Source organism: Stenotrophomonas sp. 22385 (genome assembly GCF_052045085.1).
In the GTDB taxonomy this organism is placed as follows: domain Bacteria; phylum Pseudomonadota; class Gammaproteobacteria; order Xanthomonadales; family Xanthomonadaceae; genus Stenotrophomonas.
Window position 1 is genome coordinate 355669 of the sequence record NZ_JBQEOG010000001.1, and the last position, 113419, is coordinate 469087.

Annotated in this window: 98 protein-coding genes, 1 tRNA gene and 2 riboswitches (1 of these 101 cut by a window edge); of the genes, 47 read left to right on the top strand and 52 right to left on the bottom strand. The window is 67.3% G+C overall.

The features are described 5' to 3' along the window. Window positions 1–207: 207 nt before the first annotated feature. From rhlB to ung, 5 genes are all read left to right on the top strand, one after another. Window positions 208–1920, top strand: a complete 1713-nt coding sequence (gene rhlB / locus ACTJI4_RS01485; protein ID WP_440868321.1) for an ATP-dependent RNA helicase RhlB — start codon at window positions 208–210, stop codon at window positions 1918–1920. Between the two features lie 84 nt (window positions 1921–2004). Beyond that, entirely contained in the window at window positions 2005–2691 is a 687-nt protein-coding gene (gene ftsE / locus ACTJI4_RS01490; RefSeq protein ID WP_068854240.1) for a cell division ATP-binding protein FtsE, read from the top strand. Next, window positions 2688–3638: a permease-like cell division protein FtsX gene (gene ftsX, locus ACTJI4_RS01495; RefSeq protein WP_440868322.1), complete on the top strand. Its 951-nt coding sequence runs from the start codon at window positions 2688–2690 to the stop codon at window positions 3636–3638. The genes ftsE and ftsX overlap by 4 nt, the downstream gene beginning before the upstream one ends. Before the next feature lie 12 nt (window positions 3639–3650). Beyond that, a complete protein-coding gene (locus ACTJI4_RS01500) occupies window positions 3651–4493 on the top strand; it encodes a response regulator (RefSeq protein WP_392922832.1) in 843 nt (280 codons plus the stop codon). Continuing rightward, window positions 4490–5215 (top strand): uracil-DNA glycosylase, encoded by a 726-nt coding sequence (gene ung, locus ACTJI4_RS01505; protein WP_440868323.1) that lies wholly within the window; start codon window positions 4490–4492, stop codon window positions 5213–5215. Before ACTJI4_RS01500 ends, ung begins: the two co-directional genes overlap by 4 nt. Window positions 5216–5239: 24 nt before the next feature. Here the strand turns inward: ung and ACTJI4_RS01510 are convergent, their stop codons facing one another. After that, window positions 5240–5716 (bottom strand): helix-turn-helix domain-containing protein, encoded by a 477-nt coding sequence (locus tag ACTJI4_RS01510; RefSeq protein ID WP_440868324.1) that lies wholly within the window; start codon window positions 5714–5716, stop codon window positions 5240–5242. Window positions 5717–6246: 530 nt separating this feature from the next. On the opposite strand from ACTJI4_RS01510, the gene ACTJI4_RS01515 reads away from it, so the two are divergent. The 4 genes from ACTJI4_RS01515 (at window position 6247) to rpoH (ending at window position 22967) form a co-directional block, all read left to right on the top strand. Next, entirely contained in the window at window positions 6247–8103 is a 1857-nt protein-coding gene (locus ACTJI4_RS01515; protein WP_440868325.1) for a hypothetical protein, read from the top strand. Window positions 8104–8207: 104 nt separating this feature from the next. Beyond that, entirely contained in the window at window positions 8208–18071 is a 9864-nt protein-coding gene (locus tag ACTJI4_RS01520; RefSeq protein WP_440868326.1) for an Ig-like domain-containing protein, read from the top strand. Between the two features lie 10 nt (window positions 18072–18081). Beyond that, entirely contained in the window at window positions 18082–21696 is a 3615-nt protein-coding gene (locus ACTJI4_RS01525) for a hypothetical protein (protein ID WP_440868327.1), read from the top strand. Window positions 21697–22091: 395 nt separating this feature from the next. After that, complete coding sequence (rpoH, locus tag ACTJI4_RS01530) at window positions 22092–22967, top strand: RNA polymerase sigma factor RpoH (protein WP_392922850.1); 876 nt, start codon at window positions 22092–22094, stop codon at window positions 22965–22967. 123 nt (window positions 22968–23090) lie between these two features. Here rpoH and purD read toward each other — a convergent pair whose 3' ends face one another. The 5 genes from purD to prmA form a co-directional block, all read right to left on the bottom strand. Next, entirely contained in the window at window positions 23091–24377 is a 1287-nt protein-coding gene (purD, locus tag ACTJI4_RS01535; RefSeq protein WP_392922853.1) for a phosphoribosylamine--glycine ligase, read from the bottom strand. Between the two features lie 63 nt (window positions 24378–24440). After that, window positions 24441–26024 carry a bifunctional phosphoribosylaminoimidazolecarboxamide formyltransferase/IMP cyclohydrolase gene (purH, locus tag ACTJI4_RS01540; protein WP_440868328.1) on the bottom strand — a complete coding sequence of 528 codons (1584 nt, stop codon included), beginning with the start codon at window positions 26022–26024 and terminating at the stop codon, window positions 24441–24443. 115 nt (window positions 26025–26139) lie between these two features. Next, the gene (gene fis, locus ACTJI4_RS01545; protein WP_392922859.1) at window positions 26140–26415 is read right to left on the bottom strand and encodes a DNA-binding transcriptional regulator Fis; all 276 of its coding nucleotides are present in this window, start codon (window positions 26413–26415) and stop codon (window positions 26140–26142) included. A gap of 112 nt (window positions 26416–26527) precedes the next feature. Further along, window positions 26528–27313 carry a DUF3426 domain-containing protein gene (locus ACTJI4_RS01550; RefSeq protein ID WP_440868329.1) on the bottom strand — a complete coding sequence of 262 codons (786 nt, stop codon included), beginning with the start codon at window positions 27311–27313 and terminating at the stop codon, window positions 26528–26530. A 29-nt stretch (window positions 27314–27342) separates the two neighbouring features. Next, window positions 27343–28263 (bottom strand): 50S ribosomal protein L11 methyltransferase, encoded by a 921-nt coding sequence (prmA, locus tag ACTJI4_RS01555; protein WP_392922864.1) that lies wholly within the window; start codon window positions 28261–28263, stop codon window positions 27343–27345. A 170-nt stretch (window positions 28264–28433) separates the two neighbouring features. Here prmA and ACTJI4_RS01560 point away from each other — a divergent pair, with 170 nt between their 5' ends. The 3 genes from ACTJI4_RS01560 (at window position 28434) to ACTJI4_RS01570 (ending at window position 32120) form a co-directional block, all read left to right on the top strand. Continuing rightward, the gene (locus ACTJI4_RS01560) at window positions 28434–29393 is read left to right on the top strand and encodes a hypothetical protein (protein WP_392922866.1); all 960 of its coding nucleotides are present in this window, start codon (window positions 28434–28436) and stop codon (window positions 29391–29393) included. Continuing rightward, window positions 29390–29761: a hypothetical protein gene (locus ACTJI4_RS01565; RefSeq protein WP_392922869.1), complete on the top strand. Its 372-nt coding sequence runs from the start codon at window positions 29390–29392 to the stop codon at window positions 29759–29761. The genes ACTJI4_RS01560 and ACTJI4_RS01565 overlap by 4 nt, the downstream gene beginning before the upstream one ends. A 193-nt stretch (window positions 29762–29954) precedes the next feature. Next, on the top strand, window positions 29955–32120 hold the full coding sequence (locus ACTJI4_RS01570; RefSeq protein WP_440868330.1) for a hypothetical protein: 2166 nt from the start codon (window positions 29955–29957) through the stop codon (window positions 32118–32120). 140 nt (window positions 32121–32260) lie between these two features. Here ACTJI4_RS01570 and accC read toward each other — a convergent pair whose 3' ends face one another. From accC to aroQ, 3 genes are all read right to left on the bottom strand, one after another. Next, window positions 32261–33628: an acetyl-CoA carboxylase biotin carboxylase subunit gene (gene accC, locus ACTJI4_RS01575; RefSeq protein ID WP_440868331.1), complete on the bottom strand. Its 1368-nt coding sequence runs from the start codon at window positions 33626–33628 to the stop codon at window positions 32261–32263. Window positions 33629–33638: 10 nt separating this feature from the next. After that, entirely contained in the window at window positions 33639–34127 is a 489-nt protein-coding gene (accB, locus tag ACTJI4_RS01580; RefSeq protein ID WP_392922877.1) for an acetyl-CoA carboxylase biotin carboxyl carrier protein, read from the bottom strand. 63 nt (window positions 34128–34190) lie between these two features. Next, window positions 34191–34634 carry a type II 3-dehydroquinate dehydratase gene (gene aroQ, locus ACTJI4_RS01585; protein ID WP_392922879.1) on the bottom strand — a complete coding sequence of 148 codons (444 nt, stop codon included), beginning with the start codon at window positions 34632–34634 and terminating at the stop codon, window positions 34191–34193. Window positions 34635–34920: 286 nt separating this feature from the next. On the opposite strand from aroQ, the gene ACTJI4_RS01590 reads away from it, so the two are divergent. Further along, window positions 34921–35523: an NAD(P)H-dependent oxidoreductase gene (locus ACTJI4_RS01590; RefSeq protein WP_440868332.1), complete on the top strand. Its 603-nt coding sequence runs from the start codon at window positions 34921–34923 to the stop codon at window positions 35521–35523. A 10-nt stretch (window positions 35524–35533) separates the two neighbouring features. Further along, window positions 35534–36127, top strand: coding sequence for a TetR/AcrR family transcriptional regulator (locus ACTJI4_RS01595; protein WP_440868333.1), 594 nt, complete (start codon window positions 35534–35536; stop codon window positions 36125–36127). Window positions 36128–36187: 60 nt separating this feature from the next. On the opposite strand, the gene ACTJI4_RS01600 is transcribed toward ACTJI4_RS01595, so the two are convergent. Both ACTJI4_RS01600 and ACTJI4_RS01605 read right to left on the bottom strand, forming a co-directional pair. Beyond that, entirely contained in the window at window positions 36188–36736 is a 549-nt protein-coding gene (locus ACTJI4_RS01600; protein ID WP_440868334.1) for a hypothetical protein, read from the bottom strand. A gap of 155 nt (window positions 36737–36891) precedes the next feature. Continuing rightward, the gene (locus ACTJI4_RS01605) at window positions 36892–37545 is read right to left on the bottom strand and encodes a hydrolase (protein ID WP_392918847.1); all 654 of its coding nucleotides are present in this window, start codon (window positions 37543–37545) and stop codon (window positions 36892–36894) included. Between the two features lie 158 nt (window positions 37546–37703). On the opposite strand from ACTJI4_RS01605, the gene ACTJI4_RS01610 reads away from it, so the two are divergent. Then, on the top strand, window positions 37704–38579 hold the full coding sequence (locus tag ACTJI4_RS01610) for a LysR family transcriptional regulator (protein WP_440868335.1): 876 nt from the start codon (window positions 37704–37706) through the stop codon (window positions 38577–38579). Window positions 38580–38586: 7 nt separating this feature from the next. Here ACTJI4_RS01610 and arsB read toward each other — a convergent pair whose 3' ends face one another. Further along, window positions 38587–39663, bottom strand: coding sequence for an ACR3 family arsenite efflux transporter (gene arsB / locus ACTJI4_RS01615; protein ID WP_440868336.1), 1077 nt, complete (start codon window positions 39661–39663; stop codon window positions 38587–38589). 10 nt (window positions 39664–39673) lie between these two features. Further along, window positions 39674–39988, bottom strand: coding sequence for an ArsR/SmtB family transcription factor (locus tag ACTJI4_RS01620; protein WP_392918838.1), 315 nt, complete (start codon window positions 39986–39988; stop codon window positions 39674–39676). Between the two features lie 38 nt (window positions 39989–40026). Between ACTJI4_RS01620 and arsH the strand changes: the two genes are divergently transcribed. Beyond that, window positions 40027–40764 carry an arsenical resistance protein ArsH gene (gene arsH, locus ACTJI4_RS01625; protein ID WP_392918835.1) on the top strand — a complete coding sequence of 246 codons (738 nt, stop codon included), beginning with the start codon at window positions 40027–40029 and terminating at the stop codon, window positions 40762–40764. Continuing rightward, a complete protein-coding gene (arsC, locus tag ACTJI4_RS01630; RefSeq protein WP_440868337.1) occupies window positions 40761–41165 on the top strand; it encodes an arsenate reductase (glutaredoxin) in 405 nt (134 codons plus the stop codon). Before arsH ends, arsC begins: the two co-directional genes overlap by 4 nt. 49 nt (window positions 41166–41214) lie before the next feature. Here arsC and ACTJI4_RS01635 read toward each other — a convergent pair whose 3' ends face one another. The 3 genes from ACTJI4_RS01635 to ACTJI4_RS01645 form a co-directional block, all read right to left on the bottom strand. Beyond that, window positions 41215–41907, bottom strand: a complete 693-nt coding sequence (locus ACTJI4_RS01635; protein ID WP_392918829.1) for a type 1 glutamine amidotransferase domain-containing protein — start codon at window positions 41905–41907, stop codon at window positions 41215–41217. A gap of 99 nt (window positions 41908–42006) precedes the next feature. After that, entirely contained in the window at window positions 42007–42609 is a 603-nt protein-coding gene (locus ACTJI4_RS01640) for a TetR/AcrR family transcriptional regulator (RefSeq protein ID WP_440868338.1), read from the bottom strand. A gap of 53 nt (window positions 42610–42662) precedes the next feature. Continuing rightward, window positions 42663–43046 carry a response regulator gene (locus tag ACTJI4_RS01645; RefSeq protein ID WP_440868339.1) on the bottom strand — a complete coding sequence of 128 codons (384 nt, stop codon included), beginning with the start codon at window positions 43044–43046 and terminating at the stop codon, window positions 42663–42665. A gap of 159 nt (window positions 43047–43205) precedes the next feature. On the opposite strand from ACTJI4_RS01645, the gene ACTJI4_RS01650 reads away from it, so the two are divergent. Beyond that, complete coding sequence (locus tag ACTJI4_RS01650; RefSeq protein ID WP_440868340.1) at window positions 43206–44345, top strand: DUF1254 domain-containing protein; 1140 nt, start codon at window positions 43206–43208, stop codon at window positions 44343–44345. A 9-nt stretch (window positions 44346–44354) separates the two neighbouring features. Here the strand turns inward: ACTJI4_RS01650 and ACTJI4_RS01655 are convergent, their stop codons facing one another. Beyond that, window positions 44355–44621 (bottom strand): hypothetical protein, encoded by a 267-nt coding sequence (locus ACTJI4_RS01655; RefSeq protein ID WP_392918818.1) that lies wholly within the window; start codon window positions 44619–44621, stop codon window positions 44355–44357. Window positions 44622–44737: 116 nt separating this feature from the next. Here ACTJI4_RS01655 and ACTJI4_RS01660 point away from each other — a divergent pair, with 116 nt between their 5' ends. Continuing rightward, window positions 44738–45370 (top strand): M23 family metallopeptidase, encoded by a 633-nt coding sequence (locus ACTJI4_RS01660; protein ID WP_440868341.1) that lies wholly within the window; start codon window positions 44738–44740, stop codon window positions 45368–45370. A gap of 17 nt (window positions 45371–45387) precedes the next feature. Here ACTJI4_RS01660 and ACTJI4_RS01665 read toward each other — a convergent pair whose 3' ends face one another. Together ACTJI4_RS01665 and ACTJI4_RS01670 are read right to left on the bottom strand one after the other, a co-directional pair. Further along, the gene (locus ACTJI4_RS01665) at window positions 45388–46023 is read right to left on the bottom strand and encodes a DNA-3-methyladenine glycosylase (protein WP_440868342.1); all 636 of its coding nucleotides are present in this window, start codon (window positions 46021–46023) and stop codon (window positions 45388–45390) included. A 76-nt stretch (window positions 46024–46099) separates the two neighbouring features. Then, entirely contained in the window at window positions 46100–46987 is an 888-nt protein-coding gene (locus ACTJI4_RS01670) for an RNA polymerase sigma-70 factor (RefSeq protein WP_392918810.1), read from the bottom strand. Window positions 46988–47348: 361 nt separating this feature from the next. Here ACTJI4_RS01670 and ACTJI4_RS01675 point away from each other — a divergent pair, with 361 nt between their 5' ends. The 6 genes from ACTJI4_RS01675 to ACTJI4_RS01700 all read left to right on the top strand — a co-directional run bounded on the left by ACTJI4_RS01675 (window position 47349) and on the right by ACTJI4_RS01700 (window position 55503). Further along, window positions 47349–47612, top strand: coding sequence for a transcriptional regulator (locus ACTJI4_RS01675; protein ID WP_392918807.1), 264 nt, complete (start codon window positions 47349–47351; stop codon window positions 47610–47612). Beyond that, complete coding sequence (locus tag ACTJI4_RS01680; RefSeq protein WP_440868343.1) at window positions 47603–48637, top strand: LysR family transcriptional regulator; 1035 nt, start codon at window positions 47603–47605, stop codon at window positions 48635–48637. The genes ACTJI4_RS01675 and ACTJI4_RS01680 overlap by 10 nt, the downstream gene beginning before the upstream one ends. Before the next feature lie 127 nt (window positions 48638–48764). Next, window positions 48765–49520, top strand: coding sequence for an SDR family oxidoreductase (locus ACTJI4_RS01685; RefSeq protein WP_392918801.1), 756 nt, complete (start codon window positions 48765–48767; stop codon window positions 49518–49520). 32 nt (window positions 49521–49552) lie between these two features. After that, entirely contained in the window at window positions 49553–50059 is a 507-nt protein-coding gene (locus ACTJI4_RS01690) for an Ohr family peroxiredoxin (protein ID WP_440868344.1), read from the top strand. A gap of 210 nt (window positions 50060–50269) precedes the next feature. After that, window positions 50270–52798: a methyl-accepting chemotaxis protein gene (locus ACTJI4_RS01695; protein ID WP_440868345.1), complete on the top strand. Its 2529-nt coding sequence runs from the start codon at window positions 50270–50272 to the stop codon at window positions 52796–52798. A gap of 68 nt (window positions 52799–52866) precedes the next feature. After that, entirely contained in the window at window positions 52867–55503 is a 2637-nt protein-coding gene (locus tag ACTJI4_RS01700) for an excinuclease ABC subunit A (protein ID WP_392918793.1), read from the top strand. A gap of 31 nt (window positions 55504–55534) precedes the next feature. On the opposite strand, the gene ACTJI4_RS01705 is transcribed toward ACTJI4_RS01700, so the two are convergent. The 4 genes from ACTJI4_RS01705 to ACTJI4_RS01720 form a co-directional block, all read right to left on the bottom strand. Continuing rightward, window positions 55535–56146 (bottom strand): TlpA family protein disulfide reductase, encoded by a 612-nt coding sequence (locus ACTJI4_RS01705; protein WP_440868346.1) that lies wholly within the window; start codon window positions 56144–56146, stop codon window positions 55535–55537. Further along, window positions 56143–58512, bottom strand: coding sequence for a protein-disulfide reductase DsbD domain-containing protein (locus tag ACTJI4_RS01710; RefSeq protein ID WP_440868347.1), 2370 nt, complete (start codon window positions 58510–58512; stop codon window positions 56143–56145). Before ACTJI4_RS01710 ends, ACTJI4_RS01705 begins: the two co-directional genes overlap by 4 nt. Next, window positions 58512–58850, bottom strand: coding sequence for a divalent-cation tolerance protein CutA (gene cutA, locus ACTJI4_RS01715; protein ID WP_392918785.1), 339 nt, complete (start codon window positions 58848–58850; stop codon window positions 58512–58514). The genes ACTJI4_RS01710 and cutA overlap by 1 nt, the downstream gene beginning before the upstream one ends. A 94-nt stretch (window positions 58851–58944) precedes the next feature. Next, a complete protein-coding gene (locus tag ACTJI4_RS01720; RefSeq protein WP_392918782.1) occupies window positions 58945–60729 on the bottom strand; it encodes an endonuclease in 1785 nt (594 codons plus the stop codon). A gap of 279 nt (window positions 60730–61008) precedes the next feature. Here ACTJI4_RS01720 and ACTJI4_RS01725 point away from each other — a divergent pair, with 279 nt between their 5' ends. Together ACTJI4_RS01725 and groL are read left to right on the top strand one after the other, a co-directional pair. Continuing rightward, a complete protein-coding gene (locus ACTJI4_RS01725; RefSeq protein WP_282247807.1) occupies window positions 61009–61296 on the top strand; it encodes a co-chaperone GroES in 288 nt (95 codons plus the stop codon). Between the two features lie 83 nt (window positions 61297–61379). Next, window positions 61380–63026, top strand: coding sequence for a chaperonin GroEL (groL, locus tag ACTJI4_RS01730; protein WP_392918777.1), 1647 nt, complete (start codon window positions 61380–61382; stop codon window positions 63024–63026). A 68-nt stretch (window positions 63027–63094) separates the two neighbouring features. Here the strand turns inward: groL and ACTJI4_RS01735 are convergent, their stop codons facing one another. Continuing rightward, a complete protein-coding gene (locus ACTJI4_RS01735) occupies window positions 63095–64258 on the bottom strand; it encodes a serine hydrolase domain-containing protein (protein WP_440868348.1) in 1164 nt (387 codons plus the stop codon). A gap of 336 nt (window positions 64259–64594) precedes the next feature. Between ACTJI4_RS01735 and ACTJI4_RS01740 the strand changes: the two genes are divergently transcribed. Then, a complete protein-coding gene (locus ACTJI4_RS01740; protein WP_392918771.1) occupies window positions 64595–65668 on the top strand; it encodes a 3-deoxy-7-phosphoheptulonate synthase in 1074 nt (357 codons plus the stop codon). A 77-nt stretch (window positions 65669–65745) separates the two neighbouring features. Here ACTJI4_RS01740 and ACTJI4_RS01745 read toward each other — a convergent pair whose 3' ends face one another. Further along, complete coding sequence (locus ACTJI4_RS01745; protein WP_392918767.1) at window positions 65746–66363, bottom strand: trimeric intracellular cation channel family protein; 618 nt, start codon at window positions 66361–66363, stop codon at window positions 65746–65748. Between the two features lie 84 nt (window positions 66364–66447). Next, a riboswitch (glycine riboswitch) is annotated at window positions 66448–66538 on the bottom strand. An 8-nt stretch (window positions 66539–66546) separates the two neighbouring features. Further along, window positions 66547–66641: riboswitch (glycine riboswitch) on the bottom strand. 44 nt (window positions 66642–66685) lie between these two features. Between ACTJI4_RS01745 and ACTJI4_RS01750 the strand changes: the two genes are divergently transcribed. Both ACTJI4_RS01750 and ACTJI4_RS01755 read left to right on the top strand, forming a co-directional pair. Beyond that, a complete protein-coding gene (locus ACTJI4_RS01750; RefSeq protein WP_392918764.1) occupies window positions 66686–66958 on the top strand; it encodes a GIY-YIG nuclease family protein in 273 nt (90 codons plus the stop codon). After that, window positions 66955–67272, top strand: coding sequence for a hypothetical protein (locus ACTJI4_RS01755; protein WP_440868349.1), 318 nt, complete (start codon window positions 66955–66957; stop codon window positions 67270–67272). The genes ACTJI4_RS01750 and ACTJI4_RS01755 overlap by 4 nt, the downstream gene beginning before the upstream one ends. Here ACTJI4_RS01755 and ACTJI4_RS01760 read toward each other — a convergent pair. Beyond that, window positions 67245–68555: an NAD(P)/FAD-dependent oxidoreductase gene (locus ACTJI4_RS01760; RefSeq protein ID WP_440868350.1), complete on the bottom strand. Its 1311-nt coding sequence runs from the start codon at window positions 68553–68555 to the stop codon at window positions 67245–67247. The genes ACTJI4_RS01755 and ACTJI4_RS01760 overlap by 28 nt on opposite strands. A gap of 140 nt (window positions 68556–68695) precedes the next feature. Here ACTJI4_RS01760 and ACTJI4_RS01765 point away from each other — a divergent pair, with 140 nt between their 5' ends. Next, the gene (locus tag ACTJI4_RS01765; protein ID WP_282247697.1) at window positions 68696–69442 is read left to right on the top strand and encodes an NYN domain-containing protein; all 747 of its coding nucleotides are present in this window, start codon (window positions 68696–68698) and stop codon (window positions 69440–69442) included. Window positions 69443–69500: 58 nt separating this feature from the next. Further along, window positions 69501–70121 carry a glutathione S-transferase family protein gene (locus ACTJI4_RS01770; protein ID WP_392918754.1) on the top strand — a complete coding sequence of 207 codons (621 nt, stop codon included), beginning with the start codon at window positions 69501–69503 and terminating at the stop codon, window positions 70119–70121. A gap of 40 nt (window positions 70122–70161) precedes the next feature. On the opposite strand, the gene ACTJI4_RS01775 is transcribed toward ACTJI4_RS01770, so the two are convergent. After that, complete coding sequence (locus ACTJI4_RS01775) at window positions 70162–72393, bottom strand: primosomal protein N' (protein ID WP_440868351.1); 2232 nt, start codon at window positions 72391–72393, stop codon at window positions 70162–70164. A gap of 437 nt (window positions 72394–72830) precedes the next feature. On the opposite strand from ACTJI4_RS01775, the gene ACTJI4_RS01780 reads away from it, so the two are divergent. From ACTJI4_RS01780 to sppA, 4 genes are all read left to right on the top strand, one after another. Beyond that, complete coding sequence (locus ACTJI4_RS01780) at window positions 72831–73832, top strand: hypothetical protein (RefSeq protein ID WP_440868352.1); 1002 nt, start codon at window positions 72831–72833, stop codon at window positions 73830–73832. Continuing rightward, window positions 73825–74379, top strand: a complete 555-nt coding sequence (locus ACTJI4_RS01785; protein WP_392918745.1) for a DUF3106 domain-containing protein — start codon at window positions 73825–73827, stop codon at window positions 74377–74379. Before ACTJI4_RS01780 ends, ACTJI4_RS01785 begins: the two co-directional genes overlap by 8 nt. Window positions 74380–74450: 71 nt before the next feature. Then, on the top strand, window positions 74451–75821 hold the full coding sequence (locus tag ACTJI4_RS01790; protein ID WP_440868353.1) for an MATE family efflux transporter: 1371 nt from the start codon (window positions 74451–74453) through the stop codon (window positions 75819–75821). 85 nt (window positions 75822–75906) lie between these two features. Beyond that, complete coding sequence (gene sppA, locus ACTJI4_RS01795; RefSeq protein ID WP_440868354.1) at window positions 75907–77811, top strand: signal peptide peptidase SppA; 1905 nt, start codon at window positions 75907–75909, stop codon at window positions 77809–77811. 115 nt (window positions 77812–77926) lie between these two features. On the opposite strand, the gene ACTJI4_RS01800 is transcribed toward sppA, so the two are convergent. Then, window positions 77927–78142 (bottom strand): hypothetical protein, encoded by a 216-nt coding sequence (locus ACTJI4_RS01800; RefSeq protein WP_392918735.1) that lies wholly within the window; start codon window positions 78140–78142, stop codon window positions 77927–77929. Between the two features lie 140 nt (window positions 78143–78282). Here ACTJI4_RS01800 and ACTJI4_RS01805 point away from each other — a divergent pair, with 140 nt between their 5' ends. Further along, window positions 78283–79059 carry an SDR family oxidoreductase gene (locus tag ACTJI4_RS01805; protein WP_392918732.1) on the top strand — a complete coding sequence of 259 codons (777 nt, stop codon included), beginning with the start codon at window positions 78283–78285 and terminating at the stop codon, window positions 79057–79059. 24 nt (window positions 79060–79083) lie between these two features. Here the strand turns inward: ACTJI4_RS01805 and ACTJI4_RS01810 are convergent, their stop codons facing one another. The 9 genes from ACTJI4_RS01810 to ACTJI4_RS01850 all read right to left on the bottom strand — a co-directional run bounded on the left by ACTJI4_RS01810 (window position 79084) and on the right by ACTJI4_RS01850 (window position 88682). Beyond that, a complete protein-coding gene (locus ACTJI4_RS01810) occupies window positions 79084–79803 on the bottom strand; it encodes a hypothetical protein (protein WP_440868355.1) in 720 nt (239 codons plus the stop codon). 33 nt (window positions 79804–79836) lie between these two features. Beyond that, window positions 79837–80637 (bottom strand): DUF4124 domain-containing protein, encoded by an 801-nt coding sequence (locus ACTJI4_RS01815; protein ID WP_392918726.1) that lies wholly within the window; start codon window positions 80635–80637, stop codon window positions 79837–79839. 50 nt (window positions 80638–80687) lie between these two features. After that, window positions 80688–81248 carry a Sua5/YciO/YrdC/YwlC family protein gene (locus tag ACTJI4_RS01820; protein WP_440868356.1) on the bottom strand — a complete coding sequence of 187 codons (561 nt, stop codon included), beginning with the start codon at window positions 81246–81248 and terminating at the stop codon, window positions 80688–80690. A 60-nt stretch (window positions 81249–81308) separates the two neighbouring features. After that, entirely contained in the window at window positions 81309–83807 is a 2499-nt protein-coding gene (locus ACTJI4_RS01825; RefSeq protein ID WP_440868357.1) for a DNA topoisomerase I, read from the bottom strand. A gap of 189 nt (window positions 83808–83996) precedes the next feature. Beyond that, window positions 83997–84905, bottom strand: a complete 909-nt coding sequence (locus ACTJI4_RS01830) for an RDD family protein (RefSeq protein ID WP_392918717.1) — start codon at window positions 84903–84905, stop codon at window positions 83997–83999. Window positions 84906–84943: 38 nt separating this feature from the next. After that, window positions 84944–85726 carry a pilin gene (locus ACTJI4_RS01835; protein WP_392918715.1) on the bottom strand — a complete coding sequence of 261 codons (783 nt, stop codon included), beginning with the start codon at window positions 85724–85726 and terminating at the stop codon, window positions 84944–84946. A gap of 39 nt (window positions 85727–85765) precedes the next feature. Continuing rightward, on the bottom strand, window positions 85766–86239 hold the full coding sequence (locus ACTJI4_RS01840) for a DUF494 family protein (protein ID WP_392918712.1): 474 nt from the start codon (window positions 86237–86239) through the stop codon (window positions 85766–85768). A 42-nt stretch (window positions 86240–86281) separates the two neighbouring features. Further along, window positions 86282–87421 (bottom strand): DNA-processing protein DprA, encoded by a 1140-nt coding sequence (gene dprA / locus ACTJI4_RS01845; RefSeq protein WP_440868358.1) that lies wholly within the window; start codon window positions 87419–87421, stop codon window positions 86282–86284. A gap of 127 nt (window positions 87422–87548) precedes the next feature. Then, window positions 87549–88682 (bottom strand): LysM peptidoglycan-binding domain-containing protein, encoded by a 1134-nt coding sequence (locus ACTJI4_RS01850; RefSeq protein ID WP_392918706.1) that lies wholly within the window; start codon window positions 88680–88682, stop codon window positions 87549–87551. 125 nt (window positions 88683–88807) lie between these two features. Between ACTJI4_RS01850 and def the strand changes: the two genes are divergently transcribed. From def to ACTJI4_RS01875, 5 genes are all read left to right on the top strand, one after another. Further along, window positions 88808–89320: a peptide deformylase gene (def, locus tag ACTJI4_RS01855; RefSeq protein WP_392918703.1), complete on the top strand. Its 513-nt coding sequence runs from the start codon at window positions 88808–88810 to the stop codon at window positions 89318–89320. A gap of 99 nt (window positions 89321–89419) precedes the next feature. After that, a complete protein-coding gene (gene fmt / locus ACTJI4_RS01860) occupies window positions 89420–90343 on the top strand; it encodes a methionyl-tRNA formyltransferase (RefSeq protein ID WP_440868359.1) in 924 nt (307 codons plus the stop codon). A 1-nt stretch (window position 90344) separates the two neighbouring features. Beyond that, window positions 90345–91685: a 16S rRNA (cytosine(967)-C(5))-methyltransferase RsmB gene (gene rsmB / locus ACTJI4_RS01865; RefSeq protein ID WP_440868360.1), complete on the top strand. Its 1341-nt coding sequence runs from the start codon at window positions 90345–90347 to the stop codon at window positions 91683–91685. Between the two features lie 24 nt (window positions 91686–91709). Continuing rightward, window positions 91710–93434, top strand: a complete 1725-nt coding sequence (locus tag ACTJI4_RS01870; RefSeq protein ID WP_440868361.1) for an ArnT family glycosyltransferase — start codon at window positions 91710–91712, stop codon at window positions 93432–93434. Window positions 93435–93444: 10 nt separating this feature from the next. Further along, the gene (locus ACTJI4_RS01875; RefSeq protein WP_440868362.1) at window positions 93445–94794 is read left to right on the top strand and encodes an O-antigen ligase family protein; all 1350 of its coding nucleotides are present in this window, start codon (window positions 93445–93447) and stop codon (window positions 94792–94794) included. Between the two features lie 9 nt (window positions 94795–94803). Here ACTJI4_RS01875 and ACTJI4_RS01880 read toward each other — a convergent pair whose 3' ends face one another. Beyond that, entirely contained in the window at window positions 94804–95952 is a 1149-nt protein-coding gene (locus ACTJI4_RS01880) for a glycosyltransferase (RefSeq protein ID WP_440868363.1), read from the bottom strand. 44 nt (window positions 95953–95996) lie between these two features. Next, on the bottom strand, window positions 95997–96815 hold the full coding sequence (locus ACTJI4_RS01885) for a glycosyltransferase family 2 protein (protein ID WP_440868364.1): 819 nt from the start codon (window positions 96813–96815) through the stop codon (window positions 95997–95999). Here ACTJI4_RS01885 and ACTJI4_RS01890 point away from each other — a divergent pair. Beyond that, on the top strand, window positions 96814–97872 hold the full coding sequence (locus tag ACTJI4_RS01890; protein ID WP_440868619.1) for a CDP-glycerol glycerophosphotransferase family protein: 1059 nt from the start codon (window positions 96814–96816) through the stop codon (window positions 97870–97872). The genes ACTJI4_RS01885 and ACTJI4_RS01890 overlap by 2 nt on opposite strands. A 165-nt stretch (window positions 97873–98037) precedes the next feature. Here the strand turns inward: ACTJI4_RS01890 and ACTJI4_RS01895 are convergent, their stop codons facing one another. The 4 genes from ACTJI4_RS01895 to ACTJI4_RS01910 all read right to left on the bottom strand — a co-directional run bounded on the left by ACTJI4_RS01895 (window position 98038) and on the right by ACTJI4_RS01910 (window position 102307). Then, complete coding sequence (locus tag ACTJI4_RS01895; RefSeq protein WP_440868365.1) at window positions 98038–99567, bottom strand: PH domain-containing protein; 1530 nt, start codon at window positions 99565–99567, stop codon at window positions 98038–98040. Further along, window positions 99564–100085 (bottom strand): PH domain-containing protein, encoded by a 522-nt coding sequence (locus tag ACTJI4_RS01900; protein WP_392918680.1) that lies wholly within the window; start codon window positions 100083–100085, stop codon window positions 99564–99566. Before ACTJI4_RS01900 ends, ACTJI4_RS01895 begins: the two co-directional genes overlap by 4 nt. A gap of 87 nt (window positions 100086–100172) precedes the next feature. Continuing rightward, window positions 100173–101309: a GTP cyclohydrolase II RibA gene (gene ribA, locus ACTJI4_RS01905; RefSeq protein WP_392918677.1), complete on the bottom strand. Its 1137-nt coding sequence runs from the start codon at window positions 101307–101309 to the stop codon at window positions 100173–100175. An 80-nt stretch (window positions 101310–101389) separates the two neighbouring features. After that, window positions 101390–102307, bottom strand: coding sequence for a lauroyl acyltransferase (locus tag ACTJI4_RS01910; RefSeq protein WP_392918674.1), 918 nt, complete (start codon window positions 102305–102307; stop codon window positions 101390–101392). A gap of 71 nt (window positions 102308–102378) precedes the next feature. On the opposite strand from ACTJI4_RS01910, the gene dtd reads away from it, so the two are divergent. The 3 genes from dtd to ACTJI4_RS01925 all read left to right on the top strand — a co-directional run bounded on the left by dtd (window position 102379) and on the right by ACTJI4_RS01925 (window position 105230). After that, a complete protein-coding gene (gene dtd / locus ACTJI4_RS01915; RefSeq protein WP_392918671.1) occupies window positions 102379–102819 on the top strand; it encodes a D-aminoacyl-tRNA deacylase in 441 nt (146 codons plus the stop codon). An 89-nt stretch (window positions 102820–102908) separates the two neighbouring features. Then, complete coding sequence (gene rpoD, locus ACTJI4_RS01920; protein WP_392918668.1) at window positions 102909–104759, top strand: RNA polymerase sigma factor RpoD; 1851 nt, start codon at window positions 102909–102911, stop codon at window positions 104757–104759. 395 nt (window positions 104760–105154) lie between these two features. Beyond that, window positions 105155–105230, top strand: a tRNA-Ile gene (locus ACTJI4_RS01925). Window positions 105231–105269: 39 nt separating this feature from the next. On the opposite strand, the gene ACTJI4_RS01930 is transcribed toward ACTJI4_RS01925, so the two are convergent. The 8 genes from ACTJI4_RS01930 to ACTJI4_RS01965 all read right to left on the bottom strand — a co-directional run bounded on the left by ACTJI4_RS01930 (window position 105270) and on the right by ACTJI4_RS01965 (window position 112481). Then, the gene (locus tag ACTJI4_RS01930) at window positions 105270–105965 is read right to left on the bottom strand and encodes a VIT1/CCC1 transporter family protein (RefSeq protein WP_440868620.1); all 696 of its coding nucleotides are present in this window, start codon (window positions 105963–105965) and stop codon (window positions 105270–105272) included. Between the two features lie 96 nt (window positions 105966–106061). Further along, window positions 106062–107441: an ATP-binding protein gene (locus tag ACTJI4_RS01935; RefSeq protein WP_440868621.1), complete on the bottom strand. Its 1380-nt coding sequence runs from the start codon at window positions 107439–107441 to the stop codon at window positions 106062–106064. A 17-nt stretch (window positions 107442–107458) separates the two neighbouring features. Continuing rightward, complete coding sequence (locus ACTJI4_RS01940) at window positions 107459–108133, bottom strand: response regulator (RefSeq protein ID WP_392918666.1); 675 nt, start codon at window positions 108131–108133, stop codon at window positions 107459–107461. A gap of 24 nt (window positions 108134–108157) precedes the next feature. Continuing rightward, on the bottom strand, window positions 108158–108802 hold the full coding sequence (locus ACTJI4_RS01945) for a tetratricopeptide repeat protein (protein ID WP_440868366.1): 645 nt from the start codon (window positions 108800–108802) through the stop codon (window positions 108158–108160). A gap of 4 nt (window positions 108803–108806) precedes the next feature. Then, a complete protein-coding gene (locus tag ACTJI4_RS01950) occupies window positions 108807–109643 on the bottom strand; it encodes an SDR family oxidoreductase (protein ID WP_440868622.1) in 837 nt (278 codons plus the stop codon). Continuing rightward, on the bottom strand, window positions 109643–110317 hold the full coding sequence (locus tag ACTJI4_RS01955; protein ID WP_440868367.1) for a TenA family transcriptional regulator: 675 nt from the start codon (window positions 110315–110317) through the stop codon (window positions 109643–109645). Before ACTJI4_RS01955 ends, ACTJI4_RS01950 begins: the two co-directional genes overlap by 1 nt. Then, a complete protein-coding gene (locus ACTJI4_RS01960) occupies window positions 110314–111810 on the bottom strand; it encodes an AMP-binding protein (protein ID WP_392918655.1) in 1497 nt (498 codons plus the stop codon). The genes ACTJI4_RS01955 and ACTJI4_RS01960 overlap by 4 nt, the downstream gene beginning before the upstream one ends. Further along, on the bottom strand, window positions 111807–112481 hold the full coding sequence (locus tag ACTJI4_RS01965; protein ID WP_392918652.1) for a thermostable hemolysin: 675 nt from the start codon (window positions 112479–112481) through the stop codon (window positions 111807–111809). Before ACTJI4_RS01965 ends, ACTJI4_RS01960 begins: the two co-directional genes overlap by 4 nt. A 235-nt stretch (window positions 112482–112716) precedes the next feature. Between ACTJI4_RS01965 and ACTJI4_RS01970 the strand changes: the two genes are divergently transcribed. Further along, window positions 112717–112989, top strand: a complete 273-nt coding sequence (locus tag ACTJI4_RS01970; RefSeq protein ID WP_392918650.1) for a putative hemolysin — start codon at window positions 112717–112719, stop codon at window positions 112987–112989. Window positions 112990–113123: 134 nt separating this feature from the next. Here the strand turns inward: ACTJI4_RS01970 and ACTJI4_RS01975 are convergent, their stop codons facing one another. Continuing rightward, a protein-coding gene (locus tag ACTJI4_RS01975; protein ID WP_392918647.1) for an alpha/beta fold hydrolase crosses the window boundary here: on the bottom strand, window positions 113124–113419 show its 3' portion. It continues 484 nt past the right edge of the window; only the last 296 of its 780 coding nucleotides appear in the window; the start codon falls outside the window, past its right edge — the gene reads right to left on this strand; its stop codon occupies window positions 113124–113126.

Sequence of the window (113419 nt, forward strand, 5' to 3'; positions counted from 1 at the left end):
CGTTCGGGGGGGTCCGTTGCACGGGGGTGTGCGACGGCCTCCCCCGGTTTGCCGACCGCTTTGCGCTAAACTGGCCCACTGTGCGGCGCCCCGGGACCGGTTCGGTCCGGCCTCCGCCTTCCCAGGCGCAGGGCCCAATGGCGACGGTGCCCCCCAAGATTGCAAGCCTCCCGCATCTCTGCCGGCTGGCCTTACCAAGACGGACTCATGAGCGACAAACCGCTGACCGATTTGACCTTCTCTTCCTTCGAGCTGCATCCGGCCCTGCAGGCTGGCCTTGAAGGCGCTGGTTTCACCCGCTGCACCCCGATCCAGGCGCTGACCCTGCCGGTGGCACTTCCCGGCGGCGACGTCGCCGGCCAGGCCCAGACCGGTACCGGCAAGACGCTGGCGTTCCTGGTCGCGGTGGTGAACCGCCTGCTGACCCGTCCGGCGCTGGCCGACCGCAAGCCGGAAGACCCGCGCGCGCTGATCCTGGCGCCCACCCGCGAGCTGGCCATCCAGATCCACAAGGATGCGGTCAAGTTCGGGTCAGACCTGGGCCTGCGCTTCGCGCTGGTGTACGGCGGCGTTGATTACGACAAGCAGCGCGAAATCCTGCAGCAGGGCGTGGACGTGATCATCGCCACCCCCGGCCGCCTGATCGATTACGTCAAGCAGCACAAGGTGGTGTCGTTGCACGCCTGCGAAATCTGCGTGCTCGATGAAGCCGACCGCATGTTCGACCTGGGCTTCATCAAGGACATCCGCTTCCTGCTGCGCCGCATGCCCGAGCGCACCACGCGGCAGACCCTGCTGTTCAGCGCCACGCTCAGCCACCGCGTGCTGGAGCTGGCCTACGAGCACATGAACGAACCGCAGAAGCTGGTGGTGGAAAGCGAGTCGATCACCGCCGCGCGCGTGCGCCAGCGTATCTACTTCCCGGCCGACGAAGAGAAGATCCCGCTGCTGCTGGGCCTGCTCTCGCGCAGCGAAGGTGCGCGCACCATGGTGTTCGTCAACACCAAGGTGTTCGTGGAGCGCGTGGCGCGCTCGCTGGAGAAGGCCGGCTACCGGGTCGGCGTGCTGTCCGGCGATGTGCCGCAGAAGAAGCGCGAGAGCCTGCTCAACCGCTTCCAGAAGGGTCAGCTGGAAATCCTGGTGGCCACGGACGTGGCCGCGCGCGGACTGCACATCGACGGCATCAAGTACGTCTACAACTACGACCTGCCGTTTGACGCCGAAGATTACGTGCACCGCATCGGCCGCACCGCCCGTCTGGGCGAGGAAGGCGATGCGATCAGCTTCGCCTGCGAACGCTATGCAATGGGCCTGCCGGATATCGAGGCCTACATCGAGCAGAAGATCCCGGTGGAAGCGGTCACCAGCGAAATCCTGACTGCGCTGCCGCGACCCGAACGCGCGCCTGCGCCGGCGGGCGAGGAAGGCGACGAGAACGAAAGCGTTGGCCAGATCTTCCGCGAAGCGCGCGAAGCACGCGCTGCGGAAGAAGAGCGTCGCGGCGGCGGTCGTTCGTCCAGCGGCAGCCGCTCCGGCGGTGGTCGTGGCGAGCGCAGTGGTGAGCGTAGCGGCGAACGCCGTCCGCGTGGCCCGCGCAAGCCGCGCGTGGAAGGCGAACAGCCCGCGGTGGCCGTGGAAGGCACCGCGCCGGTGGAGGCTGCATTGGCCCCGCAGGCAGCGCGTCCGCCGCGCGCCGAACGTGCGCCGGAAGGTGCGGCCGAGGGTGAGCGCGCACCGCGCAAGCGCCGTCGCCGTCGCCACGGTCGTCCGGTGGAGGGTGCTGAAGGTGCAGCGCAGCCGGTCACGCCGGTGCAGGTCGCTGCCAAGCCGATGCGCACCGCCGCGCCGGCCGCCGACCCGGGCGCAGGCTTCCTGACCCGCATCGGCCGCAAGATCCGCCGGATGCTGTCGGGCGGTTGATCTCCGATCAACGGTAGCGCCCGGCCGGTGGCCGGGCGACACGCCATTCCCACGCCGCCATCCTCCTCCTGCATAATCGGAGGAATGAGCGTCCTGCGTTTTGACAATGTCAGCAAACACTATGCGGGCGGCCACCAGGCTCTGGTGGACGTCAGCTTCGATGTCGCACCCGGCGAAATGCTGTTCGTCACCGGGCATTCCGGCGCGGGCAAGAGCACCCTGCTGAAGTTGATCCACCTCGACGAACGGCCCAGCCGTGGCGCGGTGGTGTTCGACGAGCGCAACCTGCTCAAGGTGCGCGGTGGCGATATCCCGCATCATCGCCGCGCGGTCGGTGCGGTCTATCAGGACCATCGCCTGCTGATGGACCGCAGCATTGCCGAAAACGTGGCCCTGCCGCTGATCCTGCGTGGGACCCGGCGGGGTGACATCGGCAAGCGCGTGCGTTCGGTTCTCGAACGCATGGGTCTGGGCCATCGCGAAAAGGCGCTGCCGTCGCAGCTGTCGGCCGGCGAGCAGCAGCGCGTGGGCATCGCGCGCGCGATCGTCGGCGAGCCCAAGCTGCTGGTGGCCGACGAACCCACCGGCAACCTCGATCCGACCCTGGCCGCTGAAATCATGGCACTGTTCGCCGAACTGCCCGAGCGGGGCACCAGCGTGCTGGTGGTCAGCCATGACCTGGCGCTGCTGCGCGCCATGCGCAAGCGCGTGCTGATTCTCGACCACGGCAAGCTGATCGACGACATCTCGCCGCAGGACCTGGCCGAATGAGTACCGCCACCAACAAGGAAGCCGCTGCACCGTCGCGCCTGGGCGTGTGGCTGCACCACCACGGCCACAGCGTGGTGTTCAGCCTGGGCCGCGCCTGGCGCAAGCCGTGGGCCACCCTGCTCACCGTGATGGTGATGGCGCTCGCCCTGGCCCTGCCACTGGGCCTTTCGATCGCGCTGGACAACCTCAAACATTTCGCCGGCAGCGTGCAGCAGTCGCGCGACATCAACCTGTTCCTGAAGACCGATGTCGACGCCGCCGCCGCCAGACAGGTCGCCGATACGCTGCGCGGTCGCGCGGATGTGGCCGGGGTGACCCTGCGCTCGCCCGATGAGGGCCTGGCCGAACTGCGCGACAGCGCCGGGCTGGGTGAAGCGATCGATGCGCTGCACGACAACCCGTTGCCGTCGCTGCTGATCATCACCCCGACCAACGGCACCGACGACGCCCGCCTGGCGCAGTCGCTGGAGGGCCTGCCGCAGGCCGACCTGGTCCAGCACGATGCGTTGTGGCGCAAGCGCCTGGATGCCTGGCTCGGCTTCGGCACGCGCCTGGTACAGGTGCTGTCGGTACTGCTGGGCCTGGGCGCGGCGCTGGTGGTCGGCAACACGGTGCGGCTGGACATCCAGGCGCGCCGTGATGAAATCGGCGTGCTGCAGCTGCTGGGCGCCAGCGACGGTTTCATCCGCCGCCCGTTCCTGTACCTGGGTGCGTGGTACGGGCTGGGCGCCAGCGCGCTGGCCCTGGCGCTGGTGGGTGGGGCCGGGCTTGCCCTGCGCCCACCGCTGGCCGCGCTGTCGCAAAGCTATGCCAGCCCGTTCGTGCTGCATGGGCTGGACCTGTTGCATTCTTCGCTCGTGCTGGTCGGCACTGTTGTGCTGGGCTGGCTGGGCGCGTGGCTGGTGACCGGACATTTCCTGCGCCAGACCCGTCCGACCGAAACCTGAGGCCTGCCCCGCATGCGTCCGCAAGTACTGAAGCACCTGGTCGACGACGCGCCGCGCGTCATGGTGGTCGATGGCTCCAAGCTGGTCCGAAAGCTCATCGCCGACGTGCTGCAGCGCGAGTTGCCGGCAGTCGAGGTGGTGGGCTGCGCCTGTATCGAAGACGCCCGCATGGCGCTGGAAGCCGGCCCGGTCAACCTGGTCACCACCTCGCTGACGCTCAGCGATGGCGACGGCCTGGACCTGGCACGACTGGTGCGCGACACCGCCGGGCAGGCCTACGTGCCGGTGATCGTGGTGTCCGGCGATGCCCAGCAGCACCTTGAGCAGCGGCGTTTCACCGATTACGTCACTGACTATTTCGACAAGGCGCTGGGCCATGAAGCCCTCGCCACCTTCATCCGGGGCTATGTGCAGCCGGAAACCATTCCCGGCGCCACAATCCTCTATGTGGAAGACAGCCGCGTGGTCGCCGAAGCGACCAAACGCATGCTTGAGCGGCAAAGCTTGAACGTGCTGCACGTGATGACCGCAGAAGAGGCGTTCGCGCTGCTGACGGCCGAATCGCTGGGGCGCAGCAGCCACCGCATCGACCTTGTGCTTACCGACGTCACCCTGAAGGGCGAGCTGAGCGGTCTGGATGTGGTCGAGCGCGTGCGCGTGGACTTCGGCTACGGCAAGCGGCGGCTGCCCGTGCTGGTGATGACCGGTGACGGCAACCCGCTCAACCAGTCCGGCCTGCTGCAGGCGGGTGCCAACGACCTGGTGCAGAAGCCGATCGAAGAGCGGCTGCTGGTCACCAAGGTGTTGTTCCAGCTGCGCCTGTCACGGCTCAACGACAAACCGCTGGTGCGATGAACGACGTACCACCCTCGACCATCCAGCTTGAACCGAGCTGGAAGGCGCGTATTGGCGATTACCTGCTGCGCCCGGAGATGCGCGAGCTGGCGGCCTTCCTGCGCCAGCGCAAGGCGGCAGGCGCGCACGTGTTTCCGCCGAGTCCGCAGATCTTTGCCGCGTTCGATGCGACTCCGTTCGATCAGGTCAAGGTGGTCATCCTCGGCCAGGATCCGTACCACGGCGCGGGCCAGGCCCATGGCCTGAGTTTTTCGGTGATGCCTGGCGTGCCAGTGCCGCCATCGCTGTTGAACATGTACAAGGAACTGGAGGCCGACCTCGGCCTGCCACGCCCCGACCATGGCTGCCTGCTGCCGTGGGCGCACCGCGGCGTGCTGCTGCTCAACGCGGTGCTGACCGTGGAAGAGGGGCAGCCCGGTTCGCACCAGAAGCGTGGCTGGGAAGGATTCACCGACCACGTGGTGGAAACGCTCAACCGCGAGCGCGAAGGCCTGGTATTCCTGCTGTGGGGCAGCTATGCCCAGCAGAAAGGCAAGGTGATCGATACCAGCCGCCATCGCGTGTTCAAGGCACCGCATCCGTCGCCGTTGTCGGCGCATCGCGGTTTCCTGGGGTGCCGACACTTCTCGTCGGCCAACCAGTATCTGGAGCGGCGCGGCCTGGGTCGCATCGACTGGTCGTTGCCTGCGCGCTCCGCGCTCCAGGTGATGCGTGACGACTAACAGTCGTCACCTACCCGTCGTTGCCTAAACCCCCAGCATCTCGATGATGGACTGCGCCACCTGCCGCTTGCGCGCCGGCAGGCGCCGGAACAACGACAGCAGGTTGCCCTCCAGTTCGTTGCGCGCGTAGTCGGCGGTGGGCGCCGCTGCGCTCAACTCGCCGCCATCGGCTTTGCCGCAGCCGCGGCCGGTGGCCAGCCACTCGAACCGCACCTGCGTCACCACCGCAATCCGCGCCAGGTGCTCCACGCTTGGATGCGTGCCACCCCGCCGTTCCCACTGCGCTACGGCACTTCTTTTCACGCCGGTTTCATTCGCGAGTTGCGACTGCGACAGCCCTGCACTGGTCCGCGCACCACGGATCCGGTCCGACATCGTGAGCATGGCAATCCCCTTCCCATTCCTTGAGTGGTGGCGGGTTATCGATACTAACGAGACAGCAATTCTTTCAACATAATGTACAGAATCGCTATCCGTCATTGCCGCTGAAGGGTTACCCATCCGTAAACCCCGCAGCGATAGTCAAACTTCCCTCAGTAAATCTACTGGCCGATTTGACGATTGTCATCCGTCCACGTAGTTAATCCTCCATGTCGGCCAGTTGCTGCGCCGGACAAATCTGAACATCGGAACAGGCCGTAAGGTCCCGCATGGTAGGTATTTTCCTACGCGTGATGGAGCGCTGCGGCCACGAAACCGGGGGATGGCCGATGGATAATGTCAAAGGCGTGAATGGGGCGTTAGCGCGGTTCAGGATTGTCAGTATCTCCGCATTAATTGTGATCGGCCTCGCATTAAGCAGCCTATTTAGTGTCGCAAATGCACAGGATGCGTGTACGGCGAATGGCGCCTGCGTATCTGCGGGGCCCCGGCTTGCGCAGATAGACAGCACGCAGAGCCCGGTCCTGAATCTGCTGTTCACGACGCTTCTGCCCGGAACGAACATCAACATCACTGCCCTGGACTGGAACAACATCGCCGGCGCGGATGTGAATCTGAATGCGTTACTGACACGCCTCAACGGCGGCGTCGTGGTCAGCGATCCCAGCCAGGTGCTCAACGCCAACATCACCCTGGGTCAGCTGCAGGCGGCGCTGGTGTCGGTGCTGCAGGCCGACGGCAACACGCTGGCGGCCAACGCGCTCAACCTGCTCACGCCGTCGCTGAGCGGCCTCACCGGCAACATCCGCCTGGCCGACCTGATCCAGGTGAGCCTCCCGCCCGGTTCGCTGGCCAACGTCAATCTGGACGTGCTGGATCTGATCACCGGCGGGGTGCAGCTGTACAACTTCCGCAATGTTCTGACCACGCCCACGCCGGTTACCCTCACCACCGCGCAGCTGGCCCCGCTCGGCCTGGGTGGCCTGGCCAACGTGCGCGTCTGGGCGCAGGTAGTGGAGCCGCCGGTGTACAACTGCGGGCCGGTCGGCACCGGCTTCCACAGCGCGGCAATCCGCCTCAAATTCGATTTCGACGTCGTCCAGGGGCTGGACGTCGCGCCGCTGGTGTCGGCGCTCAACGGGCTCAACGTAGGCGGCCTGGTGTCGCTGGCTGGCACCAGCATCACCGCCTCGCTGCTGCACCTTTCGGTGTATGCCGACATCGCCCGTGCCGAGGGGACCATCAATGCGGTCAACCTGGCCAGCAACGCGGTGACCCTGCAGGCGCGACCGGGCCTGGTCAATCTGTACATCGGCACGATCAGCGATGCGGTGTTCTTCAACCGTACCGCCGTGCTCACCCCGGCCAGCGTCACCCCGATCAATGCCACCTCGCTGGCAGTCACGGTGGGCGTCAACCTGCTCAGCGGCCTGAAGGTCGCCGACGTCGATGTACCGCTGACAGTGTCGGTGCGTGCGGTGGCCACCGGGACCCCCTCAACACAGTCGGTGGTGTTCAATGGCCCCTATCCGCAGACGCGTACGCTGACCAGCGGCACGGTCACGGCCACGTCGCTGGTCACTTCGCTGGTCAATTCACTGGAGCTGCAGATCACCAGCGGTACGCCCGTGGTCCGGCTGGTCAACAACCTGATCACGCTGCCCGTGCCGGTGAACAGCATCGTCAATGCGCTGGTGACCGCCCTGCAGCAGCCACTGAGAGGGGTGGTGAACGCGGTTGTCGCGCCCGTGCTGGCCGCAGTGCTGGGCGGGGTGGTCGACAACCTGCTGGGCCTGCTCGGCATCCGCATCGGCCAGGCGGTGTTCACGGTAGAGAGCATTTCGCAGAGTTGCGCGGCTACCGTGCAGCTGGTCAAAACGCTGGCGCCTACGACCGACACCGGGCTGTTCAACCTCAGTGTCGCGCAGGGCGCCACGATACTGGCCAGCGTAGCCAATGTCGGCAACAACGGCGCCACCACGGCGGTCGTCACTACCCCGGGTACGGTCTACACCCTGGCTGAAACCGCGGGTACGGCCACCGTGCTGGCGCGCTATGCCAGCACCTGGGAGTGCAAGGATCAGGCCGGCACCACGCTGACCAGCGGCACCGGGCAGAACTTCACCTTCACATCGCCTGCGTTGTCCGCCCAGCCCCTCAACGTGGTCTGCCGCATCACCAATCGAACGCGCCAGGCAGATCTGTCGATCACCAAGTCCGATGGCAGCGGCACCTATACCCCGGGCGGCACGGCCAGCTACGTCATCACCGTCAGCAATGCCGGGCCGGATCCGGTCACTGCCGCGCAGGTGACCGATACGTTGCCGGCGGGCGCCACGCTGAGTGCGCCGTGGAGCTGCGCTGCCTCGGCAGGCAGCGCCTGCAGTGCCGCCAGTGGCGGTGCGGCCGGCGGCAACAGCGTCAGCCTCGGGGTCGATCTGATCAACGGCGGGCAGGCCACGATCACCGTGCCGGTCAGCTTCAGCGCGGATCCCGCCGCGTACTAGTCGTACCCACCCGGAGTGCCACCGCGGTGGTGGCGCTTCGACAGCAACGACGCAACACGTAGCGCGCGGGCAGGTCCCTGCGCGCTGCTTTCGAGGATCACTGCATGCCGACCGCCAGCGCCCGCCGCTTCCTTTCCCGGCCCACCGCCAGCCGCCTGCCCGCCCGCGCGCTGCCCCTGGCTGGCGTATTGCTGATGGCCCTGGCCACCGCCGGCGTGCATGCGCAGGCCTACCGCAACCCACTGGTGAACACCGCCACGGTTGCCGCACCGGCCGACATTTCCGATCCCACCCCGGGCAACAACAGCAGCAGTGACAGCAATACCCTGGCGGCCACCGCGCAACTCAGCATCGTCAAGACCATCACCTCGCCGGTGCCGGTTGCGGCCGGTGCGCCCGTGCAGTACCGCATCGAGGTACGTAATGGCGGACCGTCGCAGGCCGTGGGCGCACTCCTGACCGATTCGGTGCCGACCCAGCTCACCGGCGTGACCTGGACCTGCGCGCCGGTGTCGGCCGCCACCTCCTGTTCCGCGGCGTCGGGTACCGACAGCGTCAATGTCGGGGTCAACGTCGGCGTGGGCGAGGTGCTGGTGGTGCTGGTCACGGGTACCGCGCCTGTCGTCACCCCGGCCACCATCTCGGCCAACAGCGCCACCATCACACCGCCGCCAGGCACCACCGATCCCACCCCGGGCGACAACACCGCCACCACGCCCACGATCAGCGTGCAGGCGGCGGCAATCGTCGCCAACAACGACAACTACACCGCTACGCCGATTCCGCCCGGTGCCGGTGGCACCACACCGCGCGTGTTCGCCAATGACACGCTGCGCGGGGACGCGTTCGTGGATGCGGCGGTGGTCGCCACGCTGACCACTGCGCCGGCGGGCTATTCCATCAACGCCAATGGCACCATCAGCGTGCCCGCCACCGCGGCGTCGGGCCCGGTGACGCTGACGTACCAGATCTGCGAGGCGGCTTCGCCCAGCAACTGCGCCAGCGCCAATGTGCAGCTTGTGGTGGCCCCCAACGCCGTGGACGACAGCTACGCCGTGCAGGCGGGCGCGCAGCTGGTCGGCAACGTGCGCGACAACGACAACTACGTGGTCGACTCCACGTTCACCCAGACCGCCGCACCGACACAGGGCACCCTGCAGCTTCTGACGGACGGCAACTTCACCTATATGGCCAATGCCGGTGCCACCGGCACCGATACCTTCAGTTACCAGCTGTGCCTGCCCGCGCCCAACGGCGCCGTGTGCGACACCGCCACGGTTACGGTCAACCTCACCGCGAACGTGATCGACGCGGTCAACGATGATTTCAGCGCCGGGGCCATTCCGGCTGCGGCGGGCGGCATCACGCCCAGCGTGCTCACCAACGACACGTTCAATGGCGCTGCGGTTGATCCGGCCACCCTGACCACGACCCTGATCACCGCACCGGCGGGTTACACGATCAACGCGGGTGCGATCAGCGTGCCGGCGAACGCCGTGGCGGGTCCGGTCAGTCTGGCGTACCGCATCTGCGTCACCGCTGCGCCCACGTTGTGCGATACCGCCACGGTGCAGGTGGTGGTGGGCCCGAATGCGCTGGACGATGCCATCACCACGCCCGGCGCCGGGCAGCCGGTATCGGGCAGTGTGGCTGGCAACGACAACACCCCGGCCGGCTCCGCGTTCACCGCAGCGGGTGCGGCCGCGACCCAGGGTACCGTCGTCCTCAACGCGGATGGTTCCTTTACCTACACGCCCAATGCCGGGGCCAGTGGCACCGATACGTTCGGCTACTCGGTGTGCCTGCCGGCCCCCAATGGCGGCGTCTGCGATACCGCAGTCGTCACCGTGACCCTGGGCGCCAATGCGCTGCTGGCCAACGATGACCTGTTCCCGACTCCAGTCCCGGCCCTCACCGGCGGCAGTACCCCCAGCGTACTGGGCAACGACACCCTCAATGGCGTCGTGGTCACCCCGGGCACCGTCACCGCTACCCTGCAGGGTGCGGTGGCCGGTTTCAGCCTGGATCCCACCAGCGGTGTGATCACCGTAGCGGCCGGGGTTCCGGCCGGTGCCACCGCGCTGAGTTACCAGCTCTGCGAGAACGCGGCTCCTGCCAACTGCAGCACCGCCAACGTGCAGGTGCTGGTCAGCCCGGCGGCGCAGCCGGACAGCTTCAATGCGCAGTCCGGCCAGGCGTTCAGCGGCAATGTCGGCACCAACGATGCGCCGCCGCCCAACGCGGTATTCGCCGCGCTGAGCCAACCGACCCTGGGCACGCTGGTCTTCAACAGCGACGGCAGTTTCACTTACACATCGGCCGCCGGCAGCGCCGGCACCGATACGATCACCTACCAGGTGTGCCTGCCCGCGCCAAACAGCGGCGTGTGCGCGACCACCACGGCCGCGTTCGTCATCGCCGCCAACACCGTCGATGCGGTGGACGATACATTCACCACGCCTGCGATCTCGCCGGTCACCGGCGGCAGCACGCCGTCGGTACTGGGCAACGACCTGTACAACGCCGCGCCCGCCTCCGCTGCGCAGGTCACCCTGAGCCTGACCGGCACCACGCCGCCGGGTTACACCATCACCAGCGCCGGGGTGATCAACGTCCCGGCCGGTGCCGCCGCCGGTGCGGTGAGCATCAGCTACGAGCTGTGCGAAGCCGGTACCACCAGCAACTGCGATACCGCAGCAGTCGCGCTGCTGATCGCTCCCGCGGCTGCCGACGACAGCTACACCACGTCGGCCGGCCAGCCGCTGGTGGGCGATGTCAGCATCAATGACAACGCGCCTGCCGGTGCGGCCTATACGGTGCTCACCCCACCGGCAGCCGGTACCTTCTCCCTGCAGCCCGACGGCAGCTTCAGCTACACGCCTGCCGGCGCAGGCGCCCAGACTCTGCAGTACCAGGTCTGCCTGCCGGCACCCGATGCCGGAACCTGCGCCACCGGTACGGTGAGCATCAACGTCATCGCAAACACCCTCGATGCGGTGGACGACAACTTCCGCACGCCGGTGTTCGCCCCCGGCGCCGGCGGCACCACCCCGAGCGTGCTCGGCAACGACACCTTCAACGGCGCCGCGGCGAACCCGTTGCAGGTCACCGTGAACCTGGTCGGCGCACCGGCCGGTTTCAGCATCGATGCGGGCGGCGTGATCACGGTGTCCGGGTTCGCACCCGCCGGCGCCGCCACGCTTGCCTATGAACTGTGCGAACTGGGCTCCACCAGCAACTGTGACACCGCGGCAGTACAGGTGCTGATCGCCCCGGATGCATTCGACGACACCGCCTCGGTCACCGGCACCCAGCCGGGCAGCTTCAACCTGGCCGCCAACGACAACGTGCCGGCCGGTGCGACGTTCACCATCGCGGTTGCGCCGACCAAGGGTACCGCCGTGCTGGCCGCCGATGGCAGCCTGCAGTACACGGCCACGGCGGGCCAGAGCGGGACCGACACGCTCAGCTACCAGGTGTGCCTGCCCGCGCCCGATGGCACCACCTGCGATACCGCGCAGGTGACCATCAGCATCGCCGCCGCCGCGCTGGTAGCGGTGAACGACGATTACAGCGCCAGTCCGATTCCGCCCAGTGGCGGCAGTACGCCCAGCGTGCTGCTCAACGACACCTTCAACGGCGCGCCCATCGTGCCCGGCACCACCCCGGTCATTGCATCGCTCACCACTCTCGTGACGGGCTACAGCATGGCTACCAACGGTGTGATCTCGGTCGCCGCCGGTACGCTGCCGGGCTCCGTGGCGCTGAACTACCAGGTCTGCGAAGCCGCGCTGCCCAGCAACTGCGCTACGGCCACCGCGGTAGTGGTGACGAGTCCCGACGCGGTCGATGACAGTTTGCCAGCCACCGCCGGCGCCACCACCGTACTCAACGTGCTGGCCAATGATGTCGCCCCGCTTGCCCCGGTGGTGAGCGTGACCGTGCAACCGACCAGCGGCACTGTCGCGGTCAATGGCGACGGCAGCATCAGCTACACCCCGACCGGTGCGTTTGTCGGCCCGGACACCTTCACTTACCAGCTGTGCCTGCCGGCACCACACGGCACCGTGTGCGATACCGCCACGGTGGCGCTTACGGTGACCGCCACCACGCTGGTTGCGGTGAATGACGATTTCACCGGCACCCCGATTGCGCCGGCCGCAGGCGGCAGCACCCCCAGCGTGCTGCTCAATGACACCTTCAACGGCGCAGCGATCGTGCCTGGCACCACGCCGGTCACCGCGACGCTGCTCAGCCCTGTGACGGGCTACACCATGGCCGCCACGGGCGTGGTCAGCGTGGCGCCGGGCACCACGCCCGCAGCGGTCACGTTGAGCTACCAGGTGTGCGAGACCGCCTTGCCGACCAACTGCGCCGCCGCCACGGCCGTGGTGGCGGTCGCTCCTGACGCGATCGATGACGCCCTGCCGGCCACGGCCGGCACCACCACCGTGCTCAACGTGCTGGCCAACGATGCGGCACCGCTGAATCCGGTGGTCACCATCGCGTCGGCGCCAGCCAACGGCACCGCCGTGGCCAATGGTGATGGCAGCATCAGCTACACCCCGACCGGCGCGTTCGTCGGCGCGGACAGCTTCACCTACCAGGTGTGCCTGCCCGCGCCGGGCGGCAGTGTCTGCGACACCGCTACCGTCAGCGTCAACGTCAGTGCGACCACGCTTACCGCCGTGGCCGATGACTTCACGTCAACGCCGATCGCGCCGGCCACCGGCGGCAGCACCACCAGCGTGCTGCTCAACGACACCTTCAGCGGTGCGCCGATCATTCCCGGTACCACCGCCGTGACAGCGTCGCTGTCCACGCCGGTCACCGGTTACAGCATGGATGCCAACGGGGTGATCACCGTGGCGCCGGGCACCCCCCCGGCTGCGGTCACCCTGAACTACCAGGTGTGCGAAACCGCAGTGCCCACCAACTGCGCCGGGGCCACGGCCGTGGTCGCCGTGAGCCCGGTCGCGGTGGACGATGTCCTGCCGGCCGCTGCGGGCAGCGCCACGGTGCTCGCCGTCACCGCCAACGACACCTTGCCGGCCAACCCGACCATCACCGTCGCGGTTGCGCCGACCAACGGCACCGCCGTGGTCAACGGCGATGGCACCATCACATACACGCCCGTCGCCGGCTTTACCGGTGCGGACAGCTTCACCTACCAGGTGTGCCTGCCGGCACCGGGCGCAGCGGTCTGCGATACCGCTTCGGTTGCGGTCACTGTCAGCGTCACCGGCCTGACCGCGGTCAACGACGACTTCACGGCAACGCCCATCGCGCCGGCCGCCGGTGGCAGCACCGCCAGCGTGCTGCTCAATGACACCTTCAACGGTGGGGCCATCGTGCCCGGCACTACGCCGGTCACCGCCACGCTGCTTACCACCGCCACCGGTTACACGATGGCGGCCGACGGTGTTGTCACCGTGGCGCCGGGTACCACGCCAGCAGCGATCACGCTGAACTACCAGGTATGCGAGAACGCGGCACCGACCAACTGCGCCAGCGCTGCGGTCCTGGTTGCCGTGCGCCCCGAGGCGGTGGCCGATGCGCTGCCGGCCACCGCCGGGACCACCACCGTGCTGAACGTCCTGGTCAACGATGCCGCACCGCTGAACCCGGTCGTCACCATTCCGACCGCGCCGACCAGCGGTACCGCGGTGGTCAACGGCGACGGCACCATCAGCTACACGCCCACTGCCGGTTTCACCGGTCCCGACAGCTTCACCTACCAGCTGTGCCTGCCCGCGCCGGGCGCCAGTGTCTGCGATACCGCGACGGTGAGCATCACCGTGAGTGCCACCACGCTGACCGCTGCGGCCGACGACTTCACCGCCACACCCATCGCGCCAGCCGCCGGTGGCAGCACCGCCAGCGTGCTGCTCAACGACACCTTCAATGGGGCACCGATCGTGCCCGGGACCACGGCGGTAAACGCCTCGCTGGTAACGCCGGTGACCGGCTACAGCATGGCGCCCAATGGCGTGGTCACGGTTGCCCCGGGCACCACGCCGGCGGCCACCACGCTCAGCTACCAGGTATGCGAAATCGCCGTTCCCACCAACTGCGCCCAATCCACTGCCGTGGTGGCGGTCAGCCCGGTGGTGGTGGATGACACCCTCAACGCCGCTGCCGGCACCACCACGGTGCTCAACGTCACCGTCAACGACACGCTGCCGACCAACCCCACCATCACCGTGTCGGTTGCACCGGCCAATGGCACCGCGACGGTGAACGGCGATGGCACCATCAGCTACACGCCCAACGCCGGTTTTACCGGTTCCGACAGCTTCACCTACCAGGCCTGCCTGCCGGCGCCCGCTGCCGGGGTCTGTGACACCGCCACCGTGACGCTCACGGTTGCCGCCACCTCGGTGACGGTGGTGAACGATGACTTCACCGGCACCCCGATCGCGCCGGCCGCCGGCGGCAGCACCGCCAGCGTGCTGCTCAACGACACCTTCAACAGCACGCCGATCGTGCCCGGCACCACGCCGGTGACGGCGTCGCTGATCAGCCCGGTCGCCGGCTACAGCATGGCGGCCAATGGCGTGGTCAGCGTCGCCGCGGGCACCACCCCGGCGGTGGTAACCCTCAGCTACCAGGCCTGCGAAAACGCGGTGCCCAGCAACTGCGCGCAGGGTACCGCCGTGGTTGCGGTCAGCCCGGTCGCGGCCGACGACACCTTGTCGGCTGCTGCGGGCACAACCACCGTGCTCAACGTCGCCGCCAATGACACGCTGCCGACCAACCCCACCATCACCGTGTCGGTTGCACCGGCCAACGGCACCGCCGTGGTCAATGGCGATGGCACCATCAGCTACACCCCGAGCGGACCCTTCACCGGCGCGGACAGCTTCACCTACCAGGTGTGCCTGCCGGCCCCCGGCGCGGGAGTGTGCGACACCGCCACCGTCAGCCTGACCGTGACGGCCAGTGCGCTGGTCGCAGTGGGCGATGACTTCAGCGCCACCCCGGTCGCGCCCTCCGGAGGCAGCACCACCAGCGTGCTGCTCAACGACACCTTCAACGGCGCACTGATCGTGCCGGGCACGACGCCGGTGACCGCGTCGCTGGTCAGCGCGGTGCCGGGCTACAGCATGGCCGCCAACGGGGTGGTGACGGTGGCACCGGGCACAGTGCCCGCCGCCACCACGCTCACCTACCAGGTCTGCGAGAACGCACAGCCGACCAACTGCGCGCAGGCCACGGCCGTGGTGGCGGTGCGTCCCGACGCGGCCGATGACACCCTGCCTGCCGGCAGCGGTACCACCGTGCTCAACGTGGCGGCCAACGACACCTTGCCGCCGGGTCCGGTGTTCACCGTGTCGGTGCCACCCACCAATGGCACCGCCGTGGTCAACGGCGACAACACCATCAGCTACACGCCCAATGCTGGGTTCACCGGCACCGACAGCTTCACCTATCAGGTGTGCCTGCCCGCGCCCAACCTCAACGTGTGCGATACCGCCACGGTCAGCGTGACGGTCACGGCGGCGCTGCTGGATGCCGTGGACGACACCGCCACCAACGTGCCGGCCACCGGCGCGCTGGGCCTGCTCAACGTGTTCGCCAACGACACCTTCAATGGCGCGGCGCTCGATCCGGCCACGGTGCTGCTGACCCCGAACAACACCACGGCGCTGACCATCCAGCCCAACGGCAGCCTGGACGTGGCAGCAGGCACGCCCGGCGCCACCTACACCACCACCTATCGCCTCTGCCTGGTGGCACAGCCGACGGTGTGCGATATCGGTACGGTGTCGGTCATCCTGGCCACCACGCCCGGCCTGCTGGACGCGGTGGATGACACGGTGGCCAACGTACCGGCTGCCGGTGCCAGTGGCGTGGCCAACGTGCTGGCCAACGACACCTACAACAGCGCCGCGCTCGACCCGGCCACGGTGGTGCTGACCCCGGTCAACACTGCTGCGCTGACCATCCAGGCCAATGGCAGTGTGGATGTGGCAGCCGGTACGCCCGGCACCACCTACACCACCACGTACCAGATCTGCCTGGTGGCACAGCCTGCCGTGTGCGATGTGGGCACCGTATCGGTCACCCTTGAAGCGGCCGGTGCGCTGGTCGCCGCCGACGACACCGTGCCTGGCGTCCCGCCGGGCGGGGCGACCGGCGTGACCAACGTGTTGACCAACGACACCTTGAACGGCGCACCGGTGGATCCGACTGCGGTGGTGCTGACCCCGACCAACACCGCCGCGCTGACCATCCAGCCCGACGGCAGTGTCGACGTCGCCGCCGGTGCCCCCGGCACGACCTACACCACCACCTACCAGATCTGCCTGGTGGCGCAGCCCACGGTGTGTGCGGTGGGTACGCTGTCGGTCACGCTGGCGGCAGCACCGAACAGCGTGCCGGTGGCCAACAACGACCAGGCCAGCACTCCGCAGGACATCCCGGTCGACGTGCCGGTACTGGCCAACGACCTGGCCAACGGCGCTCCGGTCGACCCGGATACGGTGGTGGTAACCATCACCGCTGCGCCGACCATGGGCACCGCGGTGGTGCTGCCAGGTGGCAGCGTGCGCTACACCCCGATGACCCACTACAGCGGCGCCGACAGCTTCACCTACACCGTCTGCAGCCAGGCCTCGCCGTCCACCTGCAGCAGCGCCACGGTCAGCGTGCAGACCGGCCTGAACGACGTGGATGTGGTGGATGAGAACATCACCGTGCTCAGCGGTACCACCACCACCGTACCGTTGCTGGACAACCTGACCACCAGCGGCGCGCGCATCAACCCCGCGTCGATGCGGCTGGGCCGTGCCGCCTCCAGCGGCCGGGCGACCTGCGGCAACGGCGAGTGCGTCTACACCGCCTTCGTGGGCTACAGCGGCCTGGACAACTTCAGCTACAACATCTGCGACACCTCGATGCCCACCCCGGTGTGCGTGGAGGGCTGGGTGAATGTGGTGGTTACCGCCGACGCGGTGGTCCTGCGCCTCACCAAGCAGGCCACCCAGCGCAGCGTGCAGGTAGGCGACGTGGTGCGCTATGTGGTGACCGTGGAGAACATGGGCGACTTCGATGCCCTGGGCGTGACCCTGCTCGACACCCTGCCGAGTGGCTTCACCTTCATTCCGGGTGGATTCGAAGCCCGCGATGCCGACAACGCCGCACGTGCCAGCGGCGTGGCACCGCTGCGGATCGATGGACTGGATATCCCGGCGGGTGGCTCGGCGACGCTGGTGTACTACCTGCGGGTAGGGGCGGGTGTCGGCTTGGGCGTGCACACCAACCGCATCACCGCAGCCGATGTGCTGGGTACCACCATCAGCAACGTGGCCTCGGCCGATGTGGAGGTTGTCGGCGATCCGCTGCTGGACGAAAGCCTGGTGGTCGGCAGCGTGTTCGACGACCGCAACGGCAACGGCGTGCAGGATGCCGGTGAGCGCGGAATACCCGGGGTGCGCGTGGTGTCGGTGGAAGGCCTGGTGATCGAAACCGACGCCTACGGCCGCTACCACCTGGTCGGCATCAACGGAGGCCAGGCGCGCGGGCGCAACTTCATCCTCAAGGTCGACCCCAGCACCTTGCCGGGTGAGGCGCGCTTCACCACCCGCAACCCCTTGGTGCGGCGGATCACCCCGGGGCTGCCGGTGCGCTTCGACTTCGGTGTCGCATTGCCGGAAGGACGCATGGGGGCAGGACCACCGCCATCGGTGCTCGAGGTCGGCGAAGGACTGTTCGTTCCCGGCCAGGCCACGCTCGGCCCGGCGGCTGAAGCGGTGCTGGCGCATGCCGCCCGCACGCTGCAGGCGCAGGGCGGTGGGCAGCTCAACGTGGCCGTGGGGCAGGCCACGCCCGAACTGGCCGCACGGCGTGCCGATGCGTTGCGGCAGGCATTGCTGCCACGCCTTCCGGCCGACGTTGCCGCCCGTGTGCAGGTCCAGGTGCAGCCTACTGCGCCGGCCCGCCCCGCCACCCGTGCGGATCGCTGAGGAGATGCCCATGATCAACAAGACCTCACTCAGCCCCTTGGTGCTCCTGCTGGTGCTGTGGCTGCCGACCAGCCACGCGCAGGCCCCGCAACCCGTGCCGGAGGTGCCCACCACGCTGTGCGGCGTGGATGGCTGCCGCCAGGGCAACGACCTGCTGCTGCAGGTGCACCCGGCGGCGGATGCGCCATCCGATCCGACGGCGCCCGGCGCGTTCGTGCCGGCGCCCAATGGCGCCTCGGCCACCGAGCTGCCCGACGGCGCGGTGGTGTGGGCCACCGAAGACCCGGCACTGTCGGCGCCGGTGCTCAACGTACAGACCGGTTCGATGGCCCCGTTCGAGAACGGGCGCCTGACCAAACCGCTGCGCTTCCATGGCTACAACAACTACGCTTCGTTCATCGAACGACTGGAAGTGGTGATCTATCGCGGCAGCGACACCGACCTCGTCACGCCGTTGGCGCGCATCGAAATGCCGGTCGATTACGTGGGCAATACCGAATGGGATGGCCAGCTGCCGGAAAACCTGAACCTGCGCGTCGGCGACGACCTGCAGTACATAGCCCGCGCGTACGGCCGTGATGGCTCCTTCGATGAAACCAACGCCCAGCGCTTCCAGCTGGTGCTGCCCACCGATTACGAACGTGGCACCCAGCTGGTGCGTGACAACGTGCAGCGCACCCTCGGCCGCGTGCTCGACGGCGACGATGCACAGGCCCAGCAGCTGAGCAATGCGATCTATGGCCAGAACGCGCTGCGCCAGCAGAACATCCCGATCTACGGTTCGCGGGTGCGCATCTACGGGCGTGGCCTGAGCCCCAACGCACGGGTGCTGATCAATGGCCAGAGCTTCCCGGTGGACCTCGAGCAGAAGTTCGCCGCCGAGTTCCTGGAGCCGATCGGCCAGCACCGCTATTTGGTGCAGGTGGAAGCGATGGATGCGCCCACCCTGACCCGCACGCTGGACGTGGAGGTCACCGGCAGCTACCGGTTCCTGGTGGCACTGGCCGACGTAACGTTGTCGAGCAACACCGCCAGCGGCAACCTGGACCCGCTGGCTGCCGACCGCGACCAGGACGACAGCTTCCTCAGCGAAGGCCGGCTGGCGTTCTACCTGAAGAGCAAGCTTCGTGGCAAATACCTGGTCACTGCCCAGGCCGACACCTACGACCGCGAACTGAAGCGGCTGTTCGACGGCTTCCTGGATGCCGATGCGCGCGATGTGTTCCGCCGGCTGGACCCGGACCAGTACTACCCGGTCTACGGTGATGACTCCACCACGTATCGCGACGTCGATACGCAGGGCAGGTTGTACGTGCGCGTGGACTGGGACCAGAACCAGGCGCTGTGGGGCAACTTCGCCACCGGCTTCACCGGTACCGAGTACGGCCAGTACGTGCGTTCGTTGTATGGCGCGGCAGTGAGCTGGCGCTCGCGCGCGACCACGCCGCTGGGCGATCCACGCTCGCTGCTGAAGGCGTTTGGATCCGAAGCGCAGTCCGCGCTGGGCCACAGCGAGTTCCTCGGCACCGGCGGCAGCCTGTACTACCTGCGCCACACCGACCTGCTGCCCGGCTCGGAGCAGGTGGTGCTGGAGGTGCGCGACCGCACCACCGGCCGCACCGAAGTGCGCACCAACCTGCAGCGGGGCGTGGATTACGAGATCAACGAGATCCAGGGCCGACTGTTCCTGACCCGCGCGCTGTCGCAGATCACCCGTGAGAACGTGCGCACGTTGACCCGGGATACCCCGCTGGACGGCTACGACCAGCTGCTGCTGGTGGATTACGAGTACATCCCGGTGGGCTTCAGCACCGACGATGTCAGCGCCGGCCTGCGCGGCAAGCAATGGCTGGGCGACCATGTGGCGATCGGCGGCACCTACGTCGATGAAAACCGCAGTGGCGACGACTACAGCCTGATGGGCGCCGACCTCACCCTGCAGGCCGGGCGTGGCACCTACCTCAAGCTGGAGCAGACCCGTACCGAAGCCACTGCGGCGCCGATCTTCTATTCGGACAACGGCGGCCTGAGCTTCATCCAGCGCAATCCGGTCAGCGGTGACCGCAAGGGCGATGCCCGCGCGGTGGAAGCGCGCGCCAACCTGCGCGAGCTGGGCTGGACCAGGCAGGACTGGAGCATGGGTGCCTGGTGGCGCGACGTGGATGCCGGCTTCTCGGTTTCGCGCATGGACAGCGGGCTGGCGCTGGAAGAATACGGCGCAGAGTTCCTGGGGTACTTCACCGACAACCTGAGCCTGTACGGCCGGCACAGCCGCGCCGAACGCGGTGAGGTGGCGGTGGAGCAGTCTCAGCTCACGATGGACTGGCGGCTGGGCAACGATGGCCAGCTCGGTGCCGAACTGCGCCGGGTACGCGAGGAAAACGCCGGTACCGATGTGGACGGCACGCTGGCGGCGCTGAGCTACCGGCAGCGCTTCGGTGCCAAGTGGGAGCTGTACGGAGTAGGGCAGCTGACCGTGGATGACGACAGCGGCGCCTACGAGAAGAACGACCTGGCCACACTGGGCGCACGCTACCTGTTCGGCAACCGCTCCAGCCTGGGCGCGGAAGTGAGCAGCGGCAGTCGAGGCGATGGCGCGAAGCTGGAGGGCGAATACTGGATGACGCCCGAGCACAGCTTCTACGGCAACTACAGCTACAGCACCGACCGCACCACCACCGACCCGCTGTATGACACCGGGCTGCAGTCGGGCTGGACGCTGGGCCAGCGCTGGCGCCTGAGCAACCAGGTCAACGTGTTCAACGAAAGCCAGTACCTCAAGGACCGCCGCGACGACAGTGCCGGCCTGGTGCACACCTTCGGCATGGACTTCTACCCCGCGCAGGGCTGGACGCTGGGCTTCAGCGTGATGGATGGCGAGCTAGATGCCACCACCGGGCGGGTTGACCGCCGCGCGTACAGCGTCAACGGCGGGCGGACCGATGCGAACACCCAGTGGGCCAGCAAGCTGGAGTACCGCCGCGATGAAGGCGCTGAAGACCGCCGCCAGTGGGTGACCACCAACCGTCTGCTGTACAAGGTCAACGAGGACTGGCGCATCGCGTTGCGCGCCAACTACGCCGACACCGACGACAGGCGCAACCCGCTCGCTGACGCCAAGCTGGTGGAATCCAACCTGGGGTTCGCCTGGCGCCCGCACGACAACACGCGCTGGGCGGCGTTCGGCAAGTACACCTATCTGTACGACGTGGCGTCGCTGGGCCAGGAAGGCGGCAACGTGTATGACCAGAAATCGCAGATCGTCTCGTTCGAAGGCGTCATGCAGGTCAGTGACCGTTGGGAGCTGGCCGGCAAGCTGGCCGGGCGTTGGGGCGACTATCGCACCGGGCGCGGCGAGGGCGAATGGCTGGACAGCCGGGTGAATTTCTCGGCACTGCAGCTGCGCTACCGGCTGTTCTCCCAGTGGGAAGCCCTTGCCGAGTATCGCTGGCTGGATGTGCGCGAGGGCGGCGACAAGAAGGGCTGGCTGGTGGGCGTGGATCGCCAGGTCGGGCAGAACTTCAAGATCGGCGCCGGGTACAACTTCACCGAGTTCAGTGATGACCTGACCGAGCTGCGGTATGAGGCGAAGGGGTTTTTCTTGAGTCTGTCGGGATATTACTAAGCGTCGGTGGGTTCTGGCCTGCCACCCATGGGGTGGCACTACCGGGCGTTGCGGCTTCGGCTGTCGGCTTCGGTGGTTCCGGTGCCGTGCATCGGCTTGGGGGGCTTTTGGGGGCGTTCAGGCGTTGGCGGGTGCCGGCGCTGAATGCCTGGCAACGTTTTCATCCTGAATGGGTGTCTTTTGGTGGGATTGTCCTGCCCAAAACGACGTGCTTGTGACGTTTTTGCCTATATCCCATTGATTTAAAATGGAAACTGACGCGGCGCGGCCCACTCGCAACTGTCACCATTTCGCGGTACGTTAGGGGCCTGATCTGCGCCAGCGTTTCACTCACGGAACGCTGGAACTTTTTGAACTGTCAGCAGTCCAAATACGGGACTGATAAGATGACCCCTATGAGCCAGAACATGTCTACTGCCCTTGTGGCAAACAATCTTCCGATTCCCAGTGCGCTCGGTTCGCTGGACGCCTACATCGGCGCCGTGCACCAGATCCCGGTGCTGACGGTCGATGACGAGCAGGACCTGGCCCGCCGCTTCCGCGACGAGCAGGACCTGGACGCCGCGCGCGAGCTGGTCCATTCCCACCTGCGCTTCGTGGTGCACGTGGCCCGTGGCTACAACGGCTACGGCCTGCAGCTGGGCGACCTGATCCAGGAAGGCAACATCGGCCTGATGAAGGCCGTGAAGCGCTTCGACCCGGACATGGGCGTTCGCCTCGTGTCGTTCGCGGTGCACTGGATCCGTGCCGAAATGCACGAGTTCATCCTGAAGAACTGGCGCATCGTCAAGGTCGCCACGACCAAGGCGCAGCGCAAGCTGTTCTTCAACCTGCGCAAGTCCAAGACCCGCCTGGGCTGGTTGAACGCGGCGGAGGTGACCGCGGTCGCCAAGGACCTCAACGTGTCCGAACGCGAAGTGCTGGAAATGGAATCGCGCCTGTCCGGCCGCGATGTCGGTTTCGATGCGCCCAGCGATGACGACAACGAGCATGCGCCGCCGTCGCCGGCTGCGTTCCTGGTCGCCAACGACGAAGATCCGTCGATGGCCTATGAGCGTGCCGACAGCGAAGACAACCAGCTGCAGCTGCTGCGCGAAGGCCTGGCCGAGCTTGACGCACGCTCGCGCGACATCATCCGTCGCCGCTGGCTGGACGCCGACAGCAAGGTCACGCTGCAGGAGCTGGCCGATGAGTACGGTGTGTCCGCCGAACGCATCCGCCAGGTCGAAGCGAACGCGCTGAAGAAGATGAAGGCGCTGTTCACCGCGTAATGCGGCGTCCAACGCAGTACACAGAAAACCCGGCGTTGCCGGGTTTTTTGTTGCTTCGAGCGTGCCCACCAACGGTGGGCACCTGCCGGGTAGCGCCCGACCGTTGGCCGGGCGCCGCGGCGATCATGCCCGCTCGCGGGCGATCGCGCGCCAGCCGATGTCGTTGCGGTGGAACTCGTTGTCCCACGACACCTTCGCCACGCCGGCATACGCATTGGCCTGCGCGTCGCCCACGCTGTCGCCCAGCGCGGCCACGCACAGCACACGGCCGCCGGCGCTGAGCACCTGGCCCTGCGCGTCCAGCGTGGTGCCGGCATGGAACACCTTGGCCGTGGACGGCACCTGGTCCAGGCCGTGGATGACGTCACCGGTGATCGGCGCCTCCGGGTACGGCGAGGCCGCCATCACCACGCCCAGGGAAGGACGCGGATCCCACTGCGCCTGCACCGTGTCCAGGCGTGCATCGATTGCCGCTTCCACCAGCTCCACCAGGTCCGACTGCAGGCGCAGCATCACCGGCTGGGTTTCCGGGTCGCCGAAGCGCACGTTGAATTCAATTACTTTCGGCGCGCCGCTGGCATCGATCATCAGTCCGGCATAGAGAAAGCCGGTGAACGGGATGCCATCGGCGATCATGCCCTGCACGGTGGGATTCACCACCTCGCGCATCACCCGTGCATGCACTTCATCGGTGACCACAGGCGCGGGCGAATACGCTCCCATGCCGCCGGTGTTCGGGCCGGTATCGCCGTCGCCCACCCGCTTGTGGTCCTGTGAGGTGGCCATCGGCAGCGCCGTGGTGCCATCGACCATCGAGATGAAGCTGGCTTCCTCGCCATCCAGGAACTCCTCGATCACCACGCGCGCGCCGGCATCGCCGAACGCATTGCCCGACAGCATGTCGCGCACCGCGTCTTCGGCCTCCTGCTGCGTCATCGCCACGATCACGCCCTTGCCGGCGGCCAGGCCATCGGCCTTCACCACGATCGGTGCGCCCTTCTCGCGGATGTAGGCCAGCGCCGCGTCCACCTCGGTGTGCACCGCGTAGAACGCGGTGGGGATGTTGTGGCGGGCCAGGAAGTCCTTGGCATACGCCTTGCTGCCCTCCAACTGTGCCGCTGCGGCGGTGGGCCCGAAGATGCGATGGCCAGCAGCGCGGAAGCGATCCACCACGCCAGCCACCAGCGGCACTTCCGGGCCGACCACGGTCAGCCCGACGCCTTCGGCCTGCACCAGCGCCAGCAGCCCGTCGAGGTCGGTGACCTTGACCGGCACGTTGCGGCAGCCGGCCTCGGTGGCGGTGCCCGCATTGCCCGGTGCAACCAGCACCTCGGTGACACGGGACGACTGGGCCAGCTTCCAGGCCAGGGCATGTTCACGGCCGCCGGAGCCGATGACGAGGATCTTCAAGGCAGTTCTCGCAACAAAGGGGAAGAAAAAAGGGGCCCGGCAAGCACCGGACCCCTGTGATGATCAATGACGGAAGTGACGCACGCCGGTAAACACCATCGCCAGGCCGTGTTCGTCGGCCGCGGCAATCACTTCCGCGTCGCGCATGGAGCCACCCGGCTGGATCACCGCCTTGATCCCGGCGGCCGCAGCGGCGTCGATGCCGTCGCGGAACGGGAAGAACGCGTCGGATGCCATCACCGAACCTTCAACCACCAGGTTCGCGTCGGCCGCCTTGATGCCGGCGATGCGGGCCGAGTACACGCGGCTCATCTGGCCGGCGCCGACGCCGATGGTGCGGTTGTCCCTGGCGTAGACGATCGCGTTGGACTTCACGAACTTGGCCACGCTCCAGGCGAACAGCAGGTCGGTGAACTGCTTTTCGGTCGGGGCCAGCCTGCTGACCACGGTCAGTTCGTCACGGCGCATGCCCCGGTTGTCCGCGCTCTTCACCAGCAGGCCCGAGCCAATCCGCTTGGTGTCGTAATGGTTGCGGCCTTCGCCGTGCGGAATGCGCAGCACACGCACGTTCGCCTTCTTCTGCGCGTACTCCAGCGCGGCCGGTTCGTAATCCGGAGCGATCAGCACTTCCACGAACTGGCGGTCCAGGATCACCTTGGCGGTAGCAGCGTCCAGCGGCGTGTTGAACGCGATGATGCCGCCGAAGGCGCTGGTCGGGTCGGTGGCGTAGGCCAGCTCGTAGGCATCGCCGTTACCGGCGCCCACGGCTACGCCGCAGGGGTTGGCGTGCTTGACGATCACGCAGGCCGGCGCGTCGAACTGGCGCACGCATTCCCATGCGGCATCGGCATCGGCCAGGTTGTTGTAACTCAGTTCCTTGCCCTGCAGCTGCTGGAACGTGGCCAGCGTGCCGGCCACCGGCGACAGGTCGCGGTAGAACGCGCCGGCCTGGTGCGGGTTCTCGCCGTAGCGCAGGTCCATGACCTTGACGAAGCTGGAGTTCATCTGCGCCGGGAACTCGGTGCGCAGCGGCACGGCCGCCTCGGTGGCGGTCACCGCCGACAGGTAGTTGCTGATCGCCGCGTCGTACTGCGCTACGCGGTTGAACGCGGCCACCGACAATGCGAAACGCTTGGCGGCAGACAGCTTGCCATCATTGGCATCAAGCTCGGCCAGCAGCTCGGCGTACTGCGACGGATCGGTGGCCACCGCAACCCGGGCGAAGTTCTTCGCAGCAGAACGCAGCATGGCCGGGCCGCCGATATCGATGTTCTCCACTGCATCGGCCAGCGTGCAGTCCGGATTGGCGGTGACGCGCTCGAACGGGTACAGGTTCAGCACCAGCAGGTCGATCGCCGCAATGCCATGTTCGGCCATCACCGCCTCATCCTGGCCGGCCCGGCCCAGCAGGCCACCGTGCACCAGCGGGTGCAGGGTCTTGACCCGGCCATCCATCATTTCCGGGAAGCCGGTGACATCGGCCACATCCCTGACCGCCAGGCCTGCGTCGCGGATGGACTTGGCGGTACCGCCGGTGGACAGCAGCTCGACATTGCGCGCGGCCAGGGCGCGGGCCAGGTCGATCAGACCGGTCTTGTCGGAAACGGAAAGCAGGGCCCGGCGCACGGGCAGCAGATCGGAACTCATGGGGGCAGGAGATCGAAGCGGAGCGGGCCCGTATTGTAGGCCGTAAATGCCCGCCACCGGACCGTGGCCAACGTCCGGCAGGTACCCCCGCCGGCGGGCCCACCTCAGCCAGGCATCACGTAGTGATGCCGTATTCCTTCAACTTCTTGCGCAGGGTGGCGCGGTGGATGCCCAGCATCGACGCCGCGCGGCTCTGGTTGCCTTCGCAGTGGTTGAGCACTTCCACGAACAGCGGGATTTCCATTTCACGCAGGACGATCTCGTACACGTCATCCGCATCGCAGCCGTCCAGGTCGCGCAGGTAACGCCGGACCGACTGGGCCACGTGTTCGCGCAGCGGTGGCTTGGGCGCGCCACGACTAGTGTCAGGACGAGAAAGGACAGCGTTCAAGAAGGATCCCGGTGCGAAGCCAGGGCGGACCACAACCCTGGCGGAAAATTTGGAGGGGGTCAGTCTAGCGCGTGCGTGGCCGGGCCGCCACGCTCGTGGGCAGGACGCCGGGTTACAGGAACTCGAAGGTGAATGCGACGGTGGACGCGGCAGGTTCGCGGACCCGGAATGCTATCTGCGCGCTCTGGCCCGGTTCCAGTACCGCAGCGGCATCAACCGTAGGGTCCAGGTAGTCGCGAGGTGCGAACACGCGGGTACCGATCACGCGGCCATCGGCGTCGGACAGCGACAGCCGCAGCGATGGCCAGGCTTGCGCCCAGCGGGCATCGTTGCGGAAGCTGGCCTGTACCTGCAGCGCGCCGGGCTGACCGGGTACCGGCCGCACATCGCGGCTGATCATGCTGAAGGCGGCCGGCTCCCGCCAGGCCGGCAGGCTGCAGCGCAGCACGCTGCACAGGCCGCTGATCCATGGCCGGCTGCCGGCATCGGCGGCCAGGCGCGCGCGGTCGGCAAGCGCGATCTGCAAGGACAACAGCACCACAAGCCCGGTCACCAGGCCCCATTGCCAGCGCGGCGCAGGCGCTGCCGCCTGCGGCGTGCGCATGAAGCTGGGCGCTGACGTCGCCGACAGCGGGGCCGCGTTCCTGCTGGCGAGCCGCCGGAAGGCTTCATCGTCGTCGGCCACCACGGCTGCGTCATCATTGCCGACCGCCGTGCGATCGTGCGGGATGTCCGCGTCGGCCCGGCCGGTGTCCCGCGCTTCCTCGCCAGCGTGATCGTCCGGCACCGTGTCGTCCGGCGCTGCTACCGGCGGTGGGTCGACCGCAGGCGGGGCATCGGTGGATGCACGCAGAAACGTCGCCAGCGGGCGGCGAGGGGGCGGGGTGGGCTCGGTCATCGCGTCAGGGCCGGGCGGAGGTGGTTCATTCAAGCACGGCGCACGCCGGTGATGCGCATCCAGTCGTCGTCACGCGCAACTTCAAGCTGCTCGAACCACGGTGCGTAACGCACCAGCAGTTCGTCTTCCTGCCCATGCAGGATGCCCGACAGCGCAATCCGGCCCCCCGGCGCCACGCGCGCGGCCAGCAGCTCGGCCAGCGCATCCAGCGCCGAAGCCAGGATGTTGGCCACTACCACCGGGTAGGTGGCCTGCGGTTCGTCGGCTGGCAGGTACACCTGCATGCGCTCCTGCAGCGCGTTGCGCTCGGCGTTGTCGCCCGTGGCGAGTACCGCCTGCGGGTCGTTGTCCACGCCCACTGCCTTGGCCGCGCCAAGCTTGAGCGCGGCCAGTGCCAGGATGCCCGAGCCGCAGCCGAAATCCAGCACGGTCTGCCCGGCCAGCGCGCCTTCGGCGGCCAGGGCGTCCAGCCAGCGCAGGCACAGCGCGGTGGTGGGGTGGGTGCCCGAACCGAACGCCAGGCCCGGGTCCAGCCGTACGATGGCGGCATCGGCGGCCTGTGCGGCCTCGGGCAGCTCATGGTTCCACGGCACGATCCAGGTGCGGTCGCCGAACGCCATCGGCTGGAACTGGTCGAGCCAGGCGCGCTCCCAATCTTCGTCCTCCACCGCGCGGAAACTGGCATTGCTCCATTCAAGGCCCGGGTCGAACGCCTCGAGCGCCGCCAGCAGTGCCAGCGCATTGGTGTCGGCCGGGAACAGGGCGCTGAGCACCAGATCGTTCCACAGCGGGGTTTCGCCCACGCCCGGTTCCAGGATGGCGCGCTCGTTGCTGGTGTCGGCATCGGCGTCGAGCAGGGTCACCGCCAGCGCGCCCACGTCGTCCAGCGCATTTTCATAGCGCGGCTGGGTGGCTTCGGTGCAGCGAAGGGTGAGTTCCAGGAACGGCATGGGCGGTAGGGACCTGCGGAAAACGGTGAATGCTAGACCATTGAGGGGGCTCGCGGTGACGCCCGTCTCATAAGTCGGTGAGAAGCGACGCGACGGGGTGTTCAGACAACAGGTTACGCCATTGCTAAACTCCGCATCCTGCTGTCTGTCTCCTTCGAACTGGTCCCGCCATGGCCCTCGCGCCCACGCTCAAAACCTGGCTGCTGGTGGTGCCGGCCTTGGCTTTGCTGGGGATGGTGGGTTACCGCGCGGGTGGCCGCGCGCTGCAGGCCGACCATGGATCGGCTGCGGTCAGCGAACTGCAGGTAGGTGCAACATCGGCCGCGCCGCTTCAGGCCCAGCAGTTGGCGCGCCGGTTGCTGGCCAGCGAGCGCAGCACGGCGGTGCCGTCGGGATTGCCGCTGGACATCCGCGCCGATATCGAAGGGGACACCGACCTGTTTGCCTACGCGCAGCGCCTCCGCCTGCAGGCCGCCAACGGCAATGCCGAGGCAGGCTGGATGGTCAGCCGCGTGTACGACTACTGCGCCATCTATGCGATGGACCCGGGCGGCTACCAGCTCGACAACAACGTGCTCACCGGGCTGGGCATGAACGCATCCTCACCGATGGTGCAGGCGCGCGAGCGCGTTGCACGCCGCTGCGCGGGTTTTGTCTCCAGCGACGGCCTGGGTCGTTCGTTGATTCTCACCCAACGCGTGCTGGCCGCACGCGCGGGCAACCTGGCGGCTGAAGCGGCGTTGTTCGCCGATGGCCAGCCGCTCCAGGACAGTCCCGAGTACCGCCGTGACCTCGTGGAGCGGGTGATGGACTCGCGTGATCCGGAAGCCTACATGGCCATTTCCACCGCGATGGGCCAACGCGCCAGCGGTGATGGCGCGCTGCAGGGCCTGGTAGCCGGCGATCAGTTCAGCGAACTGGCGTGGCGCCTGGCGGCGTGCGAGCTGGGCATGGCCTGTGGGCCGGACAGCGTGCTGATGAACAATTTCTGCGCGAACGGAGGGATCTGTTCGCAGGACGGTGGGCAGGACTTCGCCACTTTCGTGTATGACGCTGCGGTTTCGCGGCAAGGTGCGGGGAAAATGAAAACGTTGGTTGAGCAGTTGATCAAGCGGAGTAACCGGTCATGAATTACCGTCGATTCCTGCATGGCGCCAAGTTCTGGTTCTGGGTGGCGTTGTTCGTGGCTTACTCGGCCGGTGCCGTGGGCCTGGTCATGATCGACACCTACGATGACCGCTACCGGAAGTTGTCGAAGGTGACGCTGACCTCGGTGAAGACACAGGAAGACGTGCGCCGCGCCGGTGCCAGCCAGGTGGCCGCGGTGTACCGCGCGCAGAGCGGCATGCCGTTCGCCTCGTTGCCGGCGGGCAGCACCTTCCAGGTGGTCTGGCCGGACGGCTCGACCGAAACCATGGTGATCGTCGACCCGACGTCGTCGCTGGGCGTGGCACCGGTCAAGGACACCCAGATCACGGCGGCCGACGCCCGCCGTTGATGCAGGCGCCTGGCACCCCGGCGCCGGGGATGCCGCATCTGGTGATGCTGCCGGGGCTGGGCCCGCGCACAGGTCGCTGCTGACTACCACGATGCGCCACGCCTATCGCAGGCGGGTTTTCATTAGGCATCTTCGCTTGGACAGCGCGGGGCTGTTCCGATTTCATCGGGCACGCCTTTCCAGCGAGTTGCCCATGCCCACTACCGCCGAAGCGCATTGGCACGCCGCCGGTCGCTTCCACGCCCGTACCACCCCTGTCGCCGCTCCGTTGCCGCACCCGGTGGACCCCGTCGCCATCCGCCGTGTTGAAACGCCCATGCAGGCGCTGGCGGCGGTGCTGACGGTGATCAATGCCGCAGGATTGCCCCTGAGCACCGCGCGGCCGCTGCCCGCGCGCCCGCCCGACTGCATTCCGGTGGCTGTCTCGCCGACCCTGCCGGGCGTGCTGCACGGCGTGGCCGGTTTGCTGCGCAGCCCGGTAACCGAGCTGTTCAGTGATACGCGCACTGCCTGGCTGCGCCATGAAGGGGTCCGTTGCGCGCCGCCACTGGGCACCGGCACCCGGGCGCTGCTGCAGGTAGCGGATGCGATTTCCACCGTTGCCGAAGCCGCCGTACTGGGCGGGCGGAGTGTGCTTGGCATGCAGGAAGCGGCGGTCGTACTCGATGCAGGCGCCGACGTGCTCGAACATCGCCCACTCGGTCGAAACGAACTGACCAACGCAGTGATGGCGCTGGGCGGCCTGCATGAATTCGAACCCGGCGCACGCGGAGGACCGGACACTGAGGAGCTCTTGCCCGCCGCCCCGTCATCGCGTGGCTCCGGCGAGAATGAAGCGCCACCGGCGCTGCCGCGGCGGACCGGCATGACGATCCGCCAGACCACCGCCGAGCTGCACCACGGTCGTATCCAGGTGCGGTTTGAGGGGGCTGAACGCGACCTCACCATCAGTGAGGGCCGGATGCAGGTGCTCACCGACCGTGGCGCCGTCGATGTGGTGTTCGATACCGGCGATTGGCAGTGGAAACGCGCACCGGCCGCACGGCCGGCAGCGTCCGGGGCGAGTCGCCCGGGCAGCTCCATCCCGTTGTTCGATCACGTGGCCGGGCATGTGCATCAGCAGGCGGCGATGGAACATGCCCGGCTGCGCCTGGACCTGCTGGGGCCCGACGGCATCCTGTACTACACCGATCCGGCGACGGAGCTGGCGGGCAACGCCGTATGCGTGGATGGGCGCTATTACGCCGCCACGCTGACCGAGGGCCTGGGCCTGCGCATCGGTGCGCTGGAACTGGTCAAGCGCGACGGTGTGTACCAGCTGCGCGAGCAGGCCCCCCGACCCGTCCGCACACTGCGCTGCCGCCGCGCACCGGGCGACGCCTGCGCCGCGCTGCCGCCGGAGTTCTCGCCGGAGCTGTCCCGTCGACTGGAGGCCCATCATGGGCAGGCGCTGGGCGAGCACCAGGCGCGTCTCCGGGGAATTGTGCCCGACGCGGGGCGGCCGGGCTGGTATATGAGCCGCCGGGGCAACCGCCTGCGCCACTACCTGCGGTTCAACGAACGCTACTTCCGCGTGCGCCTGCGTCAGGTGGACGAGCACACCCAGCGCATTTCGGTGTATCTCCCGCGCGGGCGGGGTGCCGGTCGCCTGCCTCACCGGGCCCAACCGGCGCATCGCATTGCCGACATCCGCCAGGCAATCCCCGTACAGGAGCATCGCTTCATGACCCAGGCCGAGTTCAATGTGGAATATCGCGGCATGCCCAGCCTGGAAGCGGCGCAGGTGTACGAAAGCGCCGTGGCGCAGAACGGGCAGCTGCGGTTGAGTCAGCTGCAGCGTGCCGCCATCCACAGCTATCTCACCTGGCGCCGCCGTTCCATGGACGATTACCTGCAGTACGGGAGCCTGCAGCCGGTGTTCCGGGATTCGGAGCAGGTCGTGGCGCGCATCAACCGTGGCTTGGCGCGTATTCCGCCGCATGCTGGCCGGGTGTACAGCGCGCTGGCGCTGGATGCAGCGCAGTTCGCCGGGTTGCAGGAAGGCCAGACGCTTTACACCCGTACCTTCCTGGTAGCCAGCGGTGACCGTGGACGCGCCGTCCATGCCGCCGCAGCAGCCAGCAGCAATAACATCCAGGGGGCCACTACCCTGGTAAGCCTGCTGATGCACCAGCATGCCCACCCCACCGGTCTGATCTCGCTACAGGATGAAGCGCAGGTCATGATCGGCAACAACGTGCTGTTCAAGGTCACCGCCAAGGCAGCTGGCGAGCTGCACCTGGAAGAGCTGGGCGCCGCACGGCAGGCCATGGGCACACTTGGCGCGCAGCCGCTGCTGGCCAACCCGCTGCGCGATTGAACAACGCGTTGCCGGCTGGCGCCGCCCGTTGGTTGGCCGACGTACAGCGGTATCACCCACCCACAACGAGCCACGCAGAGCGCCGGAAAGCAGAAAGGCGGGCAATGCCCGCCTCCCCGTTCAACCCACCACCGAACAGATCAGGTCAACGCGATCGACTTGTTCTTGCGCTCGGCCAAGCGCTTTTCCAGGTAGTGGATGTTCTGCCCACCGGCCTGGAAGCCCTTGTCGCGCATGATCCGCTGCTGCAGTGCCACGTTGGTCTTGATCCCGTCCACCACCATCTCGCTCAGCGCCACCCGCATGCGCGCGATGGCGGTTTCACGATCCGGTCCGTGCACGATCAGCTTGCCGATCATCGAGTCGTAATTCGACGGCACCCGGTAGCCGGAATAGATGTGCGTATCCACGCGCACGCCCGGACCGCCCGGGGGGTGGAACGCGGTGATCTGACCCGGGCTCGGCACGAAGGTTTCGGCATCTTCGGCGTTGATGCGGCACTCGATCGCATGGCCGGTGAGCACCACATCGCTTTGCTTGATGCTGAGCTTTTGGCCGGCGGCGATCTTCAGCTGCTCCACCACCAGGTCGATACCGGTCACCATTTCGGTGACCGGGTGCTCCACCTGGATGCGGGTGTTCATTTCGATGAAATAGAAGCGGCCGTCTTCGTACAGGAACTCGAAGGTGCCCGCACCGCGATACCCGATCCGCACGCACGCCTCGGTGCAGACCCTGCCGATTTCTTCGCGCTGTTCGGCGCTGATGCCCGGTGCCGGCGCTTCCTCCACTACCTTCTGGTGGCGGCGCTGCATGGAGCAGTCACGCTCGCCCAGGTGGATGGCGTTGCCCTGGCCATCGGCCAGCACCTGGATTTCCACGTGGCGCGGATTCTCCAGGAACTTCTCCATGTAGACCTCACCATTGCCGAACGCGGCCTTGGCCTCGCTCTTGGTGGTTTCAATGGAGGTCTTCAGCGACGCCTCGGCATGCACCACGCGCATGCCGCGCCCGCCGCCGCCGCCGGCCGCCTTGATGATGACCGGATAGCCGATCTCACGCGCGATCTTGGTGTTGGCCACGATGTCCTCGCCCAGCGGCCCGCCCGAACCGGGCACGCACGGCACGCCGGCGGCCTTCATCGCGCGGATCGCTTCCACCTTGTCACCCATCATGCGGATGGTGTCGGCCTTGGGGCCGATGAAGATGAAGCCGGACTCCTCCACGCGCTCGGCAAAATCGGCATTTTCCGAAAGGAAGCCGTAACCCGGGTGGATGGCCTGGGCATCGGTGACTTCCGCCGCCGCGATCAGCGCCGGAATATTGAGGTAACTTTGCGGCGACGGCGCCGGACCAATGCAGACCGACTCGTCGGCCATGGCCACGTGCTTGAGGTTGCGGTCGACCGTGGAATGCACGGCCACCGTGCGGATGCCCAGGGTGTGGCACGCGCGCAGGATGCGCAGCGCGATCTCCCCTCGGTTGGCGATAACGACTTTGTCGAGCATGGACGGATCCTTAGCCGATCACGAACAGCGGCTGGTCAAATTCGACCGGAAGGCCGTTTTCGGCCAGGATGGCCACGATGGTGCCGGACGCATCGGCTTCGATCGGGTTGAACATCTTCATCGCTTCGATGATCGCCAGCGTTTCGCCGGCCTTGACCTGCTGGCCGATGCTGACGAAGGCCGGCTTGTCCGGCGCGGACGAGGTGTAGAACGTGCCGACCATCGGCGAGCGCAGCACGTGGCCTTCAGGCAGCGAAGCAGCCGGCTTGGCGGTACCGCCGGTGGAGGCTTCGGTCGGCGACTGCATCGGCATCGCCTGCGCGACCGGCTGGGCCGGTGCCGGGGCCATCATCATCTGCGGCTGGGCCTGCACCATGCCGTAGCCCGACACCGGGGCGCGCGACAGGCGGACGGATTCTTCGCCTTCCTTGATTTCGATTTCGGCCAGGTTCGACTCTTCCAACAGGTCGATCAGTTTCTTGATTTTGCGGAGATCCATAGGGGCCTCTGGTGTTTGATGTCAGTGTGGTGGGAAGCGCGGAGCGCTCGGGTCAATGGGGTGTCAGGTGGCGGCCAGCCGCACCAGCGCCGCGTCCATCGCGTAGCGGTAGCTGTCGGCGCCAAAGCCGCAGATCACGCCGACCGCCTTGTCGCTGAAGTAGCTGTGCTGGCGGAACGGTTCGCGGGCATGCGGGTTGGACAGGTGGATTTCGATGAACGGCACGTCCACCGCCGCCAGCGCATCGCGCAGGGCGACCGAGGTGTGGGTGAACGCGGCCGGGTTGATCAGGATGAAGGTGGTACCGTCGGTACGGGCAGCCTGCACCCGGTCCACCAGCACGTGCTCGGCGTTGGACTGCAGGCTTTCCACCACGTGCCCGGCGCCCTGCGCCTGGGCCAGCAGGGCCTGGTCGATCTGCGCCAGCGTGGTGTGCCCATATACGCCCGGCTCGCGCGTACCGAGCAGGTTGAGGTTGGGGCCATGCAGGACCAGCAGTTTCGCCATGGAAGCCAAGCAACAGGAAAGGGCGGAGTCTGGCGGAACCGGTGGATCGTGTCCAGTTCGGCGAAGTTACGGTTGTTTCAATCGATCGTTTGAATGTGCGGCGTACCGCTTGGGACGCAGGGGATGGCGCATCTCGACGGCCGCTGAACCGCGCGCTGAGGTCGGGTGAAGTCCAAGGCGCGTCACCATGCAGGGGTAATGCAACTCCAGCGTTCCGTCCATGGCACTGGTGATCCGAAAGGCCGATGTTACTTTTAGTAGGTAACGTCTTCCAAGGATCTTTTCCATGCACAGCCTGATCGTAGTAGCCCACCCCGAACCCGCTTCGCTCACCCGCGCGGTGGCCCACCGCATCGGCGATGCCATCCTCGCCGCCAGCAGGGGCAACACCATCGAGATTGCCGATCTGTCGGCGGAGGGCTTCGACCCCCGATTCAACTCGGCCGACAATGCCCTGTTCCGCCAGACGGGGGCGGCACCCGCCGACGTAGCGGCCGAACACGCCCGCATCGATCGCGCCGATGCGCTGGTGCTGGTCTACCCGTTGTACTGGTGGTCGTTCCCGGCGCTGCTCAAGGGCTGGATCGACCGGGTGTTCACCCAGGGCTGGGCCTATGCATACGGTGAAGACGGCAAGGTAGCCAAGAAGCTGCAGCGCCTGCAGGTGCATCTGGTCGGCCTTGGCGGCGCGGATGCCGGCATGATCGAGCGACGCGGCTACGGTTCCGCCATGAAGACCCAGATCGACATGGGCATCTTCGACTACTGCGGCGCGCGCGTGCAGTCGTCCACCCTGATGCTTGAATCAGACAGCGGCGCCGCCGAGGCCCATCTGCGTACGGCCGCCGGCATCGGTCGTACCATTGGAGCTTCTGCTGCTGCTGCCTGACGTCCTGCCGATGCCCGCCCGCCCCGTGCCACCCCGCCGCCGCCTGCCGCGTGAGCAGCGCGCCCGCCAGTTGCTGGATGTGGCGTGGGCGCTGGTGGGCGAAGAAGGCACCGACGCACTTTCGCTGGGGCGCCTGGCCGAAGCGGCAGGCGTCACCAAGCCGGTGGCCTACGACCACTTCGTCACCCGCAACGGCCTGTTGGCCGCGTTGTACCAGGACTACGACCAGCGCCAGACGGCGGTGTTTGAAGAGCGCATCGGCAAGGCGAGGGCGCAGCTGCGGGAGCGTGCGCGCGCGATTGCGGGGGGCTACATCGCCTGCGTGTTGTCGCAGGGCCGTGAGATCCAGGGCATCCTGGCGGCGCTGGCGGGTTCACCGGAGTTGATGGAAGTAAAGCGGCGCTATCAACAGGATTTCGTTGCCAGGTGCGCCGAATGGCTGGGCGGGTTTGCAGCAGGGGGCGACGTGCCAGAGGCTGGTTATTGGGCGATCCTTGGAGCCGCCGAGTCGATGTCCGAGGCGGTCGCTGCCGGATCGGTGGAGCAGGCGGTCGCCGAGGTTGAACTGGAACGTTTGATCGTATCGACCGTCAAGCGGGTCTGATCGAGCGCACGGCCACCAGGGTGGCCGTGTTTCCCGCTCGGGGGCGCCCTTCCTGCTCCTTCAGGCAGCCTTGCCCAGTGCACGCCGCTCGATGCTGGCGGCAAACAGCGGCGTCTCGCGGCCGTTGTGGTCACCCCCATCGCGCTGACGTGCTTCGGCGGCCTCCTCGAACGGTGTGCCGTGCTCGGCGATGAAATCGAGGAATGCCTGGGTGGGGTGGGCCACCACGCTGTTGGTGTACTCGCACGTGTTCTCGTCGATCTTCTTCACGCTCAGCGTCCAGATCACCTGCACGCGGGTGCGGCCGTTGGGCGTGAACGCATCGGAGGTGGAGACCATGCGGCACAGGGTGGGCGTGGCGATCTCGGCCACGTAGTGCTGCACCATCAGGGTCTTGCCGATCATCTCGACGTTGATCGACATGCGCTGGCCATCATCGGTCGTGGTGCTCCCGGCGGAGATATGGTCCGGGGGACAGCAGCGCTGGTACTCGGCTTCGGGCAGGTTGAACAGCCACTCGGCGATGTCCACCCTCCCGATCGGCGCGTTGATGACGGCGCTGTAGGCGGAGGACGAGAGCTGGCGGTCGGTGATGATGATGTCGGACATGGTGGCGTTCCTGTGGGAAGGGGCTGCAACGGGTGCAGCCCTACTATCCACGCAGGCATCGCGGCCCACAGCCATCTCCCGGTATGCGCCGGACTGTCCACCGGTTCGATGACCTCATACGCAGGTATGAGGCCTCTCTAATCCCGCTTCGCTGGTCAAGCGGTGGGGGCAGGCACCGGGGTGTTGAGCAGCTGCTGCTCCCACAGGTAGGCGATGCCGCTGCCGGCGGCGTGCTGCTTGAACACGTCGGTCACTTCGGCCACGTGCTCCAGGCGGGCCCAGTCGCGCTGCCATTCGCCGGCCAGCGCGATCCAGGTCATCACGTTGGCGCCGGCGGCGATCATGCGCTGGATGGCAACCTGGTGCGCTTCAACCGAAACCGCACCGCAGGCATCGGTGATGACGGTGACGTCCCAGCCTTCGCCCAGTGCCTGGATGACCGGCATGGCCACGCAGATCTCGGTCCACAGGCCCGCTATGACCAGCTGCCTGCGGCCGGTGGCCTTGACCCGGTCCACCACCTTGCGGTCTTCCCAGGTGTTGATGAAGGTGCGGTCGATCACCTCCTGGCCGGGGAACACATCGGTGATGTGCGGGAAGATGAGGCCGCCGCGCTCTGCGATGACGCTGGTGAGGATGGTGGGCACGCCAAACGCCTTGGCGGTCTTGGCCAGCGCGGTGGCATTGTTCACCACCGCCTGCGGGTCGTGGCTGTTGAGGTTGGCCAGCTGGTAGGGCTGATGATCGATGAGCACAAGCACGGAATCTTCGGGGCGGAGCAGCGAGTCAAGGCCGTTGCGGAACGTCATGGCATCTTCCTGTATGGGTCGGGGTAGGGCGAACCCAGACCTTGTCATCGCTGGCTATAGGGGGGTAGCCGCGTGAGGCGGCCAGCTGTGTCGCAGAAACCGGAACACTGAATGGGCATTAGCCGTGTCAGGCTGTAGTGCGACTCAGGGAGGGCAGTGTGGATATCGAAGATCTGCGGACGTTCGTGGACGTGGCCGATGCCGGCGGCGTATCCCCGGCGGCGCGCCGGCTGGGCGTGACCAAGTCGATCGTCAGCCGCCGGCTGGCCCGGCTGGAGGCGGAGCTGGGCGTGCAACTGCTCGCCCGCACCACGCGTGGGGCGGCGCTCACTGAAGCCGGCGCCACGTTCCGCGAGCACGCCGCACGCGCGTGTGCGGAGATGGACGCAGCCCGGGAAGCGATCCTGCCCAATGGCGAGCTACGTGGCCGCCTGCGCATTGCCGCGCCGCTGACCTTCGGGCCTACGCATTTCGCGTCGGTGTTCGCGGAAATGGCGCGGCGTCATCCGCAGCTGCATGTGCATGCGGCCTACAGCGACCGCTTCGTGGACATGGTGGCAGAGGGCTTCGACTGCGCCGTGCGCGTGGGTTACCTGCCGGATTCGAATCTGGTCGCGCGCTGCGTGGGCCCGCTGTACGGGCGGCTGGTGGCCAGCCCCGACTATGTCAGTGCGAACGGGTCGCCGCAAAGCCCGAACGAACTTGGCGCGCACGAAGCGCTGATGCAGGGCACTGAGCCGTGGCAGTTCATGGACGGCGATAAGGTGGTCACCGTACATCCGAGGGGACGCTTCAAGGCCGACAACGGCACGGCACTGCTGGCGGCGGCGCTGTCAGGGCTGGGCATCGCGTGGCTGCCCGACGGACTGACCCGGGAGCATCGGGATTCTGGTGCGCTGGTGCAGGTGATGCCGCGCCACCCACCGCCACCGGCCGGGATCTACGTCATCCGGCCGCCGGGCCAGCACCCGTCGTTGAAGGTGCGCGCGCTGACCGACTTGTTGATCGAGTGCTTTGATCACGCGCCGGCGTAGAGCGCTGTCACTCGCTGGAAATGGCCGCGCCCGTGCGGGTGCCAGCCGCAAAGTACCGGCTGCCCCACCGCAGCGCCACCTGCACCAGCAGCACCAGCACCGGTACTTCCACCAGGGGTCCGATCACGGCGGCGAAGGCCACCGGCGAGGCCAGCCCGAACGCGGCGATGGCCACGGCGATGGCCAGCTCGAAGTTGTTGCCAGCAGCGGTGAACGCAATCGCGGTGGTGCGCGGATAGTCCTTGGCGATCAACCGGCCCATGAAGAAGCTGATGGCGAACTGGATGATGAAGTACAGCGTCAGCGGGATGGCGATGCGAACCGCATCCAGCGGCAGACGCAGCACGTCGCCGCCCTTCAGGCTGAACATCGCCACGATGGTCAGCAGCAGCGCTACCAGCGTGATCGGGCTGATTGCGGGCAGGAAGCGCTGCTCATACCACTGTGTGCCCTTGGCCGCCTTCAGCCAGCGCCGCGTGAGATAGCCGGCAAGGAAGGGTATGCCCAGGTAGATCAGCACCGCCTCGGCAATGGTCCACATGCTGACATCGATGACGCTGCCCTGCAGGCCGAATACCGGCGGCAGCCAGGACAGGAAGAACCAGGCGTACACGCTGAACAGCGCGATCTGGAAGAGCGAGTTGAAGGCCACCAGCCCGGCTACGTACTGGCTGTCGCCGCGGGCCAGCTGGTTCCATACCAGCACCATGGCGATGCAGCGCGCCAATCCGATCAGGATCAGGCCGGTCATGTATTCGGGGGAGTCGTGCAGGAACAGCACCGCCAGGCCGAACATCAGGAATGGCCCGACGATCCAGTTCTGCACCAGCGACAGCGCCAGCACGCGCTTGTCGGCAAACACCTCTGGCAGCGCTTCGTACTTCACCTTGGCCAGCGGCGGGTACATCATCAGGATCAGGCCGATGGCGATCGGAACATTGGTGGTACCGACCGACAGACGGTTGAGGGCGGACGGGATGCCGTCAAACGTCGCACCCAGCCCAACGCCGACGGCCATTGCCGCGAATATCCACAACGTGAGATAGCGATCAAGGAAGGAGAGGCGGGGGCGTTGGTTGTCCACGTCAAGGGCCTCAGCAGCAGCCGGGCCGATCAACGGGCTGATCGTCGGCGCAGCAGTTTTCAGTCAGGTAAGCCACCAGCGCGTTCATCGACTGGAAGTCAGCCCGGTAGCAGATGGCCCGGCCACGCTGCTCGGCAGTGACCAGACCAGCCGCAGACAGTGACTTCAAATGGAACGACAGGGTGGCGCCAGGCAGGCCCATGGCCTGTGCGATATCGCCAGCCAGCTTGCCGGTGCTGCCGGCCTGCACCAGCAGACGAAAAATGGAGAGGCGGGTGACGTGGCTCAAGGCCGCCAGGGCAGTGGTTGCGCGCTTATGTTCCATAATTCTAGAATAATGGAAACATTGAGGCAGGACAAGCCGTGGAAGCGTTCCCCAATCTGGTCCCCGATGCGTTGGACATCCCTTCGGTCGCCGCGCTTGAAGCGGGATCCGTGCCGCCGCACCGCCCGCGCATTCTCATCCTGTACGGCTCGCTGCGGCCGCAGTCGTTCAGCCGCAAGCTGGCGCTGGAGGTGCAGCGGCTGCTGGAACACCTGGGCGCGGAAACCCGGCTGTTCGATCCGCACGCACTGCCGATGCTCGACGCCGTGCCGGCCACCCATCCCAAAGTGCAGGAACTGCGCCAGGCGTCACTGTGGTCCGAGGGCCATGTCTGGATCAGCCCGGAACGGCACGGCACGCTGACGGCGGTATTCAAGAACCAGATCGACTGGCTGCCGCTGGAAGAAGGCAGCGTGCGGCCGACGCAGGGACGTACGCTCGCCGTGATGCAGGTCTGCGGCGGCTCGCAGTCGTTCAACGTGGTCAACGCCCTGCGCGTGCTGGGCCGTTGGATGCGCATGGTGACCATCCCCAACCAGTCTTCGGTGCCCAAAGCCTGGCAGGAGTTCGACGAGAACGGGCGGATGAAGCCGTCGGCCTATTACGATCGCGTTGTGGATGTGATGGAAGAGCTGGTCAAATTCACCCTGCTGGTGCGCGGCCGCAGTGACTACCTGGTGGATCGCTACAGTGAGCGCAAAGGCGCAGCCGAAGCGGCCGCGCTGGCGGCCGCGGCTGGTGTCGTTGAACCTGTTTTCAATGAGGAAAGTGCATGAACGCCGTCATTTACCACAATCCCCGGTGCGGCACGTCGCGCAATACACTGGCCTTGATCCGGCACGCCGGGATCGAGCCGGAGGTGATTGAATACCTGCTCACGCCGCCGACCCGCGCACGCCTGGTCGAGCTGATCGCCGCTGCGGGTTTGAGCGTGCGCGGTGCCATCCGGGCAAAGGAAAGCCAATATCTGGAACTGGGCCTGGATGACCCCTCACTCAGCGACGATGCCCTGCTGGATGCAATGCTGGCCCACCCGATCCTGATCCAGCGACCGCTGGTGCAGACCGACCTCGGTACCCGCATGTGCCGGCCGTCCGAGGTGGTGCTGGAGATCCTGCCGCCCATCGCGCAGCCGTTTACCAAGGAAGATGGCGAAATCGTGGGTGCAACAGGCTGACTACTGGACACCGGATGCGGCGAAGCGCTGCTTCGCCGCGGTGCATGCGTTACCGGGCGTTGGCAGGCGCCAGCTGGTTGAGAAGCGTCGTCGCGGTTTCACCGGATGAAGCGGGATTCTGCCCGGTGATCAGCAGGCCATCACGGACCACGTACGAGCCCCAGTCCGGGCCTTTCGAGTAATCGCCGCCCAGCGCCTTCAGCGTGTCTTCGACCAGGAACGGCACCACGTCGGTGAGACCGACCCCGGCTTCTTCGCTGTTGGTGAAGCCGGTTACTTTCCTGCCTTCCACCAGCGGCTTGCCATTGGCGGCCTTGACGTGGCGCAGTACGCCCGGCGCGTGGCAGACCAGGGCGACCGGTTTGTTGGCGGCAATGAATGACTCGATCAACGCGATGGAGTCGCGGTCCTCAGCCAGGTCCCAGAGCGGACCGTGGCCACCGGGGTAAAACACGGTATCGAAATCGGCCTGCGAGACGCTGTCCAGCCGCACGGTGTTGGCCAGCTGCGCGGTGGCAGCGGCATCGGCCTCGAACCGGCGGGTCAGGTCCGTCTGGAAGTCCGGTTCGTTGCTCTTGGGATCCAGTGGCGGCTGCCCACCCTTTGGCGAAGCCAGAGTAATTTTCGCGCCGGCATCCTGGAAGGCGTAATAGGGGGCGGCCAGCTCTTCCAGCCAGAAACCGGTCTTGCGGCCGGTGGCGCCAAGTTCATCGTGGGAGGTCAGGACAATCAGTACATTCATGGGGCACTCCTGGTTGGTTTGTTGCTTACAGTAGACCGGTCGTCTAGAACGCCGGCGTGAAAAAAACCCCATCGGGGCGTGAGGGATCCGCCGCTGCGGTCAGTCAGGGCGGATGAGGTGGTGGCTGGTACGCAATGCGTTGTCGAACGGCTGGCGGTTGCGGACAATCTTCGCCATCAGGCTGGCGCCCAACCACAGCTCGTAGAGACTCTGCGCCATGGCCTGCGGATTGCCGGCGAACGACAGCGAGCCTTCCCGGGCACCGGCTTCGAGTACCGTTGCCAGGCGGCTGATGATGCCGGCGGTACCGCGCTGCAGCGTTGCGCGCATGCTTTGGGAAAGATCGGCCACTTCAGCGCCAAGCTTCACTGCCAGGCACCTGCCCTGGCAGTCCTCGAAGGACTGGTTGTCCATCCATGCCTTGAAATAGGCGTCCAGCTGCTGCGCCCGGGTTCGGCGGGGCTGGCTGAAGGTGCGGTCCATTTCGGACAGGTACCCAGCGAAATAGTCCTCCAGCAACGCGTCCCCGAACGCCTCCTTGGAGCCGAAGTAATGATAGAACGAACCTTTCGGTACGCCTGCAGCGGTCAGTACTTCGTTCAGCCCCACGGCCGAGAAGCCTTTGCCGCCCATGATCCGCTGGCCGGTGGCCAGGATCTTGTCGCGGACATCCAGGGTGTCGGTGGCGGGGGTCGGTGTCATGCAGCGCACTGTACACCCGATTAGACCGGTCGTCTAGTATTCGCAGCGGGTGGTTATGCGGCCTTGCCCGTTTTGATGGCACGCTCGACATGCGCGAGCAGCTCGTCTACCTCGAACGGCTTGGCAACGAACGGGATGGCTTTGTGTGCCGCCGGGATGGCCTGCAGGTAAACCGCGGACGCGAACAGATAGGGCGTGCCCAGCCTTGCAAGGCGATCGGCCACCGGGAACACCGCACCGTCGCGCAGCTCCACATCCAGGATGGCCGCATCGAAAGGTTGGTCGGCCAGGGCGAACAGCGCATCGGTCACCGAGTAGGCCGGGACGACCGTGTAGCCTGCGCCACTGAGGACTTCAATGAACAATCTGGAGAGTTCGATCTCATCCTCGACGACCAGGATGACCTTGCTTGTACGGGGTGATGCTAGGGTGCTCATGGGCTGCGCAGGAAACTTGGGTACCCTGATGGTCACCCCCAACATGTCAACGTTGCGGAAAGTCCTGTAGTCGCCGCCTTCATCAACGCAGTAGAAGTACTGTTTTTTGGTGCCGGCGACCGTTGTTACGCTCCAACACCCGTGGTCGGAGATTCCAACGTGAGCAACGCCACCCTGCCGTACATGCGCCTCGCCCCCTTGGCTGTCCTGGCGGTCACCGTGGCCCTGGCCGCCTGCCGACGAGAACCCGACGTCGTCGCGCCTGCCGCGACCGGGACTCCGGCGACCGCACCTGGACCCGCTACGCCGACACCTGCGCCGGCGCCGGGGGCTCCCGCGCCGGCGCCAGGAAGCATCCCCGTCACCGCCGACAACTTCGTACGCGCAGAATCCGACCGCTACTTCGCTTCACTGGTGAAGGAAGGAGGTCTGGGCAAGCTCTTCCATCACCGCGAACCGGCATCGATCGACAACCAGACCGTGGTGCGGTTGAACCGGGACACGCTGTATTCCAGTGCGGTGTTCGACCTGGATGCCGGACCGGTCACCATCACCCTTCCAGATGCCGGTGATCGCTTCATGTCCATGCAGGTCATCGATGAGGACCAGTACACCACCCAGGTGAACTACACGCCCGGCGCCTACACGCTGAGCCGAGGCAAGGACGGTACCCGCTATGTGGTCGTCGGCTTCCGCACGCTGGTGGATCCCAACAATCCGGACGATGTGGCCAAGGTGCATGCGCTGCAGGACGCAATCAGGATCCAGCAGGCCGCCCCGGGCAGCTTCGAGGTTCCCAGGTGGGACACGGTGAGCCAGGACAAGGTGCGGGATGCGCTGGTGACGTTGGGGTCGACGTTGCCGGATGCCCGCCGCATGTTCGGCACGCGCGAAACGGCCGATCCGGTACGCCGGCTGATTGGTGCTGCGACAGCGTGGGGGGGCAACCCGGACAGCGAAGCGATCTACCTCAACGTGACGCCGACCGGCAATGATGGAAAGACGGTGTACCGCCTGCACGTGGCGGATGTCCCGGTGGATGGGTTCTGGTCGGTGAGCCTTTACAACGCCAAGGGCTACTACGACAAGAACCCGCAGAACGCCTATTCCCTCAACAACCTGACCGCGAAGAAAAATGCAGACGGAACGGTGGACATCCAGTTCGGTGGCTGTGATGGCCAGGTGCCGAACTGCCTGCCCACGACCCCGGGCTGGAACTACATGGTGCGGCTGTACCGCCCGCGCGCCGAGATACTTGACGGACGCTGGTCGTTCCCGGACGCCGTGCCAGTGCCATGATGCGTCCGGTCAGCGCGGTGGCAGGCAGATCACCAGCAGCGCGCAGACCACCAGCAGGCCGACGGCCACCAACCGGTAGCCGTTGAGTGACAGCCGGCCGCCGAACAGGCGCACGTCGGTGGTGGCGAATTCGTGGCGGCAGTAAGGGCAGCGCACCCGCAGGGCGACATCGCGCCTGGCAAACGGGGCATGGAAGGGTTGGATGCCCCCGCCCAGAAGTGCCTTGCGGCCGTCGAACTGCGTGGTGCAGCGGGGGCAGGTAGCGGTTGCGGACATGCGCGGCCTTGGCGGGGGAGCGGCGAAGGCGCGCCGGTTGCCCGCCGAGTATGTCATGGCGGTCAGGGGCATCGGCGTACAGGTGCCGTGTACACGCCATCTGCGATGCTGGGATGATGACGTCACCACCAACACCCGAGTTCGAAACCGCCACCGCGGCACCTGCCCGCCCGCGTTCGCCGGCGATTGCCCTGCGCCGCTGGATCATCTGGTTGGCAGTGCCCGTGCTGCTGGGCATTGCGCTGCTTACGCTGTGGAACAGCGAGTGGCTGAAGGCACCACGCGCCATGTGGGAGCTGGCACGCATGCCGGCGCCCAGCGCCTTGCCGGTGCCGGTGGAAGGCGTGGCGGCCCGGCGCATCGCCGACACGTTCGGCGCACCACGCGGACGGGACCGCACCCATGCCGGGGTGGATATCTTCGCCAAGCGCGGCACGCCGGTGCGGAGCGCAGCGCCAGGCGTGGTGGTCGCGGTGCGCGACAGTGGACTGGGCGGCCGTCAGGTCTGGGTGGTGGGCCCGGCGCGCGAGCGCTACTACTACGCCCACCTTGAGGATTGGCGCGAGGGACTGGCCGAAGGCGAGGTGGTCAGCGAAGGGACGGTGCTGGGCTACGTCGGTGACAGTGGCAATGCAGCCGGTACGCCGCCGCATCTGCATTGGGGGATCTACGGTGCCGATGGCGCGTACGATCCGCTGCCGCTGCTGAAGGCGGACGGCACGACCAACGGCCGTGCGCTGCCCCGGTAGGTAACGACCGCTGGTCGTTACGCCTTCGACCGCCGGCCGGACACGTGCGCATGCCCGCGCACATGCCAGCGCCATGGGAACTCCACGGCGCGGCTGATGCCGATGCGGGGACCCACCACCGGATCCTCCGGTGGCGGCATACCATCGGACACGATCCGGATGCCGCGGTCGTTCCTGACGAGGTCAGCGCCATCCAGCGCCTTGTCGATGCCCATTGCCTGTGACAGGCGTCCTGGCCCACTGGCCAGCTCGCGGTCGCGGCGGATGGCCGGCCGCGCATCGCGGATCAGGGCCACGCCGCGCACCGGTTCCAGCGCCCGCAGCAGAACGCCCCAGCCCTGGCCGGCCTCACCGCATACGGCGTTGCTGCCCCAATGCATGCCGTAGGTGAAGTACACATACAGATGGCCGCATTCGCCGAACATGCTGGCCGTGCGTGCGGTCATGCCCCGGAAGGAATGTGCGGCCGGATCCTGCTCGCCGGCATAGGCTTCCACCTCAACGATGCGGCCGGCGCGGCCATCGTCGCGGACCAGCAGCTTGTTGAGCAGCTCCGGTGCCACCTCGGTGGGGTGGCGACGATAGAAGCTGCGCGGCAGCGTACGCCACCGCGATGGTGGCAGCAGGACGGGGGCGGTGCGGGCTACGGGCATGGCAGGTTCCGGCAGTGACACCTGCACCATGCCCGGGGTCCCGTCGTGATGGCATCAAGCCCCGCGATGGCGCACGTCAGCACAGTGGCGCAGTCTGCTGGGCGACAATGCGTACCAGCTTGCAAGGGTTGCGCTGCACCAGCACCTGCGTGATGCGCTCGCCATCGGTCTCGAACGACATCGCCGCCTCCAGTTGATCGCCGAAGAACCGCAGCAGTCCCATCCGGCCGTTGAAGAACGCCGGCAGCATGCGCAGCGCGGCGCGGTGCCGCAGGGTCGGCGCGAACAGCAGCCGGGCGATGCGCGTGCCACCAAGCAGCGGCCTTGGGAAGCTGTTGACCACGCCGCCACCGTCGCCGATCAGCTGCGCGGAGGAATCCAGCAACGCGATCATCGCTTTCAGGTCGCCCTTGTCCAGCGCAGCGGTGAAGGCCTGCAGCAGTTGCTGGTGGGTACGGTGCGGTACCGCGTGCAGTGGGCGTTCCTCGCGCAGGCGCGCACGCGCACGGTGCACGATCTGCCGGCAGGCCGCTTCGCTCCTGTCGAGGATGCGGGCGATCTCCGGATAATCGCGGTCGAACACATCGTGCAGCAGGAATGCGGCACGTGCCTCCGGCGCCAGCCGCTCCAGTACTGCAAGGAAGGCAACGGACAGATCGCTGGCCGCTTCGTGCAGGAACTCCGGCGTGCTGGCAACGTCGGTAAGAACCGGCTCGGGCAGCCAGATGCCAACATAGTGTTCGCGCGTGCGGCGCGCCATGCGCAGCTCGTCGATGGCGATACGGGTGGTGGTCGCGACCAGCCAGGCTTCGAGGTTCTCGATGGCGTCGCGGTCAGTGCCGTTCCAGCGCAGCCACACCTCCTGTGCGACATCTTCGGCCTCGGCCATGGAGCCCAGCATGCGGTAGGCCACGCCGAGGACGCGTGGGCGCAGCTGGGTAAAGTGGTCGAGTGAGGTATCCATGGCGGCATTCAACACGAGCGCGCGGCGCAGGGACAGTGCCTTGAGCAGGAGGCTGCCCCCCTCGGCCACGCTACGTCGACTCAGTACGGCCGCAGCAATGCCGACGCGCTCGGTGCAGCTGCCATGGCCTCGGGCGCACGGAGGCGGCCTGCGGCGGTGCGCCGCCATCCGGGCGAACGGGGAATCGCCTTGCGGTCATGGTGGTGATCCTGGCAGTGGGAAGGAGGGAGTCGACGCTGCAGGCTAGGTGCCTGGCCATCGTGGCGGTAGCCGGCAACGCGGACGCACGGTGTTGAGCGCTGTGCACCAATCCCGACGATGGGGGCTGTCACAGCGCAGTGCGCTGGCCCGTCTGCCTTGCATGAGCACCTCATTCATTGCCGATGCCGCAGGCCTGCCCCTTCCCGCCGAACAGGTGTGGATCACGTTCCTGTCTGCGCTGGCCGAGCTGCCTGCCGATGCCCGCCTGCTGCTGTTGTTGCATGACGTGGCCGGCGCCCCGCTCGAAGAGCTCATGCCGTTGCTGGGCTTGCCTGCTGCCCAGTGCAGGCAACGGCTGGAAGCGGCTCATGCCTGCCTGCGCGCGCATGCGCGCCACCTTGGAGCGCCGCCCGCATGTCCTTGACTGACCCGGGCACCGTAGATGACGGTGTCGACCCACTCACCACCGGATTCTCGGCCAGCTACGCCGGGGTGATGGCCTTCATTGCCGTTGCCCATGAAGGCAGCTTCTCGCGCGCGGCTGACCGGCTCGGCATTGGCCGCTCTGCGGTCAGCCGCAGCGTGCAGAAGCTGGAAGGCCAGTTGGGCGTGCGGCTGTTCCTGCGCACCACCCGTTCAACCTCGCTCACCCGCGAAGGCGAGTTGTTCCACGACGGCTGCCGACCAGGCGTGGACCGCATCCTGCAGGCGCTGGAGGAAATGCGTGACCTGCGCGATGGGCCGCCACGCGGGCATCTGCGGGTGAGTGCCACACCTGGGTTCGGGCGCAAGGTGATTGCGCCGCTGCTGTCGGCTTTTCGCGCGCATTTCCCTGATGTCACGCTCGAGCTGCAACTGGAGGAGCGCCCGCTGGACCTGGCCGCTGACCGGATCGATGTGGCCTTCCGCGACGGCGTGCTGGAAGACAGCGAGGTCATTGCCAAGCACCTGATCCCGATGCAGCTGCTGGTCTGCGCCGCACCGGACTATGCGGCCCGGCACGGCCTGCCGACCACCGTGAGTGAACTGTCCGCGCACGCCTGCATCAGCCAACGCCAGGCCAATGGGCGGCTGCAGCCATGGGAGTTCCGTGTGGAAGGGCGGCCGCTCAGCGTGGAACCGGCGTCGGCGCTGGTGTTCAACGACGCCGAGCTCGTTCTGCAGGCGGTGCTGCAGGGACAGGGCCTGGCCCAGCTGCCGAACTACCAGGTGCGCCACGCGCTGGATGCCGGGCTGGCGCTCAGCTGCCTGGACCAGTACGCCGCCGACGATCGCGGGCACTACCTGTGCTACCTCAGCCGCCGTCAGCTGCCCAAGCGCATCCGAGCGTTCATCGACTTCATCACCAGCGAGGTGCGCGCGCTGGATCTGGATGTGGTGACCCATTGGGAGAGCGTGCAGCAGGCCGGCGCGCCGGCGCGCGACATCGACGCGGGTGCGTGGCGGTGAACGCAATTGGTGCCTGAGAGGCAACAGTGCGGGTCCGCGGGCGGACCTACTGCTGCCGTGGCGGCCTCCCTAGCATCGCCACATGCCCCGGCGCCCGGGGTTCCTTCGCCCCCCCTGGAGCAAGAACATGAAAATCCTGATCATCGGCGGCACCGGCCGCATTGGCAGCAAGGTCGTCGACCGGCTGCGCGCGGCTGGCCACGACATTGTCATCGCGGCACCGTCCACCGGCATCGACATCGTCAGCGGCGACGGCCTGGACGCGGCCATGGCCGGCACCGACGTGGTCATCGACCTGGCCAACTCGCCGTCGTTCGAGGATGCGGCGGTGCTGGACTTCTTCCAGACCGCCGGGCGCAACATCCTGGCTGCTGAAAGCAGGGCTGGCGTGCGTCATCATGTGGCGCTTTCGGTAGTGGGCACGGACAAGCTGGCGGCCAGTGGCTACTTCCGCGGCAAGATCGCGCAGGAGAGGCTGATCCGCGACGCCGGCATCGCCTACACGATCATCCATTCCACCCAGTTCTTCGAATTCCTGCCCGGCATCATTCAATCTGCCGGCGAAGCGCTGCATCTGCCCACCGCACTGGTTCAACCGATTGCTGCCGAGGATGTGGCCGACGCGGTCGCCAGCATAGCGCTGCAGCCGGCCATCAATGGCGTGGTGGAAATCGCCGGTCCCGAGCGCACCCGGATGGATGAGCTGGCGCAGCGCTTCCTGGATCGCACCCACGACCCCCGCCACGTGGTGGGCGACGCGCAGGCACCCTACTTCGGTGCGCAGCTGCAGGACGACACGCTGGTGCCGGTCGGCCAGGCCTGGCTGGGCCGCCAGGGCTTCGACGCCTGGCTGCAGCAGTCAGGGCTGAGCCGCAGCAACTGATTGCCCACCTGCCTGTACTGCGTGGATACGCCATGTCCGACCTGAAGCCGCCGTCGCCTGCCGTTCTCGACAGATACCGAGGGGATGAGGTGCGGCCGCTTTACACCGGACGGGTGCGCGTAACCGGCGGCGAGACCGGTCACGGGCGTGCTTCGGGTGTGGTCCTCTCCGACGATGGAGCCTTGGCGCTGGAGCTGCGCCTGCCGCTGTCGCTGGGGGGACCCGGCGGTGGCAGCAACCCCGAGCAGCTGCTGGCGGCCGGCTACGCGGCCTGCTTCCACGGCGCGATGAACCTGCTGGCCAGCCGTGCCGGACTGGCGTTGGCGGATGCCTGCATCGAGGTGGCGGTGACCTTCTCGCGTGATCCGATCGACGGCCTGTACCTGCTGTCGGCCGAGGTGGAAGCCTTCCTGCCTGGGCTGGAGCCCGCCGTGGCCGCCGAACTGGTGCGCAACACCGAACGTGTCTGCCCCTACGCAAAGATGTTCCGCAACGGCATCACCCACGTGGTGTGCGTGGTGCCTGCCGCCGCACCCTGAGCGGCGCCTTACCGGCTGGAGCAGACCCTCATGTCGCGATGTCGTCCACGGGAAGCGCGCCCTCCCGCACAGCCCGACCGTCATCGTGCCGTCTTCAATGCCGACTACAACGTACGCAATGCAAGGGCGGGGCGGGATGCTGTCTGATCCGGCCCTAAAGCCCGGGCGGATGCAGCCGATATCGAGGCGTCCTTCTGCCTGGAGTGCGTCATGTTGGCCGTCCCCCGCCGTGTGCTGTCGTCCCTTGCCCGCCGGGCTGAACCCCTGCGCCGGCTCAGCGTCGCGCGCAAGCTGAAGATCAGTCTGGTTGCCTGTGCATCCGGCCTGCTGCTGGTGGCCGTGGTGTACGCGTGGACACGGTACAACAGCGAGCGGGCGGCGGACACCTTCGCCACGCACCAGCAGGCGACGAGCCTCATGGCGGCACTCGGTACGCAGGTGGCCGATGCCCGTCGCCTGCAGACCCGCTACGCGGCGAGCTTCAACGATGCCGACCGCGAGGCGCTGCAGCGGGCACGCCAGCGCCTTCAGGTGTCGCTGGAGGCCCTGCAGCGCGCCGCTGTCGCCAACGGCAATGGGGCTTCCCTGAGTACATTGGCCAACCGCATCGGTGAATTTGCCGAGGGCATCAACGCGCTGAATGCACGTGTGGATGAGATGGGCCGGGGTGAAGCCGGGCTGCGCGCGCAGCTGGAGGCCTCGGCCACCAGGATGGAGGCCGCGTTGGGCCCTCTGCAACGTGCCGCGCTTGACGCGCAGTGGCAGGCGATCCGCCGACAGGAGGCACTGCTCCTGCTCACCGGCGATTCCACCCACGCCGACCGTGCCAGTGAAGCCAAGCTGCCGTTCGAGCTGGCGCTGGCAGCGCCGGGGGTGCCGGCAGCCGCGCAGGACGCACTTCGCGCCGGCATGGATGCCTACCAGGGCGCACTGCTCAGTTACACCGCCGCTCGAGTCGGGCTGGACGTGGAAGCACAGTCGCTGGCCGACACCGCTGCCCAGATCGCCCCGTCGCTCGATCAGGTGCAACGTGCGCAGGCAAGAGCGCTGGACGGCGCGCGTGGGCGCCTGCAGGTACAGGCCAGGGCGATGACGGTGGTGTTCGCGGTCACGCTGCTGCTGGTGACTGCATTGCTCATCGCCACGCTGCTGCTGACCCTGCAGGCGGTACAGCGCCCGATCGCCAACACACTGCGTTTCGCCGAAGACATTGCCGAGGACCGGCTGGATACGGTGCTGGTCGTGCATAACCCGCACGATGAATTCGGCACGCTGGCCCAGCGCCTGCTGCACATGCGCGAACGTCTGCGCGGGCGGATCGAGGCCGAGCGGGCGGCAGCGCGCGACAACACCCGTGCGCGACAGGCGCTGGACAGTGCCCAGACCGGATTGATGGTGCTTGAGCCTGACGGACGCATCGGTTTCATCAACCAGGCGCTGTGCAGCGCGCTCGGCTGCACGCCCGGGCAGTGGCAGGGACGCCCGGCGCAGCTGCTGCATCCGGTGTTTTCGGGCGTTGCGGCGCAGCTGCAGTGCGGCCACGCAGGCACGCACGAGATCGAACAGGATGGAATCCGTTATCAACTGGCATTCAACCCCATCCTCGACCACGATCAGCTGTTGGGCGCAGCGGTGGAATGGCGCAGCCGCGCGCTGGAAGCCACGGTGGAGAACGAAGTGGCCGCGCTGGTGGATGCCGCCGCGCAGGGCCAGCTGCAGGCCCGCATCCGAGTGAACGACAAGCAGGGCTTCGTGCTGACCCTGGCGGTCAGCATCAATCGCCTGCTTGACACCTTCCAGGGCAACCTCGCCGAGCTGCAGGCGCTGCTTTCAGGCCTGGCGCACGGAGACCTGGCCGTCCGCATGCAGGGTGACCATCAAGGCGTGTTCGCGCAGATGCGCGATGATGCCAACGCCAGCGTGGCACAGCTGTCCGATATCGTGGCCCGAATCCAGCATGCCACTTCCGCAATCAATGGCGCGGCCGGCGAGATCGTGGCCGGCAACCGTGACCTGGCCGAGCGGACGGAGCGCCAGGCGGCGCATCTTGAAGAAACCGCATCGTCCATGGAGGAGCTCACCGCCACGGTGCGCGAGAACGCGCACTCGGCGCAGCAGGCCAACCAGTTGGCCGTTGACGCTGCTGCGATCGCGGGGCAGGGCGGTGCGGCCGTGGCGCAGGTGGTGACCACGATGCGCGACATCGCCGAGTCATCCCGGCACATCGGCGACATCACCGGGGTGATCGATGGGATCGCGTTCCAGACCAACATCCTCGCGCTCAATGCTGCCGTCGAAGCCGCGCGTGCGGGCGAACAGGGCCGCAGCTTCGCAGTGGTCGCGGGCGAAGTGCGCCTGCTGGCCCAGCGCAGCGCCGATGCCGCCCGCCAGATCAAGCGACTGATCGAGTCGTCTGTGGAGACGGTCAACGCCGGTAGCCGCCAGGTTGGCGAAGCGGGGGCTACCATGCGCCGCATCGTCAGCAGCGTGGAGCAGGTCACTGCGATAACCGCCAGCATCTCGGCTGCGTCGCAGCAGCAGAGCATGGGCATCGAGCAGGTAGGCAGGACCCTGTTGCAGATGGACGGCAGCACGCAGCAGAACGCAGCGATGGTGGAGGAGGCTTCGGCGGCGGCGCAGGCAATGCAGCGACAGGCGTCGCTGCTGTCCGAAGCGGTGGCGGCATTCGTGTTGGCACGCCCTGCCGTGGTGCGTCCCGTAAGTCCGGCGGTTGCGTGAGGGATTCGTGATTGCAGCGTGTACATGGGCCGCCCAACGGGCGGCGCTGCCGGGGGTATGCTTCGGGCATGAACATACGTCGAAAAGCAGCGTCGCCCGCCCTGACGGGTGATGCGTTTGTCCGCGTGCGGGGAGCGCGCGAACACAACCTCAAGAACGTGGACGTGGACATTCCGCGAGACGCCCTGGTCGTATTCTCCGGCATCTCGGGTTCCGGGAAGTCCTCGCTGGCATTCGGCACGCTGTATGCCGAGGCGCAGCGCCGGTATCTGGAGTCGTTGTCGCCCTATGCGCGCCGCCTGATCGACCAGGTCGGCGTACCCGACGTGGACGCCATCGACGGCCTTCCGCCGGCGGTGGCACTGCAGCAGCAACGCGGCACGGCAAGCGTGCGCTCAAGCGTGGGCAGCGTGACCACCCTGTCAAGCCTGCTGCGCATGCTTTACTCGCGCGCTGGAACCTATCCGGCCAAACAGCCGATGCTGTACGCAGAGGACTTCTCGCCGAACACGCCGCAGGGTGCCTGCCCGAACTGCCACGGCTTGGGTTACGTGTATGAAGTCACCGAGCAGTCGATGGTGCCCGACCCCTCGCTGTCCATCCGCGAGCGCGCGATCGCCGCGTGGCCGCCGGCCTGGCACGGACAGAACCAGCGCGACATCCTGGTGACGCTGGGCTACGACGTGGATGTTCCGTGGCGCGACCTGCCGAAGAAGCAGCGCGACTGGATTCTGTTCACCGAGGAGCAGCCGGTCGTCCCGGTATATGCCGGCTTCACCCCGGGCGAGACCCGCGCCGCACTGCGCCGCAAGGAAGAGCCCAGTTACATGGGTACCTTCAGTGGCGCGCGGCGCTATGTACTGCACACGTTCGCCACCACCCAGAGCGCCATGATGAAGAAGCGCGTTGCGCGCTACATGGTCGGCACGGTATGTCCGGTCTGCGACGGCAAGCGTCTCAAGCGTGCGGCGTTGTCGGTGACCTTTGCCGGCATGGACATTGGGGCACTCTCCCGGCTGTCGCTGTCAGCCATGGCCGACGCATTGCGTCCAGCTGCAGAGGGTCGTTTCGACGCGCCCGCCAAGGCTGCGGCGCGCAGCCGTGCCGCCGGGCGCAGGGCCGAACAGCAGCGCGTGGCCAAGGGCGGGCTGCTGCACGGGGGGAGCAGTGACGTGCGCCGCACCCCGGACCTCTCCGAGGAGAAACGCATCGCGGCCCAGCGCATCGCGCACGATCTGGTGGAGCGCATCGGTACGCTCCAGTCGCTGGGCCTGGGTTACCTGTCGATGGACCGCGCCACGCCGACGCTGTCACCGGGTGAGCTGCAGCGGCTGCGCCTGGCCACCCAGATCCGCTCCAGCCTGTTTGGCGTGGTGTACGTGCTGGACGAGCCTACCGCCGGCCTGCATCCAGCCGATGGTGAAGCCCTGTACGCTGCGCTGGACCAGCTCAAGGCCGGCGGCAACACGCTGTTCGTGGTCGAACATGACCTGGAGATGCTGCGTCGCGCGGACTGGCTGGTGGATGTCGGTCCCGGGGCGGGCCAACACGGTGGGCAGGTGCTGTACAGCGGGCAACCACAAGGTCTGCGCGGCGTTGCAGCCTCCGCAACCGCGCCCTACCTGTTCGGCGACCATGACCGTGCCACCCGCACCCCGCGCACGCCCGCCGGCTGGATGGAACTGCGCGGCATCCACCGCAACAACCTGCACGGACTGGACGCACGCTTCCCGCTGGGCACGTTCTGCGCGGTTACCGGCGTCTCCGGCTCGGGCAAGTCCAGCCTGGTCAGCCAGGCGCTGGTGGAACTGGTGGGCGAGCAACTTGGCCATGAACCCGCCGCAGCCGAGGTGGATGACGAGCTGCCGCAACCGAGCCGGATCGAACGCGCCCGCGGCCGCCTGCATGCCGGACACACGGCAATCAAACGCCTGGTGAACGTGGACCAGAAGCCGATCGGGCGCACGCCGCGTTCCAACCTGGCCACCTACACCGGCCTGTTCGACCACGTGCGCAAGCTGTTTGCCGGCACCCGCATGGCCAAGGCGCGGCGCTACAGCGCCAGCCGTTTTTCCTTCAATGTGGCGCAGGGCCGCTGCGAAACCTGCGAAGGCGAAGGCTTCGTGCACGTGGAGCTGCTGTTCATGCCCAGCGTGTATGCGCCATGCCCGACCTGCCATGGCCAGCGTTACAACGCCAAGACGCTTGAGGTGGAGTGGAACGGCCGTAACATCGCGCAGGTGCTGGCGATGACGGTGGAGGAGGCGCTGGCGTTCTTTGCCGAGGAAATTGTGGTGCAGCGCCCGTTGCAGCTGCTGCGCGATATCGGGCTGGGCTACCTGCGCCTTGGCCAGCCGGCCACGGAGCTGTCCGGTGGCGAGGCACAGCGGATCAAGCTGGCTACCGAGCTGCAGCGCAGCCAGCACGGCAACAGCCTGTACGTGCTCGACGAGCCCACCACGGGCCTGCACCCGGCCGACGTGGACAAGCTGATGGCGCAGCTGCACGGGTTGGTGGACGCGGGCAACACGGTGGTGGTGGTCGAGCACGACCTGCGCGTGGTGGCCGACGCCGACTGGGTGATCGATGTCGGGCCTGGCGCGGGCGAGCAGGGTGGGAAGATCGTGGCGACGGGAACGCCGGAGCAGGTGAGCCGCTCGAAAGACGGTAAGACGGCTGCGTACCTGCGGCGCTTCTTCGCCTGACCGGGCATCCGTGCCCACCAGCGGCAGGCAGCTACCGCGCAGTCGCCGGCGCTCCGGCGGTGGATACCGACCGTTGGTCGGTACTGTCCACCCACCGTTCGACTTCCCCCTCCGCGAACGGCCCCAGCTTCTGCTTGACGATCTTCCCGTCCGCATCCACCAGCACCGTGTAGGGCAGCAGACCCTGCGCGTTGCCCAAGCGCACGCTGGCGTCATCCGGCGCAGGCTGCTCGATCACGATCGGATAGGTCACCGGCACGCGGTCAAGAAAATCGCGTACGCCGTCCGGTGTATCGATGGCCAACCCCACCACCTGCACGCCATCGGCCGCCTGCGCAGCGGCAAACGCGGCCAGCATGGGCATCTCTTCCACGCATGGGCCGCACCAGCTGGCCCACACGTTGATCAACAGTGGGCGGCCACCGAAGCGGGCGAAGTCCACGGGCTTGCCCTCCACATCCGGCAGGGTGATTGCCGGCATCGGATCGCCGGGTTGGGCCGGCATGGCGGCCGGCCGATCCACGACAGCAGACCCGGAGTGCTGCGGCACGCGCCCGACGTAGTACACACCGGTGCCCAGTCCCAGCACCGCAGCCAGCGCCGCCACCACCCTCAACGATGTGCGGACCGGCGGGGTGCTCATCGCGCGGTGCGCAGCAGCGCTTCTTCCACCAGCGCCTGGGTCAGCACGGTGGGCAGCACGGTCGGCGGTGCGCCGGGGCCGTACACCACGTACAGCGGCACGCCGACCGCCTTGTGCTCTTCCAGGAACGCGGTGATTTCCGGGTCCACGTTGGTGTAGTCACCCCGCATGTACACCGCGTTGGTACGGCGCAGCGTTTCCTCGAAGCCATGGGTGCCCAGCACCGCCCGCTCGTTGGCCTTGCAGGTCACACACCAGTCCGCGGTCATGTTGACGAACACCACGCGGTTGTCCTGGCGGAGCCGGTCGAGCATCTGCGGCGAATAGGCCACCACGTTGTCGGCAGCGGCCAGCGCGGCCCTGGCCGGTGCGTCGATCCGTGTCACCCCCCATACCGGCACCAGCGCGCCCAGCAGCAGCACCAGCGCCAGTGCGGCACCGACGCGCTGGCTGCGCCAGCGGCTGCGCTCGAACCACCACAACGCCAGGCCCAGCACCACCAGCCCGGCCAGCAACAGCGCCATCGCATCCACGCCACGCTGCTTGCCCAGCACCCACAGCAGCCACAGCGCGGTGGCATACATCGGGAAGGCCAGTACCTGCTTCAGGGTCTCCATCCACGCGCCCGGGCGCGGCAGGCGCTTGGCCAGCGAGGGCACAAAACCGATCAGCAGGAACGGCAGCGCCAGGCCGAGGCCCAGCATGAGGAACACCAGCATTGCCGGCACCGCCGGCGCGGTGAAGGCATAGGCCAGCGGCGCGCCCATGAATGGTGCCACGCAGGGGCTGGCCACCACGCAGGCGAGTACGCCGGTGAAGAAGTCGCCCATCGGCCCGCTGCGCGAGGCCAGCGACTGGCCCACGCCGCCCAGGCTGCCGCCCAGGGTGAACACCCCGGACAGGCTCAGGCCCACGGTGAACATCAGGTACACCAGCGCGGCGATGAACCACGGGTGCTGCAGTTGGAAGCCCCATCCCGCTGCCTGCCCGGCGGCGCGCAGGGCCAGCACCAGCGCGCCGATCGCGGCGAATGCCACCAGCACGCCGGCGGTGTACCAGAGTGCATGGCTGCGCGCGCGCTGGCGGCTTTCGCCACTCTGCGCCACGCCCAGCACCTTCAGCGAGAGGATCGGCAGCACGCACGGCATCAGGTTGAGGATCAGGCCGCCGGCCAACGCCAGCAGCAGCGCGGTGATGAGGGTGATCGGCGTGGCACTGTCGCTGGCACCCGGAGGACGCGTGCGCTGGTCATTGTCGGCGCTGGCGTCGGGCGTCCCGCTGGCGGGAAGCGCCAGGGCCGGCTCGTTCGGGCGGATCAGCATCGGCTGGGTCGCAATGCCGCCGGTCTCACGTGCCTGCGCGCGCTTCTCGCGCGTTACCAGCGGCGTGATCACTTCGCTGCGGCGTGCCTCTTCACCGGCGCTGGCGTTGACCTTGCCGGCAGGCAGCGCCAGCTTCACCCGCCGGGTCATGGGCGGGTAGCAGATGCCATCGGTCTGGCAGCCCTGGAAAGTGATCACCAGGGTGGCATCAGCGGCATCGGCAACGCTGCGGCGCAGCGGCAGCTTCACATCGACCTGATCGAAATACACCGATACATCGCCGAAGTGTTCGTCGCGGTGCGACCTTGCGGCGGGCCACAGCGGCTTGTCCGCGCGGATGCCACGGGCGCCCTCCAGGGTCAGCGAGGTGCGGTCGCGATACAGGTAGTAGCCTGGCGCCGGGCTGAAACGCAGCAGCACGGTGTTGCCATCGCCCACGATCGCTTCGAAGCCGAACGCGCGTTCGGATGGCAGCGGCAGCGACTGGGCGCTGGCGACGCCGGGCAGGCGCAGGCCACCGGTGGCGTTGCCGCCGGCCAGCGGGGTGTTGAACGGCGACGTGGCGCCGCCGCCCAGGGTCGGGGCCGCGGTGCTGTCAGCGCGTGCGCTGCCGCCCGGCAGCGTGACCTGCATGCTGCGCATCTGCGGCGGGTAGCACACCCCGGCGTCGGCGCACCCCTGGTAGCGCACTTCCAGCGTCACCGTCTCAGCCCCGTCGGCCGCCTTGCCCGGCAGCACGGCAGTCAGTCGTTCGCGGTAGGTTTCCACCTCGCCGAAGAAGTCGTCGTGGTGTTTCTTCCCGGCCGGCATCTGCAGCGCCCCGGCACTGAAACCTGCGTCGCTCTTGACCGTGGTGCGGTGCCGGTAAAGGTAATAGCCCGGTGCGATCTTCCAGCTGACCTCGATACGGTCGCGGTCGCGCGCCTGGGCGCTCAGCCCGAAGGCTTCATCCACCGGCAGCAGGTCTTTCTCGCTGACGGCGAGCGCCGGCAGGGAAACCACGAACAGCGCGCACAGCGCGGCAACACGACGAAGCAGCGGCATCAATCAGTTTCCTCTCGGGTCTGCGCCCGGATCCAATCCAGATACGCCGGCAGGCCGGCGCGGGTTTCGACCGCGATGCACTCCGGGAGTTCATACGGGTGCAGCGCCTGCACGCGCGCGATGGCCGCATCCAGACGGCTGCCGGTGGTCTTGATCAGCAGTTGGACCTCATGGTCCTCGGTGACCTCGCCATGCCAGCGGTAGGTCGAATGCGCCCCGTCCAGCCGGGTCACGCAGGCGGCCAGGCGTTCTTCCACCAGCGCGTGCGCCATCCGCGTGGCGGTGGCCGCATCGGGGCAGGTGGTGAGAAGGATGAATATGGAATCGGGGCGCGACATGACCCCCGATTGTAATGCGGATGCCGGCCGGCCCACACGGGACCGGCCGGCATCAAAACCCGTCGCCCGACCGTTGGCCGGGCCTCGGGATGCCTCAGTTCGCCAACGTGCAGGTCGCCGGCTTGGCCGACGTGAACAGGGCGGGCGTGCCCCATTCCGGATGGTCGATGAACGGGTTGCGGTTGCCCTGGAAGCTGTAGATCACTTCATTGCGGGCTTTTTCTGCCGCATCCGGCGGGTCGGACAGGTGCCAGTCGATCAGGGTCGAGAGCAGCCCCATGTAGGCCGGCGACGCCGAGGTCTTCACGATCCTGCTGCGGTCGTCGGTCAGCTCCAGGTCCGGTTCGGACTGCCCGGTGGCCGCGTCCTTGCCGCCCTCATAACGGATCGCCATGTACATCACCGCACGCGCCATGTCGCCCTTGCGATGGCCCCAGACCTCGAAGGTGCCGGCATTGCCGTCGGGAGTGCGCACCCAGTTGGAATTGCCCGGGTAGCCGCCACTGCCGCCACCGGTGCCGTTGTTGGCTTCGGTGGCGCGCTCGCCGCAGTTGCTGTCGCAGGTGGCAAACGGCTTGTTGCCACGGTCCGCGTTCCACTGTGCGTCGGTCAGGTACAGCATGTGGGTATCGGTATAAGGCGCGTACGGCAGGCCCTTGTCGCCGGTGGTGCTGGCAAAACCCAGCGAATTGGGCCAGGTGTGCTCGCGGTTGTAGGTCAGCCCGCTGCCGGTGCCGGCCCGGTCGCTGACCTTGGCGTAACTGCGGTTGCGGTATGCGTCCAGGATCCGGCCGCTGTTGTTGGGATCCTCATCGGCGATTTCCAGGATGGTCCAGGTGCTGGTGCCCGAGCCGCTGTACGGGTACGAGGTGTGGCCCTTGATGGTGGCGTGCAGCGAGCAGCGCAGCTGGCTGGGGCTGGAGGTATTGACCTTCGCGTAGTAGCTGCCCGGGTCCGGATCGGGGCCGGGGCCGGTACCGCCGCTGGCCACGGTGAAGGCAATGCGGGTATCCGCTGCCGGCCGTGCACCCTGCGCGTCCTTGATGCGGGCGGCGCGGATATCGAAGCGGCAGGCTTCGCCGGCCACCAGCGCGGTGTTGGTGGACAGGGTGAAGCGGGTGCCGCTGTTGGCATGGGTCAGCGGCACCGTGCCGGACTGGCCGCAGCTGAGCGTGAATGCACCAGCGCTGGCGGTGACGTTTTCACTGAAGGTGACGACCAGATCGGCGGCAGCCGGGAAGCTGGCCGCGCCCTGCTCCGGGGTGGTGGTGGTGACCGACGGCGGAGTGTTGGGTCCGGTGCCGCCGGTGCCGCTGAAGCTCTGGCCGGCGTTGCAGGCACCGAAGGTCTGCGCGGCCGATCCGGCCCAGGTGAAGTGGGCGTACTGGCTGCCGCTGCCGGTGAGCTGCAGGGAGGTGCCCGGCGCGGTGCTGTTGCTCTCGCTGACCGGGATGTTCTGGCTGGTCAGCCCGGCGGCCGGGCCGCCGGCGGCGGTGATGGTGCCTTCGTAGCTGATGAACTGGACCACCCTGCCGCTGGCGTCCACCAGTGCGATGCCGTCGTTGGCACCGTTCTGCAGGCCGTTGGTCGGGTAGGTGACGGTGGCGATGCTGGCCTTGCCACAGCCGGCGGCGCTACCGGCCGGCACCGGGGTGTCTGCGTAGACCGTGGCCGCCGACGGCGTGCTGCCGTTGTACAGGTACAGCCGGTAGGTACCCAGGTCCTCTCCGCCGGTGGCGACCACCTCGATGGCTTCGCCGACATCCCCGGCCGGGGTGCTGTCGTCGTAGTGCAGTTCATTGATGAATACGTCTGCCTGGACGGAACCCGCGGCCAGCGCCAGCAGGCACCCCAGGGACAGTGGTGTGAGCAACCTCATCTACGGCTCCTTGTGATTGGGTTTTGCCGGCCGAATCTAGCTAATCCATATGACACATCTATCGATTTGTCGTCTTCGGCACTCCGCATTGAGACGTGCGTCAAGAAAATGGCGGTCTGGGAGAAATCGTCGGCCCCCCCTTGAAAGGGCCGGGGACAGCACCATCTCTGCCCTGTCCCGCACTGGCGGGTTTTTTCGCGAGCGGTGCTGGCAGTCACCTGGGGTGAGTGCTAATATCGCCGGACTTTTTCAAATCAATCAACAACTTAAGAGGCACGCATGAACATCAAGCCGCTTCACGACCGCGTTGTGGTCAAGCCGATCGAAGCCGACGAAGTCTCCGCCGGCGGCATCGTGATCCCCGACTCGGCCAAGGAAAAGTCGACCAAGGGCGAAGTCGTGGCCGTGGGCCCGGGCAAGCCGCTGGACAATGGCAGCGTGCGTGCGCCGTCGCTGAAGGTCGGCGACAAGGTCATCTACGGCCAGTACGCCGGCAGCAGCTACAAGAGCGAAGGCGTGGAATACAAGGTCCTGCGCGAAGACGACATCCTCGCCGTCATCGGCTGATTCCGCCTCGCGGGGCGTTGCCCCGCTGCCCCGATCTAATGTCGCCGGGCACGACCCGGCCCCAACATAAAAAGGTAATCGCAATGGCTGCCAAGGAAATTCGTTTCGGTGAAGACGCCCGCGCCCGCATGGTGCGCGGCGTCAACGTTCTCGCCAATGCCGTCAAGGCCACCCTGGGCCCGAAGGGCCGCAACGTCGTGCTCGAGAAGAGCTTCGGCGCCCCGACCATCACCAAGGACGGCGTGTCCGTCGCCAAGGAAATCGAACTGGCTGACAAGTTCGAGAACATGGGCGCGCAGATGGTGAAGGAAGTCGCCTCGCGTACCAACGACGACGCCGGCGACGGCACCACCACCGCCACCGTGCTCGCCCAGGCCCTGATCCGCGAAGGCGCCAAGGCCGTGGCTGCCGGCATGAACCCGATGGACCTCAAGCGCGGTATCGACAAGGCCGTAGTGGCCGCCGTCGCCGAGCTGAAGAACATCTCCAAGCCCACCGCTGACGACAAGGCCATTGCCCAGGTCGGTACGATCTCGGCCAACTCGGACGAGTCGATCGGCAACATCATCGCCGAAGCGATGCGTGAAGTCGGCAAGGAAGGCGTGATCACCGTTGAGGAAGGCTCGGGCCTGGAAAACGAGCTGGACGTGGTCAAGGGCATGCAGTTCGACCGCGGCTACCTGTCCCCGTACTTCATCAACAACCAGCAGGCGCAGACCGCCGACCTGGACGATCCGTACATCCTGCTGCACGACAAGAAGATCTCCAACGTCCGTGATCTGCTGCCGGTGCTGGAAGGCGTCGCCAAGGCCGGCAAGCCGCTGCTGATCGTGGCCGAAGAAGTCGAAGGCGAAGCGCTGGCCACCCTGGTGGTCAACACCATCCGCGGCATCGTCAAGGTCGTGGCCGTCAAGGCGCCGGGCTTCGGCGACCGTCGCAAGGCGATGCTGGAAGACATGGCCACCCTGACCGGCGGCACCGTGATCTCCGAAGAGATCGGCCTGTCGCTGGAGAAGGCCACCATCAACGACCTCGGCCGCGCCAAGAAGGTGCAGGTTTCCAAGGAAAACACCACGATCATCGACGGCCTGGGTGACAAGGCTGCCGTGGAATCGCGCGTGGCCCGCATCAAGACCCAGATCGAAGACACCTCGTCCGATTACGACCGCGAGAAGCTGCAGGAACGCGTGGCCAAGCTGGCCGGCGGTGTTGCTGTGATCAAGGTCGGCGCGTCGACCGAAATCGAAATGAAGGAAAAGAAGGACCGCGTTGACGACGCCCTGCACGCCACCCGTGCGGCAGTCGAAGAAGGCGTGGTGCCGGGCGGCGGCGTTGCCCTGGTCCGTGCGGTCACCGCGCTGGCCGGCCTGAAGGGTGCCAACGAAGACCAGAACCACGGCATCCAGATCGCCCTGCGCGCGATGGAAGCCCCGCTGCGTGAAATCGTGGCCAATGCCGGCGAAGAGCCGTCCGTGATCGTCAACAAGGTCAAGGAAGGCACCGGCAGCTACGGCTACAACGCTGCCACCGGTGAGTTCGGCGACATGCTGGCCTTCGGCATCCTCGACCCGACCAAGGTGACCCGTTCTGCCCTGCAGAACGCTGCCTCGATCGCCGGCCTGATGATCACCACCGAAGCGATGGTGGCTGAAGCGCCGAAGAAGGACGAGCCGGCCATGGGCGGCGGCGGCATGGGCGGCATGGGTGGCATGGGCGGCATGGACTTCTAAGTCGCCGCACACGCGACATCCTGTCGTGCTGTACACCGGGAACCCCGCCGAGAGGCGGGGTTCTTTCGTTATGGGACAAACACCTTGTTGCCGTATTCCCAGCTCCACGGCGCGCCGGTGTCACCCAGCACGTAGCGCGCCAGTGCGGGGAATGCGGCCTCGGCGCGCACGTCGTTGCCCAGGATCACCACGCAGCGCTGGCCACGCTCCAGGCAGACCATCGTGTTGCCCACCGCATCGTCATGCCCGCCTTTGTAGAAACCATGGCCCTGCGGGCCGTCGAACACCACCACACCCAGCCCGGCGGCAAGGTCGGCCCGCCGCTTCGCCGGCGGCAGTTCGTCCTGCAGCGTGGGGAACTGCGAGGCGGTGGTGATCGGCCACTGCGCGCGCACCAGCTCACGTCGCGATGCAGGCGAAAGGCCTTCACCGCTCACCAGTGCGGCGGCAAGTCGCGCGATATCGGAGATGGTGGTGTCCATCGAACCAGCCGCACGCACACGGCTGCGCTCGTCATGCGGTTCGGTGCTGCCGTCCTGGGTCCAGCCGTCGGCCAGGTTGCCGGCGAAGTCCGGGCGCCAGGTCATGCTCGTCCGGGTCATGCCGAGCCGATCGAATACCCGCCGCTGCATTTCCTTGCCCACGTCCAGGCCTATCCCCTGCTCGAGCACGAACTGCAGCAGGATCAGGCCTTCGCCGGAGTACGCATACCGCGTGCCGGGGTCGAAATGCAGCCGCAGTTTTCCCTCCGGTTCAAGGAAGGCGAAGTTGGAGAAACCGCTGCGGTGGCTGAGCAGCATGCGCGGGGTGATCTGCTGCCAGCGCGGGTCGTCCTTCAGGTCAGGCCAGGGCGCGTAGCGCTTGTCGGCCGGATAGTCCGGCAGTGGACGGTCCAGGTAGGCGGCGATGGGCCGATCCAGATCCAGCACGCCCTCGTCCACCAACTGCAGGACCATGTAGGCAAACGCCGCCTTGGTCAGCGACGCGGCGTACATGATGGTGTCCGGCTGCAGCGGCTCGCCGGCCGCATTGCGCTTGCCGGCCGCGTGCACCTGCACGACCTTGCCGTCATCGATCACGGCCAACGCCAGCCCCTGGGCACCGGTTGCCCGCATCAGACGCTGCATCTGCGCATCCACCGCAGGCGCGGATGGCAGCGGATGGGGTGGGGCGGCCGCCAGCGCAGCCGACGTGGGCAATAACAGGGAGAGCATCAGGACGAACGGGCGCATGCACGGCACTCCTCCGGGTCTCGACCCAGATCCTAACGCGGGACGCACCCGGGGCCAGCGCCGGAAGTCACCCATCCAACGGCACTCCGGGACATCTCTGCCCGGTTGCGAATGAAACAGTTGGCACTGCCCAACCCCTGTGATATCAATACTCCCCAATGAACGCACGTCCCGCCAATTCCTACTTTTGGTATTACTTTCCGAAGCCACCGGCGGAGGAAGGCATGCGCTCACCCTGAAGAAAGCTTCAGACGCATACCCGAAAGCCGCCAGCGCACCTGGCGGCTTTTTTGTTGCCGCCGCGCTGGGGACCCCCACCTTCCAGGAGACACCCCCATGCCCCCCCACACCGACGACCTGCGCATCCGCAAGATTGAACCGTTGACCCCGCCCGCGCAGCTGCTGGCGATGCTGCCCTGCGACGAAGAAGCCTCCTCCACCGTGAGCGCCTCGCGCGCCGCACTGCACGAGATCCTGCATGGCCGCGACGACCGGCTGGCGGTGGTGATCGGCCCGTGCTCGATCCATGACCCGGTCGCGGCAATCGAGTACGCCCAGCGCCTGAAGCCGCTGCGCGATGCCCACGCGGGCGAGCTGGAAATCGTCATGCGCGTCTACTTCGAAAAGCCGCGCACCACGGTGGGCTGGAAGGGCCTGATCAATGACCCGGACCTGGATGGCAGCTTCCAGATCAACAAGGGCCTGCGCGTTGCGCGCGGCCTGCTGCGCGACATCAACAAGCTGGGCCTGCCCGCCGGCGTGGAGTTCCTGGACGTGATCTCGCCGCAGTACATCGCCGACCTGGTTGCCTGGGGCGCCATTGGCGCGCGCACCACCGAAAGCCAGGTGCATCGCGAGCTGGCCTCCGGGCTGTCGTGCCCGGTCGGCTTCAAGAACGGCACCGACGGCAACATCAAGATCGCCGCCGACGCGGTGGGTGCCGCGTCCAACCCGCACCACTTCCTGTCGGTGACCAAGCAGGGCGATACCGCCATTGTCGCCACGGCCGGCAACCCGGATTGCCACGTGATCCTGCGTGGCGGCAAAGTGCCGAACTTCGATGCCGCCAGCGTGGATGCCGCCAGCCAGACGCTGGCCAAGGCGCAGCTCCCGGCGCGGCTGATGATCGATGCCAGCCACGCCAACAGCAGCAAGAATCCCGAAAACCAGCCGAAGGTGATCGCTGACATCAATGCACAACTGGCGGCAGGCGAAGAGCGCATCGTGGGCGTCATGGTGGAAAGCCACCTGGTCGCTGGCCGCCAGGAACTGGTGGAAGGCCAGCCGCTGGTGTACGGCCAGAGCATCACCGATGGCTGCATCGGCTGGGACAGTTCGCTGCAGGTGCTGGAGGCGCTGGCCGAGGCCGTGCGTGCGCGGCGCGCGCGGCGTCTGGCCGAGGCGGCTTGATCCGGGCGGCGCACGACCAACGGTCGTGCGCTACCGGTGCCGGCCGGCGGCGGGTATCGACCGCCGGTCGATACCCGCTAATGCACCTCGTCGCGATACACGAACTTCGGCATCTCCCACTTGAAGTGGATCGCCAGCAGGCGGAACGCGAAGCCGCCGCCCAGGCACCACAGCGTGGCGGCATTGAGCGACACGTCCAGTTCCAGCAAACCCAGCCACGCCGCGCCAGTGAGCAGGGTGATCACCGCGTACAGCTCCTTCTGGAAGATCAGCGGCACCTCGTTGCACAGTACATCGCGCAGGACGCCGCCGAAGGCGCCGGTGAGCATGCCGGCGATGAGTACGATCGGCGCCGCGTGGCCACCGTCGCGCGCCACCGCGCAGCCGATCAGGGTGAAGCAGATCAGGCCCAGGCCATCGAGCACCAGGAAGGTGCGGCGGAAGTGGTGCATCCAGCGTGCCACCCAGGTGGCGATCAGTGCCGCACAGATCGTGAAGCCCAGGTACTCGGGGTGCTTGACCCAGCCCAGCGGGTAGTGGCCCAGCACGATATCGCGCAGTGAGCCGCCGCCCAGCGCGGTCACGCAGGCGATGATGACCACGCCGAACAGATCCATCCGCCGACGACCGGCAGACAGCGCGCCGGTCATGGCTTCGGCGGAAATGGCGATGAGGTAGATGATGGACAGCAGCATGCAGCGGCTCCGGAGGGGGCAGGCGGGGACGGAAACGCGCACGCGCCAGCGCCGCAGCACTGTCGTGGGGTGGGATTCCGTTGCCGCTCCCGCTGTCCTTTTGCCTGAGAGTTCAGTGGCCAGGCCACGTGCCCCTTCGGCGGGTCATTGAAGACCTCTCTCCAGATCGGCGTGTTGGATGCATGGTTGGTGGCGTTTCGAGCCACCGGCCTGAGCGATTATGGGAGCCTGCGCCTTCGGCGGGCGCCAGCGCGGCGCCTCTCTCCTGCATCCGGAGCGGATTCTAGCAGCCAGTACCCTCGTGCCGGTGGATAATCCCGGTATGCCCGCTGAACCCGCCCCCTGGTACCTCTATCTGCTGGAATGCCGCAACGGCAGCTATTACGCCGGCATCAGCAACGACGTGGACGCCCGCTTCCAGGCCCATGCGTGCGGGAAGGGCGCGCGCTACACCCGCGCCAACCCGCCGGTGAAGCTGCTCGCCATGCGCGCCTATCCGGACCGTTCGGCCGCCTCCAAGGCCGAATGCGAGCTCAAGCGCCAGCCGCGCGCACGCAAACTGGCCTGGCTTCAGCAACGGAGTGGCGGAACATGACAGGCATCGACCCGGCCAAGGCGCGCGCAATGATCGGCAAGACCGTGCTCGCCGGCATCACCTACCTGGACGCCGAAGGCAACGCGCTGGAGCACCGCCAGATGGCCGGGCACGTGCTGCGCATCAATGACGAGGAGGGCGTGGTGCTGGCCAGCGCGCTGGACGGCGAGGAACTGTTCCTGCCGCCAGAGCTTGGTCATTACACCCCGGCCGCGCCCGGCGACTACACGCTGCGCTCGATGGCGCTGACCATCCGTGATCCGGATTTCCTGTGCACCTGGGATGTTCACCTCGCTCCGGGCAACGATCCCTGATCGGTCGGTTTCGGTCGGCGGTCCTCGCGGTCATCACCAAAGATGATCCGTGCACTGCGCTGGTAGCTCCAATACGCCACCGCCCAATTGAGCAGCACCACGATCCGGTTGCGGAACCCGATCAGGAAGAACACGTGCGCGGCCAGCCAGAACCACCAGGCCAGCACACCGGACAACTGCAGCCGGCCCAGGTGCACGATGGCGGCCATGCGCCCGATCGTGGCCAGGTTGCCGTAGTCCTGGTACTTGAACGGGCCGGGTGCCGGCGTGTCCTCGAGCCGCGCACGGAGGGTGGCGGCCACATGCTTGCCCATCTGCTTGGCGGCCGGGGCAACGCCCGGCACCGGCCGGCCATCGGCCTGCTGCAGCGCGGCCAGGTCGCCGGCCACGAAAATCTCCGGGTGCCCGGCCAGGGTAAGGTCGGGCTGCACCAGCACGCGCCCGGCGCGGTCCAGGGGGACGTCCAGCGTCCGCGCCAGCGGCGAGGCAGCCACGCCTGCGGCCCACACCACCGTGCGGGCGGCAACGAACTGCTCGCCGAGCTGGAAGCCCTCGCCGTTGATGTTGCTCACTGCGGTGCCGGTCAGCACTTCCACGCCGAGCTTCTCCAACTGGCGCCGCGCTTTCAGCGACAGTACCTCGGGAAAGCTGGACAGCACCCGGGGCCCGGCTTCGACCAGCCGCACCGTGGCGCTGGCCGGATCGATGTGGCGGAACTCGTTGCGCAGGGTGTGCCGCGCGATCTCGGCCAGGGTGCCGGCCAGTTCCACGCCGGTGGGGCCGCCGCCGACTACCGCAAAGCTCAGCCACGCTGCCTTGCGCGCCGGATCCGGCTCGGCCTCCGCGCGTTCGAAGGCCAGCAGCAGCTTGCGCCGCAGTGCGATGGCATCGTCCAGGGTCTTCAGGCCAGGTGCGTCGGCGGCCCACTCGTCGTGCCCGAAATACGCGTGGGTGGCGCCGGTGCACAGCATCAGCGTGTCGTAGCCGAGCTGGCCGCCGTCGGCTAGGGTGATCTGGCGCTTGCCCTTGTCGATCGAGGTCACCTCGCCCAACCGCACTTCGACATTGCGCTGGTCGCCCAGGATGTGGCGCAGCGGCGCGGCGATGTCGGGCGCGGACAGGCCGGCGGTGGCAACCTGGTACAGCAGCGGCTGGAACAGATGGTGGTTGCGACGGTCCACCAGGGTGATGCGGATGCGCGCGCTGGCCAGCGCGCGGGTGGCCCAGAGGCCGGCGAAGCCGCCACCAATGATGACCAGGTGGGGCAGGGGATCGCGGGTCATGCAATGACTCCTTGGCGGGGGTCGAAGCGAAGCAGAGCATGTTCGCACGCGACGCGCGATCTTCACGTGGATGACAGATACTGGGTTCAGCAGCCGTCGCGCCTGCCGGCGGCCGATTCGACCCTTGACTGGAGGTTGAGATGACCGAACCGGAAAAGCGCATCGCCCTGCTGATCGATGCCGACAATGCGCCGTCTTCGAAGATCGATGTGGTGCTGGCCGAAGTGGCGCGCTACGGCGTGGCCAACGTCCGTCGCGCCTATGGCAACTGGAAGAGTCCACGCCTGAAAGGCTGGGAGGGGGTGCTGCACGAGTACGCAATCCGTCCCATCCAGCAGTTCGCCTACAGCCGCGGCAAGAACGCCTCGGACATGGCGATGGTGATCGATGCGATGGACATGCTGTACGCACGCAACCTCGATGGGTTTGCGATCGTGTCCAGCGATGCCGATTTCACTCCGCTGGTGATGCGCCTGCTGACCGACGGGGTCAAGGTGTATGGGTTCGGCGAGAAGAAAACGCCGGAGCCGTTCGTCAACGCCTGTTCCAAGTTCACCTACCTGGAAGCCCTGGGCCAGAGCCACGCGGTGGACGCCGAAGTGGAGCAGGGCGCTGAGGAAACCCGTCCACGCAAGACCGGCCCCGAACTGCGCAGCGATACCCGGCTGGTGCAGATGCTGCGCCGTGCGGTGACGTCGGCCGAAGCCGAAGACGGCTGGTCGCACCTGGGCCCGGTGGGCAGCCAGATCGGCAACCAGGCTTCTTTCGACTCGCGCAACTACGGCTACAACAAACTCAGCGAACTGCTCGCGGCCACCGGGCTGTTTGAAATGAAGAAGGACGGCAAATCCACGTACGTGCGCGCACTTCCGAAGAAGGCGCGGTAACACCGCTGCGTTGATCGGCGTATCGTATCGGCGCATATCGACAACCGGGAACACCAACATGCTGAAGATCTGGGGCCGCCGCAATTCCAGCAACGTGCGCAAAGTGCTGTGGTGTGCGGAGGAAATCGGCCTGCCGTACGAATCCATCGAAGTCGGCGGCCCTTTCGGTGGCACCCAGTCGCCGGAATACGTGGGCATGAACCCCAACGGTCTGGTGCCGGTGATCGAAGACCACGGCCTGCCGCTGTGGGAATCCAACACCATCGTGCGTTATCTGAGCGCGCGCTACGCGCTGGGCACGCTCTACCCGGAGGATGCGATGGCGCGCGCCCAGGCCGAGAAGTGGATGGACTGGAGCACCTCGCGCATGGCGCCGCTGTACACCGATCTGATCTGGGGCATCATGCGCACCGCCCCGGCCGACCGCGACGAAGCCCGCATCAATGCCGCGGTCACGCGTGCCGGCGAGTTGCTGCGCATGGCGGATGCCACCCTGGCGCAACAACCCTGGTTGTCCGGGGAGCAGTTCGCGATGGGCGACATACCGCTCGGCGCGCTGGTCTATGCGTGGTTCGAACTGCCGATCCAGCGGCCGTCGCTGCCGCACCTGGAAGCGTGGTACCAGCGCCTGCAGCAGCGCCCGGCGTACGTCAAAGCAGTGATGACCCCGTTGACGTGAAGTAACGGACGGTAGGTGCGGACCGTTGGTCCGCACGCGCTCAATACAGGTCGGTGGGGTCGACGTCCAATGACCAGCGCACCCTGCGCGCCTGCGGCAATCCGTAAATCTGCGGCATGATCTGGTCCAACAGTGCGTGCAGCGGCCGTCGCGTCGGCGCCGACAGCAGCAGCTGGGTGCGCTGGTAACCTGCGCGGCGCGGCATCGGTGCCGGCATCGGGCCGAAGCGTTCCACCGGGCACTCGTGCGCGATCAGCTCGCGCACGGCCATCAACATGGCATTGGCGTGCTCCACCTGCTGCGCCTCGGCGCGCATCAGCGCCAGGTGCGCGAACGGTGGGAAGCCGGCCGCTTCGCGCTGCTGCAGCTCGGCATCGGCAAAGGCGTGGTAGCCACCGTTGACCAGGGTTTCCAGCAACGGGTGCCCGGGGTGATGGGTCTGCAGCCAGACTTCGCCGGCGTCGGTGGCGCGCCCCGCGCGCCCGGCCACCTGGATCAGCTGCTGGGCCAGTTTCTCGCTGGCGCGGAAGTCGGCGGAGAACAGGCCTTCGTCGATGCCCACCACAACCACCAGGGTCAGCTTCGGCAGGTCGTGGCCCTTGGCCAGGATCTGGGTGCCGACCAGGATGCCGGCACGGTCACCCAGCGTGGCCAGCTGGGTTTCCAGCGCGTCGCGGCGGTTGGTGGTGCCGCGATCGATGCGGATCACCGGGAAATCGGCGAAGGCTTCCACCAGGTGTTCTTCCAGGCGCTCGGTGCCGATCCCCTGCGGCTGCAGCGCCAGGCTGGCGCAGTCGGGACAGGCCAGCGGCGCTGGCTGGCGCGCGCCGCAGTGGTGGCACTGCAGGCGGCGGCCGCCGGCGTGCACGGTCATCGGCGCATCGCAGCGTCTGCAGGGCGCGGTCCACCCGCAGTCATGGCACAGCAGCACCGGGGCGTAACCGCGGCGGTTCTTGAACACCAGTACCTGGTGGCCGGCCGCCAGGTGCTGGCCGATGCCTTCCATGACCTCGGCCGAGAGGCCGTCCTTCAGCGGGCGCTTGCGTACGTCCAGCACCCGCACCCGCGGCGGTCGCGCCTCGCCCGCGCGCTGTTTCAAGCGCAGGTGGGTGTAGCGGCCGGCGTGGGCGTTGTGCAGCGATTCCAGCGACGGCGTGGCGCTGCCCAGCACCACCGGCACGTCCAGCGCCTTGGCCCGCACCAGCGCGAAATCGCGCGCGTGGTAGCGGATGCCGTCCTGCTGCTTGTAGCTGCCGTCGTGCTCTTCATCGACCACGATCAGCCCGGCATTGGGCAACGGGGTGAACACCGCCGAACGCGTGCCCACGATCACCTGTGCCTCGCCGCGGGCGGCGGCGGCCCACACCCGCGCGCGTTCGTTGTCGTTCAAGCCCGAATGCAGCACATGCACGGTAATGCTAAGGCGGCTGCGGAAGCGTGCCAGCGTCTGTGGCGTCAGCCCGATCTCCGGCACCAGCACCAACGCCTGGCGGCCGCGTGCCAGGCAGTCCACGATCGCCTGCAGGTACACCTCGGTCTTGCCACTGCCGGTGACCCCGTCGAGCAGGAACGCGCCGAACTGCGCGTGGGCGGTGATTGCGGCGATGGCGTTGGCCTGCTCCGCATTCGGCGTCGGGCCCGACCGGAGGACCGGCAGCGCCGGGGTATGCTCCAGCGGGATGCGCTCGACCAGGCCGCGCTTGGCCAGCGCGCGCGCCGCGCTGCGCCAGTCCTCCATGGCCTCGTCCAGCAGGTCCTCGTCCACGCTGCGGCCGGCCAGGTGTTCGGCCAGGCGGTGCGGACGGGTGCCGGCCCGCAGCTTGGCGCGTTGTTCGATTCCTGCCGCCGTGAGCTGCCAGCCCCAACGATGGGTATCGGGCACCGGTTCGCCACGGCGCAGCGGGGCGGGGAGGGCGGTGCTGACCACCTCGCCCAGCGGCGCATGGGTGTAACGCGCCAGCCACTGCAGCGAGGTCCACAGCTCGCCGTCCAGCAGTGGCGCCGCATCCAGCCATTCCACCGCAGTCCGCAGCGCGTTGCCGTCGGGCACCGTGCCGATCCCGGCCACCACGCCCACCAGCTCGCGTGAGCCGAACGGCACCCGCAGCCGGCGCCCGACCATGCCGGGGCCGGGTGCCTCACCCGGCGGCGGCGCGTAGTCGAACCACTGCGGCAACGGCAGGGGCAGGGCCACCTGGAGGGAGGGGGCATCCCGCAGGGGGGCCAGGGCACTTTCCAGGCTCAGCAGGGGGGCTGGATCGGGGGGCAGCATCGCGCCAGTGTAGCGGGCGCGACCGGCCCTGTTCAGCGCGCGAAACCGATCGCCGGCTGGCGTCGTGGAACCTAAATAGGAGCTAAATATCCGTGGCTATTGGAGATTCGGTCTTATCCACATCTTCTGTGGATAAGTCTGTGTGCGAGTGTCGAACTCCGAGCTGTTTGTCAGGGAGTACCGCAGTGATGCCCGGGTTGGTCAAAAAATAGCCACACAACAAAATCCATTAAAATCAATTGGATGGCTGTGAAACACCGCTGACACATGGGGGATGCCGCCTTCACCTGCCCGTTTTATGCCGAATTTGTTGGTGCTGTGCACAACCTGCGCCGCTGTCAACCGTTCCGCACCTGGGCGGTCGTCGCACACGGCCTGTATCGGCATCCCCCTGCGCGGGCGCACTCGCTATCATTCCGGCACTTGATGGAGTTGCTATGACGGCTGTGAACGCCCCTGTTTCCTCTACTGCAGCGGGTGCCCTGTCCGCATTCCTGCGAGGCGTCGAGCGTCGCGCCCTGGTGGTTGCCGAACTGCAGTGCGGCGACCCGACCGTCGCCGAGCAGGCACTGGTCGCGGTGATGCGCGCCTTCGCCGGCATCGCCAGTGACGTGCCGATGGCACAGTGGCCGGACCGGTTCTGGATCCTGCTTGCGCACCGCACCCCGATCCGCATGCCGGCGCCCGGCGGCCAGTGGGCTCCAGGCCTGGCGCACCTGCCCACCCTTGCGCCGCCGGCACGGCTGGCGCTGCTGCTGCGGGTCGGCGGCGGGCTGGACGAGGCCGCCGCCGCGCAGATCCTGGACATGCCGGTGGCCGACTACCAGCAGGCGCTGGCCGAGGCCTGCCCGCGCGATGCGCAGGGCCATCCCGATGCGGCGGGTTGGCGCGCCCTGGCCGAACAGGTGCAGCAGCGCCTGCGCGAGCTGCCGGCCAGCCGCCTGCAGCAGCTGCACCAGCCCGCGCCGGCCCCCGCGGCGGGCAAGGGACCGGCCTCCTGGCGCGCGCCAGCACCGGCCGATGCGGCGCCGCGGCGCACGTCGGTCCGCCGCCACAACCGGCGGCCGCTGTGGCGCGGACTAGTGATCCTGCTGGTCACCACCGCCGTATTGCTGGGGGGCGCGATGTGGTGGCAGCACCGCAGCCCGGCGCTCGCCCCGGAAGCCAGCGTGCCCGAGGGCGCGGTGTCCACCGCCGACCCGGTGCAGGTGGAGCCGCTGGCCGCCGAAGACCTGCCGGTGACGGCACCGGCCGACCCGGCCCACGCCGCCGGCGACGCGGCCATGCTGGCCGACCCGGACCTGATGCTGGCCCGTGATGCCGACCTGTACGCGTGGGCGGCCGCCGGTGGTCCGGTCCCGGTGGACGAATCGCAACCGCAGCCCAGCCGCCCCGAACCTGCCACCGCCGGCCTGGAGACGGCAGCCGCTGATGAATAAGTCGATCCTGCTGCTTGCCGTGGGCCTGGCGGCCGGCGCGCACGCCGCCCCCCAGCCGTTACCCTTGCCGGCCGCCACTCCTGTGCCGGTAACGACACCCGCCATTCCCGCCACCCCGGCCGCACTGGATCCTGCCCAGCTGCGTGAACTGCGCAGCCGCTATGCCCAGTGGCAGGCGCTGCCCGCAGCCGAACGTGCCCGCATCCGCGAGGCCGCCGGCCGTATCGCCGCGATGCCCGCTGCACAGCAGCAGGCGCTGCGGGCCCGCTTCGACGAACAGGACCAGCGGTTCCGCGACGGCTGGCTGCTGGGCCCGCAGCTGGGCCAGCATTTCCCCAAGCTGCAGGGCCTGTTCGGCTATCTGCCCGCCGACCAGCGCGAGCCGGCGCTGGCCGCGCTGCGCCAGCTCAACGAGGGCCAGCTGGCGCAGCTCACGTTGATTGCTCAGCGCACCCCGCCGCAGGAGCGCGACCAGGTGCGCGACCAGTTCCTGGGGTTGGCGCCAGCCGCGCGCGATGCGTGGTTGAAGGAAAACCTGGTGCGTTGAGCGTAAGATGACCGGCCGCAACCCGGTGCCTGTGCCCTCCGCGCGCTGCCGTAGTTGCCGTCTGTGATCCCATGTCTACCGTTATCGCTACGCCGCGCCTCTCCCGGGAAGTGCGCGCCACCGGCCTGCTTGCGCTGCCGCTGGTCCTTGGCCACATCTCCACTGGCCTGATTTCCTTCGTCGACAACGTCATCGCCGGGCACCACGGTACCCAGACGTTGGCGGCGGTCACCATCGGCACGGCCCTGCTGTGGCTGCCGATGCTGATTCCGATCGGTACCTTGATCTCGCTCACCGCCTCGGTGTCGCAGCTGCACGGCGCCGGCCGCGAACGTGAGATCGGCCCGCTGTTCCGCCAGGCGCTGTGGCTGGCCTTGGGCCTGGGCCTGATCATGTTCACCTTCCTCACGGTGGTGCCGCCGTTGCTGCCTGCGTTCGGCATCGCCCCGGACATCGTGCCGGGCGCGACCGCGTTCCTGCATGCGGTGCGCTGGGGTGGCCCGGCGCTGACCCTGTACTTCTGCATGCGCTACCTCAGCGAGGGCATGCACTGGACGCTGCCGACCATGCTGCTCGGCTTTGGTGGCCTGCTGGTGCTGGCGCCGCTGGGCTACGTGCTGTGTTACGGCAAGCTGGGCTTCCCGGAAATGGGCGCCGAAGGGCTGGGCATCGCCTCGGCCACCATGATGTGGATCCAGGCGCTGTGCTTCGCTGGCTACCTCTGGAAGACCAAGCGGTTCGCCCACCTGGAACTGTTCTCGCACCTGGAGCTGCCGCGCTGGGCGGCGATCTGGGACCTGCTGCGCACCGGCCTGCCGATCGGCATCACCGTGCTGATGGAAGGCGGGCTGTTCATCGTCACCGCCCTGTTGATCGGCCGCCTGGGCGCCACCGAGGCGGCCTCGCACCAGATCGCCATCAACGTGGCGCAGCTGTGCTTCATGATCCCGATGGGCGTGGCCGAAGCGACCACCGTGCGCGTGGGCCATGCGGTAGGCAGCGGCAACGGGCTGGGCGTTCGGCGCGCTGCCATCGCCGGCCTGCTGATCATCCTGGGCACGCAGACGCTGTCGGCGCTGGTGCTGCTGTTCGGGCACGACGCCATCGTCGGGGTGTATACCGCCGACATGGGCGTGGCCGCGCTGGCCTCCACCCTGCTGCTGTATGCGGCCGCGTTCCAGTTCCCCGATGGCATCCAGGTGCTCTCGGCGGGCGCGCTGCGCGGCCTGAAGGACACCCGGGTGCCAATGTTCATCGCCATGTTCTCGTACTGGGGGCTCGGCATGCCGCTCGGCGCCGGACTGGGCCTGGGCCTGGGCATGGGGCCGCAGGGCATGTGGTTGGGCCTGATCCTGGGCCTGACCGCGGCGGCGATCCTGATGGCGTGGCGGCTGCGCGTGAGCAGCCGTCGTGTGGGTGTCGACCTGAACCTGCCGGCCTGATGGCCCCCTTACTTGTGTCCGATGCCGGGCTGTCCGGCACGGGCTATGCTGGTACCACGGCAAGAAGCCAACTGGAGTTTTCCCCATGAACCAACCCGTGCGTCGCAATCCCGTCGCCAGCTTCTTCATCGGGCTGTGGGATGTGATGAACTTTACCCGCAGGCTGATCCTCAACCTGCTGTTCTTCGGCCTGTTGCTGCTGATCCTGGTCCTGTTCGTCTTCGCGATGGGCAAGGGCGCCAGCAGTGGCCGCACCCTGCAGGACCGCACCACGCTGGTGATCGCGCCGGAAGGGCGCCTGGTTGAACAGTTCAGTGCCGATCCGGTCAGTCGCGCCCTGGCCAAGGCCATTGGCGACAACAGCGCCGAGGAAGTGCAGCTGCGCGACCTGGTGCGCGCGCTGGATGCCGCGCGTGAGGACAAGAAGATCGAGCGCGTGGTGCTGCAGCTGGACAAGCTGCAGCCCAGCGGCTTTGCTTCGATGCGGGAAGTGGCTGCCTCGCTGCAGGAACTGCGCGCGTCGGGCAAGGACATCGTGGCCTACAGCGACAACATGAGCCAGTGGCAGTACCTGCTGGCCGCGCAGGCCAAGGAAATCTACCTCGACCCGATGGGCGGGGTGGTGCTGGAAGGCCTCGGCCGTTACCGCCAGTACTTCCGCACCGGCCTGCAGGACAAGCTGGGCGTGGACGTGCACCTGTTCAAGGTGGGCGAATACAAGTCCGCCGCCGAACCGTACGTGCTGGACGCGGCGTCGCCGCAGGCCAAGGAAGCCGACCTGTTCTGGATGAACGACGTGTGGCAGCGCTACCTGGCCGACATCGCCACGGCGCGCAAGCTGGACGCCGCGCAGCTGGCCGCCGGCATCGACACCATGCCCGAAGGCATCGCCGCCGCCGGTGGCGACCTGGCCAAGTTCGCCCTGCAGCAGAAGCTGGTGGATGGCCTGAAGACCCGTGAGGAAGTCGAGGACCTGCTGGCCGATCGCGGCGTGGCCGATGAAGACGCCGACGGTGGCTTCCGCAGCATCAACCTCGATGAGTACCTGACCCAGCTCGACATCCGCCGCTCGCCGGTGGATTCGCGTCCGCAGGTGGCGGTGGTGGTGGCGTCCGGTGAGATCGCCGGTGGCGACCTGCCGGCCGGCCGCGTGGGCGGCGAGTCGACCTCGGCGCTGCTGCGCGAAGCGCGCGACGACGACAACGTGAAGGCCGTGGTGCTGCGCGTGGATTCGCCCGGTGGCGAAGTGTTCGCTTCCGAGCAGATCCGCCGTGAGGTGGTGGCGCTGAAGGCGGCCGGCAAGCCGGTGGTGGTATCGATGGGCGACCTGGCGGCATCGGGCGGCTACTGGATCAGCATGAATGCAGACCGCATTTACGCCGATCCGTCGACGATCACCGGTTCGATCGGCATCTTCGGCATGATCCCGAACCTGTCGCGCTCGCTGGACAAGATCGGCGTACACACCGACGGCGTGGGCACTACCCGCTTCGCCGGTGCGTTCGACATCACCCGCCCGATGGATCCGGCCGTGGGCCAGGTGATCCAGTCGGTGATCAACAAGGGCTACGCCGATTTCACCGGCAAGGTGTCCGACGCACGCAGCAAGCCGGTGGAAGCGGTGGACGAAGTCGCCCGCGGTCGCGTCTGGAGCGGTGCACAGGCCAAGGAACGCGGCCTGGTCGATGCCTTCGGTGGCCTGAAGGCGGCCATCGCAGATGCCTCCAACCGCGCCAAGCTGGGCGGCCCGGACAAGGTGCGGGTGCGCTACATCGAAAAGCCTGCCACGCCGTTCGCGCAGTTCCTCAGCGGCTTCGCCGGCACCCACGCCGGCGCCTGGATGCTGGGCGAATCGGGCGTGGCGCGGATGATGCTGGCCCGCGCGATGCCGGAGGTGGACACCCAGCTGCGCTTTGTCGAAGACGCCGCCCGTGATCCGCGCGGCAGCGCCCCGGTGAAGGCGCTGGCGTATTGCTTCTGCGGCTTCTGATGGCGGATCACGACCAACGGTCGTGATCTACCCGATGCGATTGTCACGGTAGGTCACCCCCGTTGGTGGTGGCGCGCTTCATCAGCAAACCCGGCCTTGGCCGGGTTTGCTGTTTTTACCGGCCCGCGTCGACCTCGTCGGCGGCGCTGGTGTCCGGTGCCTTTTCCAGTGTTTCGCGCGCGGCCTTGGCCTTGTCCAGCGGCTGCTGCATGGCGTCGCGCAGTGCGGTGGCCTGGGGCTCCGGTCGCTTGTCCGGGTCCGGTGGCACCGGGCGGCTGCAGCCGCTCAGGGCGAGCAGACCGGCCAGCGGAAGGGCGATACGGATCAACATGGCAACCTCGCGCGCGAACCCAGGGAAACGCAGTGTCGCACCGCGTTGCCAGCCCGTGTGTGATGGGGTGCGCCGCACCGGCATGCGGGCTATCCTGCCCGCAAACCATGAGGGGCCGCGGCCCAAGGCAGGAGAAGCAGGTGAGTGCGCAGCGTTGGCGATTGGATGGACAGACCGCATTGATCACCGGTGCCAGTGCCGGAATCGGCCTGGCGATCGCGCGCGAACTGCTCGGGTTTGGCGCGGACCTGCTCATTGTCGGCCGGGATGCCGACGCGCTGGAAATGGCCCGCGATGAGCTCGCCGATGCCTATCCCGACCGTGAGATCCACGGCCTGTCCGCCGACGTCTCCGACGACGAGGATCGCCGCGAGATCCTGGACTGGGTGGAGGATCACAGCGACGGGCTGCACCTGCTGATCAACAACGCCGGCGGCAACATCACCAAGCCGGCCACCGAATACACCGAAGACGAGTGGCGCGGCATCTTCGAAACGAACCTGTTCTCCGCATTCGAACTGTCCCGTTATGCGCACCCGTTGCTGGCGCGCCATGCGGCATCGGCCATCGTCAATGTCGGCAGCGTTTCGGGCCTCACCCATGTGCGCAGCGGCGCGGTATACGGCATGACCAAGGCGGCCATGCACCAGATGACCCGCAACCTCGCGGTGGAGTGGGCCGAAGACGGCATCCGCGTCAACGCGGTAGCGCCGTGGTACATCCGCACCCGCCGCACCTCCGGCCCGCTGGCCGACCCGGACTACTACGAACAGGTGATCGACCGTACCCCGATGCGGCGCATCGGCGAGCCTGAGGAAGTGGCCGCCGCCGTCGGGTTCCTGTGCCTGCCCGCCGCCAGCTACGTGACCGGCGAATGCATTGCCGTGGACGGTGGGTTCCTGCGTTACGGGTTCTGAGGCGTACCGGCCAACGGTCGGTACCTACCGGGGGACGGCGCAGTTGCTAGCCGACAGCACGCTTTCAAGCCGCTGGCGCTCGGCGCTGGCGGCAGTGAGGGCGCCCGATGAAGCGAAACGTTCCCGACCCCGCGCATCGCGGAAGCGCTGCTGCCACGCGTTGCAACGCTGGTCTTCCGGCAGCGGTTCGCAGGTGTCGCGGATCACTTCGCAGCTGGCGGCATTGACCGGTGTGTTGCCGCCCAGCGCGGTGACCGACAACAGCACGCAGGTGGGGGGTGCCGGTTCAAGCTCGTGCAGGTAGCGGCCGCCGTCCTGGCCCTGGCACTGGTAGATCGGCGGCAGCGGCGGCTTTGCCGGGCTGTCGCCGGGCAGCTCGTCGCCGGGCTTGGGCAGGTTGGCACTGTCCAGGATCGCGGTGCCCCGGGGCACTTCGTACGCTTCTGAAATCATGCGCTCCATCGGCTGCGCCTTGCCGGGTACCTGCGGCGGCATCGCGGCGGGTGACAACGGCTGGACGGCCGGCGCGGCCGGCGCTGAGGGCGTGGGCTGGGTCGACACGGAAACCTCCGCGCGCGACGGCGCGGCATTCATGCGCTGGATCACCTGGTGGCTGCCGGCCGGGCAGGGCTTGCCCTGTACGGTCACGTTGTCGTCCGCATCGGTGCAGCGGAACACGATCGGCTCATCGGCCATCGCCGACGACGCCACGCACAGCAGCAACAGGAGCCAATACGGTTTCATCGGCGCAGGATACAACGCACCGGTTGCCGTGCCCTACCGGCAGTCCCGGTCGAGACGCGCATCCACGCCACGCTGCTCGCGGCTGATCGCGTCCCGCTCGCTCTGCAGCGCGCTGTTGTAGCGCCGCACCAGCTCCCAGCGCCGGTCGCTCAGGATCGAACACACTTCGCTGGCTGGCAGCGGGTGGCACTGGTCGCGCACCAGCACGTTGCCAGCCGGCACCACCACGTCCTGGTAGGTGCCCGGATATGCCGACCCTTCGCTGTGCCACTGCGTACTGCCGCTGCCGACGGACAGGCTGCCGCCGACCCGCGAGCCGCCGCCGGAGACGGTCAGCGAGCCGCCACTGGAGGTGACCGAGCCACTGCCCATCGGTGCGATCGGCGGCAGCGGACGGGGCCCAGGGCCCGGTCCTGGACCAGGGCCGGGATGGATGCCGCCGGGCCGGCGTCCCGGAATCCAGGCGCTGGTCCACACCGGCACCCAGCGCGGATTGCCCTCGCTGCTTTCGCTGGTATAGCGGCTGCCGTCGTCGCGGATGCACTCGTACATCGGCTGTGGTGGCTGCACCTGCACATAGCGCACCTCGCGCTCGGGTGCGGCAGGCGCCGGAGGAGCCGGAGCACGGTCGCTGCGCACCACGCGGGGTGCCGGATCGCGTGGACGCTGCATCTCGCGCACTTCCTGGCGGCCGTCGCGGCACGGTGCATCCTGCAGCGATACCGCGCCGTTGCTGCCTACACAGCGGTAGATACGGACGCTGCTCTCCTGCGCCGCCAGCGGGGCGCTGCCAAGCAGCAACAGGTACAGCGGGAGGGCAGGGTGTGGGCGCATGGCCGCAGTGTGCGGCCTTGCCTGTGCAGGCGCAAAGAACGCCATGCGGCTCAGGTACGCAGTACCTGGCCGGTGAGGGCGTCGCGGATCGGGGTGGGCTGGTCCAGGCCGCCGGTGGCGCCGTCAACCAGGCCATCCAGGTCGCGCAGCAGGTCCGGGTCCAGTCCGGCGCGGCTGCGCGCTGGTGGCTGGCCAGCCAGGTTGGCGCTGGTGGACACCAGCGGCCCGCCCCAGGCACGGCACAGCGCCGCCACCAGCGGATGGGCGCTGATCCGAACGGCGATGCCAGTGTGTTCCCCCGTGATCCAGCGCGGCGCGCGAGGCCCGGCGGGCAGGATCCAGGTGTGCGCGCCGGGCCAGCTGGCCAGCACCTCGGCCCTGCGCTCAGCAGGCAGCGCGTCGACGCGGACCCAGCCCTCCAGCTGCGTCAGGTCGGCAGCGACCAGGATCATGCCCTTCTCGACCGGCCGCTGCTTGAGCCGCAGCAGCTTCAGCACCGCCGCTTCGTTGGCCGGATCACAGCCCAGACCCCACACGGCTTCGGTGGGGTAGGCGATCACGCCGCCGGCGCGCAGCGCGGAAGAAGCAGAGTCTACGGTGAGTTCATTCATGGTGACGACCGTTCCAGTGCGCCGTGTTGCCGCCCGACCCTCGGTCGGGCGCTACCGGTTTCAGGCTTTCTTTACTGCCTTCTTTGCGGCTGTCTTCTTGGTGGCGGCTTTTTTCGTCGCTGCCTTTTTCGCGGGTGCCTTTTTCGCAGCCGCCTTTTTGACGGCCGCCTTCTTCACCACCGGCTCCTTCTTCACCGCCGCCTTTTTTGCCGGGGCCTTTTTGGCCACGACCTTCTTGGCCGCCTTCTTGCCGAAGCCCTTGCGCACCGGCTTGCCGGTTTCTTCCATCAACTGCTGCACTTCGGCCAGGGTCAGCGAGGCCGGCTCGCGATCCTTGGGGATCTTGCCGTTCATCTTGCCGTCGCTCAGGTACGGGCCGAAGCGGCCGTTCAGTACCTGGATCTCGCTGCCGTCGAATTCCTTGATGATGCGGTTGCGGGCGATCTCTTCCTTTTCCTCGATCAGGAACACCGCGCGGGCCAGATCGATGGTGTAGGGGTCGTCTTCCTTCTTCAGCGAGGCATAGGTGCTGCCGCGCTTGGCGAACGGGCCGAAGCGGCCGATGCCCACGCTGACATCCTCGCCCTTGTCCTCACCCAGCGCCCGCGGCATCAGGAACAGCTCCAGCGCGTCTTCCAGGCTGATGGTGTGCATCGACTGGCCCGGGCGCAGCGAAGCGAACTTGGGCTTGTCCTCGGCGTCCTCGGCGGTGCTGCCGATCGCCGCGTAGGGCCCGAAGCGGCCCAGCCGCACGCTGACCGGCTTGCCGCTCTTGGGGTCGGTGCCGAGCTCGCGGGCGCCGCTGGCCTCGGCGCGATCGACCGATTCCTTCTTTTCTTCCACCAGCTGGTTGAAGGGTTCCCAGAAGCGGGCCATCAACGGAATCCAGTCTTCTTCGCCACGCGAGACCGCGTCGAGCTCGTCTTCGAGCTTGGCGGTGAAGTCGTAGTCCACGTACTGGGTGAAGTGGCTGGACAGGAACTTCGAGACAGCGCGGCCGACGTCCGAGGGGCGGAAGCTGCGGCCTTCCATTTCGACGTATTTGCGGAACAGCAGGGTCTGGATGATCGACGAATAGGTCGACGGGCGGCCGATGCCATATTCTTCCAGCGCCTTGACCAGCGCCGCTTCGGTGAAGCGCGGCGGCGGCTGGGTGAAGTGCTGTTCGGCCAGGATGCGCTCCAGCGGCACGCGGTCGCCGGGCTTCATCGCCGGCAGCTTGCGGCCTTCGTCATCGTCCTCGGCGCTCTTGTTGTCCTTGCCTTCTTCGTACACGGCCAGGAAACCGGGCACCACCACGGTGGTGCCGCTGGCGCGGAATACGTGCTCGCTGCCGGCAGAGAGGTCCACGCTGACCGTGTTGAGCGTGGCCGGAATCATCTGGCTGGCCACTGCACGCTTCCAGATCAGCTCGTACAGCCTGCGCTCGTCTTCGGTGAGGTAGCGCGAGACCGAGGCCGGGGTGCGCAGTGCCGCAGTGGGCCGCACCGCTTCGTGCGCTTCCTGGGCGTTCTTGGACTTGGTCTGGTAGGTGTTGGGCTTGTCCGGCAGGGCGGCAATGCCGTAATCGCGGGCGATGACGTCGCGGATCTCGGCCAACGCATCCTGGGACAGGTTGACCGAGTCGGTACGCATGTACGAGATCAGACCGACGGTGCCTTCGTCGCCGATCGCCACGCCTTCGTACAGCTTCTGCGCCACCTGCATGGTCTTGCGGGTGGTGAAGCCCAGCTTGCGCGAGGCCTCCTGCTGCAGCGTGGAGGTGGTGAACGGCGCGGCCGGCCGGCGCTTGCGTTCCTTGCTGGCTACGTCGGTGACGTGCAGGTTGCCCTGCGCAGCCTGCTGGATGCGCAGGCGCGCCGCCTCGGCGGTGTCGCCGTCGGTCACGGTGAACTGCTCGAACTTCTGCCCATCCAGCTTGATCAGGCGGGCATTGAACGGCTGCGAAGGATGCGCACAGGCGGCGTCGATGCTCCAGTACTCGCGGGCGATGAAGGCTTCGATTTCCTCCTCGCGCTCGACGATCATGCGCAGCGCCGGGCTCTGCACACGGCCGGCCGACAGTCCGCGCTGGACCTTGCGCCACAACACCGGGGACAGGTTGAAGCCGACCAGGTAATCCAGCGCGCGGCGCGCCTGCTGGGCATCGACGAGGTCGCTGGCGATGGCGCGCGGCTGGCTCATGGCCTCCTTGATGGCGCGCGGGGTGATCTCCGTGAACACCACCCGCTGCATCGGCTTGTCCTTGACCAGCCCGCGTTCCTTCAGGATTTCGGCGATGTGCCAGCTGATCGCTTCGCCCTCGCGATCCGGGTCGGTGGCCAGGAAGATGTCGTCGGCGCCCTTGGCGGCCTTGGCAATGGCATCAACGTGCTTTTCGTTCTTCTCGATCAGGTCGTAACGCATCGCGAAGTTGTTGTCGGGGTCGACCGCACCTTCCTTGGGGACCAGATCGCGCACATGCCCATACGAGGCCAGGACGGTGAAGTCCTTGCCGAGGTATTTGTTGATCGTCTTGGCCTTGGCGGGCGATTCGACGATGAGCAGGTGCTTGGGCATGGTGTTGATTTCTGTGGGCAGCAGCCCGGGAGAGGGCGCTAGGGTGGAGCAAATGGCCGCATTAGTGAAGGGCAGCCGTCGAATTCCCTATGCTGAACGCCCGGGTATGCGCCGGGCGTTCAGGTTTTGCGCCTGCTAGAGGAATCACGCCGGGGCCGGCTGTGTCAAGCGGCCGGGTGTGAGGACGGGTCAGGACATGGACGCGGCGATGACCCCGAACATGGCGATCGCCACGCCGATCATGGCCACGGTCAGGATGCCGCTGATCACCAGGATCACGATGGTGACCGTGCCCAGGCCGCGTTCCTGGAACTCGGCATTTTCGGTGAAGGCCCACTTGTCCACCACCAGCGTGTCGCACAGCATGTCGTGCAGCGCCTGCTTGCGTTCGGTGAAGGCCGCCATGATGAAGCCGATCATCAGGGTCAGGCTGCTCAGGATGAAGCCGAAGTAGCGGCCCACGCCACGCAGGAAGGTGATCCGCTCGCCATCACTGCGTACCACCTTGATGCCCACGGCCATCTTGCCCAGGGTGGCACCGCCCCGCGAGGCATGGAAGCCGGCGTAATAGCCGATGCCGATGACGAAGCCGCCCAGCATGGCCACCAGGCTCAACGCCAGCGCCAGGCTTTCGTTGCCGCTGGCTGCGCCGATCAGGTTGAACACCAGGCTGACCGGGATGTTGATGATGCTCACCACGATCGAGTCGAGGAAATACGCTGCGTAGCGCTTCCAGAACCCGGCGTAGACCACCTCGCCGCCGCCCACCACGGCCGCAGCGTAATTGCCCGTGGCCGCAGGTGCGGTGTAGGGCGAATAGGTGCCGCCGCCGGTGCCGGGCAGCGGTGCGGTGCCGTTGTCGATGGCCGTGTAATCCCCACGCAGGTCGATGCCGCTGCCCAGGTTGTCGGCGGCGCTGGTCAGGTTCTGCAGCTGCAGCTCCTCGACCGCTTCGGAAAGCGGCTTCCACTGCGGGTAGCCCTCGCGCCACACCAGTGTGGCCAGGCTGATTTCGCCGCGCTGGAAGCGCTGGCGCAGGTCTTCGACCAGCAGCGGACCTTGGCGGTCCTGGCCGTCTGCGTAATACCACTCCGTCATTGCGTGCTTCCCCTCTCATCCATAATTTGAAGTGCTGCTCAACCGCGGCACTGCGCGGGGAGATACTTGGTGTCCAGATCGCTGCTGCAGGTCCACTCCTGGCTCCGCAGGTCGTATTCGAACCACACCATTTTGCCATCGAGTGCGCGCTTGCCCGGCACGGCGAACTCCAGTTCGATGCCGCACTTGTCTTCGCCGATGCGGCCGATGCGCACCGCACCCACGTAGTCGCCTGCGTACGAGGTCGGGCTCTGGAAGCCATCGTCGCCGTTGACCGGGCAGCGGTCGGTGTTCATGGCGAACTCGGTCACCTGGCTCTTCAACTGCGACACGATCCCGACTGCATTGGCCACCTTGGCCCGGTGCAGGTAATCGTTGTAGGCGGGAAGTGCGATCGCGGCAAGAATGCCGATCACCACCACGAACACGATGCCCACCGCCAGCCCGATGATCAGACAGCCGGAGGTCTTCTTCGGCGGCGGCGCCGCGCGCGGGTGGGTCGGCGCGGCACTGTAGGCGGGCATGGCAGGGCCAGGCGCGGGCGTGTCGAACCCCGGGATGCGCGGCGGGCTGGGCACCACCGGCTCCAGATGCGGACCGTCAAGCGGCGCGCCCGGGCCCGGGTCCACCACCGGTGGTGGTGCGATGACCAGGCCGATCTCGTCGGCGACGCTGCGCAGGGGCTGCCATTGGGCCAACCCATCGCGCCATACCAAGGTGTCCAGCGCAATGCGGCTGGACTGGTACAGCGCGATCAACTCCTCGGATGTCAGCGGACCCCGCTGCTGACGATTCCCTTCTGCATAGAACCACTGGCTCACTTTCCATTCCCCTGAATGCGCGAAGCACCCAGTGTACGGTCAGTGAAGCGGTTCCGGTTCGTCCACGAACATCTGGGTTTCCATCCAGGCGTAGGCTGCCTCGGCACCCGGCTGGTTGAACAGCACCATCAGCACCACCCACTTGAGGTCGTCCAGGTCCAGTTCGTCCTGGTCCAGCGCCATGGCACGGTCCAGCACCAGCTCACGCTGGTTGGCGTCCAGGATGCCGTGCTGTTCCAGGAACATCAGGAAACCGCGGCCTTCCACATCCAGCTTGTCCAGCTCCGGGCCATGGAAAATGCGAACCGGACCGTCCACGCGGGCAAGGGCCACGGCCGGGCGCTGTTCGGCCAGGGCGTCCAGCCAATCGAAGGCTTTATTGATTTCGGTGGGGCTGAAGCCAGCCTGTATCAGGCCGTTCTGGAGGGAGTCGCGGTCGCGGATGAGATCCGCGTCTTCGCTGAAATAGTGTTCGAACAGATACAGCAGGACATCCAGAATGCTCTCTTTCATTGCCCCTCGGCCTGCGTCAACGACGCTGTGGAGGTGAAGAAACTAGGGTTTTCGACAGTAGCGGCCATGGTTGGCGACCACCTTTCCATCCAGTTCCATGATCAGCAGCATGGCCGACAGCTGGTCCGCCGTCAATCCGCTGCGCTGGATCAATGAATCCATACCCGTGGGGTTTTCATCCAGCGCGTTCCACAAGCGCTGGTAGTGGCGGACAGGAAAGGGGGACGCGCTGCCGGGCGCCGACCGTGCCTGTTCAGTGGGGGCGTCCAGGCGCCAACGCAAGGCCTGGCCCAGGCTGGCGGCCGCCCCGGTCAGCCCGGCGACAACCTCGGCCGGGGTTTCCACCAGCTGGGCGCCGTCGCGGATCAGCCGGTGACAGCCGCGCGCCCGCGGGTTGCGCACCGAGCCGGGCAGGGCGAACACTTCACGCCCGATCTCCGCGGCCAACCGGGCGGTGATCAGGGCGCCTGAGCGGGCCGCCGCCTCGATGACCAGCGTGCCCAGGGTCAGCCCGGCCACGATCCGGTTGCGGGCCGGGAACTGGCCCGGGCGCGCCGGCGTACCGGGCGGGTACTCGCTGACCACGGCGCCCCGTTCGGCGATGCACGCCTGCAACGCGCCGTGGCGAGGCGGATAGATCAGGTCCAGGCCGGTCGCCACCACGGCCACGGTGCGTCCGCCGGGGACCTCCAGCGCGGCCTGGTGGGCCCGCGCATCAACCCCCGCGGCCAGTCCGCTCACCACGCCCAGGCCGCTGCGGGCCAGCGCGCCGGCGAACTCGGCGGCCAGCTCCGCGCCGGTCGGCGACGGGGTGCGGCTGCCGACCACGGCCACCCCGGGGTGCCAGAGCGCGGCCGGGTCGCCGTGCACGAACAGCGCCAGAGGCGCGGGATCCAGCGGGCGCAGCAGGGACGGGTAGTCGTCGCTTTGGATCGACACCAGGTGCCGGCCGGGCCGTGACAGCCAGCGTCGGCCGCGACCGAGCGCTTCGCGGTCTGGCAGTGCCAGCAGGGCCCGCTGCTCCGGGCTGCACCCGGCGGCGCGCCATGCGGCGGGGCCGGCGCGCAGGGCGCCGGCGGGGTCGTCGAAGCGGGCCAGCAGGGCGCGGCGGGGGGCCGGGGGGCCACCGGCAAGGACCAGGCGCAGCAGCGCCTCGGTGGAGCAGGGCAGGTCATCGGGCATCGGCTCAGGCTAGCCCGCATGCGACGACGGCGCCCTGGGGCGCCGTCGCGTTGTTGCGTCAGAATGTGTACCGACCAACCGTCGGTACCTACCGCGTGGTGGGGTCGGCAGCGCCGACCCGGCGGGGTTACTGCGCGTCGGGGTGCTTGGCGGAATAGCCGACCAGGACCGGCTTCACGCCCTGCATCACCAGCGCATAGCTGACCTTGTCGAAGGTGCGGAACACCATCGCGTGGGCGGCGTACTCGTCGGGCAGGGAAACGCGGCCGGCACCGGTGGTGAGCGAGTCGTCCATGCGCGAGGAGCCTGGGTACTTCATGCGGTGGGCCACATGCCGCCCCTGGCGCCACAGCGAAACCACGGTCCCATTGTCGATGCCGTTGGCGCTGCCGGCCGAAATCGCGATGACATCGCGCGGGCCGCCGGCCAGATACATGTCCGTCACTGCCAGCACGCGGATATCCAGGCCTTCGGTCTGGGCAGCCGGCGCATGCGGGAAGAACTGCAGATCGTACGGGGTGGCTTCCACCGGCACCAGACGATCGCCGGCGCGGACTTCACGCCCGTCGGTCCGGCCCTGCAGCGTGATGGAGGTCACTTCCGACTTCTCATCGGGCAGCTTCACCACCGTGCCCACGTTCAGCTGCGCAAGCTCATAGCCCAGCATCTCGTGGCGCTTGCTGGGCGCGGCCACGAAGTTTTTCCACAGGTTGCCGCTGCCCGGGGTGACATCCCCGTTGGCGGTAAGGTCCTCGGTCGGCTTGGGCAGCGTGTAGCGCACGGTGGGTCGGACCACGGCCCAGCGCTGGCCGACCTGTGCCCCTTCCAGTCCCCGCACGTAGGCGGTCTGGCCGGTGGTGGCGCGCAGGCGGTTGTCTTCCAGGGCAACCACGTAGGGCAACGAATCGATCTCGTCCACCACGCTGAGCTGCTTCAGGAAGGGCTCGACCTGGCTGAGCGGGATCGCATTGATCGGCGCCTCCTGGCGCGGGCCGGGCTGGGCCACGACGCGGTCCAGATAGGCCAGGCTCAGCACGTCACCTGGGTAGATGAGGTGCGGGTTCTTGACCTGCGGGTTGGCCTGCCAGATCTCTGGCCACAACCACGGCTTTTTAAGGAAGCGCGCGGAAATGTCCCACAAGGTATCGCCCTTCTGGACGACGTAGGTTTCCGGGTGCCCGCCATTCACTTCAACGGCGGTAGCATAGGTAGCGACGGTCAGCATCGCGACGGCGACGACCGTACGAGTTCTTTCAAACATAGGTGTGGTGCCTGATTCCCCAACAGGTTCGAGCACTATAGTCCAGAAACCGGGGCGCAAGGCAAGCGTTGGCGATAGAATTGCGACGTACGCCGCTTTAAGGGCGCCCCCCAACGGTATTTGCCATGGCTATCCTGCCCATTCTCGAGTTCCCGGACCCGCGCCTGCGGACCAAGGCTGCGCTGATCGACGCCGCCGAAGTGACCACCCCGGCCTTCCAGGAACTGATCGACAACATGTTCCAGACCATGTACGAGGCCCCCGGCATCGGGCTGGCTGCGTCGCAGGTCGACGTCCACAAGCGCTTCATGGTCATCGACGTCAGCGAGGAGAAGGACACCCCGCGGGTGTTCATCAACCCGGAGATCGTGGCCAGCGAAGGCGGCCAGGTCTACCAGGAAGGCTGCCTGTCGGTGCCCGGCATCTTTGCCGACGTGACCCGCGCCGACACCATCACCGTGCGGTTCCTGGACCGCCAAGGCGTGGCCCAGGAGCTGACCACCGACGGCCTGCTGGCCGTGTGCGTGCAGCACGAGATGGATCACCTGGACGGCAAGCTGTTCATTGATTACCTGTCTCCGCTCAAGCGTGAGATGGTCCGCAAGAAGCTGGCCAAGTCGCGCAGGCACGTTGCCTGACCTGGCCACGGACGTGGCGGTGCGGCCTGCCCGCGCTGCCCGACCGGATGTTCGGCGCCGTGCCCCGGCGCCGTTTTTCTTTCTGCAAGTGGGAACGCCATGAAGATTGTGTTTGCCGGAACGCCTGAGTTCGCCGTCGCCTCGCTGCGTGCCGCCGCGCGCCACCATGAGGTGGTGGGCGTGTACACCCAGCCCGACCGTCCGGCCGGCCGCGGCCGTGGGCTGATGCCCTCGCCGGTGAAGCTGGAGGCGATCGCCCGCGGCATCCCGGTGTTCCAGCCCGAATCGCTGAAGACCGCCGAGGCCCAGCAGCAGCTGCGTGACCTGCAGCCGGACCTGATGGTGGTGGTGGCCTATGGGCTGATCCTGCCCAAGGCGGTCCTGGCCATTCCGACCCACGGCTGCTGGAACGTGCATGCCTCGCTGCTGCCACGCTGGCGGGGTGCAGCGCCGATCCAGCGTGCCATCCAGGCCGGTGACGCCGAAACCGGCGTGTGCCTGATGCAGATGGAGGCCGGGTTGGACACCGGCCCGGTGCTGCTGCGCCAGCACACCCCGATCCAGGCCGGTGAACTGGGCGGTTCGCTGCACGACCGCCTGGCCGAGCTGGGCGCTCAGGTGCTGTCCGACGGGCTGGGCCTGCTGCGCGCCGGCCTCAAGCCGATCGCCCAGCCGCAGCCCGAGCAGGGGGTGACCTACGCACACAAGCTGGACAAGGCCGAAGCGCGGCTTGACTGGGCGCAGGATGCGCAGGTGCTGGAGCGCACCGTGCGCGCCTTCAACCCGTGGCCGATCGCCGAAGCGCAGCTGGCCGGCGAACGGGTGCGCATCCACGGCGCGGTGGCGCTGGAAGACAACCATGGCAAGGCGCCGGGGACCCTGCTGGCGGCTGGCCGCGATGGCATCGATATCGCCTGCGGCCAGGGCGCCCTGCGCCTTCGCGTGCTGCAGCGCGAGGGGGGCAAGGCGATTACGTCGGCCGATTACCTCAACGCCCGCCGCGACCTGGTCGCAGGCAACTGAGATGGCACAGCCCCGCCAGAACAAGCCGTCCCCTGCGCTGTCCGCCCTGGCCCCGGGTGTACCCACGCGCGTGCTCGCCGCGCGCGTGCTGGCCCAGGTCCTTGGCCGCGGCCGTTCGCTCAAGGCTGAACTGGCTACCGCGCTGCCCAGCCTGGACGACAGCCGCGACCGCGCCCTGCTCGAAGCGCTGTGCTTTGCCGTGCTGCGCCGGCGCACCGCCTATGACGCGGCCCTGGCGAAATGGATGCAGCGCCCGCTGAGCGTGCGCGAGGATGAACTGCGCGCGCTGCTGCTGGTCGGCTTTGCCCAGCTCGATGCGCTCGAGCTGCCGGCCCATGCCGCGCTCTCGGCCACGGTCGACGCCGCCCGCGCGCTGGGCAAGGAACGCCAGGCCGGGATGGTCAACGCCCTGCTGCGCCGCGCCCAGCGCGATGGCATTCCGCCGCTTCCGGCGCGCGATGCCTTCCCGCAGTGGATGGCCGAACAGATTGAACAGGATTGGCCCGAGCAGGCCGACGCCATCTTCAGTGCGAGCCTGCAGCCGGCGCCGTTGTGGTTGCGGGTCAATCGCCAGCACGGCAGCCGCGAGGCGATGCTGGAGCGGCTGGACGCGGCTGGCATCGCCGCCGAGGCCAGCGAACTGGGCGCCGATGCACTCCGCCTGCCAGTGCCGGTGGCGGTTTCGGCGTTGCCCGGCTTCGCCGACGGGGCGCTGTCGGTGCAGGACCTCTCGGCCCAGCAGGTGGCGGATGCGCTGGCGGTGCCCAAGGGCGCGCGCGTGCTTGATGCCTGCGCCGCCCCGGGCGGCAAGTCGGCGCACCTGCTCGAACGCGACCCCAGCCTGCGCCTGCTGGCGCTGGACATCGATGCGCGCCGGCTCAAGCGCATCAGCGAAACGTTCGCGCGCACCGGGGTGGGCGAACACGCCCAGGTTCGAGCAGCCGATGCCACTGACCCGGCCAGCTGGTGGGACGGGCAGCCGTTCGACGTGATCCTGCTGGACGCCCCGTGTTCGGCCACCGGCATCATCCGCCGCCAGCCGGACGTGCTGCTGCACCGCCGCGCCACCGATATTCCGGCGCTGGTCGCGCTGCAGGCGCGCCTGCTGGATGCCTGCTTCGGCATGCTCGCCCCGGGCGGCACGCTGCTGTATGCGACATGCTCGATCCTGCGCGAAGAGAACCAGTTCCAGGTCGAGGCGTTCCTGCAGCGCACCCGGGGCGCGGGGTTCCTGCCATTGGGTGACGCTTACGGTCACGATTCCTGGGCCGGGCGCCAGCGACTGCCGGGCGAACACGGTGCAGACGGCTTCTTCTATGCGCGTCTGCTAAAGAAGGGTTGACCCTGCACCGTTAGAATCGCGCCCATGCTGAAGACACGCGAATCCCGGGAATTCTGGCTGCTTGCGCTGATGGCCCTGCTGGTGCTGGGGGCCGGGCTGGGCATGCGCGACCCGTGGCCATCGGATGAGCCGCGCTTTGCGCTGGTGGCCAAACAGATGGTGCTGAGTGGCGACTGGCTGTTCCCGCACCGCGGCACCGAGCTGTACTCGGACAAGCCACCGATGTTGATGTGGCTGCAGGCCACGCTTTACACCCTGCTGCGCGACTGGCGGCTGGCCTTCCTGCTGCCCACCCTGCTCGCCTCGCTGGGCACGTTGGCCTGCGTGTACGACCTCGGGCGTCGGCTGTGGACCCGCAAGGTGGGCCTGTATGCGGCCTGGGCGCTGTTGTTTGCGGTGCACTTCACCTTCCAGGCCAAGAAGGCCCAGATCGACCCGCTGGTGGTGTTCTTCATCACCGTGGCAAATTATGGCCTGCTGCGCCATCTGCTCTGCGGCCCGGCGTGGCGCTGGTGGTGGCTGGGCTGGTTTGCCGCCGGATTGGGGGTGATCACCAAGGGCGTGGGCGTGCTGGCACTGCTGATGCTGGTGCCGGCGCTTGCGGCCGTGGCGATGGGCTGGCCACGGGTGCGGCTGCACCTGCGTGACTGGCGGTTCTGGGTGGGGCCACTGGCCTTCCTGGCTGCCATCGCACTGTGGCTGGTGCCCATGGTGCTGGCCGCCACCGGCAGCGGCTCGGCTGAATACCGCGCCTACATGAACGACATCCTGTTCCGGCAGACCGCCAAGCGCTATGCCCAGTCCTGGGACCACCACCAGCCCTGGTGGTACTTCCTGGCCACCATGCCCTCGATGTGGATCCCGGCCTTCCTGCTGGTGCCGTGGGCGATCCCCGCCTGGTGGCGGCGCCTGCGCCGGCGCGATCCGCGCTACCTGCTGCTGCTCGGCTGGTGGCTGCTGATCGTGCTGTTCTTCTCCATTCCGCATGGCAAGCGCGATGTCTACATCCTGCCGGCGCTGCCCATGTTCTGTCTGGCCCTGGCGCCGCTGCTGCCGGGGCTGCTGCGCCGGCGCGACGTGCAGTGGGTGCTGGGCGGATTCGCTGCACTGCTGACCGTGGCGCTGCTGGGGGCGGGCGTGGCGATGCTGGGCGGCGAGCCAGGATTCGAGCGCAAGCTCATCCTCGAACGGGGGATCGATGCGTCGGTGACCGCCGCGCTGGGCTGGGTCGGCATCGCACTGGGCAGCTGGGGCGTGGTAAGCCTGGTCTTCAGCGGGCGGCGCCATTTCCACCTGGCCGTGATCTCGATCCTGGCCATGGCCTGGGTGGCTTACGGGCTGGTGGGCTACCCCCTCTTCAATGATTCCAGTTCCGCGCGTGGGCTGATGCACCAGGTGGGCGAACGGATCGGCCCCGATGCCGAGCTGGGCCTGGTCGGTTGGAAAGAGCAGAACCTGCTCATGTCCGACCGCCCCGTACGCACCTTCGGGTTCAAACGGCGCTGGTACCGCCAGCTGCAGGACGGCGCGGCCTGGCAGGCGCAGGCGCCGGAGCGGCGCTGGCTGCTGGTACAGCAGGCCGCCCTGCTGGCCTGCGTGGACCGGTCGCAGGCCGAACGGGTAGGCGTGGCCAATCGGCGCGGCTGGTGGCTGGTGCCGGCCAGCGCCTTTGTCGGCCCCTGCCAGCCCAGTGCGGTGGACCTGGCCCGGATGCGGCTGGAGCAGGGCAAGGAAGACGGCGAAGACTAGCCGTCCGCTCATGGATCATTCCCGACCGATCAGCGACAATGCCGGCCGCTCCGCCCGAACCGCATTGACCGTGACCAACGCGCTTTCCCGTCCTGCCGGCGTCAACCCTGTCCTGGCATGGGTGTTCACGGTAGCGCTTGGTCTTTCGCCGATCCTGCTGATGTCGACCATGGATGGCGGCAGCGCCGGCTACTACGGGCTGGTGCTGCTGAGTTTCATCACGCTGGCCTGGGTGCGCCATCCTGCAGCGGGCAGTACCTGGTGCGACAACCGCCGCGAGTACCTGTGGATGGTGCTGGGCATGGCGGTGATGCTGGTGGGCGTGCTGGTCAGCCTGGGGGTGCACGGCCTCTGGAAAGGCTCCGAGGTTGAAAAGGCGGTGCGCCTGCTCTCCGTCGGCCTGATCCTGGCGGCGCTGCTGCGCATGCCGCGCCACATCCTGGCGCATGCGGCGTTCGGCCTGCTCGGCGGCATCTGGTACGCAGTGATCAACGTGGCCTGGCTGGTGCTGAGCACCGGGGCGCGACCGCAGACCCGGCAGTTCAATGCCGTCACCTACGGCGACCTGACCCTGCTGTTCTCGGTCATTTCCTTCCTCCTGCTGGGCCTGCGGATCACCCGTTTCCGCCGCACCGAGTTCGCGCTGAAGCTGGTCAGCGGCATCGCCGGAATGGGGGCCTTCCTGGCCACCCAGACCCGCGGCGGGTTGCTGGCCATTCCATTCTTCCTGTTCATCGCCCTGCTGGTCCAGGGGCGGCGCATGAACCGCTTCAAGGTCCTGGCCGCCGCGCTGCTGCTGGGCGTGGCCGGCATCATCGTGGCCAGCGACGCCTCCATGCGTGAGCGCATCCACTTGGGGGTGAGCGAATTCGACCAGTGCCAGGTGGCGCATCTGTCCGATACGTCGGTATGCATCCGCCTGCAGCTGTGGAGCGCAGCCGGTCACATGATCCGCGGCGAGCCGGTGTTCGGCGTGGGCGGCGGCGACCGCTTCCGCGAGGAACTGGCGAAGTTGGCCGAGGCCAAGCAGGTCACCCGTACGGTGGCGCGGGACTTCGGCGAAACCCACAACGACCTGCTGTACTTCCTGGCCACCTATGGGGTGCTGGGCGGATTGGGCCTGGTGCTGCTGTACATCGCGCCGGGCTGGGTGTTTGCCAGACGCCTGCGGCTGGGGGTGACCGACCGGCCCAGCCGCCTGTTCGCCGGCGCGGGCCTGATGATCTGCGTTGGCTTTGCGGTGTTCGGCCTGACCGAAATGATGTTCCGCGACATGCGCACCGCCTCGTTCTACGCGACCTGGATCGCCTTCTTCCTGGCCCTGTCCGACCCCCTGCGCCTGCGCGGCGAAAACCGGTAGAGCCGACGGTCAGTCGGCTGCCTTCAGCGAAGAACCTTCCGTCCCTCGCAGAACCGCTTCATACGAGGCCTCGGTCAACCGACTGAACGTCTCCAGTCCAAATGCCTCGACAGCGTGCTCCCGCGCCGCCAGCCCGATCCGCGCCAGGTCACCGCGCCATTCGTAGAGTGTGGTGACCTGCGCAGCAATCGCGGCCACATTCCGCACCGGTACGATCCAGCCGTTGTGCCCGTGGCTGATGTTCTCGGGCAAGCCCGCGTAATCGCTGACCATCACCGGCTTGCCCATCGCCATCATCTCGCGGCAGGCAAATGAGATGGTTTCCACATCGTAGGACAGCACGAATCCCGCATCGCCGCTGGCCACGAACGGGCGGATGTCCTCCAGCAGCCCGGCAAAATGCACCTGCCCGGCCACCCCAAGCTGCCCGACTTCAGCGACCAGGTGCGGGTCCGGCTCGCGGCCGGCCACGGCCATGTGCACCTTGCCGCGCAGGGGCTCGGGCAGGGTTGCGATGGCACGGGCCAGGTCGATCCAGCCCTTGTGGCCATCGGTGCCCGCATTGCTCACCAGCACCAGCGCATCGGGATCGTGCGTCCAGCGGGCCCGCAGCTCCGCACCGTCGGTGGCCGCCACCGGCGAGAAGCGCTGCAGGTCCACGCCATTGCGCACCACATCGATCGGACAGCGCCGGTAGGGGCTTTCCAGCAGCATCTGCCGGGTGTGTTCGGACACGGCGATCACCCGGTCGGTGCCCCAGCGCGCGCGCACCGCATTGCCGAACGTATTGCTCGATTTGCTGTTGTGCTTGGTGAATACCAGCCTGGGCCGCTTCGACAGCCCGGCCACCGCTTCCATTGCCACCCGGTGATCGCGCGCGCCATTGGCGTGCACGATGTCGATGGCGTGTTCGCGGATCAGCCTGCGCAGGGTGCGCAGGTCCGCCCATTGCCGGCCCAGCGTGGCCAGCCCGCTGCTGAAGGCGATCTCCACCGGTTCGGCGATGCCTTCCTGGCGCACCACCCGCAGCACCCGGCTGCCGGCCGGGGCGGCCATGAACACCTGGTGGCGCGGCGACAGCGCTCGGGCCAGCGACGCCAGGTAGGTGGTGTGCCCACCGCCGTCACCGGCGTGGAAGTTGGTGTAAAGGATCTTCATGGGGGCCTTTGGTCAAACGCCCTTGAAGTCTGACATACCGGTGTTCAGCTGGCGTCGCCGCCACGCGGCGGGTCGCTCACCGGTTGGCCGTTCTGCAGCATCCACAACATGATGGTCTTCTGGCGGACGTAGTTGGCGCGCACATAGGCATACACCAACCCGTGCCAGCCATCGCGGAAGCCGCCGCGCAGCAGCAGCCCCCGCCAGAACCGCCACGCCGGCGCCAGCACCAGCTTGGCCAATGTCGCGCGCTTGCCGCGGGCGAATTCGTGTTCGGCCATCATCCGCGCATAACGCTGGGTTTTGGCCAGCTGCTGTTCCAGCGAGCGGTAGGGGAAGTGGATGAGATCCCCGCGCAGCGTGCCCACGCTGCCATCGACACTGGCGGCTTCGTGGATCTCGCGCTTGCCGCGCCAGCCGCCGTGGCGGCGGTCGAACAGGCGCAGTACCCGATCCGGGTAGGCATTGCCGTGGCGCAGGAACCTGCCGAAGTACTCTGACAGGCGCGCGAACCGGTAACCGTGGTGGCCGGCAAAGCCGCCGGCCTGGGCGGCTTGGATCGCCGCGCGCAGGTCATCACTGATGCGCTCGTCGGCGTCCAGGCACAGCACCCAGTCGTGGGCAGCCTGTTCCACGCAGAACGCCTTCTGGCTGCGGAAGCCGTCGAACGGCCGCTGCAGCACCGTTGCCCCGGCGGCGGTGGCGATGGCGACGGTCGAATCGGTGGAATACGAGTCCACGACGATCACCTCATCGCAGAACGCCAGCGAGGCCAGGCAATCGCCGATGCGGTCGGCTTCATTGAACGCGATAATGCAGGCCGAGATGCGAGGCCGTTCAACGGGAGCGGTCGTGGAGGACATGATGGCCGAGTACCTGCTGTTTGCGACGGAGCGCTATGCGCTGCCTATTCTCGCCCCGTTGGCCCAGGCGTTGCACGCTTCCGGTCAATCAGTGTCGGCGTGGTTCGCCGACGGGGCGGCCGGGGCCAGCCTGCCGGGCGTGCCCAACGTCGGCCTGCAGCAGGCGCTGGCGCTGCGCCCGCGCGCGGTGTTCAGTGCAGCCAACTGGGTGCCGCCGTTCATCGCCGGGGCCAAGGTGCAGGTCTTCCATGGCTTCAACGTGCAGAAGCGCGACAGCGCCCGTGGCCACTTCCGCGTGCGCGGGCTGTTCGACCTGTACTGCACGCAGGGCCCGGCCACCACCACCCCGTTCCGCGAGCTGGCCGCGCGCGAGGGCCACTTCGCCGTGGCCGAAACCGGCTGGCCCAAGCTGGACCCGCTGTTCCTCGACGATGGCGGCGCCAGCGCGGCGCTGCGCGCGCCGGCGCAGGGACGGCCGGTGATCCTGTTCGGCTCCACCTTCACCGAGCGCCTGAGCGCGGCGCCGCACCTTTACGAGCAGATCGCCGCCGACATCGCCCGGGGCGGGCACTACTGGCTGCTGACCCTGCACCCCAAGTGCCCGCCGGAGCTGTTCGCCCGCTACCGCGCGCTGGCCGGTGCCAACGCAGCCTTCATCGAACCGGAACAGGTGATGGCCGCGCAGCGCGCCGCCGACGTGCTGGTGTCGGATACGTCTTCGATCGTGTCCGAGTTCGTGGTGCAGCACAAACCGGTGGTGACCTTCCGCAACCGCGTGCCGCAGCCGCATATGATCGACTTCGATGATCCGGCCCAGCTGCCGGCAAAGCTCGCACGCGCGCTGCACCCGGAACCGGCCTTGATGGCGGAGATCGTTCGTTATGCCGACGACATCCATCCCTGGCGCGATGGCCGTTCCAGCGAGCGCGTCATCGCCGCCACGGAGGATTTCCTGGCCGGCGAGCTGGGCAGCTTGAAGCGCAAGCCGTTCGGCGCCTGGACACGTGGCCTGCAGATCCGCAAAGACCTGGGATACTGGGGCCCGTCACGGCGGTAGAGATTTCCGGCACCACGTGGGACACGCATGGCGTGTCGCTACGCAACGCTTGCGACCTGACAACACCGTTCGACCCTCATCCCAAGCGACCAAGGATCGTAGTGACACGCCATGCGTGTCAAAGCCATGACCCTGTGCAGGTAACCCGCCCTGCGGGGCCACGTATCACCACCGAAGCCGACGCGTCCCCAACGCAGTATTGAGCTGTTCGAACACCGCCCGCGCTTCGGCCTCCGGCAGATACCGCAGGCACAAGGCAATGCTGCCGCTGGCCCCGGCCGTATCCAGCCATACACTGGACGTGCCCAGCCACCGGTCCAGCGGCGATCGCGCCAACCGCAGCGACTGCAGCTTGTCCAGCTCGGCAAACCGCCACCAGCGCTGCCACCAGCCGCCGCGTACGGCCACGTAATGCGCATCCAGGTGGTAGCCCATGCGCGCCATCGTGCGGTGCGCACGCAGTGCCGACCACGGCAGCCACGCCAGCACCAGCATGCCCCACGGCCCCACCTCCCACACCGCACCGGCAGCCAGCAGCGGCACGACCATCAATGCCGGCAGGCACAGCCGCCACCATCCGCGCTGCGGCACCGGCCGCCACTGCGCCGGTGGCCATTGCAGCTGCGGCAGCAGGTACTGCACCAGCGCGTCGCAGGCCTCGGGTGTTGCCAGCGGCGCCAGCTCGCGCAGGTCGCGGCGCTCGCCATCGGTTGAAACGCCCGCGGCGATATCGATGCGCAGGTGGCGGCGCTGGAACCAGCGCTGCAGCGCGGATTCGCGCAGCGTCCAAGCCTGGATCCGCCGGCGCGCCACGCTGGTGCGCATGCGCGTGAGCAGCCCGCTGGCCACGGTGAGGCGGCGCTCGTGTTCGGTCAGACGGAAACCGTGATAGCGCAGCAGCGCCATCGCAACCGAGAAGACCCGCAGCAGGCCCCAGAACCCGATCACCATTACCAGTGCCGCCACCACCCATACCCAGGTGGCCGGGTGCAGGGTGCTGGCGTAGCCGAAGGCCTGGCGGCCGCCGTACTCGATGGCGTCGTCGACCGCACCCCGTGGAAACAACTGATACGACGCACCGATCGCGGCCAGTACCACCACCCAGCCACGATTGGACAGCAGCCCGATGCGCACTACATCGGCCGTACCCAGTTGCAGCAGTACATCCTCGGCCGGCCCGGCAGGCGCGTTCACTGCTGCCGCGTCGCTGGTGCCAGCCTGCTGCTGTCCACGCTGGCGCACCAGCTGTTCCAGCGCCAACGCTTGTTCCAGCTTGAGGACGCGCATTTCCGCTTCCGGGCGATTGCCGCCGGCCGATTCCAGGCGCAGCTCGGCCACCCCGAACAGCCGGTGGAGCGGGTTCTGGTGCACCACCACGTTGTGGATGCGCGCGAACGGAATCTCGCGGCGGTTGCGCGAAACCACCCCGCTGCGCACGCTGATCGCATCCCGGCCAATGCGGTAGTGGAAGGTGAGGTACTGCAGGATGGAAACGGCCACCAGCACCACGATCACCACCAGCGCGGCCAGGTTTGACCACATCTCCTCTTCGTCACTGTCACCGCGGCCACCGAACACCACCAGCGCGACCAGCGGCAGCAGGAACTGGCGCAGCTGCATCAGCAGCACGAACAACCACGACCACGGATGCAGTCGCTGGTCGGGCGCGTCGTGGTCAGCCAGGGGCGTGCTCACAGGGCGTCATCGTCCTGGTCCAGCTGGCGGCCCAGCGTATCGCGCAGGCGCTCGGCGTCGGCGTGGTCCAGCCCGGCCAGCGACACCGCACTGAAGCGGCTGCCCGCGGTATGCACCACCAGGGTGGCCAGCTGCGCGGTGCGTTCGATCGGGCCCCGGCGAAGGTCCAGGTGCTGCACGCGCGACAGCGGTACCCGGGTTTCCAGCTGCCACATCAGGTCGCGGCGCACGCCCAGTCCCTGCGCATCCAGTCGCCACCAGGTGCGCCGCTGCCGACGGAAGCCGAAGAAGCCGCCGATCAGCGCGCCGGGCAGCAGCATCGCCGGGCCTGCGATCCAGCGCATCGGCATGTCCAACACCACCCACAGCGTGCCCAGCACGCCGCCGATCAGGATCGCACCGGTGATTGCGCCGGCCACGCCGGCGATGGTGGCCGCGCGCAGCGGCAGCGGCTGCCACGTGCCCTGCTCGGGCAGGGGCGGTGGGGTCGGCAACGGGGCGGGGAACGGGTCGGACAAGGCGGGCACTCGGCAGGAGGAAACATGCCGGGCGTCCGCATCAGGTCGGCTGCGCCCGTCGCGCAGACGGTAGCAGGTTGGCGCGCGCTATTGCGCGGCCTGGATCAACGCATCCACGTCCAGCAGGTGGCCGGCGCGCTCGGCCTTGGTGCGCAGGTAGTGTTCGTTCTCGGCGGTGATGTCGCCGGTCACCGGCACGCAGTCCACCACCTCGATCCCCGCATGGCGCAGGCGCTGGGCCTTGGTCGGGTTGTTGCTGAGCAGCTGCACGCGCTGGACGCCCAGGCCCTGCAGCATCGCCACCGCGCTGCCATAGCGGCGCTCGTCGGCGCCAAACCCCAGCTGCGCATCGGCATCGATCGTGTCCAGCCCATCATGCTGGTAGCCATAGGCGCGCATCTTTGCGGCAATGCCGGTGCCGCGGCCTTCCTGGTCCAGGTACAGCAGCACGCCGCCGCCCAGCTCTTTCAGCTTGCGCAGGCCGCGCCGCAGCTGGTCGCCGCAGTCGCACTTGAGCGAGCCGAACAGGTCGCCGGTGAGGCACGAGGAATGCACGCGCACCGGTACCACGCCGCCCAGGTCCGGAGTGCCGACAATGATCGCCACCTGGTCGCGCTGGGCCACGCCGCCGCGGAATACGGCAAATTCGGTCATGCCGACGTCGCGCAGCGGCACCGGCGAGCGCGCCACCAACTCGTAGGCATGCGCGGCCTGCTCGGCGCCCTGGGCCAGGTCGCACAGTGACACCTGCGCGCAGCTGTCAAAGCGGGCATCACCGGGAGCCAGCAACACCCCGACCATGGCCGGCAGCAGCAGACCCAGCCGGGCGATTTCCACCGCCCCTTCGTCCAGGGCCTGCCCGGCGGACCACCCGGCCGGCATCGGCTTGGCATCGCGCAGGTAGCTCAGCGAGGGCAGGGCATCGAAGTCGACCCCGGCCAGCGGCACCCGCGCGCCGTCGTCGGCGGCCACGCCCAGCACCCGTGCGCGGGTGGCGGTGAGGAACAGGTAATGCTGCCCGGCGGCCACCCCGGCGAAGGCGGCGTAGCTGCTGCGCGTGCTGCTGTCCAGGGCGATGAAGGCCAGGCGCTGGCCCTGGCCGTCATCGATCACGACCGGGCGGCCGGCGCGCAGTTCGGCCACCGCGCGCTCGCAGCGGATCGCGGCCGGGTCGCCGAACGGAGAAGAAGCAACTGGGGACATGGCAGGGGCCGTGGGGGACATCGTGGTTTCACAGTGGGGTCGGAAGGTGCCGATTCAATCGTGGCCGGCGCGACGCAGTGTCGTGCCCGGTGCGGCGGCCTCTAGTGGGGATGTTCCTCGGTCGCGTACGGGTCCACTTCACCGCTGTGCGGCGGGCGCAGCGTGTAACGCTTGTAGGTCCACTGGTACTGGGCCGGATCGCGCCGGGCAATCGCCTCGATCCCGGCATTGAGCGCACGGGCGGCCGTGCGCGGGTCAGGATCGGCCACGGCGGCGTCGGCCGGCGTGATGTGCAGGGCGAACTGCATGTCCGGCCCGGTACGCTCGCACCAGCCGTACAGCACCGTGGCCCCGGTGCGCTCGGCCAGCCGGTTGACCAGGGTCATGGTCAGCGCTTCCACCCCGAAGAACGGGGCAAACACGCCATCGCCGGCCTTGGGCTGCTGGTCCGGCAGAATGCCGGTGGCACCCCCGTCCTTGAGTACCTTGAACAGCTGGCGCACCGCCGGCCCTTCGGCCCGGACCTGCTGCACGTTGCTGCCGCCCCGGACCAGCTGCAGGAATTCATCCCCCACGGCTTCGTCCGGGGCCTTGTAAACGATGGCGATCGGTCCGCGCGAGGCCAGCCACTGGTTGAGCAGCTCCCAGTTGCCATAGTGCGGGGCGGCCACAATCACGCCTTTGCCGCTGGCCAGGGCGGCGTCGTACAGCGCCTCGCCATGGCGTTCGGTGAGCAGCGCCAGGTTCTGCTCGCGCGGGCGGGTCCACAGGCGCAGGGTTTCCACTGCCTGCAGCGCGGTCGAGCGCAGCACCGCCTTGTGGAGCGCGGCGCGGTCCTCGGCCGACAGCTCGGGGTAGGCCAGCTCCAGGTTGCGCCGGGTGACCCGGCTCTCGCGGGCGTCCAGGGCGATCCAGAGCCCGGCAAGGCCATGGGCAAAGCCGCGCAGCCACGACCAGGGCAGGCGGGTGAACAAAGCGGCGGCGCGGTAGGCCAGGCGGGCGGTGGTTTGCGGTTTCATCGGAGCAAAGTCTAGCCGGTGCGCGCACCCAACCCCTAAGGTAGGGCGCTTGTTCACTCTGGAATGCCCCCATGCTCGTCCTCATCCAGCGCGTTACCCAGGCCAGCGTCAGCGTGGACCAGGCCGTGGTCGGGCAGATTGGCCCCGGGCTGCTGGCCCTGGTAGGCATGGAGCCGGGCGATACCGAGGCCCAGATCCAGCGGATGGCCGATCGCCTGCTTGGTTACCGTGTGTTTGCAGATGAGAGCGGGAAAATGAACCGATCCCTGGGGGACACAGGGGGCGGCCTGCTGCTGGTGAGCCAGTTCACCCTCGCCGCGGACACGGCCAGCGGGATGCGTCCGGGCTTCAGTACCGCCGCGCCGCCTGACGAGGCTGAACGTGGATTCAACAGATTGGTGGCGATCTGTCGACAAAAGCACGTTTCAGGGGTGGAAACCGGTCAGTTTGGCGCCCATATGGTTGTCAGCCTGATCAACGACGGTCCGGTGACCTTCCTGCTCAGACCCTGACCCCGGGACCACCGCCCGGGCCTGAAGGGCGCTGGACTGGTATAATGCTAGGTTCTATTCCCTATCCCTGCCGGTGGCGCGAGCACTACATGGCCAACGAACGTCCTGCCCAGCAAAACGACATCAAGCTTCTGATCAGCAAGGGCCTGGAACAGGGCTACCTGACCTACGCCGAAGTCAATGACCACCTGCCCGACGACATTGTCGACCCGGAGCAGATCGAAGACATCATCGGCATGATCAACGGCATGGGCATTGATGTCCATGAAGTGGCGCCCGATGCCGAAACCCTGCTGCTCAACGACGGCAACACCGGTAACCGCGAAGTCGATGACACCGCGGCCGAAGAAGCTGCCGCCGCGCTGAGCGCACTCGACACCGAAGGTGGCCGCACCACCGACCCGGTGCGCATGTACATGCGCGAAATGGGTACTGTCGAGCTGCTGACCCGCGAAGGCGAAATCGCCATCGCCAAGCGCATCGAGGAAGGTCTGGGCCAGGTCCAGGCGGCACTCGGCACCTTCCCGGTGTCGGTGGAATCGCTGCTGGCCGATTACGAAGCGCACAAGGAAGGCAAGAAGCGCCTGGCGGAAGTGATCGTCGGCTTCAACGACCTGGTGGAAGAAGTGCCCGCCCCGGTCGTGGCCGAAGACACCAGCGACGACGCCGATGCCGATGCCGACGAAGACGAAGACGACGGCGACGCCGTTGAAGAAGAAGCCGGTCCGACTGGTCCGGACCCGGAAGAAGTTGCCCGCCGCATGGCCGAGCTGGCTGCCGCCTACGCTGCCTTCAAGAAGGCAGCGACCAAGGCCGACCGCAAGCCGCTGACCAAGCTGCGCGACGACATGGCCGCCGTGTTCGTCACCCTGAAGCTGCCGTTGCCGCTGACCGACGTGCTGGTCAAGCAGCTGCGCGACGTGATGGCCGACATCAAGGGCCACGAGCGCCGCGTGCTGAACCTGGCCACCGTGACCGCCCGCATGCCGCGCAAGGATTTCATCCGTTCGTGGGAAGGCAACCAGACCAACCTGGAATGGGTGGAAGACGCCCTCAAGCGCAAGCAGAAGTGGTCCTCGGCGCTGCGTGATGTCAAGGACCAGATCATTGCCGAACAGCAGGCCACCATCGACATCGAGAAGAACACCTCGCTGGAGCTGGAAGAGCTGAAGGAAATCAGCCGGGCCATGGCCTACGGCGAAGCCAAGGCGCGCAAGGCCAAGAAGGAAATGGTCGAAGCCAACCTGCGCCTGGTGATCTCCATTGCCAAGAAGTACACCAACCGCGGTCTGCAGTTCCTCGACCTGATCCAGGAAGGCAACATTGGCCTGATGAAGGCCGTGGACAAGTTCGAATACCGTCGCGGCTACAAGTTCTCCACGTATGCGACCTGGTGGATCCGCCAGGCCATCACCCGTTCGATCGCCGACCAGGCGCGCACCATCCGTATTCCGGTGCACATGATCGAAACGATCAACAAGTTGAACCGCATTTCCCGCCAGATGCTCCAGCAGTACGGCCGCGAGGCCACGCCGGAGGAGCTGGCCAAGGAAATGGACATGCCGGAAGACAAGATCCGCAAGGTGATGAAGATCGCCAAGGAGCCGATCTCGATGGAAACCCCGATCGGCGACGACGAGGATTCCCATCTGGGCGACTTCATCGAGGACACCAACGTGGAGTCCCCGATCGAGAACACCACCAACATCAACCTGTCGGAAACCGTGCGTGACGTGCTGGCTGGCCTCACCCCGAGGGAAGCCAAGGTGCTGCGCATGCGCTTCGGCATCGACATGAACACCGACCACACCCTCGAGGAAGTGGGCAAGCAGTTCGACGTCACCCGCGAGCGCATCCGCCAGATCGAAGCCAAGGCGCTGCGCAAGCTGCGCCACCCGAGCCGCTCCGAGCAGCTGCGCAGCTTCCTGGACATCGATTGATCTCCAGGCAGTCGCGTAAATGAAAAGACCCCGCTTCGGCGGGGTTTTTTCATGGGCTGCCGCCGTCAATGGACGGAACGTGATCCCCGCATCGCGCGGGCGCGTCGGACGCGGGCACACAAGATGCAGGGGGGTAGGGTCGGTTCCCAAACGACCGCCGACCCCGCCCATCGGCGCGGTAACGCATGACCCCAACCGAAGATCGCTTTTGCCCAGTCCAGCCCGGTACCTTGCCGCGCCGATCGAGCCATTGGCGCCATTCCGGATTGGCGCCGTCAAGCGGGCCGAGGCCCAAGCGCTCGACCAAAGCGCTGGAGTGGGGCGTGGCGCGTCCTGCTTCCGCTCGACACAGTAGCAGCGCCCGCTTCGCCTCCACTACACTGTGCAACTGCGCAGGGCCTATAGCTCAACGGTTAGAGCAGAGGACTCATAATCCTTTGGTTCCAGGTTCGAATCCTGGTGGGCCCACCACAGTGTCGGCGAACATTACAGCCTGTGTGGGCGACAGCATCAGCTTGTGGTCAGCGTTTCGAACCACACGCCAATCGCGTACGTGCTTCCCATCGCGATGGCGCCCCAGATCATCACGCGCGCAGTCCCGCGCAATGGTGATGCACCGCCGAGCTTGGCTGCAATCGCGCCCAGGAAGCCCAAGATGACCAGGGTCAGGGCCACCACCGCCGCTGCCAGACTGCCGTGGGTCAGAAATGGCACTAAAAGGACGGGTGGGAGCGCTCCGAGCACGAACGAAGTTGCAGAGGCGGCTGCGGCTTGCAAGGGTCTGGCCTTGGTGAGCTCATGTATCCCAAGCTCATCTCTCAGGTGAGCCGACAAGGGATCATGCGCAGTCAGCTCGCGAGCCACCTGCGCGGCCAGCTGGTGGCCAAGTCCTCGCTTCTCGTAAATGGTGGTCAGTTCAAGCAACTCTGCATCGGGCTGGTTGGTCAACTCGCCACGCTCTTTCTCTGTATCGGCGTTCTCCGCGTCTGCCTGCGAGCTGACTGATACATACTCGCCAGCCGCCATTGAAAGCGCGCCGGCAAGAAGTCCAGACAGTCCAGTGATGAGGACGGTGTGCGGGGCTGCCCCAGCGCCGACCATTGCGACGATCAAGCTGCTGGTCGAAAGAAGCCCGTCATTCGCACCCAGGACGCCGGCGCGCAACCACCCGCCGCGCTGGCTTCGGTGAAATTCTCTATGAATCATCACGTGTCCGATCATGAATGGCGGGAGGTTGAAGCATCGTTGTTTCGGGCGCCGATGATGGGGGCGAAGGTCATGCATCTGCAGGCTACACCCGGGCTACCTCGGCTGCCGTGCTCTGGAGGGTAGTTGAACCGTCACCTTCAGCCCGTCAAGGCACTGCGAAGTACCAAGCGTGATCGTTCCGTCATGTGCTTCCAATATCTCCTGGACGATCGACAGGCCTAATCCGCTTCCCTCCGCGCCGCTTCCGACCACCCGGTAGAAACGGTCGAAGACGCGGCCCTGCAGCTCATTGGGAATGCCGGGTCCAGAGTCTTCGACCGTAAGAACGCATTGCTCGCCCGTCTGTTCGGTAGACACCACTACGACCCCGTGCTCGGGGGTATAGCGGATGGCATTCTCGACAAGGTTGCGAACCAGCAAGGCCAGCGAGAACTCGTCGCCGAATACGTCCGCTTTGTCCAGAACGAGGTTCACGACCTGACTTTTGGAAGCTGCCAAGGCCCTGAGCTCCTCGACTTCGTTGCTCACCAGGGCGTCAAGGCTCAGTCTGTGAAGCGCATCCTTTCCGATGCCGCGCTCGGTTCGGCTCAACGACAGCAGCTGTGCTACCAGGCGCTCAACGCGTTCGACCCCTCGGGCAAGCAAACGTTGTGACTCTTGGCGTTCTTCATCAAGCGTGGCGAGGCGCGCGTTGTCTGCATGAACCTTCACTGCGCTGATCGGCGTGCGCAGTTCGTGGGCTGCATCTGCGATGAAGCGGCGCTCGCGTGCCAGCGCGAGATCAAGGCGCTGCAGAAGCTCGTTCACCGCGCGAACCAGGCCGTGGACTTCCTCCGGGAGCTTGGTGTCATCCAAAGGCGTCATTCGGTCGGGGTCACGCTCACCGATGTCAGTGGAGACTTGCCGCAACGAGCGCGTGGCCCACGCGACCGTCAGCCAGATGACCAAGGCCATTACCGGAAGCGCGAACAACAGCGGCAACAGCGTGCCGATGGCGATGTCCTCGGCCAGTTCCCGGCGGATGTCCGAGCGCTCGGCGGACTGGAACCATCGACCCTGTGGCGAGCGCAACGTAAAGGTGCGCCACTGCGCCCCCTCTATGTCGACATCCGCGTAGCCCGGCGACAAACTCGCCATTGGCGCAGTGGGTGCACTGTCTGATCGAAGCAGCAGGCGACCCTCCGGCGTCCATATCTGAAAAGCCAGCTTGTTCTCGTAGGCATGTCCGTCCTTGAAGGCCAATTCCTCGCCCACGCCCTCAGCGCGACCGTGCCAGCCTCGCAGGACGATCGGGTCGCCGGGAAACGCGCTCAAATCGCTGAGCGGCTCGTCCACCAGGCTCAACAGCACCCGTGAGGACTGCACCAGCCGGGCGTCGAACATCTCCCCCGCCTCCTGCAACCCGGCCCGGTAGCTCAGACCGGCCGCCAGGAGCATGAGCAGGGAGAGCACCCCCAGCAACACGACCAGCAGGCGGCGACGGATGGACGTCATGCGGCCGCATCCGAGGGGTCGCCCAAGGCGTAGCCGATCCCCCTCACAGTGCGGATGATGCCTGGATCCAGCTTCCTGCGCAGTTGGTGGACGTGCACATCGACGGCATTGCTTGCCACGTCCTCATCCCAGCCATACAGGTGCTGTTGGATGGTCTCGCGCCCAAGCGGCCTGCCCTGTTGTTCCATGAGCAGTCTCAGCAGGGCGAACTCCCTGCGGGTCAGGTCCAGCGTGTGCCCTTTCCAGACAGCGGTCAGACGGGCCGGGTCCAGGCTCAGCGCACCCGCTTCCAACGTCGGTTTCGCACGGCCTGCGCTGCGGCGGAGCAGGGCGCGCACCCTGGCGAGCAGCTCGGGGGTGTCGAACGGCTTGCCCAGATAGTCGTCGGCACCCACGTCCAGTCCAAGGGTGCGGTCAGACGCCCGCTCGCGGGCGCTGAGGACCAGAATGGGCACGTTTCCACCTGCTCCACGCACCTTGCGAATGACGTCGATCCCGTCCATCCGTGGCAGACCCAGGTCCAGCACGACCAGGTCGATGTCGCCGTCGCCGATGGCGGTCAGCGCAGAGGCGCCATCCTGCACCCAGTCCACGGCGTATGCCGCTCGGCGCAGGGCGGTCCGGATGCCTTCCCCCAGTGACGCGTCGTCTTCGGCGAGCAGGATGCGCATGCGGGCAGTCTCGTCGTCCCGGATTCAGTTGGCAAGGTGGCTTCGGACCTCGTTGAGTTTGGCGGTCGCTTCAGCACGCCGGCCGGCATCGGCGACTTCCCGGCCGGGCCGGGCAGGTGCAGCTATCGCTTTCTCGAGCGCGGCCTGGGCGCCCTGCCAGTTCTTCTGGTCGCGCAGGAAATCGCCGTAGAAGTAGTTGGCATCGATACCGTTCGGGTCGATGGCCAAGCCCTTCTTGAGCATGGCCGCTGCGGTTTCGTCATTGCCGAATCCCAATGGCCACCCCGGCACCTGGTAGTACAGGGCGCCCAGGCTGGTGTACGCCGCACCCTGCAGTGCGTTGGGATCTATCTTCAGCGCGGCCTCGAAGTCGGCGCGGGCCTGTTTCACCAGGCTGAGCGCCCCCATGCCACCTTTCTCGCCGGCGAGGCTGGAGAGGACGATGCCCTCCCAGATCAGTGCGCCGGCGTTACGTGGCTCGGTCTGGCGGGTCTTCGCGGCCTGGCTGGCCAAGGCCTCGAACGCGGTCTGTCGCTGCGACTTGCTGGTCTGGTAGCTGATCTGGGCCCAGCGGTCACGCAGCTGGGCCACCGTCATGGGCGTTCCTGGTTCGGCGGCACAGGCAATCCCGACCAACATGACCAGCGCGCTGATGAGCAGGATGAACATGGATTTACCGTGACGTTGCTTCATGGGAGGAGTCCTCTTGGATGGGCTGCGCTTTAGAGGCGTGGCGCCTGATGATGGGAAGCTGGGCACGCAGGCTGCGGTCGACCAGCGCGGGGAACATGCCGTTGATGCGGGCGAACAGCTTTTCCGGCCAGCCAAGCTGCCGGCGCCGATCGCCTTGTACGATGGCGTGTACAAGCGCACTGGCCACGGTCTCCGGGGCATCGCTGCCCACCTTGAGTTCGGCATTGAGCGCATCGACGGCAGGCGTATTGAAGGCGGTGCGCGTGGCGCGTGGAGAGAGATACTGGAAGCTCAGGCCGGTGCCATCATGCTCCCGGGAGAGCGCCTCCATCAGGCCGCGCAAGCCGAACTTGCTGGCGCTGTAGGTGGCGAAGCCGGCGAAGCCGATGCTGCCGAAGGTGGAGCCGATGGCAACCACGCTGGCCTGTTCATGGCGGCGCAGCATCGGCAACAGGGCGTGGATGAGCAGGGCAGAGCCGACCAGGTTGGTCTGCAGCAGGCGTTCCAGTTCATCGGGGTGCTGGTCCTCAAACAGACCGAACGCGCTTTGGGCGTGGCCCAGCACCAGCACTGAGGGTGACACGTTGGCCTGGCGGATTGCGGCGATCAGGTGCGAGCGGCCCGGAGATGTGGACAGGTCGGCGACCACGATGTGCACGCGCCCGGCCGGTAGCGCCGCGGCAAGTGTGGTGAGCCGGCTGCGGTTGCGCCCGACGGCCATGATCGAGGCGCCCGCCTCGACCAACGCGTGGCACAGCGCCACGCCGATGCCGCCACTCGCGCCGGTGACGATGACGGTGCTGCCGGCGAGATTCATCACGCGGCCTCCGCCCAGCGCACGCCGTCCTGACGCAGCGTGCGGAAGATGTCGCCATACAGCACGTAGAAGCGCCGGGCGGCATGGATGACGGCCTGTTGATCCCACGGATCGTCCAGGCGGTCCATCAACCCTTCAAAGAAGCCGACATGCTCGATGTCCAAGTCGCCGTGGGACAACAGGTAGCTGAAGGCATTGCGCGGCAGGTCGAGCGAGGTCTGGATGGTGTTGGCCGCACGGGTGGCCAGCGCCACGCTGGTTCCCTCCAAGACCAGCACCATGCCGAAGAAGCCGACCGGGTTGCCGCGGTGGATGGTGTCGTAGGCGTAGCTCACCATCAGCTCGGTGGCCAGTGAGGGCAGGCTGGCGGCGGCTTCGGCGCGGTCGGCACCACAGGCCGCCAAGTCGTCCAGCACCCACTCCTGGTGGCCCATTTCTTCTTCGATGTATTCGCCGATGGCCGTGCGCAGCCATTCAAGCCGACCCGGCAGACGCGCCCCACAGGCCATCAACAACGGGACGGTGTGCCTGACATGGTGGTACGCCTGCCCGAGAAATGCGACGTAGTCTTCGCGGGCGATCTGGCCTCCCAGCGCGGACTGGATGATCGGCACGGAGATCAGGGTGGCGCGTTCCTGCTGGGTCTGGGCGAGCAGTTCGGAATGGAAACTCATGCGGATACTCCCGTGGAAGGAACGGAGGCGGGACGGCGATAGCTCGCATCGACCTCGGCCTGAAAATGGGACAGGATGGCGTCGCGACGTAGGCGTCCGTTGGCGGTGAGCAGCCCGGTGCCGGCGGAGAACGGCGCCGGAGCGCGCACGATGCGCGAGACGCGTGCGTAGTCGGGCAGGCCTGCGTTGACCTCGGCTACGGCGCGGGCGAGGGCGGCGTCGTCCAGGTCGGCGCGACGCGGGACGAGTACGGCGACGTTGTCGGCCTGTGCTTCGCCCCACACCACCGCTTGGGCAAGGTCCGGATGGGAGAGCAGCTCGCTCTCCACCCACTCGGGTGACACATTGCGGCCAAACGCGGTGATGAAGACGTTCTTGCGGCGACCTGTGACGAAGACGAATCCGTCGCCGTCTACGCGGCCCAGATCACCCGTACGGATGGGGCCTTCGGGGAGTGGCTCTGCACCCAGGTAGCCCAGTGCGCGTGCCCCCTCGACCTGGATTTCATTGTCGACAATGGCGATGCGAGCGTGCGGAAGCGCTTTGCCGACACTGCCGTCCCGGCTGGAGCCGGGTTGGTTGAGGCAGACCACCGAGGCACATTCGGTCAGCCCGTAGCCTTCGAAGACCGGCAGCCGCAGAGCGCGCGCCCGCGCAAGCAACGCCGGCCCCACGCGCCCACCGCCGACGGCTATATAACGCAGCGAGGTCGGCAGAGGAGCACCGCTTTCGGCGGCCATCACCACCGCCAGTAGCAGCTGGGGCACCAGAATGATGCTCTCCGGCTGATACCGGTGCAGGCACCGCAACAGCGTCGGCACGTCCAAGCCCGAGGCGCCGGTGTAACCGATCTCCGCCAACGAAGGGAGCGCGATCTGCGCGTCCGCCAGCAGCGTTGCGTACAACCCGGCAACGTTCTCCAACAGCGTCGAGAGAGGCATCAGGCAGAGGTGGCGGCGCGGTGCAATCGCCGATGACCCTTGCACCAGTGAACGGGCGACCGTAAGCAGCGTGTCGGCCGACAGGCACACGCCCTTGGGGCGGCCGGTCGTGCCGGAGGTGTAGGTCACGCATGCGGTGCCAGTGGGAAGGTCGACCGACGTCGCCGGATCGGTCCGCCACTGGGCGAGCATGCCGCCATCCAAGGTCCCCAGTGCGCCCCTGCTGCTCGTTGGCGCAGGCGCACCGCTGGCGGTGACAACGCATTGGGCGCCGCTGGACTCCAGGGCATGAGTGATCTGCTCGGAAGAGAAGAACGTCGGCAACGGGACATGCACCCCGCCGAGCTCGCGCACGGCAAGATCGAGAACCAGCCAATGAATGCCGTTGTCCAGCTGGCTTGCCACGCGGTCGATGCCTTGCTGCACCAGCCGACTGGCCAACCGCAATGCGCGCTGCCGGATCTGCTCATCGCCGATTTCCACACTGGAAGTGAGCACTCGTGCCTTGCGCCCACCGAGACCGTGGAGCAGGGAAGAGGTCGGCGCGTTCATTGCGCCCCCACCATGGCCTGCAGAGACGGATCAGGACCTGTCTCGGCGTGTGCATCGTGCTTTCTCGCTTGATGCAAGAGCGCGAGTCCAGCCGCGACATTCCCGCAGACCACCTTCGGCCGGGCCTGATAGTAGCTGCCCCATGGAGATGCATCGCCGGTGAGTCGCTCTGGGCTTGCTTCGCCAAGTTCCACCGTCACCAGATGCAGTCGGTCGAGGGTGTTCCGCAGCTGTTGGGTGGCCGCGAACAGGACCCAGCGCACGCGTGCGGCATGCAGCATGGCGGTCAAACGGACAATCAGCTCGCGTGCTACGCCGGGGGCGGTGGCGGCAAAGTTGCCGATCTCGGCGATGCGGTCGCGGCCTACGTTGGCAATTTCCCGGTGGGATAGCAGTGCCTGCACCGGTTCATCGAGATACTGCTCGACAAACAGCGGCCCCTCACTGCCCAAGCGCAGTCCGACGGCTGCCACCAGCTGCCCTTGTCCATCCCGGAACGCGAGCAGGTGAGGCAGGTACGCGTGCAGGGTGGCACCGTAGCGTTCACGATATACGTGGGCGATGAACTGCTCCACATCGCGGCGGCTGGGGTCTTGCGGGCCCACCACTACCTGCGACCGCGGCAGGAGGGACGGGAAGGTCACAGCGGAGGAAGTGGGGATCCAGGACATGGCGAGCATGCTGGCCGGGCTGGATTAAGGACGAATTAGCAGTTAGTTAAGCAGCCATTAGCTTTTGGGAAGGCTTTCGTTCAGATGGCCTTTTGACCAGGCAATCGGCATCGGCAGGCACTGACCTTCGTACCGGCGATCCCGGCGCTACCGGATAACCCGGCTGCTGCTACAGCGCGTTCACAACTCCGGTTCCACACTCCCTGCAGCCAATACGGCAGTCCAGGAGAAGCTCATGCGTCTGCGCATCAACGTCGCAGTGCTCGCTGCCTTCATAGCGGTGGCTGGAGCAGCGGGATGTTCCCAGCAGAATCAGGAAGCACGCGAGAATGGTGTTCCTGTTGGAATGGCCAACCCCGCGTCCGAGTACTGCGTGAAGCGCGGTGGCAAGGTCATGATCGAGAAGGACCGTGAAGGCAACGAGCGGGGAATCTGCCACTTGCCGGACGGCAAACGGATCGACGAGTGGGAACTCTTCCGGCGCGATGCTCCACAGAAGGCGAGCTGATGCCGGTCGGTTCCGACTCTTCAACCGAGGACGTTCGCATCACGGTCTGACCCATACCACAGCGCGCATCCTGCGCAGACGCGGGACCAACGGTCCGGCGCTGCCGCTACCTCATGTCCGATGAGGCAGGCACCTTACTTGTACTTCTTCCCGGCGTCTTTGGCCGCACGATCAATCGTATCGGCCACCACCTTCGGCTGGGTCATGAAGACCGCATGGCTCGCCGGCACCTTGGTGATGCGCGCCTTGATGCGCTCGGCCATGTGGATCAGCATCGCTTGATCAAACGCCTTGTCTTCAGTGGCGATCACCGCCCAGCTCGGCTTGGTGCGCCAGGCGGCGTGCGTCAGCGTGGTGCCAAATGCCGACATGTTGATCGGCACCTGCGAATCGCGCAGGAATGCCGCGTCCGCATCGGTGGTGTCATGCG

What these genes read in the sequence shown, in the direction of transcription:
- sppA (WP_440868354.1), top strand. Translation starts at nt 75,907, where the DNA reads ATGAACCAACCCGTGCGTCGCAATCCCGTCGCCAGCTTCTTCATCGGG.
- ACTJI4_RS01500 (WP_392922832.1), top strand. Translation starts at nt 3,651, where the DNA reads ATGCGTCCGCAAGTACTGAAGCACCTGGTCGACGACGCGCCGCGCGTC.
- ACTJI4_RS01660 (WP_440868341.1), top strand. Translation starts at nt 44,738, where the DNA reads ATGACGTCACCACCAACACCCGAGTTCGAAACCGCCACCGCGGCACCT.
- ACTJI4_RS01930 (WP_440868620.1), bottom strand. Translation starts at nt 105,965, where the DNA reads ATGATTCATAGAGAATTTCACCGAAGCCAGCGCGGCGGGTGGTTGCGC.
- aroQ (WP_392922879.1), bottom strand. Translation starts at nt 34,634, where the DNA reads ATGGCGAAACTGCTGGTCCTGCATGGCCCCAACCTCAACCTGCTCGGT.
- ACTJI4_RS01525 (WP_440868327.1), top strand. Translation starts at nt 18,082, where the DNA reads ATGATCAACAAGACCTCACTCAGCCCCTTGGTGCTCCTGCTGGTGCTG.
- ACTJI4_RS01685 (WP_392918801.1), top strand. Translation starts at nt 48,765, where the DNA reads ATGAAAATCCTGATCATCGGCGGCACCGGCCGCATTGGCAGCAAGGTC.
- ACTJI4_RS01780 (WP_440868352.1), top strand. Translation starts at nt 72,831, where the DNA reads ATGACGGCTGTGAACGCCCCTGTTTCCTCTACTGCAGCGGGTGCCCTG.
- ACTJI4_RS01745 (WP_392918767.1), bottom strand. Translation starts at nt 66,363, where the DNA reads ATGCTGCTGTCCATCATCTACCTCATCGCCATTTCCGCCGAAGCCATG.
- dtd (WP_392918671.1), top strand. Translation starts at nt 102,379, where the DNA reads ATGCTCGTCCTCATCCAGCGCGTTACCCAGGCCAGCGTCAGCGTGGAC.
- ACTJI4_RS01510 (WP_440868324.1), bottom strand. Translation starts at nt 5,716, where the DNA reads ATGGGTAACCCTTCAGCGGCAATGACGGATAGCGATTCTGTACATTAT.
- prmA (WP_392922864.1), bottom strand. Translation starts at nt 28,263, where the DNA reads ATGCCGTTCCTGGAACTCACCCTTCGCTGCACCGAAGCCACCCAGCCG.
- ACTJI4_RS01955 (WP_440868367.1), bottom strand. Translation starts at nt 110,317, where the DNA reads ATGAGTTTCCATTCCGAACTGCTCGCCCAGACCCAGCAGGAACGCGCC.
- ACTJI4_RS01965 (WP_392918652.1), bottom strand. Translation starts at nt 112,481, where the DNA reads ATGTCCTGGATCCCCACTTCCTCCGCTGTGACCTTCCCGTCCCTCCTG.
- ACTJI4_RS01770 (WP_392918754.1), top strand. Translation starts at nt 69,501, where the DNA reads ATGCTGAAGATCTGGGGCCGCCGCAATTCCAGCAACGTGCGCAAAGTG.
- ACTJI4_RS01550 (WP_440868329.1), bottom strand. Translation starts at nt 27,313, where the DNA reads ATGACCGAGCCCACCCCGCCCCCTCGCCGCCCGCTGGCGACGTTTCTG.
- ACTJI4_RS01595 (WP_440868333.1), top strand. Translation starts at nt 35,534, where the DNA reads ATGCCCGCCCGCCCCGTGCCACCCCGCCGCCGCCTGCCGCGTGAGCAG.
- ACTJI4_RS01910 (WP_392918674.1), bottom strand. Translation starts at nt 102,307, where the DNA reads ATGAAACCGCAAACCACCGCCCGCCTGGCCTACCGCGCCGCCGCTTTG.
- ACTJI4_RS01875 (WP_440868362.1), top strand. Translation starts at nt 93,445, where the DNA reads ATGGATCATTCCCGACCGATCAGCGACAATGCCGGCCGCTCCGCCCGA.
- ACTJI4_RS01655 (WP_392918818.1), bottom strand. Translation starts at nt 44,621, where the DNA reads ATGTCCGCAACCGCTACCTGCCCCCGCTGCACCACGCAGTTCGACGGC.
- dprA (WP_440868358.1), bottom strand. Translation starts at nt 87,421, where the DNA reads ATGCCCGATGACCTGCCCTGCTCCACCGAGGCGCTGCTGCGCCTGGTC.
- rsmB (WP_440868360.1), top strand. Translation starts at nt 90,345, where the DNA reads ATGGCACAGCCCCGCCAGAACAAGCCGTCCCCTGCGCTGTCCGCCCTG.
- ACTJI4_RS01760 (WP_440868350.1), bottom strand. Translation starts at nt 68,555, where the DNA reads ATGACCCGCGATCCCCTGCCCCACCTGGTCATCATTGGTGGCGGCTTC.
- ACTJI4_RS01790 (WP_440868353.1), top strand. Translation starts at nt 74,451, where the DNA reads ATGTCTACCGTTATCGCTACGCCGCGCCTCTCCCGGGAAGTGCGCGCC.
- accC (WP_440868331.1), bottom strand. Translation starts at nt 33,628, where the DNA reads ATGCTCGACAAAGTCGTTATCGCCAACCGAGGGGAGATCGCGCTGCGC.
- purH (WP_440868328.1), bottom strand. Translation starts at nt 26,024, where the DNA reads ATGAGTTCCGATCTGCTGCCCGTGCGCCGGGCCCTGCTTTCCGTTTCC.
- ACTJI4_RS01665 (WP_440868342.1), bottom strand. Translation starts at nt 46,023, where the DNA reads ATGCCCGTAGCCCGCACCGCCCCCGTCCTGCTGCCACCATCGCGGTGG.
- rhlB (WP_440868321.1), top strand. Translation starts at nt 208, where the DNA reads ATGAGCGACAAACCGCTGACCGATTTGACCTTCTCTTCCTTCGAGCTG.
- ACTJI4_RS01880 (WP_440868363.1), bottom strand. Translation starts at nt 95,952, where the DNA reads ATGAAGATCCTTTACACCAACTTCCACGCCGGTGACGGCGGTGGGCAC.
- ung (WP_440868323.1), top strand. Translation starts at nt 4,490, where the DNA reads ATGAACGACGTACCACCCTCGACCATCCAGCTTGAACCGAGCTGGAAG.
- cutA (WP_392918785.1), bottom strand. Translation starts at nt 58,850, where the DNA reads ATGTCGCGCCCCGATTCCATATTCATCCTTCTCACCACCTGCCCCGAT.
- accB (WP_392922877.1), bottom strand. Translation starts at nt 34,127, where the DNA reads ATGGATCTCCGCAAAATCAAGAAACTGATCGACCTGTTGGAAGAGTCG.
- ACTJI4_RS01810 (WP_440868355.1), bottom strand. Translation starts at nt 79,803, where the DNA reads ATGAAACCGTATTGGCTCCTGTTGCTGCTGTGCGTGGCGTCGTCGGCG.
- ACTJI4_RS01765 (WP_282247697.1), top strand. Translation starts at nt 68,696, where the DNA reads ATGACCGAACCGGAAAAGCGCATCGCCCTGCTGATCGATGCCGACAAT.
- ACTJI4_RS01720 (WP_392918782.1), bottom strand. Translation starts at nt 60,729, where the DNA reads ATGAGGTTGCTCACACCACTGTCCCTGGGGTGCCTGCTGGCGCTGGCC.
- ACTJI4_RS01825 (WP_440868357.1), bottom strand. Translation starts at nt 83,807, where the DNA reads ATGCCCAAGCACCTGCTCATCGTCGAATCGCCCGCCAAGGCCAAGACG.
- ACTJI4_RS01735 (WP_440868348.1), bottom strand. Translation starts at nt 64,258, where the DNA reads ATGCGCCCGTTCGTCCTGATGCTCTCCCTGTTATTGCCCACGTCGGCT.
- groL (WP_392918777.1), top strand. Translation starts at nt 61,380, where the DNA reads ATGGCTGCCAAGGAAATTCGTTTCGGTGAAGACGCCCGCGCCCGCATG.
- ACTJI4_RS01945 (WP_440868366.1), bottom strand. Translation starts at nt 108,802, where the DNA reads ATGTTCATCCTGCTCATCAGCGCGCTGGTCATGTTGGTCGGGATTGCC.
- ACTJI4_RS01785 (WP_392918745.1), top strand. Translation starts at nt 73,825, where the DNA reads ATGAATAAGTCGATCCTGCTGCTTGCCGTGGGCCTGGCGGCCGGCGCG.
- ACTJI4_RS01815 (WP_392918726.1), bottom strand. Translation starts at nt 80,637, where the DNA reads ATGCGCCCACACCCTGCCCTCCCGCTGTACCTGTTGCTGCTTGGCAGC.
- ACTJI4_RS01520 (WP_440868326.1), top strand. Translation starts at nt 8,208, where the DNA reads ATGCCGACCGCCAGCGCCCGCCGCTTCCTTTCCCGGCCCACCGCCAGC.
- ftsX (WP_440868322.1), top strand. Translation starts at nt 2,688, where the DNA reads ATGAGTACCGCCACCAACAAGGAAGCCGCTGCACCGTCGCGCCTGGGC.
- ACTJI4_RS01940 (WP_392918666.1), bottom strand. Translation starts at nt 108,133, where the DNA reads ATGCGCATCCTGCTCGCCGAAGACGACGCGTCACTGGGGGAAGGCATC.
- ACTJI4_RS01870 (WP_440868361.1), top strand. Translation starts at nt 91,710, where the DNA reads ATGCTGAAGACACGCGAATCCCGGGAATTCTGGCTGCTTGCGCTGATG.
- ACTJI4_RS01840 (WP_392918712.1), bottom strand. Translation starts at nt 86,239, where the DNA reads ATGAAAGAGAGCATTCTGGATGTCCTGCTGTATCTGTTCGAACACTAT.
- ACTJI4_RS01600 (WP_440868334.1), bottom strand. Translation starts at nt 36,736, where the DNA reads ATGTCCGACATCATCATCACCGACCGCCAGCTCTCGTCCTCCGCCTAC.
- ACTJI4_RS01970 (WP_392918650.1), top strand. Translation starts at nt 112,717, where the DNA reads ATGCGTCTGCGCATCAACGTCGCAGTGCTCGCTGCCTTCATAGCGGTG.
- ACTJI4_RS01800 (WP_392918735.1), bottom strand. Translation starts at nt 78,142, where the DNA reads ATGTTGATCCGTATCGCCCTTCCGCTGGCCGGTCTGCTCGCCCTGAGC.
- rpoH (WP_392922850.1), top strand. Translation starts at nt 22,092, where the DNA reads ATGAGCCAGAACATGTCTACTGCCCTTGTGGCAAACAATCTTCCGATT.
- ACTJI4_RS01570 (WP_440868330.1), top strand. Translation starts at nt 29,955, where the DNA reads ATGCCCACTACCGCCGAAGCGCATTGGCACGCCGCCGGTCGCTTCCAC.
- ftsE (WP_068854240.1), top strand. Translation starts at nt 2,005, where the DNA reads ATGAGCGTCCTGCGTTTTGACAATGTCAGCAAACACTATGCGGGCGGC.
- ACTJI4_RS01775 (WP_440868351.1), bottom strand. Translation starts at nt 72,393, where the DNA reads ATGCTGCCCCCCGATCCAGCCCCCCTGCTGAGCCTGGAAAGTGCCCTG.
- ACTJI4_RS01850 (WP_392918706.1), bottom strand. Translation starts at nt 88,682, where the DNA reads ATGTTTGAAAGAACTCGTACGGTCGTCGCCGTCGCGATGCTGACCGTC.
- ACTJI4_RS01620 (WP_392918838.1), bottom strand. Translation starts at nt 39,988, where the DNA reads ATGGAACATAAGCGCGCAACCACTGCCCTGGCGGCCTTGAGCCACGTC.
- ACTJI4_RS01890 (WP_440868619.1), top strand. Translation starts at nt 96,814, where the DNA reads ATGATGGCCGAGTACCTGCTGTTTGCGACGGAGCGCTATGCGCTGCCT.
- fmt (WP_440868359.1), top strand. Translation starts at nt 89,420, where the DNA reads ATGAAGATTGTGTTTGCCGGAACGCCTGAGTTCGCCGTCGCCTCGCTG.
- arsC (WP_440868337.1), top strand. Translation starts at nt 40,761, where the DNA reads ATGAACGCCGTCATTTACCACAATCCCCGGTGCGGCACGTCGCGCAAT.
- ACTJI4_RS01605 (WP_392918847.1), bottom strand. Translation starts at nt 37,545, where the DNA reads ATGACGTTCCGCAACGGCCTTGACTCGCTGCTCCGCCCCGAAGATTCC.
- ACTJI4_RS01960 (WP_392918655.1), bottom strand. Translation starts at nt 111,810, where the DNA reads ATGAACGCGCCGACCTCTTCCCTGCTCCACGGTCTCGGTGGGCGCAAG.
- ACTJI4_RS01740 (WP_392918771.1), top strand. Translation starts at nt 64,595, where the DNA reads ATGCCCCCCCACACCGACGACCTGCGCATCCGCAAGATTGAACCGTTG.
- ACTJI4_RS01695 (WP_440868345.1), top strand. Translation starts at nt 50,270, where the DNA reads ATGTTGGCCGTCCCCCGCCGTGTGCTGTCGTCCCTTGCCCGCCGGGCT.
- ACTJI4_RS01755 (WP_440868349.1), top strand. Translation starts at nt 66,955, where the DNA reads ATGACAGGCATCGACCCGGCCAAGGCGCGCGCAATGATCGGCAAGACC.
- ACTJI4_RS01700 (WP_392918793.1), top strand. Translation starts at nt 52,867, where the DNA reads ATGAACATACGTCGAAAAGCAGCGTCGCCCGCCCTGACGGGTGATGCG.
- ACTJI4_RS01560 (WP_392922866.1), top strand. Translation starts at nt 28,434, where the DNA reads ATGGCCCTCGCGCCCACGCTCAAAACCTGGCTGCTGGTGGTGCCGGCC.
- ACTJI4_RS01565 (WP_392922869.1), top strand. Translation starts at nt 29,390, where the DNA reads ATGAATTACCGTCGATTCCTGCATGGCGCCAAGTTCTGGTTCTGGGTG.
- ACTJI4_RS01750 (WP_392918764.1), top strand. Translation starts at nt 66,686, where the DNA reads ATGCCCGCTGAACCCGCCCCCTGGTACCTCTATCTGCTGGAATGCCGC.
- ACTJI4_RS01680 (WP_440868343.1), top strand. Translation starts at nt 47,603, where the DNA reads ATGTCCTTGACTGACCCGGGCACCGTAGATGACGGTGTCGACCCACTC.
- ACTJI4_RS01645 (WP_440868339.1), bottom strand. Translation starts at nt 43,046, where the DNA reads ATGAGCACCCTAGCATCACCCCGTACAAGCAAGGTCATCCTGGTCGTC.
- ACTJI4_RS01640 (WP_440868338.1), bottom strand. Translation starts at nt 42,609, where the DNA reads ATGACACCGACCCCCGCCACCGACACCCTGGATGTCCGCGACAAGATC.
- ACTJI4_RS01635 (WP_392918829.1), bottom strand. Translation starts at nt 41,907, where the DNA reads ATGAATGTACTGATTGTCCTGACCTCCCACGATGAACTTGGCGCCACC.
- rpoD (WP_392918668.1), top strand. Translation starts at nt 102,909, where the DNA reads ATGGCCAACGAACGTCCTGCCCAGCAAAACGACATCAAGCTTCTGATC.
- ACTJI4_RS01690 (WP_440868344.1), top strand. Translation starts at nt 49,553, where the DNA reads ATGTCCGACCTGAAGCCGCCGTCGCCTGCCGTTCTCGACAGATACCGA.
- def (WP_392918703.1), top strand. Translation starts at nt 88,808, where the DNA reads ATGGCTATCCTGCCCATTCTCGAGTTCCCGGACCCGCGCCTGCGGACC.
- ACTJI4_RS01725 (WP_282247807.1), top strand. Translation starts at nt 61,009, where the DNA reads ATGAACATCAAGCCGCTTCACGACCGCGTTGTGGTCAAGCCGATCGAA.
- ACTJI4_RS01820 (WP_440868356.1), bottom strand. Translation starts at nt 81,248, where the DNA reads ATGAATGAACTCACCGTAGACTCTGCTTCTTCCGCGCTGCGCGCCGGC.
- ACTJI4_RS01705 (WP_440868346.1), bottom strand. Translation starts at nt 56,146, where the DNA reads ATGAGCACCCCGCCGGTCCGCACATCGTTGAGGGTGGTGGCGGCGCTG.
- ACTJI4_RS01710 (WP_440868347.1), bottom strand. Translation starts at nt 58,512, where the DNA reads ATGCCGCTGCTTCGTCGTGTTGCCGCGCTGTGCGCGCTGTTCGTGGTT.
- ACTJI4_RS01670 (WP_392918810.1), bottom strand. Translation starts at nt 46,987, where the DNA reads ATGGATACCTCACTCGACCACTTTACCCAGCTGCGCCCACGCGTCCTC.
- ACTJI4_RS01830 (WP_392918717.1), bottom strand. Translation starts at nt 84,905, where the DNA reads ATGACGGAGTGGTATTACGCAGACGGCCAGGACCGCCAAGGTCCGCTG.
- ACTJI4_RS01950 (WP_440868622.1), bottom strand. Translation starts at nt 109,643, where the DNA reads ATGAATCTCGCCGGCAGCACCGTCATCGTCACCGGCGCGAGTGGCGGC.
- ribA (WP_392918677.1), bottom strand. Translation starts at nt 101,309, where the DNA reads ATGTCCCCCACGGCCCCTGCCATGTCCCCAGTTGCTTCTTCTCCGTTC.
- ACTJI4_RS01590 (WP_440868332.1), top strand. Translation starts at nt 34,921, where the DNA reads ATGCACAGCCTGATCGTAGTAGCCCACCCCGAACCCGCTTCGCTCACC.
- ACTJI4_RS01885 (WP_440868364.1), bottom strand. Translation starts at nt 96,815, where the DNA reads ATGTCCTCCACGACCGCTCCCGTTGAACGGCCTCGCATCTCGGCCTGC.
- ACTJI4_RS01675 (WP_392918807.1), top strand. Translation starts at nt 47,349, where the DNA reads ATGAGCACCTCATTCATTGCCGATGCCGCAGGCCTGCCCCTTCCCGCC.